Raw genomic sequence first — 115343 nt, forward strand, 5'->3', positions numbered from 1 at the left:
AGCGCGCCACTCGCCTGCCGCAGCCCCTCGACATCGACCGGGTACGACTCGAAGACCAGCATCGTGTCGAACAGCTCGCCCTGACCCGCGACGCGCTGAATGGCGCCGAGCCCGAAGTGGTGGTGGTCCAACAGCGAGACCTGCTCGGCCTGTACGCCTTCGACCAGTGCCCGGACCGTCGTGCCGTGATCGAACCGGATGCGCACCGGGATCGCGTCGACGAACAGGCCGATCATCTCGCCGATGCCGTCGAGTTGCGGCGGTCGCCCGGAGATGGTGGCGCCGAAGACGACGTCGTCGCGTCCGGTGCCCGCCGCGATCACCAGACCCCACGCGGCTTGGAGCACCGTGTTGGCGGTGACCTCGGCAGCCGACGCGAACGCGGTCAGCGCGGCGGTCTCCTCGGTCGACAGCTCGAATTCGCGCAGGCCGAACCCGCCACCCGTCGGCGCTGGCCACGTGAGCTCGGGCGCGAGCATGGTCGGGGCGACGCCCGCCAGCACCTCCGACCAGGCCCGCTCCGCGACGCAGCGGTCCTGCTGCGAAAGCCACCGCAGGTAATCGCGATAGGGCCGGACCGGCGGCAGCGGCGACGCGTCGCCACCGGTCGCGTACAGGACGAGCAGTTCCTTCATCAGCAGCGGCATCGACCAGCCGTCGAGCAGGATGTGATGACCGGTCAGCACGAGGTGATTGCGGCCGGAATCGGTGCTGTACAGCGTGAATCGCAGCAGCGGAGCCACGGCCGGATCGAATTCGGTGCGCTGCTCGGCGGCCAGCAGGCCGGGCAGGTCGGCGTCGGCGACGCCGTCGATGATGCGCCAAGGCATGTCGAGGTCGTCCACCACCAGCTGCACCGGCGTCCCGTCGGCCGCGGTGACGAAGGCGGAGCGCAGGTTCGCGTGCCGGTCCAGAATGGTCTGCGCGGCCCTGCGCAAGCGGTTCGTGTCCAGTTCGCCCGTCAGCTCGGCCGCCAACTGGATGATGTAGGCGTCGACCGACCCGGCCAGCAGTTCGATGAGCACCAGGAGCGAGGACTGTAGCGGCGAGAGCGGCAACACGTCCGACAGGCCCGGGTAGTCCCGGCGCCAGCGGTCGAGATCGATCTGTGAGACGCGCACCAGTGGCACATCCGAGGGCGTCAATCCGCCTGCGGCCGGGTGCTTCACGTGGTCGGCGACGGCGGTCAGCGCGGCCGTCCAGTCGTCGGCCAGCTCCCGCACCGCCGCCTCGTCGAGGATGCCGCTCGCGTAGCGGAAGCTCGCCTGCATGCGCGGGCCGGTCGCAGTGTCGGCCACGATCGCGTTGATGTCGATCACCACGCTGACCGGCAGGGCCGGATCGTGTTCGACGTCGATCTCGCCGAGATCGGCTGTCGGCAACCAGCTTCCGTCGGTCTGGTCGACCTGGCCGCCCGCCGAAGCGCGGCCGAGGTAGTTGAAGCCGATCTGGCCCATCGCAGCGGCGAGCAGCTCGGCGGTATCCGGGTTGAGATGGCGCAGCATGCCGAAGCCGATGCCCTTGTCCGGCACCGCGAGCAGTTGCTCCTTGACCGATTTCAGGACATCGGCCAGTACCGCGCCGTCGGTGAGCGCGTGCGCGGTGTCGATGTCCGACAGGTCGATCGCGACCGGGTGAACGCTGGTGAACCAGCCGAGGGTGCGCGTGAGATCCGCGCCAGGAACCACGGTTTCCGCACGTCCGTGGCCCTCGAGGCGAATGCGGGTCGTCGGGGAGTCGACACCGCGCCGCGCACGCCACGCGCGCACAGCCAGCGCCAGCGCGGCGAGCAGGCCGTCGTTGACGCCGCCGCGATACAGGGCGGGCAGCGTCGTCAGCAGCGCCTCGGTGACCTCGACGGGGACCCGCACCGTGATCGACCGCATCGTCGGCTCGGTGTCGAGCGCGCAATCGACGGCGCGCGCGCCGAGCAACGGATCCGGCGTGGCCAGTACCCGTTGCCAGTGGCCTACCTCGGCGGCCCGCTCCGGGCGGGTGGCGGCGTCGGAAAGTCCGTGCGCCCAGCGCCGGAACGAGGTGCCGACCGCGGGCAGTGCGATCTCCTGCCCCGCCGCGCGCTGCGCCCAGGCCAGCACCAGATCGGGAATCAAGATGCGCCACGACACCCCGTCGATGACGTAGTGGTGCGCCGCGACCGCGAGCACGTCGCGCGCGCCGGACCGGCGCAACCAGGTGAAGGCGATCATTCTCGCGGCCGCCGGATCCAGCGCGGCCATCGCCGAAGCCATTGCCGCGCTGCCGATTCGGGTCAACTCGGCATCGTCGACGACGGGTACGTCGACCTCGGTCACCAATGCGTCGGCATCGACCGCATCACTCGGCAGCGCCTCGAACCGCCACCGGCCACCGTCCTGCCAGACGCGGGAACGCAGCACATCGTGCCGGTCCAGCACCGCCGCGATGGTCGCGACGATCCCGGCGCGATCGATGCCCTCGGGCAGCGCCAGCACCGCGGTCTGGGCGAACCGGTCGCAGGAGCCGTTGGCGAGGAATTCCGCGAGCACCGGCGTCAGCGGAATCTCACCGACACCGCCGCCGGGCAACTCCGCCAACACCAGTGGCGAAGCATCGCCGCCGACGGTCGCGACGCGCGCCAGCCCCGCGACGGTCCGGTGTTCGAAGACGTCGCGCGCGGTGAAGACGATCCCGGCCGCCTTGGCCCGCGACACCAACTGGATCGACATGATGCTGTCGCCGCCGATCGCGAAGAAGGAATCGTTCACCCCGACCGTCGCGACACCGAGCACCTGGGCGAACAGTTCGGCCAGCCGCGCTTCGACAGGGCTCGACGGCGCGCGGGTGGGCGTCGTCTCGAAAATCGGTTCCGGCAGCGCCTTTCGATCCAGCTTGCCGTTGGTGGTCAACGGCACTTCGTCCAAGACGACGATCGCGGACGGCACCATGTGCGCAGGGAGAATCGTTTCCGCGTGCTCGGTGAGCCGCGCCGTGTCCACCGAGCGGCCCGGCGCCGCGAGCACATACGACACGAGCGCCGTCGATCCCGACGCCATCTTCCGTCCGACGGTGACCGCGAACTCGACGTCGTCGTGTCCGCCGAGGACCGCGTCGACCTCGCCGAGTTCGATCCGCAGACCGCGCACCTTGACCTGGGTGTCGACGCGCCCCACGTACTCGAGCTCCCAGTGCGCCGAGGGCGATGCGGCGTGCCAGCGCACGACGTCACCGGTGCGGTACATCCGCGCGCCGGGAGCGCCCCACGGGTTGGCGACGAAACGCTCGGCGGTCAGCCCCGCGCGGTTCCGATAGCCGCGGGCCAGTCCGCCGCCCGCCAGATACAGCTCCCCCGCGACACCCGGCGGCACCGGGTTCAGCCGCGCGTCCAACACCAGCGCGGACATGCCGTGCAACGGCGAACCGATCGTCACGCGCTGTCCTGCGGTGAGTTCCGCGTACGACGCGGCGATGGTCGCCTCGGTCGGACCGTAGGCGTTGAGGTAGCGGCGACCGGGCTGCCACTTCGCCACCAGTTCCGTGGTCGTGATGTCGCCGCCGACGCACAACAGCTCCAGCGCGTCCAACCCCTCCGGATCGACGGTGCCGAGGACCGCCGGGGTGAAGATCGCGTGCGTGACCGCCTCGGTGTGCAGCAGATCGCGGAGCTCCGAGCCGCCGACCACGGTCTGCGGCACGATGACCAGCGTCGCGCCGACGGAGAACGTGCACAGCCACTCGAGCACCGAGGGGTCGAAGCACGGCGAGCAGAGGTGCAGGAACCGGTGGTGTGGCTCCAGCCCGTAGCGGCGAACGGACTCGTCGCGCAGGGCCTCGAGGCCGCCGTGGGTCACGGTGACGCCCTTCGGCACGCCCGTCGAACCCGACGTGTAGATGACATACGCGGGATGCCGCATACGCAGTGGCGCAAGGCGATCCGCGTCGGTCACCCGGTCCGCCGACTGCGCGCGGCAGAGCTCTTCGGTCGCAGGATCGTCGAGTACCAGCCAGTCCACGCCGCCGGGGAGCCGATCGGCGTATTCCGCGACGGTGATGCCGAGCATCGCCCCCGAGTCGGACACCATGTGCCGCACCCGCTCCACGGGATAGCCGGGATCGATCGGCACGTGCGCGCCGCCCGCCTTGGCGATGGCGAGGGCCGCGAGCACCATGTCGGCCGAGCGCGGGAGGGCGACGGCGACGAGACGCTCCGGGCCCACGCCGCGCCGGATCAGCGCCCGCGCCAAACGCGATGTGCGCTCGTCGAATTCGCCGTAGCCGATGGACCGGCCACGGTAGCGCACCGCGACGCGGTCGCGGCCCAGGTCGACGCCGCGGGTCAGCAGGTCGGGCAGCAGGCCGGTGGCGATGGCGTCGTCGGCGGCGACGCGGGTCAGCAGCGCGTGTTCGTCGGCGTCGAGCAGCGGGAGGTCACCGACGGAAGTCTCCGTTCGGAGCGTCGCGGCCGTCAGTAGCCGGAGGAAGCGCTCGGCGAAGACGCTGATGGTGTGGGCGTCGAAGAGTGCGCTGGAGAAGGTGAAGTTCGCGGCGATGCCCGCGGCGCGTTCGCTGATATGCAGGGACAGATCGGGCTTCGCTGCCGATGCGTCGACAGTCGATTCGAGATGCGGTCTTGCCGTGTTGTTTTCGGACTCGAGTGGACGGTCGCCCGCCGAGAACATCGTTTGAACCAGCGGGTGACGCGCAGCCGACCGATCCGGGTTCAGCAATGCCACCAGGCCGTCGAACGGTAGGTCCGCGTGTCGGAATGCCTGTAGGTCTATGTCTTTCGTCTGCGATAGTAGATCCGCGAAGGACATGCCGCCCGGGACTCGGGTGCGCAACACCAGCGTGTTGGCCGATCCGTCGACGCCGGGTGTACCGATCGGGATGTCGTCGGTGCCCGATAGTCGGGCCAGCAATACCGCGAAAGCCGCGTGCACGACGGTGAACACCGTCGTGTCCGCCGCACGCGCGACGTGTCGCAGCCGGTCGTGCAGCTCGGCATCGATCTCGAAGTCGACCCGGCCGTCCGCGGCCGTCGGCGCCGCGAGCCGCGGCCGATCCGTGGGGAGGTTCAGTTCCTCCGGCAGCCCGGCGAGCGCGCTGCGCCAGTACCGCGTCTGCGCGATCAGATCGTCGCGCTCATCCAGCGACTCCATCGTCTCCGCCAGCGTGCGCTCGGGCGCCGCGACGAATTCGCCGAGCAGCGAACGCAACCGGTCCGCGAGCGCCCGCGCGGTGGCGGGAGTGACGGCGTCGTTGCGATGCTGCACCTGGAGCCGCAGCTCGGCGCCCAGTTCGACCTGGATCGCCACCGGGTAGTGGGTGAAGTTGACCCCTTGCAGGTCGACGATTTCCAGCCCGTCGATCGTCCCGTACGCCTCACGCAAGCCGTCGGCATCGACGGGATACGACTCGTAAGCCAGGATCGAGTCGAACAACTCCCCCGCTCCGGCGGCGCGCTGAATATCGGCGAGTCCGACGTGGTGTCCTTCGAGCAGCGAAGCCTGTTCGGACTGAAGCTGTTTCAGCAGCTGCCACACCGAGATGTCGGAGTCGAACCGCACCCGAACCGGAATGGTGTTCGCGAAAAGACCCACCATCTCGTCGACGCCGTCGAGCTGCGGCGGACGGCCGGACACCACCGCGCCGAAGACCACGTCCGTGCGCTCGACGCAGGCCGCGAGCACCAGACCCCACGCCGCCTGCACCACCGTGTTCACGGTGACCTCCGCCGCCGAGGCGAACGCCGTCAGCGCGGCCGTCTCGTCCTGCGACAAGTCCGCGGCGCAGTCACCGTAGCCGTCGGCGGGGTGCACCGGCGGCGCGAGGGACGCGGCGAGCATGGTCGGCGTCGTACCGGCCAGCGCGTCGTGCCACGTGCCCAGCGTGGCGTCCCGGTCGTAGCGCGCCAGCCAGGCGAGATAGTCGCGGTACGGCCGAATGCGCGGCAGCGGCGTCGAATCACCGTCTGTCGCGTAGAAGATCAGCAGATCCTTCATCAGCAACGGCATCGACCAGCCGTCCAGCAGGATGTGGTGCGCGGTGAGCACCAGGTGGGTGCGCCCGGAATCGGTGCGGTACACCGTGAATCGCAGCAGCGGCGGCGTCGCCGGGTCGAATCCGAGGCGCTGTTCGGCCGCGAACAGCGTCGCCACGTCGGCGTCGGGTGTGTCGACGACCTGCCACGGCACGTCGAGTCCCTCGCTCACGAACTGAACCGGTGCGCCCTCGGCCGAGGAGCCGAACGCCGAGCGCAAGATCGCGTGCCGATCCAGCATCGCCTGCGCCGCCCTGCGGAGCCGATCGAGGTCGATGTCGCCGGACAGCTCCACCGCCAGTTGCAACAGGTAGGGGTCCGCGCCGGGCGAAAGCTGGGTCAGGAAGAGCAATCCGAGTTGCAGGGGCGAGAGCGGCAGCACGTCGACCAGACCCGGCCGCTCCCGCCGCCAGGTGTCGAGCTCCGTTTGGGTGACCCGCACCAGCGGGACGTCCGCCGGTGTCAGCCCACCCGCGGACGGGTCATGCACGTGCCGGGCGAGCACGCTGAGCGCGGCGACCCAGTATTCGGCCAGCTCCCGGACGGCGGCCTCGTCGAGGATCTCGGACGCGTACGCGAAGGACGCGGACAGCTGCGCGCCGGAGTCGGTGTCGGTGACGAGCGCGTTGATGTCCACCACGGCGGCCGCGGGCATGTCCGGATCGTGCGTGGCGTCGGGGTCGCCCCAGTCGGCGGTCGGCAGCCAGCTCCGGTCGGTCAGCCCCTCCGGCAGATCGCCCGCGGAGATCCGGCCGAGGTAGTTGAAGCCGATCTGGCCGAGAGCACCGCCGAGTTCCCCAGCGGTGTCCGGGTTCAGGTACCGGAGCATGCCGAAGCCGATGCCCTTGTCCGGCACGGCGAGCAGTTGCTCCTTCACCGCCTTGAGCAACGCCGCGGTCGCGTCGCCACCGCGCCAAGCCGCCTCGGCGTCGACGCCGGACAGATCGAGCGCCACCGGATACATGGTGGTGAACCATCCGACGGTACGGGTCAGATCGGCACCGTCGACGGTGCTTTCCTCGCGGCCGTGTCCCTCGAGCCGCACCCTGGTCGCCGCGGCATCGACACCCCGGTTCGCCCGCCAGGCGCGAGTCGCCAGCGCCAACGCCGCGAGCAGCCCGTCGTTGGCTCCGGCCCGGTACAACTTCGGCAGCTCGGTCAACACCGCATGGGTGACCTCGGCGGGCGCCGCGACGGTGAAGCGCCGCACCGTGTCGGCCGTGTCGACGGCCGCGTCGAGCGCTCGCGCGCCCAACGGCGGATCGGCGATGGCGAGAGTTCGCCGCCAGTAAGGCAATTCGCCGGTGCGTCCCCCGGCGGCCTCGACCAGACCGTGTGCCCACCGCCGGAACGAGGTGCCGACACCCGGCAGGGCGATCCGCTGCCCCGCGGCGTGCTGCGCCCAGGCGGTCACCAAGTCCGGAACCAGGATTCGCCAGGACACGCCATCGATGACGTAGTGATGCGCGGCGACGATCAGTGCGTCCCTGCCGTCCGGGCGGGTGAGCCAGGCGAAGGCGATCATCCGTCCCGCCGTGGGGTCCAGCGTGTCCACCGCCGAATCCATTGCGGCGCCGGCCGCTTCACGCAGTGCGTCGATGTCCAGGTTCGCGGCGACGTCGACGCGGGTCAGCAGTGCGTCCACATCCAGCGAGCCGGACGGCAGGGCGTGCAGTCGCCACTGCCCTTCGACGGATCGGATTCGGGCGCGCAGCATGTCGTGGTGATCCAGCACCGCGGCGAGCGTGGCCACCAGGGCCGCCCGATCGATGTGTTCGGGCAGTTCGAGCACCATGTGCTGGGTGAATCGGCCGAACGGCTTGCCGCCGGACAGGTAGGCGGCGAGCACCGGCGTCAGCGGCATCTCACCGACGCCGCCGCCCGGTAGCTCCGTGAGCACGGGCGCGGATTCCCCGCCGAGCACCGCGACCCGCGCCAAACCCGCGACGGTGCGGTGCTCGAACACGTCCTGGGGCGTGAACGAGATTCCCGCCGCCCTGGCCCGAGAAACCAGCTGGATCGACAGGATGCTGTCCCCGCCCGCGGCGAAGAACGAATCCTCCGCGCCGACCCGCCGCACGCCGAGCACCTGCGCGAACAACTCGGCGATCCGGGATTCCACCGGCCCCTCGGGCGCTCGCGAGACGGCCACCTCGAACACTGGCTCGGGCAATGCCTGCCGGTCGAGTTTTCCGTTGGCGGTCAACGGAATCGCGTCGAGCGCGACGAACGCGGACGGCACCATGTGGCCGGGCAGCGAGGTTCCCGCGAAGCGGGACAGCTTGCCGAAGTCGAGCGAAACACCCTCGCGTGGAAGGACATAGGAGACCAGGACGGTCGCACCGGAGGGTGCGACCTTGCCGAGCGTCGCGGCGTACTCGATATCGGGGTGCGTGGTGAGCGCGGCGTCGATTTCGCCGAGTTCGATGCGGAAGCCGCGGATCTTCACCTGGAAATCGGTGCGGCCCAAGTACTCGATGTCGCCGTCGGCGGTGCGGCGCACCAGGTCGCCGGTGCGATACATCCGCGAACCCGGCGTGGCGCCAGAGGGATTGGCCACGAACCGTTCCGCCGTGAGCGCGGGCCGCCCGAGGTAGCCCTGCGCCAGCGCGGGACCGGACAGGTAGAGCTCGCCGGTCACTTCGGCGGGCACCGGACGCAGCCGCGCGTCCAGCACGACCGCGCCGATACCGGGCAGCGCGGCGCCGATGGTGATCGGCTCTCCCTGCGCCAGCGCGGCGCTGCCGGTCGCGAGAATGGTGGCCTCGGTGGGGCCGTAGCCGTTGTAGAAGGACCGTCCCGCGTCCGCCCACCGCGCGACCAACGCGGGACCGAACGCGTCACCCGCGACGACGACGACCCGCAGGTCGTCCAGCCCGGCCGGATCCACCGACTCCAGTGCGGCCGGTGTGATCAGCAGGTGCGTGACGCGCTCGCGGCGCAGCAGGTCGGCCAGCTCCGGACCGCCGAACACCGTCGACGGCGACACCACCAGCGTCGCGCCGGACCCGAAGGCGAGCAGCAGCTCGAGCACCGAGACGTCGAAGTTCGGGGAACACACGTGCAGCACCCGGGCGCCGCCGTCCACCCCGTAGCGCTCCCGGACGGCGGTGACCAAGCTCGCCAGACCCGCGTGGGTCACGGCGACGCCCTTCGGCCGACCGGTCGAGCCGGAGGTGTAGATGACGTAGGCGGGATGCTGTTCGGTCAGCGCGCGGACCCGGTCGACGTACGAGATCGGGTGCGCGGGCCGGGCCGCGATCCGCTCCCGATGCGCGGGATCGTCGAGCACGAGCCATTCGATGCCGTCACCGAGGCGCTGGCGGTGCGTCGAGGCGGTGAGGCCGAGCACCGCTCCGGAGTCCGCGACGAGGTAGGCGATGCGGTCCGCGGGCAGTGTCGGATCGACCGGCACATAGGCCGCGCCGGTCTTGGCGATGGACCAGACGGCCAGCACGGACTCGATCGACCGGGTGAAGCCGATGGCGACGACGTCGCCGGGGCCGACGCCGCGCTCGATCAGTTCGCGCGCCAGGCGCGAGGAGGATTCGTCCAGTTCGGTGTAGGTGAGTTCGCGCCGATCGCCGGGCTCGCCGGTCGGGTCATAGCTGATGGCGATCGAGTCGGCCGCGGACTCGACCGCGGCGGTCAGCAGCTGGACGAAAAGCGGGTTACTCGACCTGCGACGAATTCGACCCCGAACAGCACGACGAACTCCATCCATCCGAGTACTACATCCCTCTCGCGTCCAGCCCGCAGGTTTCGTCGAGACCCACGAACCCGGTCGGACGACCCGCCTGGGAGCGGGACAGTGTCTAACAAAGCGAGAAGGAATCGATTCACAGGGGCAACTTCGGCCCCTATCAGACCACAGGTCGCGGCGTGATGAGATGTCAGCCACATTCGCCCAGGCAGGGGCCTGCCCGGGCGATTGCCAGATCTTAGCCACACCAGCACGTGACCCAGACACCCGGCGGTAGGCAGCTCTTCGCCGAGAGACCTGCCCGTACCTCATCGCGCCGCGACGCGATGACAGCCGGGCTCGTTCGAGACACCTTGTTAAGGTTGTATCAAGATCGCCTGGTGATTGCTTCGGCGAGTTCCGAGGCGGTCTCGCGGCGGGATCACCAGCCGGGAGAGAGGCGGATCACCGCCGGACGAAGTCCCGCCTACTCGACGCGGTATCGGGTGACGAATCGGCGCAGGATCTCCGGCGGGACCGTGATCGATTCGCGATGGCCGAGCTCGGTGAGATAGTCCGCCTCCTCGGGCGCGAAGTACCCCGCATGGCGATAGGCATCGATGCGGATCGCGAGGCCGTTGCCGTCCAGCTCGGGGTGGAACTGGGTCGCGTACACGTGCTGGCCGGTTCGGATCATCTGCACCGGGCAGCCGGACGACCCCGCGAGCAGGGTCGCGCCCGGCGGCACCTCTTGGCAGGCCTCCTTGTGGCCGACGAAGGCGCGGAACGACTGCGGCAGGTCGTGCAGGAGCGGGTCTTCGTCCGCGTGATCGGCCAATTCGATGGTCTGCGCACCCGCGGTCTCGCCGTACCGGTCGCCGCTGACCTTCCCGCCGAGGACGTCCGCGAGAACGCCAAGGCCGTAGCAGGCGCCCAGGTACGGGAAGTCGCGGCCGACGATCTCGGTCATCAACTTCTTCAGGCGGGGCTCGAAGCGCCGCTGGTAGGGATACTTGTCGTCCTCCGGACTGCTGACGTTGCTCGGGCCGCCACCGACGATCACCGCCGAATAGTCGTCGAGCTCGATATGCGGGAACTCCTCGTCCATCTTCACCCGCACCACGTCGTCGGCTTGGAGCTCGCCGGCGCGCAGGATCGCGCGATACTCGTCGTCCGCCGCGGCGCGCTCGGGCCGCAACTGCAAGAGCAGGCAGGGCTTGGCCATATACCGATTGTGCAAGATCGGTGACCACCGCAGGGGGAGGTCCGCACGGCCCCGAGTTTCGGTGGCCCACCTTTCCACGTCTGTCCGCGCCCTCGGAGCCGTCGATACCGTCTCCGGCGGCGGCCACCCCGTGCCGCCCGAAAGGAACTTTCTCGATGCGTAAGCACCTTCGCGCCGGAATGCTCGTCGGCGCACTTCTGCTGGCTCCGTTGGCCAGCGCTGTCCCGGCCTCGGCCATCCCGCTGGAACCAGCCGCACCCGCGCCGCAGTCGGAGCAGGTCGCGAACCCGGGTTGCCCGGGCGGCGCTCCGCACTGGGACTGCCTGCTGTCGTCGCTCTCGGCGGGCGGTTCGTCCAAGTAAGAATTCGGGCCGCGCCGCTGGCCTTGTCGCGAACCCCTTCCGACCGGTCGGGAGGGGTTCGTCCGTCGACCGGCGTGGCGGGGTCGGCGCGGCCGAATTGGTTGCGACCTAGGTCACAGACCGCTACCCTCCATTCATTCTGAGACGAATTGGTCTCAGATGTGGGCTTCGGCCCGCGAATGCTGAGGAAGAATATGGACTCTCCGCTCGTATCCGTCGGTCTGCCAGTGGCTTTGGCCGTGATCATGTTCGGCCTCGGGCTGTCGCTGACGGTCGCGGACTTCACCCGCATCGCCCGAAACCCGAAGACCGTGGCGATCGCGCTCGCCTGCCAGCTCGTGGTGTTACCGATCGTCGCCTTCGGCCTGGTGCTGTTGTTCGACCTGCCGCCGATCCTCGCGGTCGGCATGATGCTGCTCGCGTCCTCGCCGGGCGGGACCACCGCGAACCTCTTCAGCCATCTGTTCCGCGGCGACGTCGCGCTGAATGTGTCTCTCACCGCGGTCAATTCGATCATCGCGGTGGCCACGGTGCCGCTGGTGACCAACTTCGCCATCGACTACTTCGATCCCGGCGAGGGCGCTGGCACGGTCGGCCTGCAATTCGGCAAAGTCGTGCAAGTGTTCGCGATCGTGCTGGTTCCGGTCGCGATCGGGATGGTGGTGCGGCGGCTGTCGAGCGGGTTCGCCGACCGGATGGATCGGCCGGTGCGCATCGGCTCGGCGCTGACATTGATGCTGGTCGTCGTCGGCACCATGGTCGCCGAGCGCGACAACCTGGTCGACTACGCCGTCGACGTCGGCGCGGTCACCACCCTGTTCTGCCTCGTCAGCCTGACCGCGGGCTACTTCCTCCCCCGTTGGCTCGGCGTCTCCGACCGCCAAGCCATCGCCTGCTCGATGGAAGTGGGCATCCACAACAGCACCATCGCCATCACCATCGCCATCAGCGTCCTGGACAGCACCGAAATGGCCGTCCCCGCAGCGGTTTACGGCGTCCTCATGTTCCCCCTCGCCACCGCCGTCGGCTGGCTCCTCATCCGCCGCCAGCCCCGCCCCGCCCTCGCCGAAACCACCTGAGAGTCCCACGCCCCTCGACCACACCGACCTTGCGCCGGCCGCCGGTCTCCCATCCGGGTGAGGGTCGCGCTGCGTCCACCGAACGGAGAGTCGTCGGCAGAATGACGGCGCAGCGGTCGGCAGAATGACGGCAGATCCGTCGGCGGATCAACGGCTACAGCGTCGGCAGATCGACGGCGCAATAGTCGGCAGAATGACGGCAGACCCATCGGCAGATCGACGGCACGGCCAGTGCGCCGAGGCAGACAACTGCCCTCAACTGAGCTCAGCTCGAGGGACGTGAGGCGCGGGGCTGCCAGAGTGCGTCCACCGCGAGCCAGCCGACGAGCACAGCTCGGCGGCGGACCAGCGGATGTCAGTCGGTGGTCTCGTCTTCGTTCGTCCGCGCGGCGGGCAGCCGGATCACGCCCGCGTCCAGATCCACGGCGACGCGCGGCTCGTGCAGCTGCCCGTCGCTGTCCTCACTGCCCTCGTCGTTCAGCTTGTTGCCGAACAGCTCGCCGATGATGCCCACGCCTCCACGATAGCCGCGGACGACCTCGGCGATCGGTCGGGCGCCGCGGGAAACCGTTGTCGGGGGTGTGGGGGGCGGGCATAGAGTTTGCGCATGACGAGCAACCCGTTCTTCGAGCGCAGTGCGCTGCCCTACGAGCTGCCGCCGTTCGCGGAGATTCGCGACGAGCACTATCTGCCCGCGTTCGAGCGGGGGATGGCGGAGCAGTTGGCCGAGATCGGGGTGATCACGAGCGGGGAGGGGGCACCGACGTTCGACGATACCGTTGTGGCGCTGGAGCGTTCGGGGGCGCTGCTGACGCGGGTGGCGAATGTGTTCTTCAATATCGTCGGTTCGGATTCGAACGAGCGGATCGAGGCGATCGAGGCGGAGATCTCGCCGCGGCTGGCCGCGCACCGGGATGCGGTGTACCTCGACCCGAAGCTGTTCGCCAGGATCGACTCGCTGTACCGGGAACGCGAACAGCTCGGATTGGATGCCGAGGAAGCGCGGCTGTTGGAGCAGTATCACATTCGGTTCGTCCGGGCGGGCGCGCGACTGGATGCCGAGGGGCAGCGGCGTTTACGTGAGCTGAATGCCGAATTGGCGACGGCGGCAACGGAGTTCGGGCAGAACCTGCTGGCCGCGACCAATGCCGCGGCGCTGGTCGTGGAGAGCGAGAAGGAGCTGGCGGGCCTGGGTTCCGCCGCGGTGACGGCCGCGGCCGAGAACGCCCGCTCGATGGGCCGGGATGGGGCGTGGGCGCTGCGCCTCCAGAACGTCTCGAACCAGCCCGTTCTCGCCGAGCTGTCCGACCGCGAGACACGGCGCAGGATGCTGGCGGCCTCGCTCGGGCGCGGGTTCGGCGCGGAGGGCCGCAACGCCGAACTCGCCGTCCGAATCGCCGCGCTGCGTGCCGAGCGGGCGGCGCTGCTCGGCTACCAGGACCACGCGGCCTATGCCGTCGAAGACCAGACCGCGAAAACCGCTGGGGCGGTGGAGGAGATGCTGGGTCGACTGGTCCCGCCCGCCGTCGCCAACGCCGAACGGGAGGCCGCTGAGCTCGCGGCGGCCATGCGCGCCGACGACGGGGACGCCGACCTGCGCGCGTGGGATTGGCAGTTCTGGTCGGAAAAGCGCAAGGCGGAACGCTTTTCGCTGGACACCGAGGCGCTGCGCCCCTATTTCGAACTCGAGCGGGTGTTGCGGGACGGGGTGTTCTTCGCCGCCGGGCAGGTCTACGGGATCAGCTTCGTCGAGCGCGCGGATCTGGTGGGCTACCACCCGGAGGTCCGTGTCTTCGAGGTGTTCGACGCGGACGGCAGCGCGCTGGGACTGTTCCTCGGCGACTTCTTCGCCAGGCCGTCCAAGCGCGGTGGCGCGTGGATGAACGAATTGGTCGGTCAGTCGCGGCTGCTGGGGACGCGGCCGGTGGTGGTGAACAACCTCAACATCGCCAAGCCGCCGGCGGGCGAGCCCGCCCTGCTCACCTGGGACAACGTCCGCACGCTCTTCCACGAGTTCGGGCACGCGTTACACGGTCTGTTCTCGGACGTGCGGTTCCCGTTCTTCGCGGGGACGGAAGTGCCGCGCGACTTCGTCGAATTCCCGTCGCAGGTCAACGAGATGTGGATGGACCGGCCGGAGGTGCTGGCCAACTACGCCAAGCACGTCGAGACCGGCGAGCCGATGCCCGCCGAGCTGGTCGAGCGGATGGCCGAGGCCGCCCGGTTCGGCGAGGGCTTCCGCACCGTCGAGTACCTGGCCGCGGCGCTGCTGGACTGGGCGTGGCACCGCGTGCCCGGCCCGGACGCGCTGGCCGATGTCGACGCCGAGGCGTTCGAGCGGCGGGCGCTCGAGCAGGCGGGAGTCGCCATGGACACGATCCCGCCCCGCTACCGGACCGGCTACTTCGCACACATCTTCTCCGGCGGCTACGCGGCGGGCTATTACTCCTACATCTGGAGCGAGGTATTGGACGCCGACACCGTGCAGTGGTTCGAGGACGGCGCCGCACCCATCCGTGAGAAGGGCGAGACCTTCCGGCGCGAACTGCTGTCCCGCGGCGGTTCGGTGGATCCGCTCGCGGCCTTCGCGTCCTTCCGCGGCCGCGCCCCGGAGATCGAACCGCTGCTGACCCGCCGAGGACTGGTGAGCTGACCCGCATGCGCGGGAGTGGGTGCACAACCGTACACTGAGTGGCGCCAGGTCGGCGCCACGACCCGAAGCGGTCTACACCGTGACCGAGCGCGCACCGTGCGACGCGCCCGGCGAAGATCAGGTCCTCGCGGCGCCGACGGCCGGTCCCACGGAGCTATAAGGGGTTGTGCACATGGGTTCACCAGCGCGAGTGACGATCTCGTACGCGTCGGCGGCCGAGATCGAGGCCAACTACCCGCGGTGGTGCGCACTGGCGGGGATCGGCGACACTCCGCTCGGCGGCTACGGCCGGGAGCTGGCGCAGGCACAGCGGCGCGGTCTGCTCGCCTCCGCCATGGCGCCCTCGGGCGTTCGCGCGATCTCGGCGGCCGCGGGCAAGGGCGAGCTGGCCGGTGCGGTCGCCGCGCGCAGCCTGGTCCTGGTGGCCCAGTGCGATCGCGTCGTCATCGGCGGACTCTTCGCCGGGCCCGACGCCTTGGTGGTGCACCGCTTCCAGCCGTGGGGCACCGCCGCGCAGGCGCGCGCGCTCGTCGGCCTGATGAAGGTGGGCGTGCTCGCGGTGGAGCCGGAGTTCCGTGGCGCGGGCGTCGGCGCGAGCCTGCTGCGGTACGCCGCCGATCGAGCGGCCGCCGGTCGAGTCCGGCTGATGTACGGATCGTTCACCGCCGCTACCGATTTCGACCGTTTCTGCAATGACCGCGGCTTCCGAGTCCTGGGGCCGGGGCAGAGCATCGACCTGTCCCCTGTTCTCGGCGTGCCCGCGGAACTCGATCCACCCAATGGCGAACGGCTCGTCGCGACCGCCATCGGTGACGGCCCGCCGGTCGGCGCTTCCCCGAACGGCGGCGATAGCGCGCGCCCGCACTCGCCCGCCGATGGCGCGCGTCACCCGGCGTCGTAGCCGGACCTCAGACGTCTCGCACGCCGACGTGCACACCTTCGGCGATACGGAACAGGTCCACCACCGCGAGAATCTCTTCCATCGTGGCCTCGGGAAGCCCTTCGACGGTCTGGGCGAAGCGGCGCAGGGCACGGTCGGTGAATCTCGCGACTACTCCGGCGTCACCGCCGTGGCCGAGCGGCCCGTTGTCCGGACAGGGGTGTGCGAGCGACATGTCCACTCCGTTCCGCCAGCAACGTTGCCGTGCAGTAGCCATCAACCGATGATGCGAGTATCGGGCGGCGGAGCGGGCGCTGTCACTGGGCAATCGCGAGAAAGAACGACCGAAAGTTGGTTACTGGATACAAACGCCTCGTTGCGGTCGGCCGCGCGGGACCTGACCAGCAGAATACGTTGTTTCCCGTTGTGGCACAGCCCTTTTCATCCGTGACAAGGCCAACAGCCCGAGCCTGCCAGAGACGACCGTCTTCCAGCGCATCCCGAATCGGTCCGGCGGCGCGGCGAAGCAGGCGTGGTGCGACCAGCCGCGGGACCAGGCCGACGCCCATCGCGACCCCTCGCGCCTGTTCGAGGAACCCTGGGGCGACCTGACTGAGACAGATGACGCAGGGCCGCGGGTAATCGTGCCGGGGCACCCGCCTGAACCGGCCGTCCAGAATCGAACGTGAAAAACCTCGACTCGAACCGACCAGCCGGTGTTAATGTGGTGGCCGTCACAAGGCCGCTCGGCGGCACGTGGCCCGCGTGAAGGTGAACGGTTCTCTCCGGAAAACCTGGGCGGCGGTTACGAGAAGCCCAGGCGCGCAACCGTTCACGCCGCCACCGGTCGAACACCGGTGGCAGGCGCCCGTTCGGGGGACGGGCGATGCGACGCTGCCAACGCGGCAGCTGCACAGGTGGTCAGCAAGTCGGCGCGTCCGGAGACACCAGCAGGTCGGCCCCTTGGGCCCTGCCGCCGGTGCGCGCCGTGGAGTGAGGTGTCCGAATGCTCGATACCCGACCCATCACGACGAATTTCCCCGGTTCAGTCACTCTTTTCCCGAACAAGACCTCGGCGATACCCGCGCAGGCCGCCGCGAACATAGCGCGCCTGCTGCCCGATCACCCCTTGGTCGGCATCTCGGCCTGGGGACTCGACGGCTTCGAGGTCGTCGGTTGCTCGGATCGACAGGCCGCGACAGTGGAGCAGGCCCTCGTCGATTTTCCGGATTCGCCGGGCATGGACGTCATCCGGCGGCACAAAAGGATCTCGATCGCCGACCTCGCCGCGGAATCGCGTTGGCGCGCTTACTGCGCCCACCTGCGCGAACTCGACATACGGTCGCTGTACTGTCACCCGCTCGTCTCCGAGGGGCAGGTGCTCGGCCTGTTGAACCTGTACTCCCACCGCACCAACGCTTTCCGCGCGAAGGAGTGACGCGGACGCGGGGAGGGGCGCACCCCTCCCCGCGCTCCGGGAACTCGTTCACGCCGAGCCGGTGGCAATGGCGATGAGATCCGCGACGGCTCCGACCACCGTGTCGACCAGGTCGAAGATGGCGGAACCGAGATCGAGGATTTCCATCGTGTCTCCTCTTCCGTTGGGGAACAACGCAAGCCTCGCACGCGGCCGGTGATACACATCACACCGCGGCAATGACACGCCAGTGGCAGTCGGTCCAGGAGGCACGGTGACCATCTCGCACGGGCCCGATCTACGTTCACACTCCGCCGACGGCGACGGAATTCCCGCGGAAATGCCGTCGTTCTCATCCGCGCAGATCGCCAGGACGACGTTGATCGAGCGACTCGACGCCATCGTCGACAGCGACGAGCACCGAGTGCTGTTGATTTGCTCGCCCGCCGGAAGCGGCAAGACCGTCCTGCTCGCCGACTGGGCGAGCCGACTGTGGGCGCGGACGTCGCGACGACCCGCGCTCGGCTGGATCTCGGTGTCCGAGCATCCCGCGCCCGGCCTCTCGCTGTGGCAGACGCTGCGCGATCAGCTCGGTCTGCCGAACCCGCCGCAGCGCCGAACCGTCGACGCTCCCGATTTCGACGCGGCCCATCTCGTCGAGGCTCTGACCGCGCGCGGAACGCCGACGGTGATCGTCATCGATGACGCCCACCTAGTCGCCGAGCCGCTCGCACTGGCTGGGCTGGAACACTTCCTGCTGCACGCGCCGCCGACGGTCACCACCGTGGTCTCCGGTCGCTTCGATCCGCCGCTGCACTGGCATCTACTCGGGCTGACCGAACGATCGACCCGGTGGGGCGCCGCCGACCTAGCGATGACGAGCACGGAGGTCGCCGCGCTGTGCCGCGAACACCACTGCGAACTGGACGACGCCGAGCTCGCCACGGTCCTCGACCTGACCCACGGGTGGGCGGCGCTGGTCCGCATCACCGCGATGTGCCTGGTCGCGAACCCCGACCGCGCCGCGGCGCTCGGCGTCCTGGCCCGGCCGCCGCGCGCGGTGTCCGACTTCCTGGTCGGCGAGCTGATCGGCGCCCTGCCGACGTCCGTGCGGCTGTTCGTCACCTACACCAGCGTGCCCGCCTCGTTCACCGAGAAGATGGCCGACGAGCTGATCGGCGGCGGCGCCACGCACACGCTCTACGAGCTGGACCGGATGAACTTCCCGGTCAGCTCGATCGCGCGCGGCGGCGAGGTCTGGTTCAGCTACCACCCGATGCTGCGGGCGTACTTCCTCGCCGAGGTGAACCGGCTCGGCGCGCAGGCCCGCGCCGAACTGCACCTGCGGACCGCGAACGCGCTGCGCCGCGCCGGGCTGCCACGCCAGGCGCTGACCCATCTGCTCGCCGTCGGCGACCCAAGACACCTGCGCAATCTGCTCGTCGAACACGGGACGACGATGGTCCTGGACGGGGACGGCGCCGCGCTGTTCGGCGAGCTTCAGCGCGCGCGGCCGAGCATGCTGGACGACCCTTTCGTCTGGTTGCTCCGCGTCCTCGACGCGCTTTTCCACGGCAGCGCCGCCGACGCGCAGGCCTACCTCGACGTCGCCGGCTCGCGCGGCAGCCGCCCGTCGTTCGTGCCCGCGCACTGGATCGACGCGCTCACCGTGGCCGCGACGGTGGACGCGGCGGCCGCGACCGGGATGGTGGCGGGTGACCTCGCCGTGGCCGCCGTGCCGCCGACCGGCAATCCCGATATCGACTGCTATCTGGCGATTCAATCGGCCACCGCGCTGATGGTCGGCGAACAGCTCGGCCGAGCCGAGGAGGTGCTGTCCCGCGGACTGGCCCTGGCACTGCACGCGGGCCACCCGCGGCTCGCGCTGCGCGCACTGACCCGCCTGACTTTCATCGCCTGCGGACGTGAGGCCACTGCCGCGATGCGCGACCGGGCCGGTCGGGCGCTGGCTCTGGCCGCCGAGCACGGCCTGCTCGGCACACCGGACGCGGCGCAGGCCATGACCGCCGCCGGACTGGCCGCCTACCTGCGCGGCGAGGAACCGGATCCGAGCCATATCGCGGCGGCCCTGTCCCAGCACGCGGTGCAGGACGGATCCGAGAGCCCGCTCGCCGGCTGGCACGGCTACGTGGTCGGGCTGCTGCTCGCCGTCGAACAGGGCGCCGACCGGCGCACGGCCGTCGACGACCTGCGCCGCGCCACACAGCTGCTGCTCGACAAGGACACCGTCCCCGCCGCGACCGCCACCGTCGTCCCGCACGTGGTGTGGGCGCTGCTGAGCGTGTCCGAGCCATTGGCCGCGCAGCTGCTCGCCGAGCGGGGGCAGCGGCTGCTCGGCGACCTGCCCGATGTCACCGTGGCGCGCGCGGCGGTCGCCGAGGCGGCCGGGCACAGTCAGGCCGTGCTGGCGCTCGTCGAACCGTTGCTCGACGGTGCGAACGACGCGCGTCCCTCCACCCTGGTCACCGGCTGGTTGCTGTACTCGTCCGCGCAGCACGCGAGCGGCAATCGCGCGAAGGCGCGGACCGGCCTGGAGAACGCGTTGCGGCACGCCGCCGCCGATCACCTGGTCCGTCCTTTTCTCGACGTTCCGAACGCGATCGAACTGCTCGATGTCTACGCGGGCCGATGGGGTCGGCTCGACGAATTCGGTGATCTCGTCCGGCGAAATCGCAATACCGCCCGGCGCTCGACTCACCCGGCGCTGACGGATGCCGAATTGACCGTCCTCAAACACCTTCCGTCCGGCCGGACCGCGCAGCAGATCGCCGGGGATCTCGGGGTCTCCATCAATACCGTCAAAACGCATCTGCGTTCGATCTACGCGAAATTCGGTGCGAATTCCCGCGTCGCCGCGCTGGATTTCGCACGGCGCAGCGGCGTGCTCTGAGGACCCCTGCGGTCTCCGGAAATCTCATCCGCGGCGTGTGAGGCCAGCCGCGCGCTCGGCGCGCCAGACTCGACCATCGCGCAGTGGAAGGAGAGCCATGGCGGTCCTGACCAGGTACCAGTTCATCATCGACGGCGAACTGTCCGACCGCGCACTGGCCGCCTTTCCCGACCTCGACGTCGCACCGTCGCGCAGCGGCACCACCTCGCTGTTCGGACCCGTGCCCGATCCGACCGCGATGCGCGCGGTTCTCGCGATGATCGACAACCTCGGCCTGACCCTGCTGGAGATGCGCCAACTGCCGGACTGAGGTGTCAGCCCTCGGCGCTCTCCTCGCCGGACCGGAACTGCGCGCGCTTCCAGTCGCCGTAGGGTTCGTCGCGCTCACGCACCGCCTCGCGGAAGCCGACGGTGGCCGAGCGCAACTGGAAGGCGTAGCCCTCGCGGGTGTGCCGGGAGATGCCGTCGAACACGGTGCTGACCATTCCCGAGTTGGCCACGCCCTGCGCGAGCAGCGCGCTGTTGAGCGCGAGCTTGGCCATGATGAGCTGGTTGATCGGCATCCTGGCGATGCGGTCGACCAGCGCTTCGGTGCGTTCGTCGAGCTCGTCGGCGGGGCAGGATTCGACGGCCAGGCCCCATTCGGCGGCCTGCTTGCCGCTGATGCAGTCGCCGGTGAACAGCAGCCGCTTGGCGAGCTGATCGCCGAGCCGGTGCGCCCACATGCCCGCCGCCGGAATGCCCCAGACGCGGGTGGGCGGGTAGCCGATCTTGGTGTCGTCGGCGCAGATGATCTGATCGGCGAACAGCGCGATGTCGGTGCCGCCCGCCACCGCGAAGCCGTGCAGTTTGGCTACGGTCGGCTTGTTGGCGTGCAGCAGGCTGGAGAAGCCGCGGTTGAAGCGGCTCATCATCTGATAGTCGACCATCGGATCCCAGGTGCCCCAGGGATTGTGGTTGCGCGCCTGCACGGCGGGATCGAGGACCGTGCCGTCCACCGGCGCCGCGCCGGCGTCCGGTGCGAAGCCGTTCTCCGCGAAGATCGACAGGTCGTAACCGCCGCAGAAGCCCTTGCCGCGCCCGGACACCAGGATCACGTGCACGCGCGGGTCCAGATCTGCCCGCTCGACCGCCGCGGCGAGTTCGATCGGGGTGTCCGCGGTGATCGCGTTGCCGTGGTCGGGACGGTCGAAGGTGATGCGGGCGACCCGGTCGGTGACCTCGTAGGTCAGCGTCCGATACCGGATGTCGGCGGGCGCCTGTTCCCGGTCGGCGAACAGCGAGTCCTTGCCTTCGGTCAGGCCTTCGTACCAGGCGGCGGGGCGAGTACCGGCGTGGTCGGTGTAGTCGGGCAACGGGAAAGTCCCTTTCGATTGGGGGAATCAGAGCTTGGGCGTCACGCGTTCGATGATGGACCCGGTGTCGACGCCGTGCGGCAGAGTTCCGAAGACGTCGCCGTGATCGCGGCCGAGCCTGCTGGCGGCGAAGCCGTCGGCGACGGCGGGATGTCCGTAGCGCACCAGCAGCGAGCCTTGCAGCACCTGCGCCATCTCGCCGACCACACGGCGGGCGCGGTACTGGATCGTGTCGAAGTCGGCGAACTGGTCGCGCAGCGCGCCGATCGCGGCGTCGAGCCGGGCGTCCGCGCCGCGAGCCTGCTCGACCTCGTCGAAGAAGACGCCGAGTGTCTCCGGCTGTTTGGCCAGCGCGCGCAGCGTGTCGAGCGCGGCGACGTTGCCCGAGCCCTCCCACACCGACATCAGCGGCGCCTCCCGGTACAGCCTCGGCATCCGCGATTCCTCGACGTACCCGTTGCCGCCGAGGCATTCCAGGGCTTCGGCCGCGTGGATCGGACCGCGCTTGCAGACGTAGTACTTGCTGACCGCCAGCGCGATCCGGCGCAGTCGGTCGGCGGTCTCGTCACCGGCCACGGCCCGATCGGTCACCTCGGCGAGCCACAGCGCGACCGTGGTCGCCCCTTCGGCCTCCAGCGCCAGGTCGGCGAGCACATTGCGCATCAGCGGCTGGTCGATCAGGTGCGCGCCGAAGGCGCGGCGATGGGTGGCGTGGTGCACGGCCATGGCGACGCCCGCCCGCATTCCGGAGGCCGACCCCAGCGTGCAGTCGAGCCTGGTCAGGTTCACCATCTCGATGATCGTCGGGACGCCGCGGCCTTCCGCGCCGACCAGCCAGCCGACGGTGTCGTCGTACTCGACCTCGCTGCTCGCGTTGGAGTGGTTGCCGAGTTTGTCCTTCAGGCGCTGCAAGTTGAAGGTGTTGTGGGTGCCGTCGGGCAGCACGCGCGGGACGAAGAAGCACGACAGTCCGCCCGGCGCCTGCGCGAGGACGAGGAAGAAGTCCGACATCGGCGCCGAGGTGAACCACTTGTGCCCGGTGATGCGGTAGGTGCCGTCCGCGTTCGGCACCGCGGCCGTGGTGTTCGCGCGGACGTCGGAGCCACCCTGCTTCTCGGTCATCGACATGCCCGCGATCAGTCCGCGTTTGGTCGACGGCACGCGCAGACCGGGGTCGTATTCCTTGGCGACGAGCAGCGGCTCGTACTGCGCCGCGAGTTCGGGGTTGGCGCGCAACGCGGGGACTACGGCGTAGGTCATCGAGATCGGGCAACCGTGGCCCGCGTCGACCTGGCTCCACACGCTCATCTTCGCCGCGCGGACCAGGTGCGGGCTCGGGCCGCGGTCCGCCCACGGCGCGGCGTGCAGGCCGAAGCCGACCGCGTACTCCATCAACCGGTGATAGCTCGGGTCGTACTCGACCTCATCGATCCGGTGCCCGTAGCGGTCGTGGGTCCGCAACACCGGCGGGTGCGCCTCGGCCAGGTCGCCGAGCGCCTGCGCCTCGGCGCTGCCCGCGACCTTGCCGACCGCGCGCACGTCGTCGATGGCCGATTCGGCCCCCGCTCTGCGCAACGCCTCCAGGATCACCGGCTGCTCGGCCGCGTCGAAATCCACCAGCGGCGGAGCCTGATTCGTCACCTCGTGTGTGGGCATAACCGTCCGTCCTCCAAGCTATATTACAAGCCTGCGTCACGCGCCAGAGAATTGCAATACCCCGCCTCGTCCCCCGCGGTGGCCGTGCGGCGAGTGGCTAGCATCGGGGCATGGATTCGCGTGGTGCGCCGGTAAGGAAGCTGACCGCGCGGTCGGCGATCCTGAGCGCACTGCTCGGCGCGCATCCGGCCGAGGCGCCGGTCAGTTGGATCGTGCGGGTGTCGACCGGGCTCGGACTCCAGGAGTCGGCGGTGCGCGCGGCGCTGACCAGGATGGTCGCGGTCGGCGACCTGGAGCGCCGCGACAGCGCCTACCGGCTCTCGCCGCGGCTGATCGAGCGGCAGCATCGCCAGGACGAGGCCATGCATCCACCGACGGGCGAATGGGACCGCACGTGGCGGCTCGCCATCGTGACGGTCGGTGCGGACGACTCCACCGACCGGGCTGCGTTCCGGGAAGTGTTGCGCGCCAAGAAGTTCGGCGAACTCCGCGAGGGCGTGTGGACCCGGCCGGACAATCTCGGCACCGAGTTCCCCGCCGCCGCGGCGCGCCGACTGACGATCTTCACCGGCCACCCCGGCGAACCGGACAGCGAGCTCGCCGAACGGCTCTTCCAGCCGGACGACTGGGCCGACGACGCGCGACTGCTCTTGTCCGCCATGTCGGCCGCGGACTCCATCGGCGACCGGTTCGAAGTCGCCGCCGCGACCGTGCGGCACATCCTCAACGACCCGATGTTGCCCGCCGAACTGCTACCCGACCGCTGGCCGGGCCGTGAGTTGCGCGCGGCGTACCTGGATTTCCGCACGGAGTTCGCGGCGTTCGCCGAGGCGTTGATGGGGACTTCCGCGCAGCGAAGCTGAGAATCACGCGTCCGACACCGCCTCGGCGAGTTCCGCCTTGCCCTTCTCGGTCGGCTTCTCCCAGAAGCGCTCGAGCGGCGCGTATTTCGGTCCGTACTGGTCTTCGTAGACGTCGTCGTTTCGCACGATCAGCCCTCGCACCCGCTTCGGCGCGTGCATGGCGCGAACTGGGAACCGTAGTCGCGCAAGTAGATCGCGTACTCCGAGAGGTCGAGCACCTCGGTGAAGCGCCGCAGGAACTCCGAGTAGCCGTCGAACGTGTAGGAGAAGTGGGCGAGCGCGGCGCTGTAGCCGAAGCCGGGCAGGTCGGGGGCGACGGTGCGCGATCGGCCTGCGGTTCACACGAAGCGGCGATGCGTCGCGCACGCCGCGAGAATTGGCTGGTCAGCGAATGTGAGTCCTGGCATGCTTGCCGGGTGGGCACCGGGGAGATCACGGTCGAATTCGCGACCGAGCTGGAATTGTTCGTGGCCGCCGGGCTGCGCGGGGGTCCGTCGAGCGTGCGCGTCGACGGGGTGTCGACCGTGGGGCACGTGGTGGAGTCGCTCGGGGTGCCCCTCACCGAGGCGGGCGCGCTGGTGGTGAACGAACAGACGGTGGGACCTGCCTATGTGCCCAAAGACGGCGATTCGCTCGCGGTACGCGCGGTGACCCGTCCGCAACGAATGCCGGACCCGGTGCGCTTCCTGCTCGACATCCACCTCGGCACCCTGGTGCGGCGGCTGCGCCTGCTCGGTATCGACGCCGCCTACGAGAACCCCGACATCGGCGACGCCGCGTTGGCGACGCGGTCGGCGGCCGAGCGCCGCATCCTGCTGTCCCGGGATCGCGGACTGCTGCGGCGGCGCGAAATCTACGCGGGCGCATACATTTACAGCCACAAGCCGGCCGAGCAACTCGACGACGTGCTGTCCCGCTTCGCCCCTCCCCTCGCCCCGTGGACCAGGTGCACCACCTGCAACGGCCTGCTGCGCGAGACCGACAAGGCGACCGTGCTCGAGCGGCTGCCGAACCAGACCGAACAGACCTACGACACCTTCGCCCAGTGCGTCGATTGCGGCCAGACCTACTGGAAGGGCGCGCACCACGCGCGACTCGACGCGATCGTCGCGCACGCGCAGCGAAAGTTCGGTTCCTAGACCGGCACCGGCTCAGCTCGCCTCGCCGCGGTAGGCCTCGCCCGCGACGAGCAGATCCCGCAGTCGCGCCGCGGGATCGAGTTCGATGCCGAGGGCGCGCAAGCGATGATCGATCAACAGCCACGCCTCGGCGGTCAGCTGGTCGACCAGCGTCTCCCTGGTGCTCTCGCGGTGCGTCAGCCACCAGCGCACGGAGGCATCGATCAGCCCGAGCAGCGCGATGATGAGCCGTTCCGCCGCGGCTCGGTCCGAACCGAAGCGCGGGATGTATCGCGTTGCGGCGATGAAGATCTCGGAGGCGAAGGCGCTGCCGCCGATGCGTGGTTCGTCGTTGCCGCTGCGATAGTTGCGCTCCACGAGGAAGCGGTACAGATTCGGATGCTCCCCCGCCCAGGCGACGTGTTCGGCGATGGGCGCGCGGATGACGTCGATCGGCGTCCCGTCGACGTCGAAGGTGGCGCGGATGCGCGCGGTGAGCTCGGCGTGCGCGTGCCGCGCGACGGCGCGATCGAGTTCTTCCTTGCCCGCGATGTGCCGGTAGACGTGCGTGCGCACCAGCCCGGCGCGGTCGGCGATCTGCCCGATCGAGGCATCGGGCCCGTGCTCCTCGATCGCCGCGACGGCGGCCGCGACGAGCGCGCGGCGCCGTTCGTCGCCGCCGGGCCCGCGCGCGCCCGAGCGGCGGGTTTCGGCGGTGTCGGTCCAGCCCTGTCGTCCCACGCGGCTCACCGTATCCGACCTCCACGGGCGCTGTATCCGATCCGTGCGGCCGCTCGAGATTCCGTCTTGTCCCAGCGCAACCGATGGTACACACTGTACCCGTAAACACTGGTCACAAGTATTGCTAGTAATACGCCGAGCCTAAGGAGTCTCGATGGCCGCCTACCGGTCGTGTTGGATGAACGACGACCTGGACGCGCTGCGCGACCTCGCGCGCGCCTTCTTCGAGAAGGAAGTCGCGCCCAACGTCGACAAGTACATCGCCCAGCACCACGTCGACCGCGACCTGTGGAACAAGGCGGGCGAACTCGGGTTGCTCTGCCTGTCCATCCCGGAGGAGTACGGCGGTGGCGGCGGCACCTTCGCGCACGAGGCCGTGCTGATCGAGGAACAGGCCAGGGTTGTCGACACCGCGTGGGGCCAGAGCCTGCACAACGGCATCGTCGCGCACTATCTGCTCGCCTACGGCACCGAGGAGCAGAAGCGGCACTGGCTGCCGAAGATGGCCAGCGGCGAGGTGGTCGGGGCGATCGCGATGACCGAGCCCGGCACCGGCTCGGACCTGCAGAGCGTCAAGACCAAAGCGGTCCGCGACGGCGACGAGTACGTCGTCAACGGCTCCAAGACCTTCATCACCAACGGCGCACAGGCCGACCTGATCATCGTCGTGGTCAAGACCGACACCTCCCAGGGCGCGGCGGGCATCAGCCTGGTGCTCGTCGAGGCGGACCGCCCCGGCTTCCGCCGCGGCCGGGTGCTGGACAAGATCGGCCAGAAGGGCCAGGACACTTCCGAGCTGTTCTTCGAGGACGTGCGCATCCCGGTGAGCAACCTGCTCGGCACGCAGGAGGGCCAGGGCTTCGTCCAGCTCATGCAGCAGCTGCCGCAGGAGCGCCTGATCATCGCGGTCGGCTCGGTGGCGGGCATGGAGACCGCGCTGGAGCACACGCTGCGCTACACCAAGGAGCGCGAGGCGTTCGGCCGCCCGGTCTTCGGCTTCCAGAACACGAAGTTCAAGCTGGCCGAGGTCGCCACGGAGGCGAAGATCGCGCGCGTCTTCACCGACGACTGCATCGCCAAGCACATCGCGGGCGAACTCGACATCCCGACCGTGGCGATGGCGAAGTGGTGGACCACCGACAAGGCCATGTCGGTCGCCAGCGAGTGCCTCCAGTTGCACGGCGGCTACGGGTACATGACCGAATACCCGATCTCGCGCATGTGGGTGGACAACCGGGTGCAGATGATCTACGCGGGCACCAACGAGATCATGAAGGAGATCATCGCCCGGTCACTGTGAGCCGCAGCCTTTGCTTCGCAGTTCGATTGCGATGCAAAGGTTTCCACAGCGGCGCATGCCTGCGGGCGGGCGGGCGGTCACCGGCGGAGCCGCCGGGTGTCGCCGCCCGCCCCGCGGATCCACCGGGTGCGCGGCCGTCGGCTACCGGGCGTCTCCGACCGGCTCCGCGCAGGCCGTCCCCGTCCGGTGCTCGGCCGCGAGTTCCGGCGCGCGCTGCGCGTTCGATCGGTGCGCCGCGATTCGCCAGGCGCTGCGCTGGGATCCCGCGCCGAGGCGTTTGGCCCACGAGGAACCAGTGGCGGCGATCTCGGCGGCGGTAGCGGGCGCTACCTCCGTGATCGTCAAACCGTGCGCCGTGTAGGGTCCGGCGAGACCGCGCAGGTCGTTCTCATCGATCGGCGGCAGACCGGAACCGCGATCGTGCTCGATGACCGATACGAGGATCGACAGTGCAGCGCCGGGCTTCAGCAACCGGGCGAGACCCGTCACGACGACCGGATCCGCGGTTACCACGCCGCGCAGCAGCGAACCCCACGGGAAGTACACGGTCACCGCGTCGGCGACGCCGTCCAGTTCCGTGGGCAGGCGCTCGGCGGCGGCCACCACGAACAGCGCGTTCGCGAGCTTGCCGCGCGCGGCCTTGCGGGAGGCTTCGAACATGCCCGCCGCGTTGGCGTCCACGCCGATCACCAATCGGCGGGGGTCGGCGGCGGCCGCGGCGAGGACCGCGCGTCCGTCGCCGGTACCGAGGTCGATCCGGACCGCCGAATGGCGTCCGATCAGCTCTCGGGCTTAACCGATGTCCACATCGCGGATCTTCTTGCCGCTGACCATTCGCATGGGCGCGACAGTAACCGGACGCGTCCGGCGGCGCATCCGAATTTCCGGCGGGCGGTTCAGCCGCGCGCCGCGATCCTGGCCTGCACCTCGGGGCGGCGCAGCGGCGGCACCGACTTCGGCGGCACCTTGCGGTCCGGCAGCTCGGCGAGCAGGCGGGTCGTCACCGCGGCGATGTCGGCCACCGCGGCCTCCACAACCGGACGCGTCGCGGCGGAGACGCTGGAGATGCCCGCGACCTTGCGCACGTACTGCAGCGCCGCCGCCTGGATCTCCTCCGGTGTCGCCGCGGGCTCCAACCCGCGCAGGGCTGTGATGTTTCGGCACATGCTTCGAGGCTACCGAGGTGGGGTGACATCGTTCCCCGCTCCACCGCACGCTCCCGCGTAAGGTCGGAACGGTCGGTTCGGGAGAGGGCGTGTCCCGCTCCGCCACGGCCATGCGCGGCTGTCGGCGGGCTCCGTTCGGTTGGTCGAGAGGGCTTCGCGGTGATCGTTGTGGTGGTACTGATCGGCGTCGCGGTGCTCGCGGTCTTCGCCGGGCTGCACTGGTATCTGTGGCGGCGCCTGGTACGAGACACGACCGCACCGGGGTCGGCCGGGCGGCGGCTCGGGACCGCGGTGCTGGTGACGGCCCCGCTGTTGCTGCTCGGCGCGTTCTTCGCCGAATCGGCCGGACTGCCGTTCCCGCTGGTGCGGGCCATCGCGTGGCCGGGCTATTTCTGGGGCGCGCTGTTCGTCTACCTCTTGCTGGCGCTGCTGGCGGGCGAGGTACTGCGGCCGGTGCTGCTGCGCCTGTTCGCGCGCGAAACCGGAATGAACACAGCCACTTCGACCGAGCAGAGAGAAGAGGCCCCGGAAGCTCCTGGCACGGCGACGGAGAAGATGCCGGAATGCGTGGCCGCACCGAACACTCCGGTGCGGCAGGGACAAGAATCCGGCGACACACCAAGCACTCCGCTCGGAGCCGGTGAACTCCTCGCTGCGGCTTCGAGTGGCGAAAAGCGCTCGGCACCAAGTCCTTCGACAGCGCGAGGCCGAGACTCCGCACCGATCTCGCGGCGAATCTTCGTCTCCCGCGCAATCGCTGGAACCGCCGCGCTCACCGCGGCGACAACCGTCGGCGTCGGCGCCCACGGGGTGCTGAACGGACCGCAGGTCCAGCGGCTGACCATCCCGCTGGCCAAACTCCCCCGCTCGGCCGATGGATTCCGGATCGCCGTGGTCAGCGACGTGCACCTCGGCCCGATCCTCGGCAGGGGTTTCGCCGAGCGCGTCGTCCGCACGATCAACGACACTCAGCCCGATCTCATCGCGGTGGTCGGCGATCTGGTGGACGGCAGCGTAGAGCACCTGCGCCACGCCGTCGAACCGCTCGCCGGTCTACGCGCCAGGCACGGCGCGTACTTCGTCACCGGCAACCACGAGTACTTCTCCGGCGCGGAGGAATGGATCGAGCACGTGCAGGATCTGGGACTGCGCCTGTTGGCCAACGATCGGACCGAGCTGCCCGGCTTCGACCTCGCGGGCGTCAACGACGTGCAGGGCGAACAGGTCGGGCAGGGACCGGATTTCGGCAAGGCGCTCGGCGACCGCGATCCGGCCCGCACGGCAGTGCTGCTGGCGCACCAGCCGATCCAGATCCACGACGCCGTCGCGCACGGCGTCGACCTCCAACTCTCCGGGCACACCCACGGCGGCCAGCTCTGGCCGGGGAATCTCCTTGCGGAACTGGCGAATCCGACCGTCGCGGGGCTCGAGCGCTACGGCGACACCCAGCTGTATGTGACGCGCGGCGCGGGCGCCTGGGGTCCGCCCGTTCGAGTCGGCGCGCCCTCCGACATCACCGTCGTGGAGCTGGCCGCCACGCGAGCCTGACGTCCTGCGGGAATCGGCGGAGGACTACCCCGTCACTGGATCTCGAGACCGCCCGCGCCGTCGGCGCTGATACCGGCGAGTGTGCGGAGGACCGCGAGGGCGCCGTCGTGGCCATCGGGAGCCACGACGGAGAACAGGAGTCGTTGCACTTCGTCGGCTTTCGGCAGGAGCTGGGCGTACTCGCGGCGGCCGGTGCGGGTGAGGGCGATCCGGCGTTCGCGTTTGTCGGCCGGGTTGACCGACCGTTTGATCAGATTCTTCCGTTCGAGCACACCGGCGGATTGCGCCATCGTCGAAGTGTCCGTGCTGATTCGTACGGAGACCTCGTGCTGGGTCAGCGGCCCCTGCGCATAGACGACGTTGAGAATGGCGAACTGAGTTGGCGTGATCGAATCCCCGACGGTGGCGTGCCAGAGTGCGTTGTGGCGTTGATAGAGCAATCGGATCAGATGTCCAGGTGTATCCGCGAACACGTGGGGCACCAGCCGCGAGGTCAGTGATTCCATCCGCCGATTAGACCACGATCCGAGCCGCTGACACGGCCGATCTAGTCGTTCGTCCAATATCTTTGCGGCCGATTTCCGCCACACCCATACGTGTACGTACTATCCACCACCGAGGCGGTAAAAAGCGAAATACGTTGTACGCCAGTACATTTCGACGGCGAACCGAGTCACTCCACGGCGCGTGCCCCTGTTTTCAGGGTTGTCGCCGTACAGCGCGCTGGTGTAGCGTTCGAAATCGGTGCGGGAAGCGGCGTCGGATCGACGGGGGTCGCAACGAATTCGCTGCCTTGGGGATCTACGTACGTGTATCGATTGCCGGACTACGGGGGTATTCGACAACTCGTGATCGAAATTCATACCGCTGGATAACTGCTTTATCTGGGTGCTCACCGACAACTCCGACCGGCGCCGTCACAAGCGGCAGGTCGAGCGTAAAAACGCGCGATCAATCGCGTCCGAAGAATCGGCCGGACCGCGAAACAGGGTTGACGAATAATCAAAGGAACCAGAGCATGACCGCCTCGAAAACAATCGACATCGAGAGACTCGACCACGAGCTACGGCCCGAACCCCGGTCGGCACCGTCCGCGCTTCCGCGACTGCTCGGCGTAGCCACCGCCAATCCGCCCGACCGCTACAGCCAACGCGAACTCGTCGACCTGTTGAACATCACCGACGCCAAGATCCGCGGCGTCTTCCTCAACGGCGGAATAGAGACGCGGTACCTGACCTTGCCGCCTCGCGATCGAGATGGCGCGTTCCGCGTCGAGACCCAGGGTGAACTGCTGGCCAAGCACCGGACCCAGGGCGTACGGACCGGTGCGGCCGCGGTCCGCGCGTGCCTTCGTCGCATCGGCAGCGATATCCGCGACGTGCGTTATCTGGTCGCCGTCACCACCACCGGTTTCCTGACACCCGGATTCAGCGCGCTGCTGATCGACGAGCTGGGGCTGGACCCGGATACGGCCCGGCTCGACGTAGTCGGAATGGGATGCAACGCGGGCCTGAACGGCCTTGCCGCCGTGGCGAATTGGGCGGCAACACATCCGGACGAGCTGGCGCTGCTGGTCTGCGCGGAGGCGTGCTCGGCGGCGTACGTGTTCGACGGAACGATGCGTACGGCGGTTGTCAACAGCCTCTTCGGCGACGGGGCCGCGGCGTTGGCGGTCCGATCGGGCGGCGACACCGGCGCGCCTGGTGGCCCAGGCTCGGCTCCCGCCCCCGCGCTGTTGACGACCAGCAGCTACATGATTCGGCACGCGGTCGGCGCGATGCGCTACGACTGGGACGAGGACGCCGGGAAGTTCAGTTTCTACCTGGACAAAGAAGTGCCCTACGAGGTCGGCGCGCACGCGGAGATCGTGATCGACAAGCTCTTGCGCGGTACCGGATTGCGGCGCAGGGACATCGCGCACTGGACGGTGCACTCCGGCGGCAAGAAGGTCATCGACGCGGTGAAGATCAACCTCGGTCTGACTTCCAACGACCTGCGGCACACCTCCAGCGTGATGCGTGATTTCGGCAACCTCTCGAGTGGTTCGTTCCTGTTCTCCTATCAACGGCTGCTCGAGGAGGGCAAGGTTCGGCGCGGCGACCACGGTGTGCTCATGACCATGGGCCCCGGTTCGCAGATCGAGTCCGCGCTTCTCCAGTTCTGAAGCAGTCCAAGTCGATTCGACTCCAGGGGGTTTTCGATGACCAGTTACGAATCCACTACTCACGTACTGCCCGCGGTGATCTCCGCCGACCAGCCGCTGACCGAGGAACTACTCGCAGCGGTATCCGCGATCGCGGTGCGCGCGGAGGACGCGCCGCCGGACAAGCCGCACACCGTGGTCCTCTATGTCACGGGAACCCGCTCGGGGCAGCAGTTCTCGTGGCCCGGCCCGGTGGATATCGGCGTCGTCGGCAAGTGGGAAGCCGCGCTGCGCCGACTCGAACAGGCGCCCGCGCCGATCATCGCCGTCGTCGACGGGGACGCCTACGGACCCGCCGCGGAACTGCTGCTCGTCGCCGACTACCGCATCCTCCGGTCCGGCAGTGTTTTCGGTTTCGCCGCCACCGCTCTGGGCGTCTGGCCGTCCATGGCGCTGCATCGCCTGGTCGCCCAATACGGCGCCGGTCCGGCGCGGGCACTCGCCGTGCAGGGCCGCACACTCTCGGCCGCCGAGGCGCACGCGCAGGGTCTCGTCGACGCGGTGATCGATCACGACGCTCGATCCGAGACCACGACAGTGCAAGCGGGACTCAGGTTGTTCGAGTCGACCGCCGGTACGGAAATCGCGATCCGCCGCCGGCTGCTGCTCGACGCGACCACCACGCGTTTCGAGGACGCGCTCGGCGCGCACCTGGCGGCCGCCGACCGGTCGCTGCGGCGTCTCCGGGCGGCGTCGTGACCACCCCGCGCTCACCGTTCACCGGAGAACTCGCCCACGACAGCGCCGTGTTGCGGAACGCCGCCGCCGAATGCGACCGGACGCTGCACGAGCTCGGTCCGGTCGCGGAGCGAGACGCCGACCGGGCCGCGCGGGCGGAACGAGCCCATCGGGCGGTGCGCACGCTGCGCCGGGCATTCCTGCGCAGGCACGTGTCCGCGGTGTACCGGCGGGCGACCGACGATCTGCGCGACTCGCCGCGGCTGACCGATCTCGCGGCCGCGGCGACCGCCCGGTTCCCCGGCCTGTTGCCCGAGCCCGCGCGGCTAGCCGCCGACGCCGCGGTCGTCCAGGCACACAAGGAAGGGTGGGAGATCGATCAAGGAATCTTCTTCCACGCGGTCTTCGCCGATCCGGTCGCGGGCGAGCACCTGCTCGACGCCATGCGCCGACCGACGCTCGCCGCCGCTGTACTCCTGCCTGAATACGAGGCGACCGGCCGGGTGACGCTGCCCGCGGTGACGTTGACCCGCTCCGGGCACACCGCGACACTCACGATGACCAACGTCCACTGCCTCAACGCCGAGGACAACCAGCACGTCGCCGACATGGAAACCGCGGTCGACCTGGTGCTGCTCGACCCGAGATCCAAGGTCGGCGTCGTGCGCGGCGGCGAGATGACCCATCCCCGCTATCGCGGCAAGCGCGTGTTCAGCGCGGGCATCAATCTCGCGGAGCTGCACGGAGGCAAGATCTCCTACCTCGAGTTCCTCCTCGGGCGCGAAACCGGCTATATCGCGAAGATTCTGCGCGGACTCTCCGACGACGGCGACGACTGGCCGCCCGCACCGCGCACGAAACCGTGGGTCGCCGCGGTGGACACGTTCGCGATCGGCGGCGGCGCACAACTGCTGCTCGTCTTCGACCGCGTGATCGCCGCCGCCGACAGCTACTTCAGCCTCCCCGCCGCACAGGAAGGGATCGTGCCGGGCGCGGGCAACCTGCGGCTCGGGCGCGCGGCGACATCGCGGGTTTCGCGCGAGGTGATCCTGTGGGGCAGGAAGATTCGCGCCACCGAACCCGACGCGCGCTACATCTTCGACAGCGTCGTCGAACCCGGCGAACTCGACACCGAAATCGCCAGGGCCGCAGAACAACTCGATGCCGATGCGGTGATCGCGAACAAGCACATGATCGTAACCGCCGAGGAATCGCAGGACGCGTTCCGCCGCTACATGTCCGAGTTCGCGCTGCACCAAGCGCTGCGGCTCTACGGCCAGGATGTGCTGGCGAAAGTGTCCCGGTTCGGTGCCGCGGCGAAACCCGAGGTCGGAGCGCGGCGGTGACGCTCGGGGACCTGTCCACCGTGGTCTATCGCAAGCAGGGCCGTGTCGCCACCGTGGAACTCGACCGGCCCGAAGTCCTCAACGCGATGAACCTGCGAATGCACGCGGAGCTGGCGCGGGTATGGGATGACATCGAACGCGACGACGACATCTGGGTGGCCGTCCTCGGCGGCCGCGGCGGGCGCGCGTTCTCGGTCGGGCAGGACCTGAAGGAACTGGCCGAGCGCGATACCCGTGGCGAAGGGCACTCGACGTTCGGCAGCGCGGGCAAACCCGGGTATCCCCGCATCACCGAGCGGTTCGGATTCGCCAAGCCGCTCGTGGCCAAGGTCGCCGGATACGCGCTCGGCGGCGGCTTCGAACTGGCACTCGCCTGCGACATCGTGATCGCCGCCGACACTGCCGAATTCGGGCTCACCGAGGCCAGACTCGGCCTGATCCCCGGCGCGGGAGGGGTGTTCCGGCTGCCGCGCCAAGCGCCCTATCGGATCGCGCTGGGCCACTTGCTGACCGGGCGGCGAATGAGCGCCGCACGCGCCGCCGAGCTCGGGCTGGTCAACGAGGTCGTTCCCGTCGCCGACCTGGACGCGAGAACCGAAACCTGGGTGGCCGACATCCTCGCTTGCGCGCCGCTGTCGGTGCGTGCCATCAAGCAGGCTGCCGTCGCGTCGCTGACGACGCCGCTGCCGGACGCCTTCACCGCCACCTACCACTGGGAAACGTTGCGCGCCAACTCCGGCGACGCACAGGAGGGCCCGCGCGCGTTCATCGAGAAACGACCGCCCAACTGGACCGGTCACTGAACTACCGACCAGCCCCGGAACCGATCTGCCAGAAACAAAGGACCTATGAGTTCACCGACATCGCCCCGGCTCGGCCGCGACATCATCTTCGACTACCTGCGCGAGGTGGGCATCGAGTACGCGTTCGGCGTGCCGGGCACCCACGAAATCCCGCTGCTCGACGGAACGACCATTCCCGAGAACGGTGTCGAGTACGTACCGTGTCTGCACGAGAACATCGCCCTCGGCGCCGCCATGGGCTACGCGCGCATGTCGGGACGCCCCGGCGCCGCGATCGTGCACATCACCCCCGGCACGGCCAACATCATCGGCAACCTGTACAACGCCTACCGATCCAACATCCCGCTCATCGTGTTCTGCGGACAGCAACACAGCGATCTGCTAGTCCAGGAACCGATCCTGGCCTCGGATCTCGTCCACACGGCCGAGCAATACACCAAGTGGGCCTACGAGATCCGCAGCGTCGACGAGCTGCCGCTGGTCCTGCATCGCGCGTTCAAGGAACTCCTGGTCCCGCCGTTCCGGCCAGTATTCGTTTCGCTGCCGTGGAACTTCCTGATCGAGGCGCCCGCCATGCAGCAGCGTGGCCGGGTGACTCGCGTCGCGCACAAGGTGGCGGGCGATCCGAACGGCATCGCGGCCGCCGCCGAGCAGCTCGCGCGGGCGAAGAACCCGGTGGTTCTGGTCGGTGACGGCGTCGGCGAGGCCGATGCCTGGCCGGAGATCGAGCGACTGTCGCGAATATTGGGCGCCGCGGTCTACTCGGAGAACCAAGCCAGCCGGATGAACTACCCGAACGACCTGCCGCATTGGCAGGGGGAACTAGTGCCCACCCAAGACGGTGTGCACATGCAGCTGGCCGACTTCGACACCATCTTCCAAATCGGGGTGAACTCCCAGGCGCAGATCCTGGTGTTCCGCTGGGAGAAGGGCCCGATCATCCCGGCCGAGCTCACACAGGTGACCTTGCACAACGACCCGTGGGAGATCGGCAAGAACGCCTACGCCGAGGTCGGCGTGCTCGGTGACGTCAAACGCACCCTGCCGCTGATCATCGATGCTGTCACCGGCCACGCGCAGTACGACGAAGCCGCTGTCGCACAACGTAATCGGCGGGTCGTCGAACTGGACTCCCGCCGCGACGAGGAATTCACCGCCGCCGCGGCCACCGCACTGAGCAAGGAGCCGATCCCCGACCACGTTGTGCCGATGGTGCTGGCCGAAGTGCAGAAGACCCTCGGCAAACCCCTCACGGTGATCAACGAGGACTTCGCGATCTCCGCCGCGATTCAGAAGGCGATCGCCTACGACATCCCCGACGCGTACTTCTGCACCTCCGGCGGCTCGCTCGGGTTCTCGCTGCCCGCGTCCATCGGCATCTCGCTCGCCCTCGGCGACCGGCGCTACGTCGTGACGATCGTCGGCGACGGTTCCGCGCTGTTCCACACCAATTCGTGGTGGACCATCAGCAAGTTCCAGCTTCCGGTGCTGTACCTGGTGATGAACAACCACGAATACAAGACCCTGATGACGGGGCTGTCCGCGATCGGGCAGATCTACGGTTGGCAGCCGACCAACGACGCCTGGTACCTGCGGTTGGGTCGCCCGGCCCAGGACTTCGCCGAGATCGCCGCCTCCTTCGACATTCCGGGCGAGGTGGTGACCAAGACCGGCAAACTCCGCGACGCGCTGGAACGCGGATTCGAGTCGCTCGACAACGGCGAACCGTACGTCGTCGACATCCGCATCGCGTCCTCGCCCGCGCCGCCCATCGACATGCTGCTGGCCGACAGGCCCGACATCGATCCGGTGCTGATCGACCGGCTCCAGGCGATGGGTCCGCCGTGATCCGCGCCGAACACCCGAATCCGCCACACCAGCGAACGAAGAAGGACGACCGATGACCGACGCGCAGCCGAGTTCCATACCGCTGAACCGCCGCACCCTGCTCGGCGGCGCGGCCGTCGCCGCGCTCGGAGCGGCGGGCATCGGCGGGTTCCTGTTCGCCGAGAACCGCATCGGTCCGTGGCGACTGACCGCGCGCAGCGTGGTGGACCGACTACAGGAAACCGCGGGCGGCTCCTTCCCCGGCTGCCGCCGCAACCATGCCAAAGGGGTGGCCGTCGCCGGATACTTCGAGAGCAACGGCAGCGGTGTCGAGCTGTCGAAGGCTTCGGTGTTCCATGCCGGTCGCTATCGCCTGACCGGACGGTTCTCCCTCGCGGGCGGCAACCCGCATATGCCCGACGCGCCGACCGCTCCGCGCGGACTCGGGCTGCGGCTGTTCCTGCCCAGGGGCGAGGAGTGGCGGATGGCGATGATCAACGTGCCGGTTTTCCTGGACGCCACCGCGCAAGACTTCTACGACCGAACCCTGGCGTTCGCCCCGGACCCGGCCACCGGCAAGCCCGACCCGGCCACGATGAAGCAGTACCTCGAGAGGCACCCGAAAACCGCTGCCGCGCTGGGCATCGTCGAGCAAGGCGCGCCGGCGCCGACTTTCGCCGCCTCGGCCTTCTTCGGACTCAACGCGTTCCGGTTCACCGACGGCGACGGCAGCACCGTCTCCGTACGCTGGCGGCTCGAACCGGACGGTCCGCCTCCGGCGACCGGACCTGGCGGCGGTGACAGCGCCCTTTTCGACGGCCTCGTCGCCGACCTGAAGGCAGGGCCGCTGCGCTGGCAGCTCGTCGTGATCGTCGGGGAGCCAGGCGATCCCACCGACGACGCGACCCGGATGTGGCCGAACGACCGCCGTGCCGTGCACGTCGGCACGGTCGTGCTGGACCGCGTCGACACCGAATCGGCCGACAACGTCCAGGACGTCAACTTCGATCCGCTGGTGCTGCCCAACGGAATCGAGCCCTCCGACGATCCGCTGCTGCAAGCACGCTCCGCGGCCTACAGCGAGTCCTTCCGTCGCCGCGCCGGCGAAGCCAAACCCACCGGCGCGGTGGTGGTGCGAAAGGTCTGACGACGATGACGCTCGACCAACTCAAGCGCGATACCACCCGATTCGGCCACACCGCCCGGGTACTGCACTGGCTCATGGCCGTCCTGATCCTGGCGATGCTCGGCATCGGCGCGGCGATGGTCGGCTATCTCGGCGACTACAGCCGGTTGCTGAGCTGGCACAAGACCATCGGCTTGGCGATCCTGGCGCTGGCCGTGATTCGCATCGCCTACCGCGTCCGTCGCAGGCCGCCACCCCAGATCGACACCATGTCCCGCCCGGAACGACTCGTCGCGACCGGCTCCGAAATCCTCATGTACGCGCTGTTTCTGCTCCAGCCGATCGTCGGGTGGGCGCTGGTGTCGGCGTCCGGCGTCCCGAACCGTGTGCTCGGCAACCTGCGTGTTCCCGCGATCGCCCCCGCCGATCCCGAGCTGTACGCGTTGTTGCGCACCGCGCACAGTGCGCTGGCCTACCTGCTTCTGTTCGCGTTGACCGCGCACATCTGCGCGGTCCTGTTCCACGCGTTGGTCTTACGCGACGGACTGCTTCGTCGCATGACCTTCCCGTACCGCCGGTAGATGAGCGGTGCGGTCCGGCCGGTCACCGGGATCGTGCTGGCCGGTGCGACCCTGCGGGCGCCGTTGACCTGCGTCGGACCGCTGGTACCGGCCATCGCCCACGACACCGGGCTGTCGGCCGCGACGGCGGGACTGCTCACGGCGCTGCCGCTGCTGATTTTCGCGGCGGTGCCCGCGGTGGTGTTACACACCGTGCATCGCGGGGCCGAACAGCTCGTGCGGCTCGCCTTGGCCGCGCTGCTGCTGGGGATCGTGCTGCGCTCGATGCCCGGCTCGTCGGGTCTGTTCGCCGGGACCGTGGTCATCGCGGCGGCGATCGGGTACGCCAACGTGCTGCTGCCCGCGATCGTCCGCGGCACCGTCCCCGCGGCGCGGATCATGACGGTCACCGCGGGCTACATCGCGGCGATGACCGCGGCGGCCGCCGTGTCGTCCGGGGTCGCGGTGCCCCTGGCCGAAAATCTGCCTGGCGGATGGCGTTCCGCGCTCGCCGCGGGAACGCTGCTGGTGATTGCCGCTCTACGGGCGTGGCCGATCACGGGATCCGCGCCGATGCCGCGGCCCGCCGCCCGCGTGCCGATGCCATGGAGCTCGGCGCTGGCCTGGCAGGTCAGCATATTCATGGGGCTGCAGGCGCTGGGGTTCTACACCACGCTCGCGTGGCTGCCGAGCGTGCTGCACGACAACGGGATATCGCCGCGCGCGGCCGGATTCGCGCTGTTCGCCGTCCAGATCCTCGGTCTGGCGGCCATCAACGCGATGCCGTGGCTGGCCCGCACGGTCTCGGCCAAACGGCGCCTCGCGGTGGCGGCCAGCGCGGTCGAAGCCACGGGGTTCCTGCTGCTGGCGCTCGCGCCCGGCGCGACGCCATTGGCGATCGGTCTGCTCGGCATCGGGTCCGGGGCCTGCCTCGCTTCGGCGATGGCATTCCAGAGCGAACGAGCCACCGACGCGGGCGACGCCACCGCCCTCGCGGCCATGGCCCAAACCGTCGGCTTCGCCCTCGCCGCCCTCGGACCGGTCCTCCTCGGCGTCCTCCGCGACCACACCCGAAGCTGGGGTCCCGCCCTGCTCGCCCTCGCCGCCGCCACGGCCCTGCAGGCGTTCACAGCCGCGGGCGCGGGACGCCAGAAAACCGTGCGGCACTAGGCGTACCCGGGCACTCCCCTGCTACCGGCCCGGGCGGCGAATCACGCTGCGACGCTGTGTAATCCGACCGTCGCGGGGCTCGAGCGGTACGGCGACACCCAGCTGTACGTGACGCGCGGCGCGGCGGCTGGGGTCCGCCCGTGCGGGTCGGCGCGCCCTCCGACATCACCGTCGTAGAGCTGGCCGCCGCACGTGCCTGACACACCGCCGTCGGGGATGGCGCGTCGCCGAGGAAACCCCGCGCACCGCACGGACGAGGTATACGATTCGGCAGGCGCCGCGAAAGGCACGCGGCGCGAGGATCGATGGAGGACCACGTGTCCGATGTGTTCGACCCTGTCGCGACCGATCTCGGCGCGAACGGTGGCGGGGCTGGACTGCTCTCGGAGCTGGTGGAGCACCTCAGACAGAACAGGACGGCGCTGCGCGAGGAGTGGGCGCGGCTGATCACCGAGGCTCAGCTGCTGACCGCGATGACCGCCGAGGAGATGTTCTCCGAGGTCACCTCGGTCTACGACAACTACGTGGCGGTGCTGGCGACCGGCTCGGTCGAGGCGCTCCAGGACTACGCGCGCGACCTGTCCGAGCGCATCATCCCGCGCGGGGTCGAGACCGACGAAGTGCTCGGTATCGTGCTGCTGCTGCGAGATGTGCTGGCTCGCTCGCTGTTCGAGAAGTACCAGTCCGATTTCGACCTGTTGAACCGGGTGCTGGACGCCTACGAGCCCGCGGCAAACCGCATCGCGAGCACCGTGGCGATCTCGTTCGTCGAGGAACGCGAGCGCATCATCCGCCAGCAGCAGGAAGCCATTCGCGAGCTGTCCACCCCGGTGCTCCAGGTTCGCGAGCAGCTGCTGATCCTGCCGATCATCGGCGTGCTGGACGGTCAGCGCGCGCGCCAGCTCACCGAACAACTGCTGCGCGCGATCAGGAACAACCGTGCAAAGGTGGTCGTCATCGACATCACCGGTGTGCCGACGATCGACTCCACCGTCGCCAACCACCTGGTGCAGACCGTCGACGCCTCCGGCCTGATGGGCGCCAACGTGATCATCACCGGCCTGTCCTCGGAGATCGCGCTGACCCTGGTCACCATCGGCCTGGACCTGTCGAAGATGAACGCGGTCGGCGACCTGCAAGGCGGTATCGAGGAAGCCGAACGCCTGCTCGGCTACGAGGTGAGCCGCAGCGGCGAGCAGGCGGCGCCCGCGAACTGACCGGTCGCGGTCAGCCATCCCCGTCGCGGCCGTAACCGAGCCGCACGTCGTGCACGGCCTCGCCGCCCGACACCGTCACCCGGCTGGTCACCGGCGGATATCCGCGCGCGACAACGGTGTACTGCCCCTCCGCCAGGTCGGGGACGACGTACCTGCCGTCGGCGTCGGTGCGCGCGGTGGCCGTCAGATCGCCCGCCATGTCCAGCAGCATGATCTGCACATCGGGCACCACCCGGCCGTCGGCCAGCGCCGATCCCGCGAGCACGGCGTTGGGTTCCATGTCGATGTCGTGGCGGAGCAGGCCGCTGTCCGGCACGGTGAGCGTGGTCGCGTGCGGGCGCATGTGCTCGGCGAGCGCGACCATCGTGTAGGTGCCGGAGACCACCCCGTGGCAGACGAAGGCGCCGTCGTCCGCGGTGACCGTCGCCCCGACGACCTCGCCGTGCCGATCGGTCAGCGTCACGGTGGCGCCGCCGAGCGGTTTGCCGCTGACCGCCGATCTGACCGTTCCGGAGACGGTGCCCGACCCCATCAGCTTCACGTCGAGTTCCTGCGGCCAGGAGCCCGCCACGACGCTGACCGCCGTCGGTTGGTGCCCGGCCGCTGCCGCGATCAGCACGTAGGTGCTCGCGTCGGGCACGTCGATGGAGTAGCCGCCATTGGCGTCGCCCACGGCCCTGGCGACCTGACGTCCGCCCTTGTCGATCAGCGTCAGCGCGGCCTCGGGCACCGGATGCCCGTCCTCGTGCTGGATGCGGCCGAACAGCGAGCGGGATTCCGCCGCGGCGGCGAGCACCGGTTCCGGTTCGGAGAAGACCTCCGCCGCGCCCGCCCAGACCTGCGACTCCTCCCAGCTCGACGAACCGTCCGGACCCGGCTCGGGCACGATCGGATCGTCTTGCAGTGGAATCTCTTTCATGAACATCAGCACAACGCCCGCCAGCACCGCGACCGCCGCGGCGACGTAGAACACGCCCGCCATCGCGTCGGTGAAGCCGATCAGGATCGGCGCGCGCAGGTCCTCGGGCATGGCGGCGAGTTCGCCGGTGTCGCTCTGCAACTCGCCGAGCCGGGCGGTGTCGAAGCCCTCCGGCAGTTGCCCGCCGAAGGCGTCGACGATCCGGCCGGGCAGCAAGTTGAACAGGATGGTCAGGAAGATCGCGACGCCGAGCGTGCCGCCCATCTGACGGAAGAAGGTGGCGGCCGCGGTCGAGACGCCCATGTCGGTGCGCGGTCCCGCGTTCTGCGCGGCGATGATCAGCGTCTGCATGCACGCGCCGAGGCCGCAGCCGATCACGCCGCCGTACAGCAGCGGCTCCCACAGCGGGCTGTCGTAGAGCACCCTGCCGTGCAACGCCGCGCCGAGCGCGATCAGGAAGCACCCGGCGACCGGCAGGATCTTGTACTTGCCGGTGAGCTTGGTGATGATTCCGGCGATCTGCGCGCCGATCATGATGCCGACCACGAGCGGCAGCATCAGCAGACCGGCCTTCGTCGGCGAATATCCGCGCGCCACTTGGTAATACAGCGGCACGAGCACGATCGCGCCGAACATCGCGATGCCGACGACGAAGCCACCGACGATGGACACGCTGAACGTGGAGTTACGGAACAACCGCAGCGGGATCAGCGCCGCGTCCTTCATCAGGAACTCGACGAGCACGAACAGCGCCAGCCCCGCCGCGCCGACGCCGTAGCAGACGAGCGCGCGGTCCGAGTTCCAGCCCCATTCCCTGCCCTGCTCGGCGACGATCAGCAGCGGCACAACGCATATGGTGAGCGTCAGCGCGCCGAACCAGTCGATGCGGTGCGGCTGGCGCTGGTGCGGCACATCGAGCACCTTGGCGACCACCACGAACGCGAGTATGCCGATGGGCACGTTCACCAGGAACACCCAACGCCAGCCCTCCAGGCCCGCGAGTTCGTCGTAACCGGAGAACAGCCCGCCGAGCACCGGCCCGAGCACGGTGGAGGCACCGAACACCACCATGAAATAGCCCTGATACCGGACCCTTTCGCGGGCGGGGACGATATCGCCGACGATGGTGAAGGCCAGCGACATCAGGCCGCCCGCGCCGAGTCCCTGGAAGGCGCGGAACGCGGCGAGCTCGTACATCGAGGTGGCGAACGTGCATGCCACCGAGCCGATCACGAACAGTCCGATCGCGATGAGATACCACGGTTTACGGCCGTAGATGTCGGCGAGTTTGCCGTAGAGCGGCGTGGTGATGGTCGCGGTGATCAGATAAGCCGTTGTCGCCCAGGCCTGTTCGTCGAATCCGTTCAGGCCGTTGGCGATCGGCACGATCGCGACGCTCACGATGTTCTGGTCCAGCGCGGCGAGGAAGATGCCGAGCAGCAGGCCGGAGATGATGGTGAGAATCTGCCGATGCGACAGTCGCGCGCCTGCCTCGGCCGCCAGGTCCGGCTTCGGCGCCGGAGCCTGGGTGGTCGTATTGGTCATGTAGATGCCCTGGTTCTGATCGTCCAACGGTTGCGATCTTGCGTTCGAAACAAAGCGCATCCGGCGACCGCACGCGTCCCGCGCGCGACCAAGCCCTGCGCCACAAGCGATCTGCTCTGTCGTACTGATAGATCAAGGGGATGCTGCGACCCGGCGAGCTTACCGGTGGGCCGCGCGGGCTCGCTATCGAGGCCGAGCGGTCCGCGTCGTGACGCGGGCGCGGCGATTGCTGTTCATTCGCCGCAGGCGGTATCCTTGACCTTCGATACCAACGAGTCTCATAATCTCGCTCTCGGCTAGTGGATGGCAGCACCAAACCCCGTTCGGACCGGCAGGGTGGGCGATCGCCGGTTTCGGCGGGTTCCAAGCAATGTGGACACCGACCGCGCGTCGTTCGTCGAACGGGGATTCGCATGGACGAGAACAACACCATGGTGGGCGATCCGGAGCAGGCGGCCGAGCGGTACCGTTCGCTGGTCGAACACTCCCCCGATGCCATATGCGTACACGAAGGCGGCGTCGTCGTCTATCTCAATCCGGCCGGGGTTCGCCTGCTGGCGGCCAAGTCCGCGCACGAGATCGTCGGACGCCAGGTCAGCGACTTCGTCGCACCCGATTCGGTCGCCTCGACACTGGCCAGGATCGAGGGTTCGCGCAGTACCGGCGACGCGTCCAAGCGGGCGGTCCTCACCTTGCTGCGCGCCGACGGGGCCCGCATCCCGGTGCAGACCGTCTCGGTGCTCACCATCTGGCAGGGCAAACGCGCCTACCAGGTGGTGCTGCACGATCTGAGCGCCCAGCACGCGGCCGAGCAGGCCCAGCGCCGGGCCGAACAGCACTTCACCGCGATCGTCTCGCAACTGGAGGAGGGCGTCGTCGTGATAAGCAGGCAGGGCATGATCGAGTCGATCAACCCCGCCGCGCTGCGCATATTCGGTTGTCGCGGTGTGCAACTCGTCGGCGCCCGGTTCGACGCGCTGCCGTTGCGCATGGTCGACACCGACGGTGTTCCGCTGCCCGCCACTCGTCATCCGGTCGCGCGCACCATGGCGACCGGCGAGCCGATCAGCCGCTTCGTCTTCGGCGTGGACGGCACCGACCATCACCGCCGCTGGCTGGCCGGCAACTGCCGTCTGCTCAATCCGACCGACCGGAAATCACCGGTGGTCAGCTCGTTCACCGACATCACCGCCACCAGGGCCAGCCAACGCGAGTTGCAGTACCAGGCAACGCACGACGGGCTGACCGGGCTGCTGAACCGGCCGACCATCCTGCACGATCTCGACACGGCCCTCGCCCATCCGGCGGGCGGCCCGCTGTCGGCCGTGCTGTTCGTCGACCTCGACGGGTTCAAGGCCATCAACGACTCGCACGGGCACGTGGTCGGCGATGTCGTCCTGCAAATCGTCGCCCAGCGACTGCTCCGCGCGGTGCGCCGCGGCGATCTGGTCGGCAGGCTCGGCGGCGACGAGTTCCTCGTCCTGCTCGGCGAACGCGACGTCGGCCCGGAGGCGGTCATTCAGCGGCTCGCCGCCTCGGTGGCCGAACCGATTGTCGCCCATGGACATCGGCTCACGGTCCGGGCCTCGATCGGTGTCACGATGATCGTGCCCGGCGATCCGCGCACCGCCACCGAGATCCTGCACGACGCCGACACCGCGATGTACCACCAGAAGGGCAATTCCACGCAGCTGGACGCAGTCCACCGGTAGCCCGCGCACGGCCGGAGCGAAGACGGAGGCACGCCGATTCCACACAGGCGGACGCAGTCCGTCTACAGCCCGCGCGCGGCCGGAGCGAAGGCGGAGGGTACGCCCGTAGCGAGCGGGTGACCGGTCAGGCGGTGTCGTTGGCCGGGTAGAGCCGGTGGATGGTGAGCGCCGCGGCGAGCATCCGCGAGTTGGTGGGGTCGGCGGGATCGATGCCGGTGAGCTCGGCGATGCGGCGCAGCCGATAACTGAACGTGTTCGGGTGCACGTGCAGGCGCGCGGCGGCGGCCTTGCGGTCCGAGCCGTACTCCAGGTGGGCCTCCAGCGCCTCGAGCAGGTGCGGGTTGTTCAGCAGCGGGGCGATGCGCTGGGCGAGCCGGTCGCGCGCCGCGCCCGGCCTGGTGAGCTGGTACTCGAGCAGCAGGTCGTCCAGGTGGTAACGGCCGGTCGGGCGGTTGAGCAGCCGGGCAAGGGTCGCCACCTCGGCCGCCTGCTCCGCGGAGCCGGGCAGATCCGCGCGGAGGACGCCGCGGGACTCGGCGAGATACACCGGGGTGCCGAACTGCTCGGCGAGCTCGGTGGCGAGTCCGCGATGGCGCGCGGCATCGGCAGCGGCGGACTCGGAGTGGTTGGGCAGCAAGGCGATTCCGGTCCCGCCGTCGAAGGTGACCAGTGCGGTGCCGTTGCTGAGCGAGTCCAGCGTGCGGTGCAGGATGCGAATGCGGCGGCGGGCGAGCAGGTCGGCGACCGAGTTGTGCTGCTCGTCCGGGCGCAGGTGGATGGCGAGAACGGTGTAGCGGTCGGTCAGCGGGGTGTCCGCGCGGGCGGCGAGTTCGTCGGCGGGTTGGCCGCGCAGCAGGGCGGCGCAGAGTTCGCGGCGCGCCTCGCGCTCGGCGTTGTAGATGGACTGCTCGACCTCGGTGTAGGTCTCCACGACGGTGATGTTGATGTGCATCAGCAGGTCGAGCAGCCGCGAGCCGACGACGACCAGTTCGTCTTTCTCGTCGAGGCTGGCGAGCGCGGCGGCCTCGGCGAGCACCGACTGCGCGGAGCCGTGGATGGCCTCGATCAGGATCGCCAGCGGGAAGCGGTCCTCGGCGTGCCGTTCGGCGACCGGCACCACGAACGCCGCGACCTCGGCCCTGCTGAACGCGCGCTCCTCGCCGATGGCCTGAAGCACGGCGCGTCCGCAGGCGTAGATGGTGGGTAGTACTTCGGCGGTGAAATGACCAGCGGGCAGCTCGGCGGCGGGGGGTGTGGCACCGAGGCCCGCGGCGAGCATCCGCTCGGCGATCTGGGGCCACCTGGTCAGCAATCGGGCCACCAGGGGGAGGTCCCCGGTCACCGGGGGTGAAGCGACAGCCATGGGCCGATTGTTGCCGACGACAGGGTTCGCGACAACGTATCGGTCGCGACCGCCAAGAACTTTGTCGCTGACGACAAGGGCCTCTCGATTTTCTTTTTCCGGCCGTGCAGTGACGACTTGGACCATCCGGTCTTTAATTTTCATTATCGCCTCCGCGAGATGGCGCGCGTCACACCGTGGGTTCAATTGTGTTCTGCGCCACATCGATTCACCGGGGGCGGATCCGAGCGGATGGGAAGTACGGAAATGTTTGCAACGAAGCAACGAGGCATGCGCGCGCTCGCCTGCGCCGCGATGATCGCGGGTCTGGCGCTGGCCCAGGGATCCGGCGCGGGGGTGACGATGGCGGACCCGGCCGTGGAGGGGAGTGCCGAGTCCGCCGCCCAGGCGCTGGCCGACACCATCACCGCGGGGCTCCTGCCCGCGGCCGACGGCAGGCAGCCGAAGGCGATCGTCGACACCGGCAGCAGTGGCTCGGGCTGGGCCAAGAGCACCTCTTCGGCGGCCGTCGGGGAGGGCCCGCAGATGTCCGCGGCGCTCGCCGCGTTCGCCTACGGGCTCACCCATCCCGACGCCGCGCCGTCCGGAGCCAACCGGTGGGACTGCAAGCCGAGCGCCGCGCATCCCCGCCCGGTGGTGCTGCTGCACGGCACCTGGCTCAACGCCTACGACACCTTCGCCTACATGTCGCCACGACTGGCGCAGGCCGGATACTGCGTCTTCGCTTTCAATTTCGGCCGCTCCGGGCTGATGGAGGGCGGCGGCCTCGGTACCGTGCTGCCCGGTCGCTTCGGCGTGGGCCCGATGGAGGAATCCTCGCGCCAGGTCGCCCAATTCGTCGAGCAGGTGCGCGCCGCGACCGGCGCGGAGAAGGTCGACATCATCGGGCACTCGCAAGGTGGCACGGTAGCCAACCGGTACCTGAAGTTCGACGGCGGCGAGGGCAAGGTCGACAAGCTGATCACCTTCGGCGCCACCCACCACGGCACCTCGCTGATGGGCATAGCCTCGCTCGGGCGCGCGATCAACAACCTCGGCGTCAACATCCTGGGCTTCTACGAGCCCATCGTCGGGCTCTCCAACATCCAGCAGGCCGTCGGTTCCGCGTTCTACGCGGCACTGAACGCCAACGGCGACACCGTCCCCGGGGTGGCCTACACCGCGGTCGGCTCGCGCTACGACGAGGTCACCAACCCCTACGACTGGACCTTCCTGCGCCCCGGCCCCGACGCCACGGTCGACAACATCACCTTGCAGGCGGGTTGCGAGCAGGACGTCTCCGACCACCTGACGATGATGTACTCCCCCCGCTCCACCTCGATCGCGCTGCGCGCACTCGACCCGACCGCCCCGGCGGACCTGGCGTGCACCTTCAACCCGTGGCTTATCGGCGGTGGCGGCAGCCTCTGAGTTGGCCGGTAGCTTACGACGCCAAATCCCTGGCGATGACCAAGCGCTGAATCTGGTTGGTGCCCTCGAAGATCTGGGTGATCTTGGCTTCGCGCATGTAGCGCTCGACCGGGAAGTCCTGGGTGTAGCCGTAGCCACCGAAGACCTGCACCGCGTCGGTGGTGACCTTCATGGCGGCGTCGGTGGCGACCAGCTTGGCGACGCTGGCCTGCCGCGAATAGGGCAGGCCCGCGTCGCGGCGGCGGGCGGCGTCGAGGTAGGTGGCGCGGGCGGAGTCCACCGCGGCGGCCATGTCGGCGAGGACGAAGCCGAGGCCCTGATGGTCGATGATGCGGCGGCCGAACGCCTCACGCTCCTTGGCGTAGGCCACCGCGTCGTCCAGGGCGCGTTGCGCGAGGCCGGTCGCCACGGCGGCGATGCCGAGACGTCCGGAGTCCAAGGCGCTGAACGCGATCGAGAGACCCTGGCCGTCGGCGCCGATCAATCGTTCGGCGGGCAGGAACGCCCCGTCGTAGGCCGCTGTCGTGGTCGGCACCGCGCGCAGGCCCATCTTCTCCTCGGGTTTGCCGAAGCTCAGACCCTCGGTGTCCGCGGGGACCAGGAAACAGGAGACGCCGCGAGACCCTTCGCCGGTGCGCGCGAACAGGGTGTAGTAATCCGCCCGCCCGCCGTTGGTGATCCAGGATTTGGTGCCCTCGATCCGGTACCCGCCCTCGACCGCGGTGGCCTTGCAGCGTAGCGCCGCCGCGTCCGAACCGGCGTGCGCCTCGGAGAGGCTGTACGCGCCGATCATGGTGCCGGACAACATCTCCGGCAGCCACCGCCGCTGCTGCTCGGGCGTGCCGAAGACGAAAAGCGGGTGGCAGGAGAGGCTGTGCACGCTGACCGCCACCGCGACCGCCGCCCACCGCGCGGCCAGCTCCTCGAGCACCTGCAGGTACACCTCGTAGGGCTGACCGCCGCCGCCGAAAGCCTCCGGGTAGGGCAGGCTGAGCAGCCCGGCCGCGCCCAGCGCGCGGAACGCTTCCTCAGGGTACTTCTGCTGTTTCTCGAACTCCGCCGCGTTCGGCTCGAGCACCTTGTCGGCGATCTCCCTGGTGAGCTCGATCAGATCGCGCGCTTCCTCGGTGGGCAGCAGTCGGTCGACAGGCATCTCATCATCTCCGCGGCGGGGGTGGTCGGCTTGCCAACACATTATGACCAACATCCAATTGCATGCAATACAGCATGTACTTTCCAGCCGTTATACTGCACGAATGGTTTCCGATCTGCCGCCGAACAAGCACCAGGAGAAGAGTCTGCGGACTCGGGCGCTGCTGCTGGACGCGGCGATCGACAGCCTCGCCGAGGTGGGCTACGGCGGCGCCTCCATCGCCGACATCACCGCGCGCGCGGGCGTCACCCGGGGCGCCCAGCTGCACCACTTCCACACCCGCCATGAGCTGTTCGCCCAGACCATCGGGCACCTCACCGAGCGCCAGCGCCAAGCGCTGCACCGCCGCCTGCGCACGCTGGCCGAAGATCTCACCGCAGGGACAATCCTCGTCGAGCTGGTGACCGCCACTTTCGCGGGCAAACTCGGCCGCGCCTGCGTCGAGCTCTACGTCGGCATCGCCAACGACCGCGAGCTGCGCCGCGAAATGCTGCGCGTGCAACACGATCTCACCGTCGAACTGCTCGACCGCTGCGCCGAACTCATCGGGCCGGACATCCCCCGCGCCCGCCTCGACTCCGCCTTCTGGCTCACCATCAACCTCGTGCGCGGCGCGACCCTCGACGAGATGGTCGGCCGCGACCGCGCCCGTCGCAAGCAGGTGCTCGCCGACTGGACCGTGCTCGCCGAGCTGGCCCTGCGGCGGGAGTGAGCCACGAACCGGCACGGCTGGCCGGAAATGTGGATTTCTTGGCCGCAGGTCTGTCCTGTCAGCGCGCCGTCCGCTCCTAGCGTTGTTCCACGACATCGGCGGGAGCGGAAGGCGTAGGTCCATGACATTCGACTACGACGTGGTGGTCGTCGGTTCGGGGTTCGGCGGCAGCGTGACCGCGCTGCGGCTGACCGAGAAGGGATACCGCGTCGCGGTGCTGGAAGCGGGTCGCCGCTTCACCGACGACGAGTTCGCCGAAACCTCTTGGCGACTGCGGAAATATCTCTGGGCGCCGCGACTGGGTTGCTACGGCATCCAGCGCCTCGCGCTGCTGAAGGACACGTTCGTGATGGCGGGCGCGGGTGTCGGCGGCGGGTCGCTGGTCTACGCGAACACCCTGTATGAACCCCCGGAACGATTCTTCACCGACCGGCAGTGGGGTCACATCACCGACTGGCGCGCGGAACTCGCACCGCACTACGACCAGGCCGCGCGGATGTTGGGCGTGACGACCAATCCCGCGACGACCCAGTCCGACCGGGTGCTGCGCGAGGTCGCCGAAGACCTCGGCGTCGCCGACTCCTACCGCAGCACGCCGGTCGGCGTCTTCTTCGGCGGCCCCGGCGTCAAGCCGGGACAGGACGTGCCCGACCCGTTCTTCGGCGGCGTCGGACCGGACCGGAGGTCCTGCACACACTGCGGCGAGTGCATGACCGGCTGCCGCCACAACGCGAAGAACACCTTGGTCAAGAACTACCTGTATCTTGCGGAAAAGGCCGGGGCCACAGTGCATCCACTGACGACGGTGACCGACGTGCGACCACGCGAAGGCGGCGGTTTCACGATCACCACGCAGCGCACCGGCCGCACCGTACGCAAGCAGCGCCGCGAGTTCACCGCCGAGCAGGTGGTCTTCTCCGCCGCGGCCCTCGGCACCCAGCGCCTGCTGCACCGCCTGCGCGACACCGGCTCGCTGCCCGCCGTCTCGGGCATGCTCGGACAGCTCTCGCGCACCAACTCCGAGGAACTGCTCGGCGCCCGCAGCCGCCGCGCCGACGCCGACTTCACCAAGGGCGTCGCCATCACCTCCTCGATCCATCCCGACGCGGACACCCACGTCGAACCGGTGCGATACGGCAAGGGCAGCAACGCCTTCGCGCTGATGGCGACCGTGATGGTCAGCGGCGACACCCCGCGCCTCGGGCTGTGGCTGCGCGCGCTGTGGCGCGCCCGCCGCGATTTGCTGCGCGCGCACAACCCGCGGCGTTGGTCCGAACAGACGATCGGGCTGCTGGTGATGCAATCGGTGGACAACTCCATCACCACCTACACCAAGCGCGGCTGGTTCGGACGCCGCACGATGACCACGAAACAGGGTGCGGGCCAGCCGAATCCGACCTGGGTGCCCGCCGGGCACGAAGTCGCGGGGCGGGTGGCAGGCAAGATCGACGGCTTTCCCCTCGGCACCGCGTCCGGCGTCTTGAACATCCCGATGACCGGGCACTTCATCGGCGGCTGCGTGATCGGCGACTCGGCCGAGACCGGCGTCGTCGATCCGTACCACCGGCTCTACGGCCACCCCGGCCTGCACGTCATCGACGGCTCGACGATCTCGGCGAACCTCGGGGTCAACCCGTCGCTGACCATCACCGCGCAGGCCGAACGCGCGGTCTCGTTGTGGCCCAACAAAGGTGAGGCCGATCCGCGCCCCGCCCTCGGCGCACCGTACCGGCGACTCGGCCCGATCGCGCCGCGTCACCCGGTCGTCCCGCCGACCGCCCCTGCGGCGCTGCGCCTTTCGGCCGCCGCGCGGCAGCTGCCGATCGAGCCGGTGCGCTGACCCGCACCGGCGACCGGGTTCGCGGCGAACGTCAGGCGAGCTTCTTCGCCAGCGCGCGGCCCGCGGCGCGACCGGAGAAGATGCAGCCGCCGAGGAAGGTGCCTTCCAGCGCGTTGTAGCCGTGCACGCCGCCGCCGCCGAAGCCCGCGACCTCGCCCGCGGCGTACAGGCCGGGCAGCGGGGCGCCGTCGGGACGGATCACCTGGGAGTCGAGATTGGTCTGGAGTCCGCCGAGGGTCTTGCGGGTGAGGATGTTCAGCCGCACCGCGATCAGCGGACCAGCCTTGGGATCGAGGATGCGGTGCGGCTTGGCGACCCGGCCCGCCTTGTCACCGAAGTACTGGCGCGCGTTGGTGATCGCCATCAACTGGGCGTCCTTGCCGTACTTGTTGTCGATCTCGCGGTCGCGCGCGACGATCTGCCGCTCCAGGTCGTCGAAGTCGAGCTGGGGTCCGCGCGCGATCTTGTTCATGCCCTCGACCAGCTCGCGCAGCGTGTCGGCGACGACGAAATCGACACCGTGCTGTTTGAACGCCTCCACCGGGCCGGGTGCGCCCTTGGCCACCCGGCTCTTGAGGGTGAGTTTGAGGTCCTTGCCGGTGATGTCGGGGTTCTGCTCGGAACCCGACAGCGCGAACTCCTTCTCGATGATCGACTGAGTCAGCACGAACCAGGAGTAGTCGTAGCCGGTCGCCAGGATCGCCTTCATCGTGGTGTTGGTGTCGAATCCGGGGAAACACGGTGCGGGCAACCGCTTTCCGTTGGCGTCGAACCACAGCGAGGACGGCCCTGGGATGATGCGGATGGCGTGGTCGGGCCAGATCGGGTCCCAGTTGTGGATGCCTTCGGTGTAGTGCCACATGCGGTCCCGGTTCACGATCGCGCCGCCCGCGCTCTCCGAGATGGCGAGCATCCGGCCATCGACGTGCGCCGGAACGCCCGAGATGAGCGTCTCCGGGCAGGGACCGAGTCGCTCGGTGGGCCAGTTGCGCCGGATCATCTCGTGGTTGTGACCGATGCCGCCGGAGGTCACCACGACTGCCTTGGCACGGAACTCGAACTCCCCCACCGCTGTGCGCGACGACGCTTTGCCGCGTTCGAGGTCGGTGTCCTCCAGGACGGCGCCGCGCACACCGACCACCGCGCCGTCCTCGACGATCAGCTCGTCCACCCGGTGGCGGAAACTGAAGCCGACCAGCCCGCGCCGCTCGCCCTCCAGCACCGGCTCCTGGAAGACCCGCACGACCTCGGGACCGGTGCCCCAGGTGAGATGGAAACGCGGCACCGAATTGCCGTGGCCGTCGGCGGCCGCGCCGCCGCGCTCGGCCCAGCCGACCAGCGGCGTCACCCGCAAGCCCAAGGCGTGCAAATAATCCCGCTTCTCGGTGGCCGCGAAGCGCACGTACGCCTCGGCCCACTGGCGCGCCCAGAGATCCTCGTCGTCGCGGTCGAAGCCAGCCGAGCCGAGCCAATCCTGCAGCGCCAGTTCGTAGGAGTCCTTGATGCCGAGGCGCCGCTGCTCCGGGCTGTCCACGAAGAACAATCCACCGAGCGACCAGAACGCCTGCCCGCCGAGATTGTTGCGGTTTTCCTGGTCGAGCAGGTGCACCTTGCGGCCCGCCTTGACCAGCTCGTGGGCGGCGACCAGGCCGGCGAGGCCCGCGCCGACCACGATGACATCGGCCTCGCGCGCGAATTCGGGACTGCAGTTGGTCATGTTCATCCTTCGATTGGCGTGCTGTAGGCCAGCACGACGTGACAGAAGAGGTCGGTGCGCCGCCGCAGGGCGATGCGGCTGCGCGGTTCCATCAGCACCTGCACCGCGGTGCCGTCGTGCACGGCCACCATGGCCTGGCCGAGCGCCTCCGGGTCGGGCACGCCGCGCCCGACCCGGCCGAGCGCGGCGACCACGGTCGGCATCAGCGCCGCGACGATCGCCTCCTCGCGGGCCGCCATCACCCGGCGCAGCGTCGGTGTGCGCAGCGCGTGGCTGGTGAACTCGGCCGTGATCCGGTACCACGCCTCGTCCAGCGGGACGGCGCGCAGCAGCCGGTCCACCGCATCGCGGAGGTCGGCGACGCCCTCGACGGAGATGTCGTCCAGGGCGGTGCGGACATCGGCGAGCATGGCAGCCGAGCGTTCCTCCCACATAGCGAGGAACAGCTCGTCGAGCGAGGTGAAGTTCGAGTAGAACGCGCCGCGGGTGAAACCGGCGCGCTCGCAGACCCGCTCGACCGTGGCCCGGCCGAACCCGTCCTCGGCGAAGACCTCGTACGCGGCGGTGAGCAGGCGTTTGCGGGTCGCGACCCGTCTGCGAGTCGCCGGGCGCGCCGGCGTTCCCGCGGTGGACGACGCCATCGTGGACTCCTCTCGCCGGACGGCCGGTTCGATACACCGATGTATTCGATACGAAAATGTATCAAACCTAGCGCGTGCCGAAACCGGAAACGGCGCGGAACGCCGAGAGGGGTTACCGGTCCGGCGGGGCGATCTTGCTGATCAGGACATCCCCGTCGCGCGGGGTCACGGTGACGAACTGCCGATAGGTGCGCACCGCCGCGTCGGGGCGGGTCTCGGTGATCACCACGTCGAAGCGGCCGTCCGGCAGCGGAAGCACGAGCACGCAGTGGCTGGTGCCCATGGGGACGGAGGCGATGCCCGCGTCGATGACGTCGATGCGCGACACCGCCGCGTCGGGCGTGGTCACCGCTCGCGCCGCGACACCGGACTTGGTCACGTAGTAGGCGTGCTGGAAGGCGAGGATCGCGTCGGGTCCGCTGGCGACCGAGCCGGTGCCGTTGCCGCGCACCAGCTGATCGGATCGGGTCGGCTCACAGCCCGGTCCTCCCCCGAGCACCGGGTCGGCGACCGTGGCCGATTGACGCGGTTCGGTCACCTCCGCGGCGTACACCAGCACCACCGCCACCGCGGCGAGCGACGCGCCGACGGCCGCGCCGCCGACGAGCCAGGGACGCCGCCGGTTTCGCGGTCGCCTGCGCCGCGGCGGTCGTCTGCGCTGCTGCGCCCGGAGCGGCTGTCCGACCTGTTGCGGCGGGATCATGCCCGGCCACAACGGCACCGTCGCCGCATCCCGGCCACGGCGCAGGGCGCCGCGGCGCGCGACAGTGCGGCTGCCGAGATCGAACGCGTTCGACGCCATGACTCCGCCGCACCCTCCGTATCAATGCCATTGCGCAATAACAAGATTGCACAGATGCGCCGAAGATGACGGATGAATGACGGAGAGAGGCCGAAGACCACACGGCATAATGTCGCCCTGGGTGGGACCCGAGGCGACACGATCGGCGGGGCCGTGTCCGATCTCGATCGTTCCTACAGAGAGGCATACATGCGCCGAGAGCAGGCGACCCTACGTCCGACGGTGTTACCGAGAAGCGGTTTCGCCGAGCGGCACCGCGCGACCCGGGAAGCGGTCTTGGCCTCGCAGCGGGGCAGGATCATCTCCGCGATGGTGGAAAGCGTTCAGGCCAAGGGTTATTCCGCGACGACGCTCTCCGACGTCGTCGGCCGGGCCAGGGTGTCGCGCAGCACGTTCTACGAACACTTCGCCAACAAAGAGGAGTGCTTCGTCGAGGCCGTGCACACCGGCATCGACATCGTCGCCACTCGCATCGCCGAGGAACTCGCCCAGCTCCCGCCGGATGCCGACGCGCGCGCCAAGATTCGCTCCATCGTGCACACCTACTGCGAAATGATCGTCACCGAACCGGATTTCGCGTGCGTCGTGCTCGTGGAGTCGTTCAAGGTGGACCAGGCGGCCGTGGCCTACCGCGACCTCGCCGTCGACCGTTTCGCCGAGCTGTACCGCGTCTTCTACCGGCACGAGCGGGCGGCCGACCCCAGCTTGCCCGAACTGGCGGACGATCTGATCGCGCTGATACCGGAGGCGATCGGCGAGCGGACCCGTCGCACCATTGTCTCCGACGGGCCGGAGCGAGTGCCCGAATTGGCCCCGCTGTTCGTGGATTTCGCGTCGACGGTGCTGGGCCTGAACGGCTGAACGCACGGTCTCGGCTGCTGAAAACTGGGTCTCGGCTGACCGCGCTCGCTCGGCTGCTGATGGCAATCGCTCGGCCGACCGCGGCGGCGGTGCCGAATCAGAACAGCGTCATCGGCTCGTCCGCCACCGGTTCGGGCAGCGGATCGAGTTCCGGGAGCCGCTCGCGGACCTCGTCGTGGAAGCGCCGCGCCAAGTCCAGCGCGCCCGCGTTGTCGGGGGTGTGCAGGAATACCGTCGGCGAGCGGCCTTCGCGCAGCCAGGCGGTCACTGTGTCGAGCCAAGGACGCCACCCGGCGACGGTGCGCTCGACGTCGTCGCGACCGTGGTACCGCACGATCGGGTATTCGGTGAGTGCTTCGGTGCGCCGCGGCACGCGCGGCTTCTTCGACCGCGCCTCCTGCTCCGCCGGGCCCGCCGCGACGCCGTCGAAAAGCACTGTGGTGTCGAAGGTTGTCCATTCCGCGCCGACCCGGGCCAGCACGCGCTCCAGCGCCTGACCCGCGCGCCGGTCCTCGAAGAAGGCCGGGTGCCTGACCTCGACCCCGCACCGGTATCCCGAGGGCAGCTCGCGCAGGAAGGCCGCCAGCGCGCCGAGATCGGTCGGACCGAACGAGCCGGGCAGCTGCACCCACAGCGTGTGCAGGCGCGGCCCGAGCGGCTCCATCGCGCCGAGGAACGCCCGCAATTCCTGGTCCGCGCCGGTGAGCCTGCGCTCATGGGTGATCGGCTTGGGCAGCTTCAGCACGAAACGGAAATCGGGCCCGGTCTGCTCGGCCCAGGATTCGACGGTGTGGCGCGCGGGGGTCGCGTAGAACGTGGTGTTGCCCTCGACCGCGGTGCAGCGCTCGGCGTACCAGCGCAACCGTTCCGCGGGTCCAAGCTGCCGCTCCTGCCATGCCGCGTGCGTCCACATCGCACATCCCACGTGAAGCCGCATGCCCGCGACGTTAGCGCGCGGCGGGGCGGGAGTCGTCGGCGGACTCGGTCTCGGATTCCTCTGGCCGCAGCATGCGCAGCAGCAACACGACGAACGTGCAACCGCCGGTGATCAAGATCGCCGTCAGGCCGGGCATCATGGAGAGCAATCGGTCGGGATCGGCGTAGCCGCGCGGGATGTCCAGCTCGCCACCGAAGATGCGTCCACGCAGGGCGACGACCACGCCGGGCACGAACAATAGCGACAAACCGAGCACCTTGCTCGGGCTGTGGTTCGGCTGGGCAGTGCCGAAGCAGTAGCCGGTGACCAGCGCAAGCGCCATACTGCCGGTGACGGTCGCCGCGGGCGTGGGACCTTCGGGCCGCGCGGTCGCCGCGGCGAACGCACCGAGCACCGCGATCGCCGCCAATGCGGCAACCGGCATCGGGCGGGCCACTCCGAGCACCATGCCACCCACCGTGACGCCCAGCAGCAGCGGCACCGTCCACCCGGACAGCCCGGTCACCACGACCGCGCCGCCCACCGCCGCGATGGCCGTGCTGAGGGCGACGAGTACGCCGTCGCGGCCGGGCAGCAACAGCGCGACAGCCAGCACCGTGACCACCGTGACTGTGACAGCGAACAGCACCTGGAACAGCGTGGAGCCGCGGGTGGCCAGCCACTCCGCACTGCCGAGGGTGATGAGCATCGCGAGCAGCACGGCGACGATCGGTCGCAGCGGCAGCTCGACCGCGATCGCCGATTCGTGCCGCCGATGCCTGTTCAGCAAGGTCGACGCCAGCACCAGCGCGACGGTCGGCCAGAGCAGCCACAGCGGCGGCGAGCCCGTGATGATATCGGCGGGCAATTCCGGTGCCGTCGGATGACCGATGCCGGGCACGCTCAGATCGCCGACCACGATGCTGGTGAGGGCGCCGAGGGTCGCCGCGCCCGCGTACGGCGTGTGCAGCCGGGCCGCCGTCATCAGCCCGCCGAGCAGCATTCCGCCCGCCATCGAATCGATGTCATTGAGCGTGGTCAGCGGGGCGAGCGCGGCGAAGCTGCGGCCAAGCAGGTGGTTGATCAGCAGCGCGACGGTGCCGAACAACGCGACCAGCCACGCCACTACGTCCGAGTCCGCGCTGCTCGAGAAGGCAGCGGCGATGACGGCGACGATGAAGCCGATCGCGGTGGCCCTCGGCATGTTGTGGGCGAGCAGCTGCATTTCCATTGTCGCCGTCCCGCTGACCCACGCCAGCGAGATCGGTGTGGTGAGCGCCAGGCCACCGACCACGGCGGCGACGAACGCCGTGATCAGCTCGACCGCACCTGTGCAGTGTCGCACCAGGTCAAAGGTAGTGGACTAGGCCTCCCGCTGGTCGATTTAGCGGATGTGAGTGTCGCTAGCGGCGAATTCGACCGCGCCGACGACCACGGCGTCGTACGCTGAAGCCGCCATGGAACTGGACAATCGACCAAACTCGTCGCTCCTGCACGCTCGTCTTCCCGAGGTGGCGGACAACCTGCCCTTCCAACGGCTCGGCGTCGCGCCGACACCGGTGCGGCCGCTGGCCGGGCTCGCGACCGGCGTCGCTCCGGTCTGGCTCAAGGACGAGAGCGCCTACGGCGACGGCGGCTGGGGCGGCAACAAGGTGCGCAAGCTGGAATGGTTGCTGCCGGAGGCGCTGCGGACCGGTCGCCGCACCTTGCTCACGGTCGGTGGCGTCGGTACCAACTGGGGTTTGGCGGCCGCGCTGTACGGGCGCGATCTCGGGCTGCACACGGTGCTCGCACTGATCGACCAACCGATCGACGAGCACGTGCGAGCGCAACTGGTCCGGCTCGCGGCCTCCGGCGCCGAAATCCACCGGACGCACACCAAAGCGCGCACCGTCCTCACCGCTCCGCTGCTGTACATCAAGCACTGGCGACCGGGCGCGACCCCCTACTACCTGCCCGCGGGCGGCTCCGCACCGCTCGGCGTACTCGGTTACGTCGAGGCAGGGTTGGAGATCGCCGCCCAGGTCCGCGCGGGCGACCTGCCCGAACCCTCGCACGTCGTCACCGCGATCGGCTCCGGCGGGACAGCGGCCGGGCTGGTACTCGGCCTGCGTCTCGCGGGATTGCGCACCAAGGTCTTCGGCGTCGTCGTCAACGACACCCTCCGCCTCGACGCCCCGACGCTGCTGCGGTTGGCGGACCGCACCATCGCCCTGCTGCGCAAGCGCGGCGCGATCTTCGACCCACCGGTGCTCACGGCCGACGATCTCGAGATCAGCAGGGACTGGCTCGGCCCCGGTTACGGTCACCCGATCCCCGCCGCGACCGAAGCGGCCGCGATCGCGCACGAACGCGAGGGCCTCGTCTTGGAGCCGGTCTACACCGCCAAGGCCCTGGCCGCCCTGCATTCCCGCAACGCCGAGGGCGGTTTCGGTGTGGGTCCCGTGCTGTTCCTGAACACCAACGGGCCGCGCTGATCATTGATCGACCGATTGTCAGAAGCGGTCGAAAATCTCGAGTAGCCGACTACTCGTTTTCGCAAGACGTGAGCGCCGTCCGGGGCCGGACCGCCAGCGCGCGCCGTCGGTTGGGATCCACGGCAGCGCTTTGAGCGCGGTGTCGAGCCTGAGCTCACCGGACGCGTAATGCGGTCAGGCGCCAGCCCGCGGCGCGCGTGTGCACGATGCGGCCCGCCAGGGCGAAGCGTCGGGGACCCCGGTCGTAGCCCGCGAAGACTTCCGCGGTGCGCGCGTCGACCGGTGTCACCGCGACACGCGCCAGGACGGCGACGCCCAGAGTTCGGCCCGGCGCCAGGTCTCCCACGATCAGGGTGCGCACCGCCGATACCACCGCGGGCTCCGCGATGGACGCCAGTTGTCCGATCGGTCTGCGCTGGTCGAGCACCTCCAGCGTGAGGCGCAGCGATCGCTCGGCGAACTTGCGCGCCGAGCGGATCAGCTCGTCGGTTTCCACTGGGGCGTGCGACTCCCGGACGACGCGCTGAACGCCTGTTCCGGCACCCGACGCACCACGCGGGCGCACCCGGAAGGGCTCGGATCGCCGTGGTTTGTGAAAACCGCGCAGCGGCGGCTCGCTGTGCGGAGCGGGCGACAACGCCTTGCGCTCGTCGGACATCTGGCACCCCCGTGAACTCGGCATGTTTGCTGGCCGATCCTGCCGACCGCGGGACCGAATTGCTCGAGTAGTCGACTACCCGAAATCGGACCGACCGGGATGGTCCGCGGTCAGCAGCGCCACCAGCGCGCGCCGGACGGCGGCGGAGGCGGCCGCGCGGGAGAGTCCGCGCCGTTCCACCAGGTGGTGCCGGAAAGGCCAGCCGACGGTGGCATCGATCGTGTCGAGCAGCTGCTCGTCGCGTTCGCCGTCACGGGTCAGTTCGGCGTCGAATGCCTGCGCGAGCGCGGCGCGAATCCGGCTGTCGGTCAGGCGCATTCGAGCATCGAGGGCGGGCAGGTTATGCGATTCCAGCAGACCGAGCACGCGAGGGTTGCGCTGGAGCGCGAAGATATCGGCGCTCTGCTCGACGACAAGGTCGATGCGCCGGTCCAGCGGAAGCGCGGAGTCGATGGTCCTGATCAGCGCCTCGACCTGTTCGGACTGCCGGTCGACGGCGGCGATCCGCAGATCGTCGATACCGGGAAAGTGCACGAAGATGCTGCGCTCGGAGGCTCCCGCACGCTGCGCGATGTCCTTGGCCGTCGGCGCGAAGATGCCCTCCTTCACGGCGGCCAGCAGGGCGTCGATGATCGCACCCCGGGTCTGTTCCGGATTGCGGCGCCGTCGCGCGCCGGTCGTGCCGTCAGCCATGGTCGCATCCGATCACAGGTCGCGCGGACGGGCGTGGACCGGCCCGTGTCAGGCCGACATCCCGAGGCTGAATCACTATTGCAGTATCGCTGCAATAGTGCGTAAGGTCGACCGAACCCGCCGAGGGTCGGCAACTACGGGGCGAACGCCCGCGAAAGGCTAGGAGCGCGCATGGTCGAGCGAGAGAACGGCGATACCACGGGCCCGCGGGTGTCCCGGCGCGGCGTCTTCGGCGTCGGCGCGGCGGCGCTGGCGGCCGCGGGCGTCGGCGTGGGGCTCGGCGGCTGCGCGGACGACGACCAGGTGCGTCCCTCCGCGACGCCGACCGACCCGAGCGATCACATCCGTGCTGCCAACCAGCGGGCCGCCGCGACCCTGCCCTTCTCCGACACGGCCGACTTCGCCGACGCCGACCGCGGCTTCCTCGCCGCGCTCGAACCGGGCGTGGTCACCGGCGAGCAGGGAAAACTGGTGTGGGACAACGATTCCTACGCCTTCCTGCGCGAGCCCTGCCCGCAGTCGGCGCATCCGAGTCTGTGGCGGCATTCCCAGCTCACCGTGAAGCAGGGGCTGTACGAGATCGCGCCCGGCTTCTATCAGATTCGCGGTCTGGACCTGTCGAACATGACGCTGGTCGAGGGCGACACGGGCGTGATCGTGATCGATCCGCTGATCTCGGCCGAGACCGCGGCCGCCGGACTGGCGCTCTACCGCGCGCACCGCGGGGACCGTCCGGTCACCGGTCTGATCTACAGCCATTCCCACGTCGACCACTTCGGCGGTGCGCTCGGCGTGACCACCCATCGCGACGTCGCCGAGGGTCGCTGCCCCGTGCTCGCGCCCGTCGGCTTCCTGGAACACGCTGTCGCCGAGAACATCTACGCCGGAACAGCGATGGCGCGCCGCGCGGCGTACATGTACGGCGCCGCCCTGCCGCGCGGTCCGAAGGGGCAGATCGGAGCGGGCCTCGGCCAGACCACCTCGCTCGGCACCGTCACCCTGATCCTGCCCACCCTCGACATCGTCCGCACGGATCAAGAGGAGACGATCGACGGCGTCCGCATGGTGTTCCAGCTGACGCCGGGCACCGAGGCGCCGTCGGAGATGAACTTCTACTTCCCCGACCGCCGGGTGCTGTGCATGGCCGAAAACGCCACCCACACCATGCACAACATCCTGACCCTGCGCGGCGCGCTGGTCCGGGACCCGCACGTGTGGTCGAAGTACCTCACCGAATCGATCAACCGCTACGGCCGCGCCAGCGACGTGGTGTTCTCCTCCCACCACTGGCCGGTCTGGGGCACCGACCGGATCGTGGAATTCCTTTCGGCACAACGTGATCTGTACGGCTACCTCAACGACCAGACGCTGCGACTGCTCAACAAGGGTTATGTCGGCGCCGAGATCGCCGAAATGATCCAGCTGCCGCCGAATCTGACGAAAACCTGGTCCACCCAGGGCTATTACGGTTCGGTCAGCCACAACGTCAAGGCCATCTACCAGCGCTACATGGGCTGGTTCGACGGTAATCCCGCGCACCTGTGGGAACATCCGCCGGTCGAGTCCGCCAAACGCCACGTCGAGGCGATGGGCGGCGCGAAGGAGGTGCTGAAGAAGGCGCAGCGGGCCTACGACGCGGGCGACTACCGGTGGGTGGTGCAGATGGTGAACTACGTCGTCTTCGCCGACCCTGCCGATACGACGGCAAAACACTTGCAGGCCAGCGCCTTCGAACAATTGGCCTACGGCGCGGAGAACGCCACCTGGCGCAACTTCTATCTCAGCGGCGCGCACGAACTGCGCAACGGCTCGTTCGGCACACCCACCCAGGCGAATTCGACGGGCCTGCTGACCGCGCTCAGCGTGGAGCAGGCGTTCGACGCGATGTCACTGCGCGTCGACGGACCGAAGGCGTGGGACACCCGATTGGTCACCGACTGGCGGTTTCGCGACGAGAGCGATCGCACGCACCGCGTCGAACTGCGCAACGGCGTGCTGGTGCACTACGACCGCCGCCCCGACGACGGACTCCCCGCGCCGGACGCCACGATCGTCCTCACCCGCGCCACGCTGTTGCGGGCATTCCTCGCGGGCGGCGATCTGCGCGAGGCGGTGCGCAACGGCGAGATCGCGATCGAGGGCAACGCCGCGGCGCTGGCGCAGCTGCCCGGTCTGTTCGACAAACCGGATCCCGGCTTCGCCATCGTCACGCCGTGATACGGATCAGTCCGCGTCGACCACGCCGAGCACCTCTTTGCCGATCACACCGGCGAGCACCTCGGTCGAATACGCCATGAGCTGACCGGCTTCGGCATCGCGCAGGTGCCGCTGAATGGGCGAGCGCTTCAAATATCCGGAGGCGCCGCCGACCCGCACGCCGAGCTGCGCGACGTCGACGGCGACCTTGTTGGCGAGGTACTTGGCCCGCCCGAGCGTGGGCAGGAACGCCGGAATCCCGTTGTCCGCCTGCCACAGTGCACGCTCGTACAGCGCGTGCGCGGCGGCCAGCCTGGTCTGCGCGTCGGCGACCTCGTGCTGCACCCACTGCTGGTGCGACAGCGGCGCGCCGAGGATCACCCGCGACGCGGCGTGCTCGACCAGGGCGTCCAGCGCCGCGTCGGCGATGCCCAGCGACAGGGCGGGCAGCCCGGCGGGGATCACCGCGAAATCGCTCGCGTCGGGCCGTCTTCCGCGGTACTCGGCGCGCAGCACGGTCCGCTCGAAGGAGAGCAGCTGGCTACGGGTGGCGCGCAGTCCCAGTGTGTCCCAGATCGGAATGATCGACACGGTCGCGTCCGGCGCCACGCCGAAGAAGGTCGGCACGCCGTCGACCAGGGCATTGACGAACAGGTAGTCGGCGATCTCGGCGCCGGAGACGAACCGCTTGGCGCCGGTCAGCTCCCACCCGCCTGGCGCGGGGAGGGCCTCCTGCTGCGGCTGGAGGAAGCGATTGCCGCTGGCGGGTTCGGACAGCGCGTTCGCGAATCGCTTGCCCGCCAGGAACTCCTCGGCGAAGAAGGGGCCGAGCGTTTCCGCGGTGATCTCCGCCAGCGCGACGCCCGCGCCCGCGTGCATGGTCCAGATGGTCGCGGTGGAGGGGTCCGCCTTCGCCAGCGTGCGCACCAGCTGTCCGAACACCTGGTAGCTCAGGCCCGTGCCACCGACCCGCTCCGGCAGGACCGCGCGATCGACCTCGGCGTCGCGCAACGCGGTCAGGTGATCGACCGCGATCTCGGCGCGTTCGTCGTAATCGGCTGCGGCAGAGCGGAATTCCACGGCGAGTTCGCCGACGTGGTCGAGCGCGCGGCGCTCGCTCGCACGCACCGGAAAAGGACTTGGTTCGGTCACGGGGCGCTCCGGTCGCGGATCGGCGGACGGGTCGCGACCAGCCTACGCAGCGGAGGCCGTATTCGGTGCGTTCACCGCGCACGCGTGACGGGGGGCGGCTTCCAGCGGCCGTCGATCGCTTCCGGCCGCGGCGCGTACAGCCGCATCTCGAGCTCGAACTCCCCTTCGGCGGGAATCGGAAGCCAATTGCCCTGCGGCACCGCGGGTCCCGGGTCCGCGTGCTGAATCGCCAGCTCGACCGAACCGTCCGGCCCTGGCACGACCGGCACCTGATGGCCCACAGCGTAGATGCCCGCCGGGTTGGCCACCAGGAAGCCGTCCGGCCCATACGTGGTGAGCGACCAGAACGCGTCGACGGGCGGGGTCTGTCCGGCGGGGAAGCGCAGCCGAAATCGGTTGGGCGTACCGTACGTGTCCGCGTTCCCGTAATAGGTGGGATAGATCGTGTCTTCGGCGAGGTTGGCGCCCAGCCCTTGGTACGCCGATGCCGCCCGGTGCAGATACTCGGTGCCGTACGCGCCGAATTCCGGATCGTAGGTCCAGCCGTTGTCCATCCTGGTGTCGGGGTCTATGTAGACGGCGATCGACCGTTTCGCCTCGGTCGCCGCGGCTGTGAGTGTCGCATCCGAGACTCCGCGGACCCGGCCGCCGGGCTCGATCCCGATCTCGGCGAACCGCGCCATCGCCGGTTCGTCCGCGGGTGCGGGCGGATCGGTTTCCATCAGCTCGCAGAGCCGCTCGTAGTAGTGCCCGGCGCCCATGTCCGCGACCCGCTCGGCGGGCGGCTGCGACGACTTGGGCCGCCGGGTCGGCTCGGCGGGCGCGGCGCGGCCCGCGACCCAGTCGTCGAGGGACACCAGCCGCAACCCCCGCTGGATCGCTTGCGCGGCCGAAATGTCGGCGGCGCCGTCGACCTCGATGCGGCTGAGCAGCCACACGGTGGGTGTCGGCATCGGCAGCGGGGTCAGCCCCTCGGGCAAGGCGCCGGACCAGGACGGCCCGGTGATCACGTAGTCGAACGGCGGCGCGGTCACCCCCGGCCGCACCCCGGGGCGCACGCTGCTCGGATTGTGGACGGTGTTGCTCCAGGTGTCCGTGACCGTCATCAGCCAGTAGCGGTCCGGATTCATCGCCGGAACCCGCAGCGCGACAGGGCCCTTCGAGAGATCCAGCCACGCGCTGGAATACAGGGTGTCGAGGTTGAGCCGCACGACGTCGCGCCGATCCGGCGTCGGTAGCGAGTCGTCGTGCTGGAAATGGTCGACCGGTGTGCTCGCCAGCGCCGCCGTCCGCATCTCGTGCATCAGCATCAGCGGATAACCGAAGACGAATGCCTCGTTCGCGATGTCGGCGGTTTCATCGGTGGCGGCAGCACCCTCGTCGTCCGAGCGGCCGCATGCGGCGAGGCCGATGGCGGCCGTCGTCGCCCAGCCGAGCATCGTGCGGCGCGTGATCACGCGTCGAGCGCCCGACGACGACACAACATCATCTCGCTCGCTCATACCTAGTCCTCGCCCCACCGTAACGCCTGGACGGGACAGCTGTCGACGGCGAGCGCCGCCACCTCGGCGTCCGACGGCGACACCGACTCGACGAGTGGCACGACGACCCCGTCCGCGCCGACGCGGAAGAGCGCGGGCGCCAGCGCCTCGCACATGCCGTGCCCCTCGCACCTGCCGCGGTCGGCCGCGAGTCTCACGGCCGAATCCGTTCGAGCCGGATGGGCAGCCCGTCGGCGGGTGTCGGACCGGTCCCCGCCACCAGCGGCACCTGGTAGTCCGCGGGCACGGTCCAGCGGTACCGGAGGAGCATCTGGTGCAGCACGGCCTTGACCGTCATCCCGCCGAAGTAGAGCCCGATGCACTTGTGCGCTCCGCCACCGAACGGCGACCAGGCGAAGCGGTGCGCTTTGTCCTCGCGACGCTCCGGTGCGAACCGCTCGGGGTCGAAAGCCGCTGGGTCGCGCCAGAATTCGTCGGTGCGCATCATCGTGTACGGGCCGCACATGATCAGCGTTCCCTTCGGCACGTAGTGGCCGAGAATATCGGTGTCGCGCAGTGTTTCCCGGGCCTGCTGGGCGACCGGCGCGTACATCCGCAGCGCCTCCTTGAACGCCATGTCCAGCGCGGGCAGCCGGTCCAGATCGTCGTAGTCGAGCGAATCCTTTCCGAGCGCAAGGGATTCCGCGCGCAGCCGCTCCTGCCAGTCCGGATGCCTGCCCAGCTCGTGCACCAGCATGGCGGAGGCGATCGTGCTGGTGTCGTGCGCGGCCATCATCACGAAGATCATGTGCTGGACGACCTCGTCGTCGGTGAAGGTGTGCCCCTCCACGGTGCTGGCCCGGCACAGCACGCTGAACAGGTCGTTGCCTCGGCCCGCGCGTTTGACGGGGAGCTCGCGGCGGAAGTGCTCCTCGAGTACCCGGCGTCCGCGCAGCCCGCGCGCCCACACCCCGCCGGGCAGATCGGCGCGAACCAACGCCGTGCCGCCGTGCACCGCGTCCTCGAAGGCATGCTCCAGCTTGGTCCCCTCCGGCCCGAGCGCCGCGCCCGCGAACACCTCGGTGGCCTGTCGCAGCAGCAGCTTCTTGATGGCGCTGTAGACGGGAAAGTCCGTGGCCGGACGCCACTTCTGGATGCCGTCGCGCAGCAGCGGCGTGGTCAGCTCGAGATAGCCGACCAGGCGGGGGCGGGTGAACGCCTGCTGCATGATCCGGCGATGGAACAGGTGCTCGTCGAAGTCGCGCAGCAGCAGGCCGCCGCGGAAGAACGGGCCGATGAGCCATTCCCAGCCGCGCTGCGCGGAGAAGACCTTGTCCCGGTCCAGCATGACGACCTCGAACGCTGCGGGACTCCCGACCGTGACGACCGGCCTGCCGAGCACGCCCATCCACTGCACCGGGCCGAACCGCTCGAAGCGGGAGCGCGCGAACTCGATCGGATCGGCCAGGGTGTGCAAGGTGTATCCGATGCCCGGCGGTCCGAAATCGCCCAGGGTCGGGCGCAATCCGCTGTCCGCCGGCGGCTCGGCCAGTGGACGCACCCTGGTCGGATAGCGGCGCACCAAGCGGACGCCGACGCGCTGCACCCGCCAGGACAGCCGAGTACGTAGCCGCCTTGCCCCGTCGGATACCGCGCTGACTCTTGGTGGAACGAGAAGACTCATGGCCCATCCCTTCGCGACGCTGCGATGGATCGACATTATCGGAAACGCACGTTTCCGTAAACGTTTGTTTCCCAACTTGTGCTGTGCCAAGCTGGCCGGGTGACTCGCGCATTCACCGGCACTTACCGCGGGGTGTCGAGCGCCGAGCGTCGCGAGGATCGGCGCAGGCGGCTGCTCGACGCCGCGCTCGCCATCGTCGGCACGCAGGGCCTCGCGGCGCTCACCGTGCGCGGGGTCTGCGAACAGGCCAAAGTCGGTCCGAGGTTCTTCTACGAGGCGTTCCCCGATCTCGACGCACTGGCCTCCGAACTCCTGCTCGAGGTGCAGCGTTCCGCGCTCGACCGCGCCCGGACGGCCATCGCCGAGACCGAAGGCCCGCCCGCACGGCGCATCCGAGCCGGGGTGGCCGCGCTCATCACCGAACTCACCGACGACCCGCGCCGAGCGAAGATCGTCTTCGCTCAGGCATACGGCAACGAGGCGCTGATGCGCACCCGCTTCGCGGGCATGCGCACGGTCGCCGCCACCATCATCGAGCAGACCCGCATCGTCCTGGATCTCCCCGAGGGGCAGGAAACGGCGGTCGCCGCGACTTCCCAGCTCATCACCGGCGGCGCCGCCGAACTGGTGCTCGTCTGGCTGGACGGCGGGCTCGACATCGACCGGGACGGCCTGATCGATCTGCTCGCCGATTTCACCATCGCGATGATCGATCGACTGCCCGGGGTGGCCGGTCGACTCAACGGCACCGCCTGATCGCGCACGATCGCGCGGTCAACCGAGCACATTCGATCACCCGCGGTGGTTGCCGGCGATTCGCGCGTGGGCGTACTCGCCGCCGAGACATAACGTCCTACGGCCCTGCGGCCGTTGAATCATGATGCTGGCGAATGTGTTTCACCACGTCGACCGGACGGTTAGGCCACACGGGCCGAGCCTTGGCTATACACTCTTTTACAGGTCAGTTCTCCTCGTAATTGCCGAATTGACCCCGGACACAAGATGTCCCGACCTATGACCGGCTGTTCTCTTCTGATTACGTTGGGAGGCAAGATGATCGATCACAGCTCACCGGTCCGGCCGACCCGCGTCCCCACCGGAGGTGCAGGATGATCGAGAGCGCGTACGCGGCCGAGGCGGCAGACACCACCGAACCGCGTCATCGCACCATTACCGACCCCGACGGCCCTGGCGAGCGTTTGCGGGGCAATCGCATGTGGACGGTCTCGGCCGTCGTCGTCGAGGCCGACGGCCCGAGTCCGCGCCACGGCGTGGTCGCGGGCGCCGACCTCGGCGACGCGGCCGAGCAGCTGTGTGAGTACCTGCCCGAGACGGGCTCCGACGAGGATTACTACCTGGTGGCCAGGCAGGTTCCGTTGGTCACGCACGGTCCGCGCAGCGGCGGCCAGATTCCGCGCCGCACCTGGGTCAGCCCGATCCAGCGCGACGACGATACGGGCCAGGCGACCTACGGGCGCTGGACACGCGCCGAGGAGCATCCACACTTCCGGCTGCACGGACCGCACGTCACCAACTGAGCGCGGCCCGGCGGGTTCACGCCGAGCGCCGCATCCGGTGGTCGGCGACGTGCACCCGGTTGGAGCAGCGCGGCGAACAGAAGCGACGCCGGCCGTTGCGGGAGGTGTCCACGAAGACCACCGCGCAGCCCTGGCGTGCGCAGCGGCCGATGCGTTGGGGGTCTTCGCAGAACAGCGCCGCGAGACCGGCCGCCGTATAGGCCTTCACCCGCTCGTCGGTCGGCGCGTCCTCGTGCGCGTAGTGCAGGTGCGGCGGACGACCGTCGTGCGTGGAAATGTAAGGGCGACTGGTTGTTTCGGCCAGTAGCGCGTTGAGCTGCGGCACCGAGGGCGCGTCGAACACCTCGGCGAGCCGCGCGATCCAGCGACGCAAATCCGCGGTCTGCTCCGCGTCGAGCGAACCCAGCGGCTTGTATCCCGCCGCGTCGAGCACCTCGAGCAGGTCCGTTTCCGGATCGGCGTTCACCAGCCGGGCGGCCAGTTCCGCCGCCGTGCCGCCGTAAGGGTTGAAATGCACAAAGTCATTACATCAGGCTGAGATCATGTCCGCCACCTGCCCTTCCTGCGCTTGGCCCTCCCCCACTGTCGTGTCCGCGCACGGCGCCGTCCGCTATCTGCGCTGTGTGTGCGGGCGCTGGTTGATCAGCCAGGACGGCGCGGTGATCGCCGCGGCGGGCGACAGTTCGCTGGCCGAACCGGCCAGGTGATCCGTCAGGCCGAGTGCGGCCCGCGCGGCGAGCGACCCGCCTTGTCCCGGTACATGGCGGTATCCACCGCGTGCATGAGCGCGTCGACCGCTCTCGGCCGGTCGACCACGTACACCGTGCCGACGCTGGCGCCGACGTGCACGGGATGCCCGGCCACCCGCAACGGTGTCGCCAGTGCGGCGCGCAGTTCGTTCGCGACCGCCGCCAGCTGCGGCTCTCCCGCACAGCGCTCGATCAGCACGATGAATTCGTCGCCGCCGATACGGGCCGCGAGGCCCGCGCGCGGCTCGGCGGCGGCCCGCAGGCGCTGGGCCACTTCGTGCAGCACCCGATCTCCGACGGTGTGTCCCCACTCGTCGTTGACGGCCTTGAAACCGTCCAAGTCCAGGTAGCACAGGCCGATCGGCGGCACGGCGCCGGCGAGCCGGTCGAAGAACAGCAACCGATTGGGCAGGCCGGTCAGGTCGTCGTGGTGGGCGTCGTGCCAGAGCCGGTCGGCCAGCTGCTTGCGTTCGGTGACGTCGACGGCTACGCCGATCAGGAATTGGATCCGCCCTTCGGCGTCGCGCACGGCCGACATCGACAGGTCGATGTGGGCCAATCCGCCGTCGGGGCGCACGTGCGGGGTCTCCAAGCGGAACCGATCGGTTTCCCCCGCCAGCATGCGCCGGAACTGACCGTAGGCGTGGCCGATGTTGGCCGGACCGAGCAGGTCGGCCACCGGACGGCCCGGCATGTGTTGCTGTGGCAGGCCGAGCATCTCGGCGAAGGCGGCGTTCACCGCGAGGACATGCCCGGTGACGTCGACAGTGCCGATACCGACCGAGGCGCCCGCGAACACCGCCTCGAATCGGGCCTCCGACAGTTGCCGCCGCACCTCGGCGTCCCGTGCCGCGGCCAGCGCCGCACCGAGGGTCGCCTCCTGTTCGACGAGCGCGGCGGCGCGCAGCGCGCCGGTACAGCCCGCGGCGAACTCCGCGGCCACGGCGACGGCGCGATCGCGCACCTGGTCGTAATCGAGGCCGTCCGGGGTGCAGACCTCCTCGACCATGTCGTGGCAGATCACCGCGATCGAACGACTGACGACGAGCGAGTCGCGATAGTTCGCGGCGACCAGCACAACGGCCGCGTCGTGCGCGTTGCGCAGGTCGGCGTCGCCGCGGATGGCGGCGACGAGGAGTTCGGCGAGATCGGCGAGCATCGCTTCCGTCTCGGTCCGCGTGAGCGTGGGGGCGACGACGCCGTCGAGCGCGTCCGCCCATCGCAACGCCAGCTCACGCAGTCCCACTACTCTTCCCGCCTCAGCCCTTGCGACCCACGCCCGCGAGACCGAGCGATCGGCCGGGCGCCTCGTGGTGATCGCGCTCGGATTCCGGGCGCCAGGCGGGTAGCTCGACCACGCCCGGTTCCACCAGGTCCCATCCGTCGAACATAGCCGCGATCGCGGCGGCTGGGCGGAAATGAATCCCGACCTTGTTCTGCTGGGCCGCGTTGGCGCCGAGCTGTGCGGCGTCCTCGGGCCGCAGCTCGGAGGTCAGGTGCGAGATCGCCAGGTAGGAACCGCTCGGCACGGCGTCGCGCACCGCGGCGACCCGCTCGGCGGGCGCGTCGTCGTCGGAGAGCAGATGCAGCACCGCCACCATCAGCACGCCGACGGGCTGCTCGAAGTCGATCAATCCGGTGTCGCGGGCTTTGCCGAGCAGTTCCTCGGGCTTGCGCAGATCGGCCTCGATCGCCGCGGCGCGATCGTGGCCGCGCAGGATCGCCTTCGAGTGCGCGACGGCGACGGGGTCGATGTCGGCGTAGAGCACGCGGATCTCGGGGTCGATCTTCTGCGCCACCTCGTGCACGTTGCCCGCCGTGGGAATGCCGGAGCCGATGTCGAGGAACTGGCGAACGCCCGCCTCTACCAGGAAGCGCACCGCCCTGCGTAGGAAGGCCCGGTTGCTCAGGGCGACTCGCGGAAGGTCGGGAACCAGCTGCTTGCCCAGTTCGGCGGCCTTGCGGTCGACATCGAAATTGTGCGAGCCCCCGAGTAGCGCGTCGTACATCCGTGCCGGGCTCGCCTGCTGCATATCCACGCCCTCGGGCGCCCACGCCGGCCTGTCCATCGAATACCCCTTTGTGTCGGGCCTTCCGAGTGACCGGAAGGCGCGCACCGCGCGGATGATTCGGTCGATCACCCGAGAGATGCGTCCGCATCGTAACCGCAGGTCCGAACGACAGTGCACCGCAGAAGATCACAGTTGCGCACCGCGGTGGCGCGCCCGATGCGGATACCCGCGAGGCAGCCCTTTTACACCTATGGATGCAGACATGCGCATGTCTGCAAGGTAGGTTAGGCTATGCGACGGCAGCCGTCCGAAACGGAAGGAACGTTCGACCATGGGAGATCAGTGCGGGTCGCCGCGACCGACGAACACCGCGGCGGAAGAGCATGCGTGCGCGGAGGATCGTCGGCATTCCCATGATCACAGCCACGACCACGGCAGCGGGCACCACCACGACCACGGCGTGTCCGCGGACTCCGACCCGCGCTGGCTGAGCATCGCGCTGGCACTGATCGTCGCGTTCATGGCGGCGGAGGTGGTGGTCGGTCTGCTCGCGCACTCGCTGGCACTGATCACCGACGCCGCGCACATGCTCACCGACGCCGCCTCGATCGTCCTCGCGCTGATCGCCATCCGGCTCTCCAAACGACCGGCGCGCGGACGGTACACCTACGGGTACAAGCGCGCGGAGATCCTCTCGGCGCAGGCCAACGGCATCACCCTGCTGCTGCTCGCGGCGTGGTTCGTCTACGAGGGCGTCAACCGGCTGATCCACCCGCCGGACGTGGAAGGTCCGCTGGTTTTCGTCACCGCGCTGATCGGCATCGTCGTCAACATCATCGCCGCGTGGTGCATCAGCCGCGCCAACCGCACCAGCCTCAATGTCGAAGGCGCCTTCCAGCACATCCTCAACGACCTGTACGCGTTCATCGGCACGGCCATCGCGGGCGCGGTGGTGTGGCTGGCGGGCTACCCCCGCGCCGACGCCATCGCCGCGCTCGTGGTCGCCGCGCTGATGGTGAAGGCGGGATGGGCGCTGGTTCGCGAATCGGGGCGGATCTTCCTGGAGGCCGCGCCCGCCCACCTCGATCCCGACGCCATCGGCGCACGCATCGTCACCCTTCCGCAAGTCACCGAGGTGCACGATTTGCACGTGTGGGTGATCACCTCGGGCGAGCCGTCGCTGTCGGCGCACATCCTTGTCGACGATCGAGCCGACTGCCATGCCGTGCGGTTGGGCATCGAGCGGGTGCTGCTCGCGGAGTTCGGGTTGGAACACACGACGTTGCAGGTCGACCATGTTTCGGAGTTGGATTCGGTGGCGGCGGATTTGCACTGCGCGGAGCCGCACGGGCGGGTGCATCGCTCTTGAGGTGGGTCGACGGGGCAAGCTGCCCCGGTAGCGCGTGGTCATCACAGTGCGATCGGTATGAGGCGATCCCAACCGAACCACCGGTTCACCGGGGAGCGGATGCTCGCGGTTCGGTGCGACGATCCCGGATCGCCTGCGCCACTTCCTCCACCGCGGTGCGCACCATCGTGCCGTACTGGTCCTCGCCGAGCGTGTGCAGATATTCGCGGGCGGCGTCGATCTGCTGCCGGGCGGCTTCGAAGGAGCCGAGGCGGCGGTAGTTGTCGGCGAGGTTCAGGTGCAGGGAGGGGTAGAAGCCGCGCACCGCGAGGCCCGCGTGGTGGCGGCGGACGCGTTCGTCGGTGAGGCTGTCCGCGGCGTCGAGCGCGCGGAGGTCCCAGGTGAGGGCCTGCGCGGCGTCGTCGTGCAGGTCGGCGAGGTAGTGCGCGAGAGTGCAGCGGTGCAGGGGATCGCCCTGGGGGCCGAGTTCGGTCCAGAGTGCGGTCAGCGTGGCGCGAGCGGTATCGCGGTCGCCCGCTCGGCCGAGCTCGACAGCATGGGTGATGGCGTCCATGGTGGCGTCGGTCTGATCGGTCATCGGATGGGGTCCTCCGTGCTCGGGACGAATGTAGGCATGACGAGGGTGGTGAGATCACCGTCGGTCGCCGAACGGACGACGACGGGCTGGTCGGGTGCGGCGAGATCGAGCATCAGGTCCGGCCCGAGCGCGCTCACCACGGCGGAGCGCAGCACCGTGGACCGGAAGGCGAGTTTCATCGGTGCGCCGGTGACGACAGCGGACAGCCGGGTGGTGGCCGCACTCGCGACAACGAGACCGGATGCGTCGATGGTGCACACCACGATGTCGCCCGCCGCTTCCAGCAGCTCGACGAGGGCGGCGCGAGCCACCAGCATTCGGGTGCGGACCGGGGGCAGTCCGTCGAGCACCGCGCGGTAGTCGGGGAAGGGTTGCTCGATTCCGGTGCAGTGGTGCTCGATTTCTCCGCAAGTGAGGGCGATTCCGGATTCGCTCGGTGCGAGAACCACTTCCTCGATCGTGTCCAGCCATGGGCACAGCGGCGCAAGCTTCGCGGCTTCGACCACCACCGACCACTCCTCGCCGCCGTCTCGCAGCGGTGCGAGGGTGCGCGTCGAGAGGCGGTAGCGGTCGGTCGCGGTGAGGGTGAGTGCGGTCGAATCCGCTTCCAGCAGTACCCCGGCGAGCACCGGCACGGTGTCATCGACCGCCGCGGCCGTGCCGACTTGTCCTATGGCGCGCGCCAATTCGGCCGCGGGCACCGCGATGCCGCGCCCCGCGCCGAGGGCCCGCTTGACCTGCGCTGCCACCCGAGCAGCGGTGTCGGCCCGGCGCGCCAGTTCGGCGACGTGCGCGTCGAGTAAGCGTTCGGCGCGGCCCGGATCGCCGGACAACACCTCGGTGATCGTCTCCAACGACAGGTCGATGCCTCGCAGCCGCCGGATCAGCACCGCCCGCTCGCACTGCGACCGCGTGTAATACCGGTACCCGGTCACCGCGTCGACCTCGGCGGGTACCAGCAGTCCGCAGTCACCGTAGAACCGCAGAGCGCTCGCCGTCAGCCCGCTGGCCCGCGCCAACGCCCCGATGGTGATCAACTGCTCGATCCTGGAACTCCGCACCGGGCCATAATGGAGTCTCAACCAACATGAAGGTCAACCGCGCCAGCTACCGAGCGGCGGGTCGTCGAGCTGCCGACAACTGATTCCACTCGAACCGCAGCCGCTCATCCCCGGTCAACCCAACCGCACCCCTCTCCACCTCCTCCCGACGCCCGCGCTCCAGCTTCTCGAACGCACTCACCACCATCCGATGCTCCCCACGCCGATACCGCCAAACCCCCACCACCTCCCCATCGACCAGCACCGCCCCCGGCGCCGACAACGCCCGCCACACCTCCCGGCGCCGAGCACTATCCGGAACGAGCAAGGCCCGATCGGCTTGCCGCAGATACGGATCCCCGGGCGGAACCAGCACCACCCCCTCCGGCGCAACCGCCCCCAACACCGCGTCGACCAGCGATTCCGGCATCTCGTACCGCCGGTCGTCCACCTGCACGCGCACCAGCGTGCCCGCCACCTCCCTCCACGCCTCGTCGACGCCGACGCCGAGCCAATCGCGGAAGAGTGGGCGGGTGGTGGGGCCGTTCACCCGGAAGAACGCGCGCAGCAGGGCGAGGCGCGGCTGTTGGACGCCGACGGCGGGGTGATCCGGGGTCGGGTACAGCATGGTCGCGCGGTTCACCTCCGGGCCGAGCACGATCTGCGCGTGGCAGCCCGCCGCGCGAAACAGTCCGTCCGGTACGTGCGTCGCGCGGCAGCGGTCGCACCACCGTGTCAGCGCGGGTGACACGCGCGCGGTCACCGCGGTGCTGGCGGCGGATTTCGGGGTCGGTCCGGTGACGACGGCGCGCAGCGCCGCGGCGATCTCGGCGACGGCCTCGGCGTGCGCCGCGCCGCCCTCGTCGGAGACGCGCGGCGCGAGTGCGTCGCGCAGCACGTCCAGCTGGGCGACCCGGTGCGCGTGCGGGGCGCCGCGCAACGTCCACCAGCTCACCAGTGGTCCGGACGGGTCGATGGCTCGCGCCAAAGACGTGGACCCGATGCGGTCCGTGCGCTGGCGCAGCGAGTAGGCGGCGCCGCCGAAGCGGCCGTCCTGGAAGCCGAGTAGTAGCAGGTCGTCCAGAAACCCGCCGTTGGTTCGCCCGTTCAGTCCGTGGCCGCGCCAGCGGTAGCCGAGCCACTGCGCGCGGCCGACGGCGATCGCCTTGGCCATCGCCCCACCATAGAGCCGCGACCGTCAGTATTCGTCGGTTCGCCAGGTCGACACCGCCCAGATCACCACGATGCTGAGGGCGATGATCAGGATGGACCAGTACGGGTAGTACGGCAGCGACGCGAAGTTCGCGATGATCGCGATCGCCGCGATGACGATCGCCGCGATCCTGCCCCAGGTGCTTCCGGTCATCAGGCCGATCGCGCAGACCACCAGGATGGCGCCGATCACGATATGGATCCAGCCCCAGGTCGAGATGTCGAACTGGTACACGTACTCGGGACCGACGACGAACAGTTCGTCGTCGACGACGGCCGAGATGCCCTCCAAGATCTGCAGTACGCCCACGGTCAGCAGCAGGATCGCGGCGCCGATGGAGGTGCCCGCGGCGATGCCCTGGCGAACCGGGTGTCGGGTTTCCGGTGTGGTCATCTGCATTCCCTTCCGCGAAGGAGAAACCTGGATGTCCATCCCAGCGGGTGCACCCGCGGAATACCTCACCCGTTTCGGGTGAGGATTCGCGATCAGCGCGCCGCGGCGGACACCGGCACGCGGTGCGCGCGCGGCGTCGGCTTCAGCGTCTTGTTCAGATTCGTGCGCAGGGTCGTGGCCGAATCCAGCAGATAGTTCTGGCGGACCTTCCACGGGTGCCGCTCGCCCTGGCGCGGGAACTCGTCGATGGAGCGCTGGACGTAGCCGGAGGCCAGATCGAGCAGCGGCTGCTCGGTGAGAACGTGATCCGGCTCGGGGACGACGGCCGCGTAGTCGTTGGCGTCCATGTGCCGCAGCACCTTGCAGACCAGCCGGGAGGTCAGGTCGGCGCGCAGTGTCCACGAGGCGTTGGTGTACCCGATGCAGACCGCGAAGTTGGGCACGCCGGTGAGCATCGCGCCCTGCCAGACGAACTGCTCGGACAGCCGCACCGGCACGCCGTCGACGTGCGGCGTGATGCCGCCGAAGGCGAGTAGCCGCAACCCGGTCGCCGTGACGACGATGTCGGCCTCGAGCACCCGGCCGGACTTCAGCCGGATGCCTTCGGGCACGAAACTGTCGATGTGGTCGGTGACGACCTCCGCCTTGCCCTTCTTCATCGCCTTGAAGAAGTCGGCGTCCGGTACAGCGCACAGCCGCTGGTCCCACGGGTCGTAGCTGGGTGTGAAGTGCTCGGCGACGGCCCGCTCGTCTTTGAGGATGCGCGTGGTGAGACCGATGAGCAGCTTGCGCGCGGATTCGGGACGACGGCGGCAGTACTGATAGAAGCCCGTGCTGAACAGGATGTTCTTGGTGCGGATCACCCGGTGCGCCAGGCGCGGCGGCAGCAGTTCGCGGATCTTGTCGGCCAGCTTGTCACGCCCGGGGACGGCGCTGATCCAGGTCGGGCTGCGCTGCAACATCGTCACCAGCTCGGCCTGCTCGGCCATCGACGGCACCAACGTGACCGCGGTGGCGCCGCTGCCGATCACCACGACCCGCTTGCCCGCGTAGTCGAGGCCCTCCGGCCAGAACTGGGGGTGCACGATCCGCCCGGCGAAGCTGTCGGCGCCGGGGAACTCCGGCGCATGGCCGCGCTCGTAGTCGTAGTAGCCCGCGCAGGCGTAGAGGAAGCCGCAGGTGAGGGTGCGCTCGACGGTGTTTCCCGCTGCGTCGCGCTCGGCGAGGGTGAGGGTCCACCGGGACTCGGCGCTGGACCAGTCGGCCGAGAGCACCTTGGTGCGGAAGCGGATGTGACGGTCGATGCCGTTCTCGGCCGCCGTCTCACTGATGTAGCGCAGGATCGAGGGCCCGTCGGCGATCGACTTCGCGTCGCGCCAGGGCTTGAACGGGTAGCCGAGGGTGAACATGTCCGAATCCGAGCGGATTCCCGGGTAGCGGAACAGATCCCAGGTGCCGCCGAGACCGTCGCGCGCCTCGAGCACGGCGTAACTCTTGCCGGGGCATTCGGTCTGGAGCCGGTAGGCGGCGCCGATGCCGGACAGGCCCGCGCCGACGATCACGACGTCAAGGTGGTCCGGTACGACTGCGGTGTCGGTCATGGCCTCCAGTGTGCGGATCCGATCGGCCACCTTCTTGACTTCACGCGACAACTATTTGATTCTGGACGACATGTCCGTCATCCGGTCCGCAGGCTTGCGCGGCTTCCGCGCCACCGTGGCGGAACTGGGCGGCAATGCCGAGGAGTACGCCGCGGCGGTAGGCCTGCCCGCCGCCGCGCTGGACGCCGACGATCTGCTCGTCCCCGACCAGGCCGTGGCGGCGGTCCTGGAGTTGGCCGCCCATCGACTCGCCTGCCCCGATCTCGGACTGCGCATCGCCCACCGCCAGGACTTCGACATGCTCGGCCCGCTGGCACTGGCGATCCGCAACTCCCCCACCCTGGCCGACGCGCTCGAATGCTCCTCGCGCTACCTGTTCGTGCACGCGCGCTCACTGAGCCTGGCCTTGGCGGAGGACCCGTACGGCGACCGCGGCGTGATCGCCTTGCGCTACGGCGGCCCGCCGGACCTGCCCGCCCCGGTCCAGGGCACCGATCTGGGCCTCGGCTTCGTGCACCGCGCGATCCAGCGACTGGCCGAGGAGCGCTACGGGCTGCGTTCGGTCGAGCTGCCGTACCACCCGCCCGCACCGCTGAGCGCCTACGAGGAGTTCTTCGGCGCTCCGGTGCGGGTCGGCCGGTCCGCGGCGATCCTGCGGATGCCGTGCGCCCTCGCCGACCGGCCGCTCTCGGGCGGTGACCAGAACCTGCACCGGCTGGCCATGGCCTTCCTCGCCGAGCAGACCGCCGAGGGCGGCACGTCGATCGTGCCGAGGGTGCGTGCCGCGCTGCGCCAGCTGCTCGGCACGACGCCGCCCGAAATCGGCGCGGTGGCAGGGCTTTTCACCACGCATCCGCGCACCTTGCAGCGCAGGCTGGCGGCGGAGGGCACCACCTTCGCCGCCTTGCTCGACGACGTGCGCCGCGACGAAGCCCGCCGCTACCTCACCACCACCGACATGCCGATGAGCCAGATCGCCTCGCTCCTCGGTTTCGCCGAGCAGGCGACCTTCACCCGATCCTGCCGCCGCTGGTGGGGGTGCACGCCGACCGCCCTGCGCCGGGCGGGCTGACTACGACGCCTTGCGCACCTTCTCCACGGCGTCGAGGAAGAACTTCTCGAAAGCGGCCTCGTCCAGCGAGTCCTTCAGCGCGGCGACGCGCACCACGACGGTGGTGCCGCGCAGCACGGCCATGCCCTGGTAGGCGGTGGACGTGAGCGGCTTGCCCGCGCCGACGGTCGAGGTGCTCACCGACTTGTAGACGATGGCCTCGGCGCCGTTCAGCTCGGCGGGCGCGTCCAGGTTCTCCACCTTGACCACCGAGGTGATCTGCTTGCCCTCCACCGTGGAGGTCGCACTCACCTCACCGCACTTCTTGTTGCCGTCGGTGATCTTCGCCAGGTCGGCGGTGCGACCCGCGACGAACTCGACGAACATCAGCCCGGCCTTCTCGTCGGTCGCGCCCGCGACGGCGGCGTCGGCGAGCAGGTCCTTGGTCGCCGTGCCGAGGTCCTGCTGGGTGTCCGCGCATTCCGCCGGGGTGATGGTCGAACTCTGTTGCGTGCCTGCGAGATCGGCGGCCGCAGTCTCCAGCCGGTCCTTGGGCAGATCGACTTTCTTTGTACCGGCCGGGAATTCGGATTCCGACAGCAGTAGCTGGTCGCGGGGGGTGGTCGGCGCGGCCGAATTCGACGCCGCGTCGTCGTTCCCGCCACAACCGGCGAGCAGCAAGACGCCCGCCGAAATCCCCGCCAGCAGGCGTGCCCCTGGGTACCGCAGTGTGATCATGCCGGTCAGCATGCCAGTACCCGTACCGCGCGGCAGCACCGGTCCGTGCTACGCGCGCGACGAGCAAGCGGCCTGTTCCGCCGGCGGCGCGGCGCGGACAAGGTCAGGCGGCGGGGATCACCTCTAGGAGACCGGGATCGGTCGGCATAGACTTCGGCGCGAATATCGACTCGGAAGGGGTCGCATGGACACGGTTCGAGAAGTAGCCGAAGAAGGTAAGCGGCTCATCGACCTGGCCTGGCTCGGCGAGCTCACTCGCGACGACGCGGTGCATCGGTTCGTTCAGGTGGGCGACGGAATGGTCTGTCCGGTCACGGCGGGCGAGATCATCGACGACGGCGTGCGGTGGCTGGACGCCAATGCCACCCGACTACGGTTCCTCGGCTGGTGTGCCCTACTCGAACTACCGCTGCTCGGAGGTTTCGCCGTGCTCTCGCTCGCCCTCGGCGACTATGTCGCCGCGATGCTCGCGCTCGCGCTCCTCGGCGGCATGCAGTTCGCGCACCGCAAGTTGATACCGCACCCGATGCCGATCCGCCGCCCGCGCCGCGTGCGGCACTGACACGCCACCGGACTTCGTCGGCCCCAACGCTTTTCGGCGTGTGATCGGCGCGCTCCTCGTACAGTGAACCGGACGTGCGGGATCGTCCGACGGCCCGCCGGTCGGGGTTGCTGGCTTGCGGGAGGACGGCCGTGCGGATCGAGGACTTGCGAACGGTCGGGGACGAGGAACTGTCCGCCGACGTCTGCGTGGTGGGATCGGGTCCCGCCGGACTGACCATCGCCGCCGAGCTGGCGAATTCAGCGCTGCGCGTGCTGGTCCTGGAGAGCGGCGGGCGTGAATCGTCGGACGCCGCCAACGCACTCGACGACTACGACAACGTGGGCGCGCGCCGGGCACAGCCCGATCGCCTCGCGGGCGACCGGATCCTCGGCGGCAACTCGCACACCTGGAGCGGACGCTGCGCGCTGCTCGACGAGCTCGACTTCCGCGCTCGCCCTTGGGTTCCCGGCTCCGGATGGCCCATCGGCCCCGGCGACCTGGAGCCCTACCTGACCCGCGCGGCCTGCCACATCGGCATCGGTCACGGCAGCGGTTTCACCGACGACGGCTTCTGGGACCTGGCCGGTCGGACCCGCCCCGCCGACGCGCTGGACCCCGAGCGCTTCCGCCCCTACTTCTGGCAGATCAGCCGGGATCCGTCCGATCCGTTCGACTGCAAACGCTTCGGCGCGCACGTGGAAAGCCTTGTCGCGCGGAATGTTCTGATTCTGATCAACACCACTGTCACCCATCTCGACACCGATCCCGATGGCGCGCACGTGCGGACCCTCCAAGTGGCGGGCGCCGACCCGCGACCGCGAACGGTGCGCGCCCGCGCGGTGGTGCTCGCGACTGGCGGCATCGGCAATGCCCGCCTGCTGCTCGCCTCCCGGCGGACGGTGCCCGAGGGCCTCGGCAACCGGCACGACTTGGTCGGCCGCTACCTGATGGACCACCGCTGCGGAGCCGTCGGCGTGCTGGAACCTGGTGCGGCGGAGTCGATCGCGCAGCGCTTCGGCAAGTACGTGGTGAAAACGCCGCACGGCCGCCATACCTTCCTGCACGGTGTCGCTCTCTCTCCCGAGATCCAGGCAAAGGAGGGTCTGCTCAACTGCGCGTTGTGGTTACAGGAAGTGCCCGCGGCGGACGATCCGTGGGACTCGGTGAAACAGCTGCTGCGCGGGCGCGGCGACCGCCACGACGCGAAGGTCGCGCTCACCAACGCCGGACTGCTGTTCGCCGGTGCGCGACGCCGCCTCGTCCAGCACACGGGGCTACCGCACAAGCTGGATCGAATCGAGTTGCGCTGCATGGTCGAACAGGCGCCGAACGCGGAGAGCCGGGTCACCCTGACCGACCGCGCCGATCGGCTCGGCGTGCCGACCGTGCGGGTGGACTGGCGGGTGCACGCGCAGGAGGACGCCACGGTACGCCGGGCCGCCGCGCTGGCGGTCGCGGAGTTCGCCAGGCTCGGCTTGCCGACGCCGACGCTGTTCGAGTGGGCTGCGCCGGACAGCGCGCTGCCGCTGGAACTCACCGACTGGGCGCATCCGACCGGCACCACCCGGATGTCGGCCGATCCGCGCGCGGGCGTCGTCGACACCGACTGCCTGGTGCACGGCACGGACAACCTGTTCGTCGCGGGCAGTTCGGTGTTTCCCACGACGGGCCACGCCAATCCGACGCTGACGATCGTCGCGCTGGCTGTCCGGCTGGCCGATCACCTGCGCGGAAAGGTCGCGCCGAGCGGCTGAGGGGTCAGTCCGCCGCCTTCGAGCCATGAGCGAAGGCGGGCAAGCATTAGGGTGCGGAACATGGAGGACTCGACGACCAGCGGTTCCCATCCGTACGAGCCGCACGCGGGCGGGTTCGCGACCAGGCTGAACTGGTTGCGCGCCGGAGTACTCGGCGCGAACGACGGCATCGTGTCGACGGCGGGCCTGGTGGTGGGCGTCGCCGCGGCGACGACAACGACAAGCGCGATCTTCACCGCGGGCATCGCGGGTCTCTCGGCCGGTGCGCTGTCGATGGCGGTCGGCGAGTACGTGTCCGTCAGCACCCAGCGGGATTCGGAGCGCGCGCTGCTCGCCAAGGAACGCAAGGAGCTCACCGACGAACCCGAGTACGAGCTCGCGGAACTCACCGACATCTATCGGGCCAAGGGACTCACGCCGGAGACCGCGCGCAAGGTCGCCGAGGAACTCACCGCGTACGACGCCTTCACCGCGCACGCCGAGGCCGAACTCGGCTTGAACCCGCGCGAACTCACCAATCCCTGGCAGGCCGCGCTGTCCTCCGCGGTCGCGTTCACCCTCGGTGCGCTGCTGCCGCTGCTGGCGATCCTGCTGCCGCCCGTCACCGCGCGCATCCCGGTCACGGTCGCCGCGGTGCTGGTGGCGCTGGCGCTCACCGGTTCGGTCAGCGCACGGCTCGGCGGGAGCGATCCCCGGCGCGCGGTGCTGCGGGTGGTGCTCGGCGGCGCGCTGGCCATGCTGGTCACCTACGGTATCGGGCAGCTGGCCGACGTCTCCGGAATCTGAGGCGGTCACCGAGCTCCCACCCGCCGTGGGGGATTCGGCCGGGCGTAGACTTCGATGCTTTCCGAAGTCCGAGTCCGGAGGCCGAACATGCCCTTCCGTGATCGCCGGGCGGCGGGTCGGCGACTCGCCGTGCGGTTGACCGACTTTCGCGACGCCGACGCCGTGGTGCTCGGGGTGCCGCGCGGTGGCGTTCCGGTCGCCTACGAGGTGGCCCGCGCGCTGGACGCGCCACTCACGGTGGCGATGGTGCGCAGGCTACGGGTGCCCTATCGGCCCGAATTGGCGTTCGGCGCGATCGGCGAGGGCGGCGTCGGGGTGATCGACGACAAGATCCTGGCGCGCGCGTTCGTCTCCGAATCGGGGCGGGCCGAGGTGGAGGCCGAACAGCGAGCGGACTTGGCGCGCAGCGCCATTCGCTATCGCGGTGGCACGTCCGGCCTCGCGCTGCACGGGCGGACCGCGGTGATCGTCGACGACGGCATCGCCAGCGGCGTCACCGCCCGCGCGGCCGTCGCGGTGGTGCGGGCGGCGGGGGCCGAACGCATCGCGCTCGCGGCGCCCGTCGGCGCGGCCTCGGCGATCCGGGCGTTGAGCGGGCGGGTCGACCAGGTGGTCTGCCTGGAGGGCGCGGAAGTGGTCACCTCGATCGCGCGATGGTACGGGGATTTCGCCCCGGTCGACGACGCCCAGGTGTGCGATCTACTGGACGGTGCGGCGGCCGAATTGCGCCAGCGTTCCGGCGAATCCGGCTAGGCAGCAACGCACGCCGATGTCGGCCGAGAGGCTGCTCTCGGCCGACATCGGCGATCGGTCAGCGCCGGAACGCGTCCCGCACTTTGTTGGCGGCTTGTTTCATGTTGCCGCGGAACTGGTCCCGCCGACCTTCCGCTGTCAGCCTCGGGTTATCGGTCGCGCGTCCGAAGAATTTCTTCACGCGACCCCGCGCGGCTTGAATGCGGTGATCGAAACGACTGTTCCGTCTGTAATTGTCGGCAGTCATCGATGACCTCAGTAATAGTGCCTGCGGCCGCCGATCGGACGGCCCACCGAGCCTGCGATCCAGAGCACCGCGCCGATGATCAGCACGATGATGCCCGCGGTCGTCAGCAATCCGATTCCGAGCAACCAGCCCACAATCAGAAGAATCAATCCGAGGATAATCACGGTCACATCCCTTTCTTTCCGGTAAACCGTTGACGTGTCAGGTGGTAGTAGGCGCCTGGGTCTTGCCGCGAGCGCCCGCGATCGGCGGGGCTCCGGATGGTCGGCGCAGGAAGCGGTTCGGGCTCCAGGCGGGCTTCCCTGCGGGCGGCGGCGCGACGGGCGGCGCCTGTGGCGGAGCCGTGCCGCGACGAGCCGCCGCGGCTTCCCTGCGCGACCTGCGCAGTTCCCTGCGTGCCTCGCTGCCGCGGCGGGAGGTACGCCAGAGCCCGGTCAGCAACAGCACCAATCCGAGCGCGCCCGCCGCGCCGATCACCGTGCCGTAGAGGAATACCTCTCCGGCCGAGGCCGTGAACTGATAGTCGAATACGGCGAAGTCGCCCGTCGACGTGCGTAGCTCGCCGGTATTCGCCGCCACCGCGGCGACGCCGACGACCACCGCGCCGATCAGGACGATCAGCCCTAGGAGAATGATCATGACAATCCTGGTGCGCTGAAATGTTCTATTACGAGTCCGCTATTCCCGGTTCCGACGGGCTCAAACAACACGATCGGAAACGTTTGCGCCGCGCGGTTTCGGTGTATGCGCAGAACTGACCATCACCGGTCGATCAGCACCAAGGAGAGTCGAGCATCATGACCTACACCTTCGATCTCACCGACTACTCGGACGAGTCCGCCGTCGTCGCCGAGAACGCGCTGCGCGGACTCGGCGGCGTCGATTCCGTCGACGTGGACCGGGTCGCGGAGACCATCACGGTGAACTCCACCACCCTCAGCTACGGCGAGGTCCTCGACGCGATCAGGCAGTCGGGCGTCCCCGCGAAGTAGCTCAGCGAGTCGGGCCGAGATCGAGGCGTTCGGTCAACCGGTCGACCAGCCCCGGCGCTATGCCGGGGTCGCGTCGCGCCGCGAGCGCCTCCCTGCGGCCCGCCTCGACCACCTCCGTGCGGATGACGGTCGTCTCCACATCACCTTCAGGTCCTCGCGCGGCTCATGCGCTGGCGTCTTGGTCGGCGGTCGAGGGATCGTCGCGGGTCAGTCGCTGAACTGGACGCGCGGCCGCTCGTAGATCTCGCCGTACAGGCCCCTCCGTCTCCGCGAGCTGCTCCCTTCAGGTTGGCTCGGCCTTGCACCACGCGGTCCCAGAGCCGCTGTTCCAGCTCGCGTTTCCTTCCTCGTGTCGGCGTGCACGCCGGTCGACCGCATGACCAGCGGCAGTGTCGGATCATGTGGCAGCGGGGAACAACACGGCGGCGAACACCGCGCCCCGCGCCGCTTGGTACCAACCCGACAGCGCACAGCGACGACCGCGCGGCGACCACGTCACCGCCCCGTACGCGGAGGAAGGCCGGTGACCACGGCTTGCACGGCCGCTCTGTAGCTGACGAGGGCGGCAAGTCGTCGAACAGCCTTTATCCGCCCAGCACAACGGCACGCGACAGGACGGCACACGGCACAACAGCACGACCACGCGGCGGGGCGACGGCGCGACCACGCGGCGGCGCGGCGGGGCGTCGGCACGGCACGGCGACGGCACCACCACGCGGCGGCACGGCACGGCGACGGCACGACCACGCGGCGGCACGGCAGGGCGACAACCACGCGGCGGCACGGCAGGCGACGGCGCGGGCCGTGCGTTGCCGCCGCAATGGCGATCAACCCGGCGGCGCGCAGCGCGATTCCGCCCCAGCTCTGCGCGCACCGCCGCCAGAAGGCGCGACGCGCGACCGCGTACAGCCGTGGCGGCAGTACAAGCGGCCGAATGCGTCACCGTGCCGCGTTTGCCGTCCTGTCGCGCGCCGGGCAACCCGTGGCGAACGCCGCCACCAGCCCGCGCGGCGCATTCGGCGCGCGCGGAGTACTTTGGTGCGCACCGAACGCGCCGAGAAGTGTTGGCGGACAAGCGGATGGGGGCTGGGATGCGAGAGATCTTCGATGCCGGTTTCGCGGCGGATCCGTGGCCGGTGCTGGACGCACTGCGCCGCGAGGGCGGCGTGCACCGTGTCCGCACACCCGACGGTCCGCCCGCCTGGCTGGTGACCAGGTACGCCGATGTGCGCGCCGCGCTGTCGGACAAGCGCTTGACCACCGACGTGAACAGGGCCGGACCGGTGGACTACGCCGGATTCGCCGTCCCGCCCCCGCTGAACGCACTGCTCGTGGCCGACGCGGAGGCTCATGCCCGCCTGCGCCGCCTGATCACCACCGAGCTGACACCGCGCCGCCTGACCGGGTGGGACGAGCGCGCGGCCGATCTGGTCGATTCGCTGCTGCGCGGCGCCGAGGCGGACCCGAAGGTGGATCTGATCGAGCGTCTCGCGGTTCCGTTGCCCACCGAAGTGCTCGGCGACCTGCTCGGACTGGCCGATTCCGAACGAGAAACCCTGCTGGACTGGGCGAATTCGACCCTGTTGCCCGGCGGGTCGGCGCCGCGGGCCAGGGACACTCTCGCCGCCATGCGCGCGTTCGTCGACGCCACGATCGAAACGGCAAGCCCCGACAGCCCGGTCGGGCGGCTGGTCGCCGCGAGCGGCGAGACCGGCTCACCGACCGCGGACGAACTCGCCGGTGTGCTGTTCTATCTGCTGTTCGTCTGGTACGAGGTGCTCGTAGACCTGATCGCGGGCGCGCTGCTCACGCTGATCGCCGAACCCGCGCACCGCAGGGCTTTTCGGGCGGCCACGGACCGGCGGCGCGCCGTGGACGAGCTGCTGCGCTACCTTTCGCCGCAGGTGCTCGCCGGAGCCCGTTTCGCGACAACGGATCTGGACATCGGCGGCTATACCGTGCAAGCCGGGCAGACCGTATTGCTGTGTCTCGCGGGCGCCAATCGCGATCCGGCGGTGTTCGATCGGCCCGACCGGTTCGACCCGACCCGCGTCCGCAACGCCCAGCTGGGCCTCGGCCACGGCGCCCACTCCTGTCTCGGCGCCGCGCTCGTGCACAGTGTCGCCGACGCCGTCCTCGAGCACTTCTTCGCCAAATGGCCCGAGACGACGCTGACGACGCCCGCCCGAGAAGTTCCGTGGCGCTGCGGTTTCCGGCACCGCGGGCCGCTCCTGCTTCCCGTCGCGCTCGCCTGAGCACCTCGACTCACCTGCGGGGCAAGCCGATCGATGCGACGCCTTCCGGCTCCGGCTCACGGATCGGGACGATGCGCCACCACGTGACGCACCGCCACACCCACTCCAGCGGTCCGTATCGAAGCCAGTGCATCCACAGGTAGCTGACGAACGCCTGGAGCACGAGGATCGCCGCGGCCAAGCCGAGCAGCGCGGGATAGCGGGTGGTGCCGCCGAGATGCAGACGCTCTTCCGCGAGCAGGATCAGCACCGTTGCGGAAACGTAGTTCGTCAGCGCCATGCGCCCCATCGGCTCGAGTACTTCGGTGAGCACCTCGCCGAACCCGGTGCGCAGCACGAGCAGTAGCCCGGTCGCATAGGCGACCGCGCCGAGCAGGCCCGCGATCGGTTCGATCGAGCTGGTCCACAACTCCAGATACGGTGTGCGCCACTGCCATACCGCGGTCGCGATCGCGGCGGGCACTGCGAAGACGAAGACGGCCGCGATCGGCCAGGTGCGCCCGCGCAGAACGTCGACGAGACCGAAACGTTCGGCCGCCGAGCCGAGCAGGAAGAGACCGGGTACCAAGGCCAAGCCGCCGCCGAGGGTGAGCGCCACACCCACCGTGCCCACCAGGCCCGCGACCAGAACGAGCCACGACGGCAACGCGGAAGCGGGCAGCAGGATCACCAATCCCACGACCGCGTACGGCAGCAGCGCCTCGCCCGGCTGGAACAGCTGGTGCACGAGTCCGAGCGCGCCGAGCGCGACCAGCTTGCGGGCCAAGACAACTCGCGGACGTGCGGTCCGCTCGGCGGCGCCGTCCAGGAACAGCGCGAAGCTCAGGCCGAACAGGAACGAGAAGATCGGGAAGAAGCGCTCCTCGACCACCACCGAGAGCACGTGCCGGACCGGGTCCATGGCCCCGCCGGAGGGCACGGTGGCCGTCATGTCGGTGATCTGCCAAATGTCGACCACCAGGATTCCGCACAGCGCGAACCCGCGGACGGCGTCTAATTCGTGAATGCGCTCGCGCGCGGCGACGTCGTACATGCCCCGACAGTAACGGCGCAGGCGGACGAAATCCGTCAACAACTTGCGCGCGGCCGGAGCGAAGGCCGAGTTACGCCTGATGGCGCAGGGGGACGAAGTCCGTCGACAACTCGCGCACGGCCGAAGCGAAGGCGGAGGTACGCGTAATGGCGCAGGCGAGCCGCGGCGCTGAACAGCTCTCAGATGACGTCGCGCACATTTGCTTCATGCACTAACTATTTGTGCGTTAACCTAGCCGGGACCCGAGGAGGAACCGTGGACACCCAGATCGAGGACCCGCTGCGCCTGGACCGGCAGGTGTGCTTCGCACTGGCCGTGGCCAATCGCGCGGTGCTCGCCGTCTACCGCCCGCTGCTCGAACCGCTCGGCCTCACCCATCCGCAGTACCTGGTGATGCTGGCGCTGTGGGGCGAGGCGCCGATGTCGGTGAAGGAGATCGCCGAGGCCATCCAGCTCGATTCACCGACCCTCTCCCCGCTGCTCAAGCGCCTCGAGTCGGCCGGACTGATCAGCAGGGGCCGCGACCCGCGCGACGAACGCAACCTGGTGATCGACCTGACCGAGGCGGGCGCGGCGCTGCGAGCGCAGGCCGAGCGCATCCCGCCCGCGGTGGTGCAGCGCCTCGGTGTCACTCTCGCCGACCTCGAGGAACTGCGCGACGTGCTGACCAGGGTCAACGAAGCCGCCCGCCGCTCGACGCTCGCCGAACCGCACCCAACGTCAGGAGCCGACGCATGACCCGCGCCCGTCGCCGCCCCAACCCCGTCGAGTGGATCGGCTACGCCTTCGGGCGCAGGCTGCCCGATTCGTTGCAGGACTGGGTGCGCGAGGACCTGACCGGAAAGTACGCCGTCGCAAGGCATCTGGTGCGCGGGCTGGTGCCGTTCACGCCGCTGTTCGCGGTATTCATGTTCTTCCCTGGCGCGCTGTGGCTGCGCGGATCGATGGTGCTGCTCGCCGTGCTGCTCGCGCTGTTCTACACCGCGGCCTTCATGCCGATGAATCGCGCGCACCGACTGACCAAGCACGGGCTGCCCGCCGATCTGGAGAACCCGGAACGTGCGCGCAAGCGCGAGCTGGAGCGGGCCCGCTACGCCGCCCAGCACCCACACTGAGCAGGAGCACCAGCTCCGGACAACACACGTTCGACGCCGTCAACGACACCGGCTCGACCCGGGGGCAGTCCGCCGCGTGCCAGCGCGCCGAGCGGCTCAGTAGTGGCCGACGGGCTGACCTGCGTCTGCGGCCCGCTCGTCTGCGGCAGGGCAGGCGCGGGCGGAGGTCTGGCGGCCACGGTTTCGACAGGAATTCCACCGCGCCCCTCCGCGCAGGTCCGACGGACGGTGCGGGCACGACGGCTGCGCAGGCACAGCTGGCGCGGGGCGCGGCAGGCGATACCGGCAGCACCGGCGGGACGAGCGGTGACGCCCACCGGCTCACCGACCGGCGGGCAGTCCGGGCACGATCGGCGGGAGCGGGAACAGCTGCGGCACGATCGGCGGCGCGGGCACGATCGGCGGGGCAGGGGCGGGCGGAGGTGCGGGGCCGACGGGCGGTGCGGGTGCGGCGGGCTGCGCAGGCGGGGCAGGTGCGGCGGGCGGGGCAGGCACAGGTGCAGGTGGGGCGGGCAGGGCAGGTGCGGCAGGTTGCACCGGCACGCCGGCACCCTGTTCCTGCGGCACGCAGATCCACCGGCCATCCGGTGAGAGACCCCACTGGGCCGTGATGCCTTCGTACGAACAATCGTCACCGACCTGGTGGTCTTCGCGAGCCTGCTCCGGTGGCACGCAGATCCACTGGCCGTCGGGATCTCGGCCCCACTGGGCCGTGATGCCATCGTGCGAACAATCGTCACCGATCCGGTGCGGCTCGAGACCCTGCCCCTGCGGCACACACATCCACTGGCCCTCGCGCAGATCCCACTGCGCGGTGATGCCGCCCGCGGAGCAGTCGTCGCCGATCCTGCGTGCGGCCAGCGGCGCCGATGCGGAGACCGGCGGACGGACGGTGGTGCTTATCGGCATCGTGCGCGGAGTCGGGCTGGCGGCTGTGGTGAACGAGGGCGTCGGCGCTGTCGCGTTCTCCGACTCATGGCTCGAACGCGACACGAGCCCGATCGCCACCACCACCGCTAGCGTCGCGGCGATGGCCGCCGCGATGGTGAGGACGCGAGTGTTGTTGTTCTGGCCATCGTCATCGCCGTAGGGCGCCGGTCCACCACCGGATTCCACTATCGCACCGCCTTCACTGCCGAACAGAGAACACCGTCACGAGTAGCCGATCTTCTCCGGAGGTTACCCGAAGGTCGCTGATTCGAAGATCGACTCTCCGCAACAGGGTTCGCACTGCGCAACAGGCATACCCGCGGATTACTACGAATCTGCCCGCACGCCAACGCAAAAGCGAACTCCGCGGTGCCGCCGTACCCCTCGCGGGGCCTGCGATCGTGAGACGGGTCTATTTGATGGCGACGCGGATCTGGACGGCGTCGTCGTCGGTGCTGTGCAGCGCTTGGCCGATCAAGGTGCTCAGGTCCAGCTGGGGCGCGGCCGAGACCGCCGCGTCCGCGAGGGGCTGGAGGCCGGGGATGAGCGCCTTCAGTTCCGGGCCCGCTTCGCGGAGCCAGGCCGTCAGCTTCTCCAGAAACGGCACGACGCCGTTGCCGTCGAGGTACATCTCCGGGCTGCCTTGCGCGGTGACCAGACGTCCGACCGCCTCGACGAGTTCGTCCAGTGCCTGACCGAATTTCACCAGGCCGGGCGCGCCCGCCGCGGTGGCCGGGCCAGCCCATTCGATGTCGGCGGCGGCCAGCTGGAAGCTGTTGAGCAGCTCGGCGATCTTCGGGGCCCTGGCCATGATGGTCGAGGCGAGCAGGTCGCCGGACCTGGCGAGCTCGGGCATCACCGACTCGGTGCCGGTGACGGATTTGCTCATGGTCTCCACCAGCGAGCCGACCACCGCGGGGTCCAGCTGGTTCATGGTCTTGGTGACCATGCGCGCCACCTCGGCGATCGACAGCGGCGTCCGGACGTCCTCGGTGTCCAGGCGCTGCCCGTCGCGCAGGTAGGGTCCGCCGTCGACCTTGGGCACGAACTGCACGTACGGCTCACCGAGCGCGGACAGATGCTCGATGGTGACGACGCTCGCGGTGGGCACCTTGTGGTCGGCGTCGACACGGAAGGCGACCTCGACACCGGCCGCGGTGCTGTCCACCGAGGTGACGTCGCCGATCTCGATGCCGGTCAACAGAATCGGCGAACCGACGCCGAGTCCGCCGGAGTTCTTCAACAGCATGGTGGCGTGGGTGTAATCGGCGAACGGATCGACCCGCACCACGCCGAAGGTCAGGTAGGCCGCGCCGAGGATCATGATGGCGGCGATGCCGCCGAGCGAGGCAAGCGAACCGATCTTCATCGGACGGCTCCGATCATGCGCAGGGTCTGAACGATCCGGTCGACCTGTTCCTGCTCCGCCACCGGGCTCGCGTCCACCCGCACACCGGTGACGTTCACTTTCGGCCCCCGCTCGACGAACGGAATGATCTTGTCCCGCAACAGCGCGACGAGCATCGCCAGGTTCGACGGATCGCGCAGATCCAGCGGTCCGCCGGTGGCCAGCGGCACGAACGCCTTGGCCGCCGCGTCACCGGACTGCACCAGCGGTGCGAGCCACCCCAGCGACTGGCCGACCGGGCCGAGCCCGCTGAAGATCTCGGTCACGCCATCGATGGACTGCGTCGCCGCGCCGAGCCGGTCCACCGATGCGGCGCTGAGGATGTTGTCCAGCTCGGGCTGAACCTTGTGCAGCACTTCGGCATTGTTGGCGAGGCCGTAGAGCAGCTTGTCGACCTGGTCGAGGTTGGCGGCGAGGTCGGCGGCGTCGGCGCCCATGACGCCCGCGATGCGGGCGGTCTCCTTCGGATCCTGGGGCAGCACCGCATTGAACCGGTTGACGATGTCCTGCAACTGGCCGACCGCGCCGCCCTGCACGAAGAACGCCATCGCGGCCATCGTGTCCTCCAGTTGCACAGGAGGTTTGGTGTGATCGACGTCGATCGTGCCGCCCGGCCCCAGCAGCTTGTCGAAGCCGTCGGGCGGGGTGGTCAGGGCGATGTGGATGTCACCGAGCACGGTGTTCTGGCGCAGTTCGGCGATCGTGTTCGCGGGCAGCTGCACCGATTTCGAGATCTCGGTGTCCACGACGACGTACCCGCCGCGCCCCTGCGGCGCCTCGGCGGCGGGCACCACGGTCACCTTCTCGACCGTGCCGACCTGCGCGCCGTTGGCGATGACCTTCGCGCGGGCGGGCAGATTCAACACATTGGCGAACTGGATCTGCACGCGGTAACTCGGCCCCGAGATCGACGTGCCGGGCACCGGCACCGAGGACGGATCGAAGGCACAGCCGCCGAGCGCGATCGAGGCCGCCAGTGCGATAGCGATCCCACTGCGCCGCAAGGATTTCGACCGAATTCGCTCGCTCATCGGGCACCCGCCAATCCCAATACCAGCTGGACCAATTCCACGTTCACCATGCCGTTCTCGGCGCCCGCGCACCGGCCGGGCGCCACCACGTTCACGGCCACGCACACCTCTTCGGCGTTGCGCTGCGGGATGGCCACCTTCGGCGGCGCGTAGGTCAGGCTCGCCGCGCCGGTCTCCGGATCGGCGACGCTGCGCAGCGCCGAGGCGAACACCGGTGTGGTGAGCACGATCTCGCGCAACGAACCGACATTTGCGCGCAGCAGCTTCAGCATCGGCACCGCGCGGTCGAGCAGGGTGAGGATCTCGTCGCCGAAGGAGGTGGTGATGTCGTTGAGCATCGGCAGCACCTCGGCGAGGCCGTCGAACAGCTGCGCACCGGGGAGCAGCAGGTCCTCGCTGGCCTGGTTCAGCACCGGTCCGACGCGCACCAGCATGGTCTGCAGGTCGCCCCAGTACTGGTTGACCTTCTGCGAGACCGAGGCGAACGCGTCGAAAATGCCCGCGAGATGGCCGATGTCGGCATCGGGCGATTTCAGCGCCGAACCCAGCTTGCGGATCAGCTCGTTGATCTGCGGCCCGGTGCCCGCAGTGGCCCGGTCCAGCGCGGTGAGTCCGTTCGCCAGCGAATTCGGCTGGGACGGATCGGGTCCGACGATCTGATCGGAGAGCTGGGCGAGCGCGGTGAGCGTCTCGGTGAGGCTCTTCGGGGTCAGCGTCTTGGTGATGCACTGGGAACTGTTCCAGCGCTCCAGGTTCGTGCCGCTGGCCAGCACCGCTAGCTCCCGGTCGGCGACGACGGTGTCGGACACCGTGGTGGCCGAGGCGTCGGCGTACACCGGATGGTCGGCGTCGACCTCGAAGTCGACCCGCACGTTCGGACCCTGGTTGCGCACCGAGATCACGCTGCCGACCGTGATGCCGCGCATGGTCACCTGGTTGCCCTCGTACAGGCCGACGCTGTCGGGCATGATCGCGCAATAGGATTCGGTGCTCTTCAGCGGATCGAAGCCGACGATGTAGCCGACTAACCCGAGCGCCGCGATGACCACGGCCCCCGCGATCGACATGAACGCCTGGGTGCCGAGCAGCTTCTTCAACATCAGCACTCCTTCCCCGGCAACGGCACGCACACCGACGACAGATCCAGCCCCGAGGGCGCGGGCACGGTCTGCCCCGAGCGGTCCAGAACCAAACCTTCCTCGGGGATCACCAGCGACCGCAGTTTCTCGCTCAGCTGCTGGGTGCTCGCGATCATCGGTTCGAGCTTGCCGCCCATATCCTCGAGCCGCGGCAGGGCGTCGGCCAGCTGCTGCGCCCTCGGCTTCAGCGTGGACTCCCAGGCGGGTGTGAGGGCGGTCAGCCGCTGCACCACGCTGTTCAGCAGGGCGACGGCCTCGCGCAGCTCCGCGCGCTTGTCGATGAGCACGGTCTCCAGCAGGTTGACGTTGTCCATCAGCCTGCCCAGATCGCTCTTGGCGCCGTCGTACATGGTCACGTATTCGTCGGCCACCGCAATGGCATTGGAGACCTGGGCACGCTGGCGGTCGATGGCGTCGATGTAGCCGCCGACGGTGTCCAGGGTGGTGCGCAGCGTCTCCGGCGCGGAGGTGAGCGACTCGTCCAGGGCTGCGAGGTTGCGCCGCAGGGTGTCGCCGTCCAGCTCGTTCAGCGGTGTCGTGGCGTCCTGGAAGGTCTGGATCAGGCTGTAGGGCAGGCGAACTCGATCCGCCGGGATCGGCTTGTCGCCGAGCGGCGCGTTTCCCGCGGGGAACAGCGCCACGTAGTGCCCGCCGACCACGGTGAGCATGCGGATGTCGAGCGAGGTCTGATCACCGAGGAACACATCGGATTTCACGGTGAACTCCATGACCACCCGATCCGGCTTCAGCTCCAGCGATTCCACCGAACCCACCGAGACACCGGCGAGGCGCACGTCGTCGCCTTCCTTCACCGACTGCGCCTCGGACAGTTCGGCGGTGTAGGTGGTCTTGCCGAACGGCACCGCGTACAGGACGGCCGCGGCCAGCATCCCCAGCGCGACGAGCACCGCGCCGAAGATGCCGAAACGAATCTCCTTGCGCCGCTTGGCCGCGTCATCCAGGATCGGCCGGTCACCGAACCAGCGGGAAATCACGCCTGGCATATCGCCACCTTCTGTCCGGCGACGAGGACGCGCACCGGCGCGGGCAGCTCGGCGGCGCCCTTGCTGCACTCCGGCTGCCAGCCCGCGACAGTGCGCGGCAGCGCGTTGTCCACCGACTGGAGCAGGCCGGGCAGCCTGCCGAAGACCTCGACCGCCTGCTGCGGATCGGGGAACAGGCCGCGGATCATCGCGTCGATGTCCTGGCCGCTCCGCGGGTCGAGCCCGAGTGTCGCGAGCAGCCGGTCCAGCGGACCGAGCACCGCGGGTGCGGACATCGCGAAATCGGCCAGCCCGCCGATATTGGCCTGTAGGGACTGGAAGACGTCGCTGAGCCGGGCCAGCAGCGGCACCAGGTAGTGCACGCGTCCGCCGACCCGGTCGGCGATGTCGGACATGTTCTTCACCAGCTGACCGATCACCTGCTGGCGATCGCCGACGTACTGGCTGAGCTTGCCGATGGCCTCCATGGCGGGGCCGATGCCGGTGCCGTCGCCCTCGATCACCGCGAGCATGCTCTCGGTGAACTGGTTGACCGCCTCCGGCGACAGCGTCGCGAGCACCGGCTTCAGACCGTTGAACAGGCTGGTCACATCGAACGAGGGCACCGTCATGTCGGCGCCGATCACCGCGTTGGCAGGAAGCCGCACACCGGGATTCGGCTGCTGCTGCAGATCGATGTACCGCTGACCGGTCAGGTTCTGGTACCGGATGGCCAGCGTGCTGTTGTCGTAGATCGGCGTCGCGGTCTTGACGGTGAGATGGACCTTCGCCTTCACCCCGTCCAGCGAGATCTTCTCGACCTTGCCCACCTGCACGCCGTACATGCGCACGTCGTCGCCGACCTTCAGGCCGTTGGCGTCGGTGAACAGCGCGTCGTGCGCCTGGGTGTCACCGGACACCGGCCGCTCGATCGCGGTGAGCACCAGTGCGAGCACCACCGCCATCACCGCGGCGAACAGACCGAGGCGCCATGCCGCGCCGCGCACCGTCATCGGATACCTCCCTGGCCGAGCAGCGGCACCGCGATACCCGGCACTCCTTGCAAGTCGACCTCCAGATTCAGCACCGGCCCGTCCGGCGAATCCGGCATCGCCGCGCGCAAACGCTCCAGCAGCAGGCGCGATTCGGCCGCCGACTGCTGCGGCCGCGGCACCATCTGGGCGAGCACGCTGAGCAGCGGCGCCAGCATGTCGGTGGCCTCCGCGAGCTGGCCGCCCGCGGTGCTGACCGTGGTGGCGAGGCCCGGCAGGATCTGGCCGGTGAGGGCGGCGACGCCCACGTCGTAGCGATCCTTGTCGGTCTGCACGATCCGGATGTCGTGGATCTGGTCCAGGATCTGGATGGTCGCGCCCGCGAAATCACCACCGCCGTCGAAGGCCGGGCCCAGCCTGCCGAGCAGTTCCGAGGCGGGCATCGTCTGGTTGTCGGCGATGGTGCGCGCCACCGTGATCAGCGCCTGCACCAGCGGCGTGAACGCCTTGAAGTCGGCGGAGACCTGCGCGATGACGGTCGCCAGCTGCGGACTGAAGACCGACGCGCCCACCTGCGACAGGCTGCGCAGGATGCTGCCCATCGTGGCGTCGTAGACGCCGACGGCGCGCGGGCCGGTCAGGTCGATCTCGGTGTCCTGGCGCAGCGGCGAACCGCCTGGCCCGCGGCGCAGTTCGAGTTCGCTGATGCCGAACAGGTTGGCGGGCGCGTAGTCGATCAGCAGCGAGTCGTCGATGCCGTGCAGCCGGGAGTCGTCCAGCCGCAAGGTGATTCGCTGAGTACCGCGCGGGGCGGACGCGATCCGGTCGACCTCGCCGACCAGCACACCGTCGAGGCGCACCTGTGTCCCCTCGGTGACGCCGTCACCGATCTGCTCGGTGTGCAGCGCGATGCGCAGACCGTCCTCCGAGCGCAGATCGCGGTAGAGCGCGGTGGTCAGCGCGATCACCGCGAGCAGCGCGACGATCACCGAACCGACCGTGCGCGAGCGTTTCTTGTCCGCGGCGACGCCGGGCAAACCGTATTCAGGCAATGTTCACCCCGTGAAGCTGATCGCCGTGTTGAAACCCCACAGCACGATGGACAGCACCATGTCGATGGCGATGATCGCCACGAAGCTGGTGCGCACCGCGCGGCCCGACGCGATGCCGACGCCCTCGGGGCCGCCCTTCGCGAAGAAGCCGTAATAGCTGTGCACGAGAATCACCACGGTGCCGAAGATCGCGACCTTGATCACCGCGGCGATCACGTCGAATCCGGACACGAACTGGAAGAAGTAGTGGTCGTAGACGCCCGCCGACTGGCCGTGCACCATCGTGATGAGGCCGCGGCAGGCGAGGTAGGACAGGATCAGCGCGATCAGGAAGGTCGGGACGATGGCCAGCGCGCCCGCGATGACCCGGGTGGTCACCACGAACGGCACCGAGCGCAGGCCGAGCGATTCGATCGCGTCGATCTCCTCGGAGATGCGCATGGAGCCGATCTCGGCGGTGATGCGGCAGCCCGCCTGCGCGGCGAAGCCGACGGCGGCCGCGATCGGGGCCAGCTCGCGAGTGGTCGCGTAGGCCGAGACGATGCCGGTGACCGGACCCATGCCGAGCATGTCGAGGGTGGCGAAGGATTCGACACCGACCGAGGCGCCCATCACCAGGCCGAGCACGATCATCATCGGCACCGTGCCGCCGCCGACCACGATGGAGCCGCGGCCCCAGGTCATGTTGGTGATGGCGCGCATGGTCTCGGCGCGGTACCGGCGCAGCGTCAGCGGAATCGCCGAGAGCACCTGCCAGACGAACACGGCGACGAAGCCGAACGAGTCGATCGCGCGCAGGACGCGGCTGCCGCGCCGGAAGTAGCGCGCGACGGGAGCGAATCCCTTGGGGACGTAGGAAGAGACAGCCATCTACGCCAGCCTCGTGGGCAGGAACATCGCGGTCACCTGCGTCAACAACAGATTCACACACACGATCGACACCACCGACAACACCACCGCCGCGTTCACCGCATCAGCCACACCCCGCGGACCCCCCTTGGCCTCCAACCCCCGCTGACACGCGATCACCACCACCAAAAACCCGAAAATCAACGCCTTCACCAACGACATCCACACATCCCCCGCCGTCGTGAACGACCCGAACGTCGCCCAATACGACCCCGGGGTGACGCCTTGCCCACCGATCGCCACCGCATACCCGGCCAGCACCCCCACGAAAATGATCAACACGTTCAACAACGGCGCCACGACCAACATCGCCACCATCCGCGGAATCACCAACCGATGAACCGGCGAGATCCCCATCGTGTGCAACGCATCGATCTCCTCCCGAATCGTGCGCGCCCCCAGATCCGCCGCGATCGCCGCCGCCCCCGCACCACCCAACAGAAACCCCGTCGCCATCGGCGCACCCTGCTTGATCACCCCCAAACCACCGGTCGCACCCAACAACGAATCCGCACCCAACGTGTGGATCAGATTGCCCACCTGGATCGACACGATCACCCCGAACGGAATCGCCATCAAAATCGCGGGCACCGTCGTCACCGTGATCAACCGCCACGCCTGCAAGATCGCCTCACGCCACTGAAACTCCCGACGCACCACATCCCCCACCGCGCCGACCACCGACTCCTGCGCGATACCCACCGCACGACCGAAGGTCCGCAACGACGACGTGACGGTGTCCGAGAAATTCTTGCGGACGATCGCGGTAGCGGATTCCCGGGTGGCCGTGTGCAATTCCGGCGTCATAGACGAGACCCGTGTGCCGTGCTTTCCGCACGGGAGATGTCGAAATTCATGGCGCTCTCCGAATCCGGCGTCGATGCCAACATCCGTCAAGCTAATCGGTACTCCGCGTCACAACAAAATTGGCGTGCTGTGACCCTCGCCACTGGACAAGTGTTCATGACACAGGTTTCAGTTATTCGTGAGACGCATCACGATGACTACGGACTGGCGGCCAGGAACACAAAAGCCGAGAACAGAGCCAGATGCACGCCGCCTTGCAGCAGCGTCGCCCGACCGGGAACCACGGTCAGCACGCCGACGACGACCGTCAACGCGAGCAGCACCATCTGCGTCGCACCCAGTCCGAGCACCAGGGGACCCTGTAGCCAGATAGTTGCCACAGCAATGGCCGGGATGGTCAACCCGATGCTCGCCATCGCCGAACCCAACGCCAGGTTCAGACTGATCTGCACCTGATCGCGGCGGGCGGCCCGCACCGCTGCCAGTGTCTCGGGAAGCAGGACGAGCAGCGCGATCGCCACGCCCACCGCGGCGGGCGGCATGCCCGCGTTGGCCACCGCCGATTCGATGGCGGGCGAGACCACCTTGGCCAGACCGACCACGCCGACCAACGCGACGAGCAGCAGACCCAGGCTGGTGAACGTCGCGCGGACGGAGGGCCGCTCGGCGGTCGTGCCGCCGTCGGTGATCACACCGCCTTCTTCCACCGGAAGGAAGTCGTCGCGGTGGCGCACCGTTTGAACCATCACGAACAAGCCGTACAGCGCGAGCGAGGCGACGGCGGCGAACGCGAGCTGCGCGGGCGAGAACTCGGGGCCCGGCACGCTCGAGGTGAAGGTCGGCAGCACCAAGCTCAGCGTGGCCAGCGTCGCCACCGTGGCCAGCGCCGCGCCCGTGCCCTCCGCGTTGAAGACCGCGAGGCGTCTGCGCAGCGCGCCGACCAGCAGCGCCAGACCGAAGATGCCGTTGCAGGTGATCATCACCGCGGCGAAGACGGTGTCGCGGGCCAGGGTCGCGGACTTCTCACCGCCGGAGATCATCAACGTCACGATGAGCGCCACCTCGATCACGGTCACCGCGACCGCGAGGACAAGCGATCCGAACGGCTCCCCCACCCGATGCGCGACGATCTCCGCGTGCTGCACCGCGGCCAGCACCGCGCCCGCGAGAAACACCGCGACCACGATCACTCCCACTGTCGGCAGACTTCGTCCCCAAGTGGCGACCAGGGCGAGCGCGGCGAGGAGAGGGGCGAACACGGTCCAGCGGGTTGTCAACGCACCGATCATGCCCTCCATCGTCCCAGCTATCTCAGGGCACCTAGATCGGTATCATCGGCGGGATGCAGCAACGACTCCGCGCGGCCGTCGCCACGGGCATCCTGCTCGTCCCGCTGCTTGGCGCCTGCACCACCGTGCCGGAGTGCCCGACACTCCTCTCCACGTCCACTACCAGCGAATCCGTGGAAATCCCCGGAACCTTCGTAATCGAGGTCGCACCACGGACCATGCGGTGCATCGGGGTCGCCCCGAGGGATTGCCTACAGATCCGCCGCGACCAGAACGGGCCGTGGGAGTTGTTCTACGGCTCGATCGACGGGTTCGAGTTTCAGTCCGGCAACCACTACCGGCTGCGTATCGAGCAGACGCCCGTGGATCCACCGGCCGATGCGCCGTCGGTCACGTGGCGTCTCGTCGAGGTGCTGGAGAAGCGCCCCGCGTAGCGCACCTTGCAGCGCTTCGATTTCCACCCGCACGCCGGTCTCCTCGGCGACCTCGCGCACGACGGCGGCCGCGGCGGACTCGCCCAGTTCGATGGCGCCGCCGGGCAATCCCCACTGGCCGTCGTCGCTGCGGCGCTGCATGAGCACGCGTCCGTCGGCCACCACACACGCCGCGGCATACGCCAGCTGGATGTGGTCGCGACCGACCCGCTCGCGCAGCCAGCGGATGTAGTCGGGCACGACTCAGTCCAGGTCCACCCGGACGGTCAGCAGGTCGGTGCCGACGAGCCGGACCGCGGCGCTGTTGGCGCGCGGCAGCTCGCGCAGGCGGGCGCGGGCGTCGTCCTCGGGGAGCAGGTGGGCCGTGCCGGTGTGCCAGTGGCCGTGCAAGCGGACGCGAACCCGGTTGTTCGCCTTGATGTTCCGAATGTATTGGGAGCGTTCGCCGAACTCCGAGACCAGCCAGAAGCTGTCGCCGACTCGGCGGCCGCCGATCGGGGTGATGCGAGGTTCGCCGCTCACCCGGCCGGTCGTCTCGAGCAGTTGCTGGCTGGGCAGTCTGCGCAGGAGGGGATTTCCGACCAGTCGCTGGAAGGTGGTCACCAGACGGTGTTGCACATCGTCCTTCTTCGGCATACGCCGACCGTAACACCGTGCGGCGGCGGGCGGCGGTGCGAGAAAATCGCTGGCGGGTCGCCCGGCGCGGTCGCTACCGTGGCCACACGCGAGGAAGCCGCGCGCGGTGGGTGTAGCTCAGTCGGTCAGAGCGCCTGGTTGTGGTCCAGGAGGTCGCGGGTTCGAATCCCGTCACTCACCCTCTCGCACCCGGCCCGACGCGTACGCACAGTCTTGCCTCCGAGGCCACCGGCGCACTTTGTCCGGCAGCATCGGTGGGTACGTCGGACGCGCGGACGGTGATGCGCATCCGCTATTCGACCTGTACGCGGCGAGCTTTCCGGACCGTCACGCCCCTCGCGCTCGATATCCCATTGGCGGGCAGCGCGAATCGTTTCCCCGCGCGCCCCACCATAGGCGAGAATTTGCCGGTGCGGACCCAGTTCACCCACGAGCTCAACGCGTTGACCAATGATCTGACGCTGATGTGCCGACTCGCCCATGACGCAGTCGAGCGAGTCAACGACGCGCTCGCCAGCGCCGACCTCACGGCCACCTACGAGGTCTTCGCCCTCGACGAGCAGCTACAGAAGATGTACGGCGCGTGCGAGGCGCGGACGGTGGTGCTGCTCGCGTTGCAGGCGCCGGTGGCAAGGGATCTGCGGCACGTCGTGACGGCGATCCAGATCGCCAACGAGCTGTCCCGCATCGGCTGGCTGACCAGCCGCGTCGCCGACCAGGTATACCGGGCACATCCGAATCACGTTGCACCGCAACCCATCCTGGACGTACTCGCCGAGCTCGGCAAGTACGCCGCGCACCGCACCGCCCTCGCCGGTGAAGCCGTCGCCACCGCCCACCAGTCCGCCGACGCCGAACCGGTCAGCGCGACACTCGCCGAGCTGCGTGGACGGCTGCACGCGGCGTTGACCGATCCGGAGCGCGCGCAATCCGCCGGCGCGGCCATCGATCTCGCCCTGCTCGGTAATCATCTGGAGCGCTGCATCGACCACACCACCCGCATCGAGCGGCTGATCCGGTTCCTGGACACCGGCGTTCCGCCGATGGCGCAGCCCGCGGACGCCGAGCCGGACGAGGACTGAGCCGAAACCCGCACCGAGCCTTCGCGATCGACGGCGGTGACGCTTGCCACAGCACCCGACACTCGGTCGCCCGGGGCCCGTGTTCGAAGACGCCGACCACAAGCTGTTTTCCGTAGCAACGCAGTAGATGTACGGACACCTCTCCAAAACATGCTAGCGCTTGTGAGGTTCCGATGAAGCTTGTGAAGCGGCGGTCGAGTATCTACTATCTTGCTACGTAGACAACGAGGTCGGGACGGAGGACCCATCGTGGATCGGCCATCGCCGCGGATCGACACGCGACGCAACCGCCGGAAACCAGCGCGCGATCGCGTCCCGGCCAGCGGCTCGCGCTGAGCGAGCCCCTCGAACGTCACGAACGCGATCTCCTCGTGCGGAGCTTCACCTCGGGACCTACCCCTCATCAGCCCCGTGGTGTCGCGCGGTGCGACCGCGGCCTGGACAACCGCACGCCCGCACGCACGCGGACGAAATCGTTCGTGATCCGCCACCCCTGAGTCGGCGCCGGCACGGCGACTCGGGGGTGGTCCGGCGCTTCCGCTCTGCCCCTTCGCACGACCCGATCGCGAAGAGTGTGCCGAACCTCATACGCGGCGTTGGCATTCCGGCGTAGCCGAGACAGGTACGTTGGCGCCCGCGATAATTGGACGAGGTAGGCGTTAGGAACAACTCGATGAAGCTCACGGCCCGGCAGTCGTTGCCCTGGCATCCGGTGGCCGGGAGAATTCTCGGTGCCACGCCGGTCCCGTGCGATGGGGGATCGCTGTGAAGTGGCCCGCATCCCGCAAGATGGTGACCGTTGTCGCGCCGATCGTCTTCACTCTCTTGCTGACCGCCGCATGCACCGTTTCTCGCGGCACCGACAGCAAACCACCGGCCTCGCCCGGACAGCAGACTTCGGCGTCCGCTGAGGAAGTCCGCGACCTGCTCGCGAAACTCGCTGTCGCGCCAGAGGCCCCGATGACCGGGTACAGCCGCGAGAAGTTCCCGCACTGGGATCCGAACAAGGCCGAGCACGGTTTCGGCGCCGACTTCACGCAGTACAGTCGTTGCACCACACGGGAAGTGATGCTGCTGCGCGACGCCGTCGGCACGGTTCGGCTCGATCCGAAGACCTGTGAACTCACGGTCGGCTCCGACGGCGGCTGGCGCGATCAGTACGGAGTCCTCGACCGCAAGAGCGGACAGCTCAAAGAGTACAAGTGGATCACCGACCCCTCGGGCGTGGATGCCGAGCACATCGTCGCGCTGGCCGAGGCCTGGCGGTCCGGCGCCGCCGCGCTGGACGAGGACACCCGCCGCCGCATCGCCAACGACGCCGTCAACCTCGAAGCCTCGGACCCGACGGCGAACAGGTCGAAGGGCGATCAGGACGCCGCGAACTACCTGCCGCCGGGAAGTTTCCGGTGTGGCTATATCGAGCGCTACCTCACGGTCAAAGTAAAATACGGTCTGACCATTGATCCTGCCGAACAGTCCGCGTTGCGCACCGCGATCGACGACTGTGGCCGCCAAGGAGGGTTCCGCTGATCGACGTCATCGAGATCTCCGCCAAGGCCGCCGTCATGACCGAGGAGGAAGGGACGGTGTCCGGCGATCTCGATGTCACCGTCGACGAGTCGGGCAAGGGGCTGGTCCGCTACCGCGGCACCGACACCTGGCTGACCATCGGCAACCTCGACGGCGATCCCCCACGCACCTGGAAAACCACCGCCGAACTCGCCACCGCCATCGAAGCCGACCTCGGCAAGCGTGACGCGGCAGGCAACCTGTTGTTCTTCGAGGCCTGACAGCCGTCCCGCCGACCGCTGCGCCCTCGGCGAATCCATCAGCGGTGGTCATGATGGCCTGGCCGCGGCCGCGCTCGGCTTCCGGTGGTGCCGGTGGTGATCAGGCGAAGACGTAGCGCGAGCGCAAGTGTTTGGACACGAAGCTACCCGGTTGTAGTTCGAGTCTGCCCCAATCGACCCGCGCGGCAACGGCTTCCGGTAGCGCGGAACGCAGCTCGGAGGCAGCGTCGGCGGGGCGGCTCAGTACGTGCCCCTCTGGCTCCGTCGCGGGGTCTCAGCGGCGGCTGGCTCGGCGGTAGCCGATGACGGCGGGTACGGCGAAGACGATGATCGCGCCGATCGACCAGAGGAAGGTCAGGGTGAGGGGGCGGGCGAGGGGGCCGCCGAGGGACAGGGCCTTCATGCTGTCCACGGCGGCCGACATGGGCTGGTTGCGTACCACGGGCTGGATCCACTGGGGGAAGGCGATCAGCGGGACGAAGCCGGTGCTGAAGAACATCAGCAGCGAGGTGAGGATCGTAATGCTCTCCACCAGCGTCGCTTTTGCGGTGAACACCGCGATGGCGGTGACCATGGTGGCGAACGCCAGCCCGAAGAGCACCGGAATGAACACGAACAGCAGCGCGGGCACGAACCCCTGTTGGAAGCGGAAACCCAGCAGATGACCGACGACGATCACCACGAGCGTGCCGAGCAGGATCCGGCAGCCCTCGGCGAGGATGCGGGAGATCAGCCCCGAGGAGCGGTGCACCGGTAGCACCCAGAAACGAGCCAGCAGGCCCGCGTCCCGCTCCCTGCCAAGCATCACCCCGCTCGCCACCGCGCCGCTCAGCGCGCCGACGACGGCCACCATCGGCACCGACCCGTAGAGCGCGTCGGTGCCGGAGAACTTCTGGATCTGCCCGCCGATGACGATGTCGAGCATCAGCAGCAGCAGGCACGGGATGATCAGGGTCTCCAGCAACGCCACCGGATTGCGCGACCAACGCAGCAGCAGGCGTTGGGTCTGAATCGCGGTGTGCCGCAGCAGCGAGAACGGCGAGGTCTCGCCGTGCGTGAGCGTCCCGCGTTCCGTTGTCAGTACCATCACGCCCTCCTCTTGCTCAGCCGGAGCGCGAGCGGCAGGCAGATGACGAATATCGCCCCCGCCCAGAACAGCGGCGGACCCATCAGCGCCCAGCTCACCTCGCCCGCGTTGCCTGTCGTGTCCCCCGCGAGCGCGCGCAGCCCGACGACGAACTGCGAGACGGGCTGGTTGCGCACGAAAGGCTGGATCCACTCGGGAAATTGAGACGCCGGAGCCAACCCGGTGGACAGCATGCCGAGAATCAACGGCGGCAGCACCAGCGCCTGCGTCGTCGCCTCCGGACTCTTGGCCGCCGTTCCGATGACATCGGCGCCCAGCGTGAACGCGACGCCGATGAGCAGCGAGAAGGCCAGGAACCCGAGCGTGTGCCAGGTATCGAGCCGGAAGCGGAAGCCGATCACGTGCCCGCACACCAGCCCCGCCGATATCGCGATGAACAGCCGGAACATGTTGCCGGACATCCGCGCCGCGACCGGGACCAACGGACCGATGGGCATCGAGCCGAAGCGGCGGTCGAGCCCGGAGACGGCGTCGCTTGCCGAACGGAAGGCCGCGCCGATGGCGGTGAACGCGCAGGCTTGCAGGATGACGAGAGGCATCATGTACTGCGCGTAGCTGCTGAAGCCGGTGCCGATGACGGTCATCACCGTCTTGAGCGGAATGTAGAAGCTGGCCGTGAAGGCGGCGGGCGCGACGATGGAGCTGAGCACCTCGCCGGTCTTGACCGCGGGCGTCACCAGTCGCGTGGTGAGCACCCACCACTGCTGCGCGCGGACCGGGGTGGCGCGCGTGTCGGTCAGCCAGGCCCCGGCGGTCATGCGACTTCTCCGGTTTCCGCGACGGCGAGATGCCCGGTGAGCTGGAGGAACACGTCGTCGAGAGAGGGACGGCGCAGGGCGATGTCGACCAGTTCGAGACCGGACGAGTCCAGCCGCCGCAGCGCCTCGGCGAGCGTCTTGGCTCCTTCGGGGGCGGGGATCGCGATGCGGTCGGACTCGGGGGTGAGCGCGGCCCGGTTCTCCTCGGGCAGCAGCGAGCCGAGCGCGGTGGCGATGGCGGGCAGATCCTCCAACCGCAGCGGGACCACCTCGCAGTAGCTGCCGCCGGTACGCGACTTCAGTTCGTCGGCGGTGCCGTCGGCGATGACCACGCCGTGATCGATGACGATGATCCGGTCGCACAGCGCGTCGGCCTCTTCCAGGTACTGCGTGGTGAGCAGCGTGGTGATGCCGTGCTTGCGGAAGCTCGACACCAGATCCCACACGCCCTGTCGGCTGCGCGGATCGAGCCCGGTGGTGGGCTCGTCGAGGAACACCACGTCGGGCCGGACGACGAGCCCGCACGCGATATCGATGCGCCTGCGCATACCGCCGGAGTAGGTGCCCACCCGCCTGCCCGCGGCCTCGACCAGGTCGAACTCGGCGAGCAGTTCGTCGGCGCGTGCACGCGCGGCCCCCTTGCGCAGGCCCATGAGCCTGCCGAACATGACCAGGTTCTCGTAGCCGCTGAGCATGTCGTCCAGCGCCGCGAACTGGCCGGTCAGCATGATCGAGCGGCGCACCGCCGCGGGGTCGGCGACCACGTCGTACCCGGCGACTTGGGCGCGGCCGCGATCCGGCGCGATGAGCGTGGACAGGATATTGACCGTGGTGGTCTTGCCCGCGCCGTTCGGGCCGAGGATGCCGAGCACCTCGCCCTGCGCGGCCGTGAAGTCGACGCCGCGCAGGGCGTGTACCTCACCGAAGGACTTCTCCACGCCCTCCACCACAACTCCGCTGTCGTTCACTGCATGCCTCCAAGATGCTCGTCGAGCACACGCGCGATGACGGGAAGCACGTGTGGTGCGGTCAGTTCGTCGTGGGTGACCTCGACGTCGTGGTTGGTGATCACGCCGGTGATGTACGGACGCCAGCCCTCCGGGCCGAAGATGTCCGAGGTGTCCACGGTGGCACTGAAATACAGGGCGTCGCCGTGGTAGACGGGACGCTGATAGCCGGTCCTGGTCCGCGCCGAGGCGTTGTAGGACCCGGCCATCCGCTCCAGAGTGTCGGCGTCCACCAGCGCCACGCCGCCGGTCCGCTCGGCGATCAGCGCGGCCGCCTCCTGTGCCGTGGCGTCGGCGGGCACGTCGTCGATGCCGAACACCGCACCGAAAGTGCTGATGAACGAGCCCGCGGTGAGCGGTTCGATGCTGTCGCCGTCGATGTCGGCGGTGTCGGCGTCGAGCAGGGCGAGCACGCCGACCCTTGCGCCTTCCTGCTCGAGCCGCGTGGCGACGGCGTGCGCGATGAGCCCGCCGAACGACCAGCCGAGCAGGTGATACGGGCCTTCCGGCTGCACGGCGCGAATCTCGCGGACGTAGCGTTCGGCGAATTCCTCGATGCTGCGCATGGACGGTTCGCGACCGCTCAGGTCCGGCGCTTGCAGGCCGTAGATCGGGCGGCCCGGCGCGAGCGCCTCCGCGAAACCCAGGTAGGTCCATGCCATTCCGGACGACGGGTGGATGCAGAACAGCGCGGGTTCGTCGCCGCCGAGCCGGATCGGCAGCAGCACGTCGAGCCCGAGCGCGGCGCCCGGCGCGGGCGGCGCGGCAGCGACCGCGAGTTCGGCCATCGCCCGCTCCTCCTCCGCGCCAGCGGCGCGCGCTTCCGGGGTGGCGGCGAATTCAGCCGCGACACTGAGCATTTCGATCCAGAGGCGCGAAAGCTCGGCCACCTCGGCGCGGTTCAGCAGCGTGGCGGGGAAGCCGAAGGTGGCGCGCAGCCGGTCGCCGAGAACCACGGCGTTCACGTCGATCTCGGCTTGCAGCGGCACGTTCGGGTATTCGGTCGCGGGCAGGTCGCCGAGTTCGTCGGTGGGCAGCCAGCCGAGTCCCTCCAGGCCAGGCGGGATCTCGCCGGTCGCGTAGCGGCCAAGGTAGTTGAACGCGACCCGCCCCGGGAGACGACGCGGAAGCTGTTCGGCCGTGTCGTGATTCAGGTAGCGCAGCAGACCGAACCCGATGCCCTTGTCCGGCACGGCGAGCAGTTGGTGCTTGATCGCGCGGATCGCCTGACCCAGCGCGGGGCCGCCCGCCATGGCCTCGTCGACGTCGACCGTGCCGAGGTCGAGGCGCACCGGATAGACGCTGGTGAACCAGCCGACGGTCCGGGAAAGGTCCGCGCCGGGGATCACTTCCTGCTGACGACCGTGCCCTTCCAGCCGGACCAGGACGCTGCGATCCGCGGTGGCGCGCCACTTGTGCACGGCCAGCGCCAGTGTGGTGAGCAGGGCGTCCTCGACGCCGCCGTGGAACAGCGCCGGCAGCGTGGTCAGCAGCGCCGTGGTGATGTCCTCGGAGACCTCCGCCTCCACCATGCGCAACGTCCCCGCCTGATCGACGGCCGGATCGAGTTCCCGTCCGCCGATCAGTGGATCGGGCCCGCCGATCAGGTCGCGCCAGTAGCCGAGTTCGGCGACTCGCTCGGCCCGGTGCGCCTCCTCGGTGAGCGCGTGCGACCAGCGGCGCATCGACGTCCCGGTCTCGGCGAGCACCGGCGTCGCACCCGTGGAGACCTGCGCCCAGGCGGCCATCAGATCGGGCACCAGAATCCGCCAGGACACGCCGTCCACGACGAGGTGGTGCGCGATCACGATGAGACGACCGGCGCGGCTGCGGTCTCCGGCCTCGCCGACCGGGTCGAGCCAGACGAACTGCAACACCACACCGCGCGCCGGGTCCAGCCGGTTCATCGCGGATTCCAGTTCGGTGAGCGCGTATTCGCGCAGGTCGACCGTGTCCGCGTCGGCGGCGAACTCGATGCGTCTGATCAGCCCCGCCACGTCGACGCTGCCCGGCTCGGCCACCTCCAGCCGCCAGTCCGGCGCGCGGAACAGCCTGGCGCGCAACATGTCGTGCCGGTCCACCACGGCCGCCACGGTCGCGGTCAGCTGCTCGGGACGGATGCCGACGGGTAGTTCGAGCACCGCGGTCTGCGCGAAACGGTCGAAGTCGCCGCCGCGTTCGATCATGTACCGCACGATCGGCGGCAGCGGCATATCGCCGACGCCACCGCCGGGCAGTTCCTCCAGCACCACCAGTTCGCCCGCGGCGTCGGCCGCGGCGGCCAGTCCGGCCACGGTGCGGTGTTCGAACACTTGCAACGGCGTGATGGTCACCCCGCCCTGCCTGGCCCGGGAGACCAGCTGGATGGCCAGGATGCTGTCGCCGCCGAGCGCGAAGAAGGAGTCCTCGACGCCGACCCGCTCGCGACCGAGCAGTTCGGCGAAGACCGCCGCCAGGGTCTCCTCGGTGGGCGTGCGCGGCGCGACGTATTCGGTGCGGTCGTCGGCGAACACCGGTTCCGGCAACGCTTTCCGGTCGAGCTTGCCGACCGCGTTGAGCGGAATCGCGTCCAGCACGACGAAAGCCGAGGGCACCATATACCCGGGCAGTGACTCGGCGGCGTGCGCGCGCAGCGCGTCCACGTCCAGCTCGACGCCGGATTCGTGGACTACGTAGGCGGCCAGCGCGGTACCGCCGGACGGTCCGCGAACACCGAGCGTCACGGCGAAGTCCACGCCGTCGGCGCGACCGAGCACGGCGTCGATCTCGCCGAGTTCGATGCGCTGACCCCGCACCTTGACCTGGAAATCGGTGCGGCCGACATATTCCAGTTCGCCGTCGGCGATCCAGCGCACCAGGTCGCCGGTCCGGTACATCCGCTCGCCCTGCGCGCCATACGGATTCGCGACGAAGCGGGTCGCGTTCAGGTCCGGTCGGGCGTGGTAGCCGCGCGCCAGCGCGGGCCCGGCGAGGTACAGCTCGCCCGCGACGCCCACCGGCGCCGGCCGCAGTCGCCCGTCGAGCACCAGCACCGACGCGCCGCGGATGGGACCGCCGATGGTGACCGGTGCGCCCACCGCCAACGGACCCGAACCCGTTGCCCAGATGGTGGATTCGGTAGGCCCGTACAGGTTGACCATGGTCCGGCCCTGCGCCCACCGCTCCACCAGTTCCGCGCCGACCGCCTCACCGGCGACGGCCAGCACCCGCAGACTCGACACCCGCGCCGGGTCCACCGTGGCCAGCGCCGACGGGGTGATCACCGCGTGGGTGACGCCCTCGGCCTCGATCAGCTCGGCCAGCGCGTCCCCGCCGAACACCTCCGGCGGCGCGACCACCGAGGCCGCGCCCGCGCCGAAGGCCATGATCGCCTCGAACACCGACGCGTCGAAACTCGGTGAGGCGACCTGCAATACCCGCGCGTGCTCGTCCAGCGCCAGCGACTCGCGCTGTGCCGCGACGAGATCGGCGATGCCGCGGTGCGAGACCGTGACGCCCTTGGGCGTTCCGGTGGAGCCGGAGGTGTAGATCATCCACGCCGGATGGTCCGGCCGGATCGGTGCGCTCAGCTCGTCGGCGCGCAGCGGGGTGTCGTCTGCGCCGCGCCAGCGGGCTGCGAAGGTGGGGTCGTCGAGGACCAGCCACTTGGTTTCCGCCGGCAGCTGCGGCCGGTGCGCGGCGACGGTGAGGCCGAGCACCGCGCCGGAGTCGGTGAGCATGTGCTCGATGCGGTCCACCGGATGCTTCGGGTCGACCGGCAGGAACGCCGCGCCCGCCGCGGCGGCCGCCCACATACCGATCAGCAGCTCCGCGCCCCTGGTCAGTCCGAGCGCCACCACCGTCTCCGGCCCGGCACCCGCCTCGATCAGCAGACGGGCGAGCTGCGCTGCACGGGAGGTCAATTCGCGGTAGGTCGTCGTCACACCCGCGGCGACCACCGCGTGCCGCTCCGGATACGCGGCCGCCGCCGCGGCGAACACCTCGGGCAACGTGCGCACCCCGGCCGACTCCGGGCCGCTGGCGGGCACCAGTTCGGCGCGTTCCAGCGGCACGAGCAGATCGATGTCGCCGAGGCGCTGTTCCGGGTCGGCCACCACCGCGGCCAGCACCGCGAGCCACCGGCGAGCGAGAGTGTCGACCGTCGGCGCGTCGAACAGATCGGTGGCGTAGGTCAGCGTGGCGTCGATACCGGCCCGCTCGGCGTCGTCGTAGCGCTCGCGCAGGTCGAGGGTCAGGTCGAACTGTGACGCGTCGCGATCCAGATCCTCCACCGCGATGCGCAGTCCGGGCAGCTCGAGCGCGGGCTCGACGAAGTTCTGCAAGGAGAGCGACACCTGGAAGATCGGGTGGTGCGCCGTGGACCTGGCCGGGTTCAGCACCTGCACCAGGCGTTCGAACGGCACGTCGGCGTTGGCGAACGCGTCGAGGTCCGAAGAACGCACGGCGGCGAGGAAGTCGCGGAAGGATCGGTCGGGGTCGACCGGCGTGCGCAGCGCGAGGGTGTTCACGAACATGCCGACCATCTCGTCCAGCGCGGCCTCCCCGCGCCCGGCGACCGCGGTGCCGATCACCACGTCGTCGGCGCTGCCGAGGCGAGCGAGCAGCACCGCGAGCGCCGCGTGCACGAGCATGAACATGCTCACCTCGGTGTCCGCGGCCAACTCCGCCATAGCCCGGTGCAGCGGCCGCTCGACCGCGAAGTTCAGGTCCGCGCTGCGCATGGACTGCACCGCGGGCCGCGGCCGGTCGGCGGGCAGCTCGAGCAGATCCGGTGCGCCGGAAAGGGATTCGGTCCAGAAGCGAATCTGCTTGGCGGCCAGCGACTCCGGGTCGAATTCGTCGCCGAGCAGTTCCCGGTGCCACAGCGCGAAATCGGTGTACTGCACCGGCAGCGCGGCCAGGGCCGCTTCCTGGCCCATCATGGCCGCGGCGTAGGCGGTCATCAGGTCGGTGGCCAGCGGCGCCATCGACGCGCCATCGGCGCTGATGTGGTGCACCACCAGGACGACGACGTGCACCGGCGTCGCCCGGCCGTTGCCTTCGGCCGTGCGCAAACGGAACAGACCGACCCGCAGCGGTCGCTCGGTCACCAGGTCGAAGCCGACACCGGCCAGTTCGATGATCCGATCCCGCAGCGGCGCACCGGGTTCGGTGTCGACCGCGCGCAGTTCCGGCGCGGCGACCTCGGCGTCGAGGACGACTTGGCGCGGGCCCTCCGCGTCGGCCGGATACATGGTGCGCAGGCTTTCGTGCCGGTCTACGACCGCGCGCAGCGCGCGTCGCATGGCCGCCACGTCCAGGTCGCCGGTGAGACGCAGCGCGACCGCGATGTTGTAGGCGGGCGAGGTGGGATCCAGCCGGTTGAGCACCCACATCCGCTGCTGGGCGGGCGAGAGCGGAATCCGGTCCGGCCGGATGCGCGGCGCGAGCGCGAAGCGGGCGCGCTCCCCCGCCGCAGCCGGGACCACCCGCGCCGACAGCTGCGCGACCGTGGGCGCGTCGAACAGGTCGCGCAGCGCGATCGTCGCGCCGAGCGCCGCGTTGACCCTGGCCACCACCTTGGTCGCGCTGAGCGAGTTGCCGCCCAGCTCGAAGAACGAATGGTCGATGCTGACGCGCTCGGTGTCGAGCACCTCAGCGAACACCTCGGCAACGGCCTGCTCGACCGGTGTGCGCGGCGCCAGGTACCTGCGCAGGAACGCCGCGAAATCGGGCACGGGCAGCGCCTTGCGATCCAGCTTGCCGACCGGCGTCAACGGGACCTCGTCCAGCACGACGAGATAGCCGGGCACCATGTAGCCGGGCAACGCGCCCGCGATACGCGAGCGCAACCGTTCGGTGTCGTATTCCTCGGCGGCACCGACAGATTCGCGTCCCGCGTCGCTGAGCACCACGTAGGAGACGAGCACGGTCTCACCAGCCGGGCCCGGCATGCCGACGGTCGCGGCGTATTCCACGTGGTCGTCGGCGGCGAGCACCGCGTCGATCTCGCCGAGTTCGATGCGCAGACCGCGGATCTTGACCTGGAAATCGCTGCGGCCCAGGTACTCCAGCTCCAGCACCGGTCCGCCCGGGCGGTCGGATTCGACCCAGCGCACCATGTCGCCGGTGCGGTACATCCGCTCGCCGCGCGCGCCGTACGGGTTCGCCACGAAACGAGCCGCCGTCATCCCGAAGCGGTTGAAGTAGCCGCGCGCGATCCCGGGACCGGCCAAGTACAGCTCGCCCTCGACCCCGACCGGAACCGGGCGCAACCAGGTGTCGAGCACCATGACCGCGGCGCCGCGGATCGGGCCGCCCATGGTGACCGGCTCGCCGGGCTCCAACTCGCCGGGACCCGTCGCCCAGATGCTGAATTCCGTTGGGCCGTAGAGGTTCAGCATGCGCCTGCCGACCGCCCACTGCGCGGTCAGCTCCGGCCCGGCGGCTTCGCCCGCGACCGAGAGGACGCGCAGGTCGGTGAGACCGGCCGGGTCCATCGTGGCCAGCACCGATGGCGTGATCACCGCGTGGGTGACCCGCTCGGCGCGCAACAGGCGCTCGAGCTCCTCGCCGCCGTACACCTCCGGCGGCGAGAGCACCAGTTGTCCGCCGACCGTGTGCGCGGCGAGCAGCTCGAAGACCGACGCGTCGAAGCTCGGCGAGGCGACCTGCAAGGCCTTTACCGTGTGGTCCAGGTCCATCGATTCGCGTTGCGCCGTCGTCAGATTCGCGACACCGCGATGGCTGAGCAGTACCGCCTTCGGCTTGCCGGTGGAGCCGGAGGTGTAGATCAGGTAGGCGGTCTGGTCCATCCGGATCGCGCCGCCGCGCTCCTCGTCGGTGATCGGTCCGTCCGGTACCGTCAGCGCCCTGCGCATGGTGTTCAGGTCGTCGAGCAGCAGCCAGTCGATCGTGCTCGGCAGGGTCTCGCCGGTGGCGCGCACCGTCACGCCGATGGGCGCCTTGGAATCGGTGAGGATGTGCTCGATCCGCTCCACCGGGTAGTTCGGATCCAGCGGCAGGAACGCCGCGCCCGTCTTGACCAGCGCCCACACCGCGACCACGGACTCCACCGAGCGGGTCAGCGCGAGCACGACGAAGACCTCGGCACCGATGCCGCGGCGCAGCAGCACCCTGGCGAACCGGTTCGACCACGCGTCGAGTTCGCGGTAGGTCATGGTGTCGCCGTTCGCGCTGACCGCGAGGGCATCGGGGTTCACCGCTGCGCCCGCGGCGAGGATCTCGGGCAGGGTGCGCTGCGGCACCGAATCGGGACCGTGCACCGGCAGCAGTGCGGCGCGCTCGACGGCGTCGCAGTGCTGCAACCGCGCGACACCGATCTCCGGGTGCTCGGCGATCTGCTCGAGCAGCATGACGAACCGGTCGAGCAACCTGCGCGCGGCGGACTCAGCCAGCTGGTCGGCCATGTACTTGACCGTGACCCGCAGCTTGTCGCCCGGCTCGCCGGGCATCCCGTGCAGCGGAATCACCATGAGGTTCAACGGGTACGGCGTCGCGTCGGTCCCCGCGATGTCGAGGATCCGCATGCCCGCGATGTCCAGCGACTGCGACAGCGCCTCGCGATCGATCGGATACGACTCGAAAACGGTGAGGGTGTCGAACAATTCGGCGAGGCCGACGGCCTGGTGGATGGCGGCGAGTCCGACGTGCTGGTGGTCCAGCAGCCGGGCCTGCTCGGTCTGCACGCGGGCCAGCAGATCCGCCACCCGCTCCGCCGGATCGAGCCGCACCCGCACCGGCAGGGTGTTGATGAACAGGCCGACCATGTCCTCGACCCCGGCCAGCTGCGGCGGCCTGCCGGACACCGTGCCACCGAACACCACGTCGGTGCGTCCGGTCAGCATGGCGAGCAGCAGCGCCCACGCCGCCTGGACGGCCGTGTTGACGGTCGCGCCCGCGGCGCGGGTCGTCGCCTCCAGCCGCGAGACGGTCTCGGCGGGCAGGTCGAAGGACACCATGCCGGATTCGGTGGACTGAATGCCCGCCAGCGTCGGGACCGCGCGAGTCGGCGCGTCGATTCCGGCCAGCGCCTCACGCCACGCGGCCAGGGACGCGGAACTCGCGGGACCGGTGAGCATTTCGGCGGCACGTTCGAGATTGGTCACCTGCGACTCGGCCGTCACAGGGGGTTCCGCCGCGGCAGCGGGCGGTTCACCAGCCCCGCTGGGTTCCGCTGCGACAGGGCCGCGTTCGTCGGCGGCGGGGCGGAGTTCAGCTGTGGCCGGGATGCGCTCGGCCGCTTCCTGTTCGGCGAGCCAGGCGAGGAACGAGCGATAGGACGGGGCTGGGGGCAGCACGTCCGCGGCGCTCGCGCCCGCGCCCGAGGCGATGTAGACGGTCAGCAGCTCGCGGACCAGCAGCGGCGTCGACCAACCGTCCAGCACCAGGTGGTGATTGGTCATCAGCAGGGTGTAGGTGTCGTCGGCGGTGCGGATGAGCTGGAAGCGCAGTAGTGGCGGGCGGGTGAGATCGAAACGGGTGTTCGCGTCGAGGGCCAGGATCCGGTCGAGTTCCCTTGTGCGCTGGCCGTCTTCGGCGAGGTGCGTGAGATCCGCTTCGTGCCAGCGCACTTCGGCGTCGGCGAGCACCAGCTGGCGTGGACCGTCCGGCGTCTCGACGAACGCGACCCGCAGGTTCTCGTGCCGGTCGACGAGCACCTGTGCCGCGGCGCGCAACCGGGCGGCGTCGACCCGGCCCGCCAGGGTGAGCCTGGTCTGCACGGTATAGCCGTCGGCGGTGTCGGTGTCGTACCAGGCGTGGAAGAGCAGGCCGTATTGCAGCGGCGACAGCGGCCACACGTCGGCCAGGTTCGGGTAGGTGCGCTCCCAGCCCTCGATCTGCTGCTGAGTCACCGTGGCGAGCGGGAAGTCCGACGGGGTGTGGCCGCCCGCGCCGGTCGTCCGCGCGTGGTCGGCGAGCGCGGTGAGCGCGGTGGTCCAGTGCTCGGCGAACGCGCGGACGTCGTCCTCGGCGAGCAGTTCGGTGGCGTAGGCCCAGGTGACCTCCAGGCCCGCGGCGCCCATGATGGCGTTGACGTCCACGACGGCGGGCAGCGGCGCGCGGTCGTCCTGCGTCGCGGCGAATCGCCTCGGCAACCACGGCCCTTCGGGTCCGCCCGCGGCGCGACCGAGGTAGTTGAAGCTGATCTGTGGGGTGGGCGCGGCGGCCAGTTCGCCCGCGGTCCGCGGATTCAGGTACCGCAGCATGCCGTATCCGACGCCGCGGTCGGGAATCGCGCGCAACTGCTCCTTGGCCGCCTTGATCGCGAGACCGGCCGCGGGTCCGCCCGCGAACGCGTCGTCCATGTCGATGCCCGCGAGATCGATCGCGACCGGATACACGCTGGTGAACC

Annotated in this window: 99 protein-coding genes, 1 tRNA gene and 2 pseudogenes (2 of these 102 cut by a window edge); 46 read left to right on the forward strand and 56 right to left on the reverse strand. The window is 69.3% G+C overall.

What is annotated here, in order from left to right; genetic code table 11:
• Window positions 1-9965, reverse strand: the 5' portion of a protein-coding gene (locus tag AB0H49_RS17105; protein WP_357252342.1) for an amino acid adenylation domain-containing protein. It extends 6601 nt beyond the left edge of the window; 9965 of the gene's 16566 nt are visible here — the first part of the coding sequence; its start codon is at window positions 9963-9965; the stop codon falls past the left edge of the window.
• Window positions 9966-10185: 220 nt separating this feature from the next.
• A complete protein-coding gene (locus AB0H49_RS17110; protein ID WP_357252345.1) occupies window positions 10186-10923 on the reverse strand; it encodes a glutamine amidotransferase in 738 nt (245 codons plus the stop codon).
• 155 nt (window positions 10924-11078) lie between these two features.
• Here AB0H49_RS17110 and AB0H49_RS17115 point away from each other — a divergent pair, with 155 nt between their 5' ends.
• A complete protein-coding gene (locus tag AB0H49_RS17115; protein WP_355000988.1) occupies window positions 11079-11285 on the forward strand; it encodes a hypothetical protein in 207 nt (68 codons plus the stop codon).
• 194 nt (window positions 11286-11479) lie between these two features.
• A complete protein-coding gene (locus AB0H49_RS17120) occupies window positions 11480-12364 on the forward strand; it encodes a bile acid:sodium symporter family protein (protein WP_357252349.1) in 885 nt (294 codons plus the stop codon).
• A gap of 355 nt (window positions 12365-12719) precedes the next feature.
• Here AB0H49_RS17120 and AB0H49_RS17125 read toward each other — a convergent pair whose 3' ends face one another.
• Window positions 12720-12878 carry a hypothetical protein gene (locus AB0H49_RS17125; protein WP_357252352.1) on the reverse strand — a complete coding sequence of 53 codons (159 nt, stop codon included), beginning with the start codon at window positions 12876-12878 and terminating at the stop codon, window positions 12720-12722.
• A 93-nt stretch (window positions 12879-12971) separates the two neighbouring features.
• Here AB0H49_RS17125 and AB0H49_RS17130 point away from each other — a divergent pair, with 93 nt between their 5' ends.
• Together AB0H49_RS17130 and AB0H49_RS17135 are read left to right on the forward strand one after the other, a co-directional pair.
• A complete protein-coding gene (locus tag AB0H49_RS17130) occupies window positions 12972-15017 on the forward strand; it encodes a M3 family metallopeptidase (RefSeq protein ID WP_357252355.1) in 2046 nt (681 codons plus the stop codon).
• Window positions 15018-15189: 172 nt separating this feature from the next.
• Window positions 15190-15918 (forward strand): GNAT family N-acetyltransferase, encoded by a 729-nt coding sequence (locus AB0H49_RS17135; protein WP_357252358.1) that lies wholly within the window; start codon window positions 15190-15192, stop codon window positions 15916-15918.
• A gap of 7 nt (window positions 15919-15925) precedes the next feature.
• Here AB0H49_RS17135 and AB0H49_RS17140 read toward each other — a convergent pair whose 3' ends face one another.
• Entirely contained in the window at window positions 15926-16132 is a 207-nt protein-coding gene (locus AB0H49_RS17140) for a hypothetical protein (RefSeq protein ID WP_355000995.1), read from the reverse strand.
• Between the two features lie 771 nt (window positions 16133-16903).
• On the opposite strand from AB0H49_RS17140, the gene AB0H49_RS17145 reads away from it, so the two are divergent.
• The 3 genes from AB0H49_RS17145 to AB0H49_RS17155 all read left to right on the forward strand — a co-directional run bounded on the left by AB0H49_RS17145 (window position 16904) and on the right by AB0H49_RS17155 (window position 20535).
• Complete coding sequence (locus AB0H49_RS17145; RefSeq protein ID WP_357252361.1) at window positions 16904-17335, forward strand: GAF domain-containing protein; 432 nt, start codon at window positions 16904-16906, stop codon at window positions 17333-17335.
• 253 nt (window positions 17336-17588) lie between these two features.
• Complete coding sequence (locus AB0H49_RS17150) at window positions 17589-20225, forward strand: LuxR C-terminal-related transcriptional regulator (protein WP_357252364.1); 2637 nt, start codon at window positions 17589-17591, stop codon at window positions 20223-20225.
• 97 nt (window positions 20226-20322) lie between these two features.
• Window positions 20323-20535, forward strand: coding sequence for a hypothetical protein (locus tag AB0H49_RS17155; protein WP_355000998.1), 213 nt, complete (start codon window positions 20323-20325; stop codon window positions 20533-20535).
• A 4-nt stretch (window positions 20536-20539) separates the two neighbouring features.
• Here AB0H49_RS17155 and AB0H49_RS17160 read toward each other — a convergent pair whose 3' ends face one another.
• Window positions 20540-21580 carry a crotonase/enoyl-CoA hydratase family protein gene (locus tag AB0H49_RS17160; RefSeq protein ID WP_357252367.1) on the reverse strand — a complete coding sequence of 347 codons (1041 nt, stop codon included), beginning with the start codon at window positions 21578-21580 and terminating at the stop codon, window positions 20540-20542.
• Window positions 21581-21607: 27 nt separating this feature from the next.
• The gene (locus AB0H49_RS17165; protein WP_357252370.1) at window positions 21608-23236 is read right to left on the reverse strand and encodes an acyl-CoA dehydrogenase family protein; all 1629 of its coding nucleotides are present in this window, start codon (window positions 23234-23236) and stop codon (window positions 21608-21610) included.
• A gap of 110 nt (window positions 23237-23346) precedes the next feature.
• On the opposite strand from AB0H49_RS17165, the gene AB0H49_RS17170 reads away from it, so the two are divergent.
• Window positions 23347-24099 carry a PaaX family transcriptional regulator C-terminal domain-containing protein gene (locus tag AB0H49_RS17170; protein WP_357252373.1) on the forward strand — a complete coding sequence of 251 codons (753 nt, stop codon included), beginning with the start codon at window positions 23347-23349 and terminating at the stop codon, window positions 24097-24099.
• Between the two features lie 3 nt (window positions 24100-24102).
• On the opposite strand, the gene AB0H49_RS17175 is transcribed toward AB0H49_RS17170, so the two are convergent.
• Complete coding sequence (locus AB0H49_RS17175) at window positions 24103-24258, reverse strand: hypothetical protein (protein ID WP_357252376.1); 156 nt, start codon at window positions 24256-24258, stop codon at window positions 24103-24105.
• A 257-nt stretch (window positions 24259-24515) separates the two neighbouring features.
• Between AB0H49_RS17175 and AB0H49_RS17180 the strand changes: the two genes are divergently transcribed.
• Entirely contained in the window at window positions 24516-25238 is a 723-nt protein-coding gene (locus AB0H49_RS17180) for a Mut7-C RNAse domain-containing protein (RefSeq protein WP_357252379.1), read from the forward strand.
• A gap of 12 nt (window positions 25239-25250) precedes the next feature.
• Here AB0H49_RS17180 and AB0H49_RS17185 read toward each other — a convergent pair whose 3' ends face one another.
• On the reverse strand, window positions 25251-25958 hold the full coding sequence (locus AB0H49_RS17185) for a TetR/AcrR family transcriptional regulator (RefSeq protein WP_355001003.1): 708 nt from the start codon (window positions 25956-25958) through the stop codon (window positions 25251-25253).
• Between the two features lie 154 nt (window positions 25959-26112).
• On the opposite strand from AB0H49_RS17185, the gene AB0H49_RS17190 reads away from it, so the two are divergent.
• Window positions 26113-27258: an acyl-CoA dehydrogenase family protein gene (locus AB0H49_RS17190; protein ID WP_355001004.1), complete on the forward strand. Its 1146-nt coding sequence runs from the start codon at window positions 26113-26115 to the stop codon at window positions 27256-27258.
• Window positions 27259-27399: 141 nt separating this feature from the next.
• Here AB0H49_RS17190 and AB0H49_RS17195 read toward each other — a convergent pair whose 3' ends face one another.
• Window positions 27400-28041: a class I SAM-dependent methyltransferase gene (locus tag AB0H49_RS17195; protein WP_357252657.1), complete on the reverse strand. Its 642-nt coding sequence runs from the start codon at window positions 28039-28041 to the stop codon at window positions 27400-27402.
• A gap of 113 nt (window positions 28042-28154) precedes the next feature.
• Window positions 28155-28424, reverse strand: a complete 270-nt coding sequence (locus tag AB0H49_RS17200; protein WP_067788783.1) for a DUF2277 domain-containing protein — start codon at window positions 28422-28424, stop codon at window positions 28155-28157.
• Window positions 28425-28583: 159 nt separating this feature from the next.
• Here AB0H49_RS17200 and AB0H49_RS17205 point away from each other — a divergent pair, with 159 nt between their 5' ends.
• The gene (locus tag AB0H49_RS17205) at window positions 28584-29972 is read left to right on the forward strand and encodes a metallophosphoesterase (protein ID WP_357252384.1); all 1389 of its coding nucleotides are present in this window, start codon (window positions 28584-28586) and stop codon (window positions 29970-29972) included.
• A gap of 32 nt (window positions 29973-30004) precedes the next feature.
• On the opposite strand, the gene AB0H49_RS17210 is transcribed toward AB0H49_RS17205, so the two are convergent.
• Window positions 30005-30478, reverse strand: coding sequence for a MarR family transcriptional regulator (locus AB0H49_RS17210; RefSeq protein ID WP_357252387.1), 474 nt, complete (start codon window positions 30476-30478; stop codon window positions 30005-30007).
• Window positions 30479-30990: 512 nt separating this feature from the next.
• On the opposite strand from AB0H49_RS17210, the gene dpgA reads away from it, so the two are divergent.
• The 10 genes and pseudogenes from dpgA to AB0H49_RS17260 all read left to right on the forward strand — a co-directional run bounded on the left by dpgA (window position 30991) and on the right by AB0H49_RS17260 (window position 40902).
• Window positions 30991-32136 (forward strand): 3,5-dihydroxyphenylacetyl-CoA synthase DpgA, encoded by a 1146-nt coding sequence (gene dpgA / locus AB0H49_RS17215; protein WP_357252390.1) that lies wholly within the window; start codon window positions 30991-30993, stop codon window positions 32134-32136.
• A 36-nt stretch (window positions 32137-32172) separates the two neighbouring features.
• Window positions 32173-32874 (forward strand): enoyl-CoA-hydratase DpgB, encoded by a 702-nt coding sequence (gene dpgB / locus AB0H49_RS17220; RefSeq protein ID WP_357252393.1) that lies wholly within the window; start codon window positions 32173-32175, stop codon window positions 32872-32874.
• Entirely contained in the window at window positions 32871-34199 is a 1329-nt protein-coding gene (gene dpgC, locus AB0H49_RS17225) for a (3,5-dihydroxyphenyl)acetyl-CoA 1,2-dioxygenase DpgC (RefSeq protein ID WP_357252396.1), read from the forward strand. The genes dpgB and dpgC overlap by 4 nt, the downstream gene beginning before the upstream one ends.
• A complete protein-coding gene (gene dpgD / locus AB0H49_RS17230; RefSeq protein ID WP_357252399.1) occupies window positions 34196-35002 on the forward strand; it encodes an enoyl-CoA-hydratase DpgD in 807 nt (268 codons plus the stop codon). The genes dpgC and dpgD overlap by 4 nt, the downstream gene beginning before the upstream one ends.
• Window positions 35003-35047: 45 nt before the next feature.
• Entirely contained in the window at window positions 35048-36850 is a 1803-nt protein-coding gene (locus AB0H49_RS17235) for a thiamine pyrophosphate-binding protein (protein ID WP_357252402.1), read from the forward strand.
• Between the two features lie 52 nt (window positions 36851-36902).
• Window positions 36903-37976: a catalase family peroxidase gene (locus tag AB0H49_RS17240; RefSeq protein WP_357252405.1), complete on the forward strand. Its 1074-nt coding sequence runs from the start codon at window positions 36903-36905 to the stop codon at window positions 37974-37976.
• 5 nt (window positions 37977-37981) lie between these two features.
• Window positions 37982-38536, forward strand: coding sequence for a cytochrome b (locus AB0H49_RS17245; RefSeq protein ID WP_357252408.1), 555 nt, complete (start codon window positions 37982-37984; stop codon window positions 38534-38536).
• Complete coding sequence (locus AB0H49_RS17250; RefSeq protein WP_357252411.1) at window positions 38537-39685, forward strand: MFS transporter; 1149 nt, start codon at window positions 38537-38539, stop codon at window positions 39683-39685.
• 48 nt (window positions 39686-39733) lie between these two features.
• Window positions 39734-39885: pseudogene (locus AB0H49_RS17255) on the forward strand (metallophosphoesterase); the annotation flags it as partial.
• 117 nt (window positions 39886-40002) lie between these two features.
• Window positions 40003-40902 carry an STAS domain-containing protein gene (locus AB0H49_RS17260; protein WP_355001015.1) on the forward strand — a complete coding sequence of 300 codons (900 nt, stop codon included), beginning with the start codon at window positions 40003-40005 and terminating at the stop codon, window positions 40900-40902.
• 10 nt (window positions 40903-40912) lie between these two features.
• Here AB0H49_RS17260 and AB0H49_RS17265 read toward each other — a convergent pair whose 3' ends face one another.
• Window positions 40913-43393 (reverse strand): MFS transporter, encoded by a 2481-nt coding sequence (locus AB0H49_RS17265; protein ID WP_357252414.1) that lies wholly within the window; start codon window positions 43391-43393, stop codon window positions 40913-40915.
• A gap of 386 nt (window positions 43394-43779) precedes the next feature.
• Between AB0H49_RS17265 and AB0H49_RS17270 the strand changes: the two genes are divergently transcribed.
• Window positions 43780-45078 carry a diguanylate cyclase gene (locus AB0H49_RS17270; RefSeq protein ID WP_355001017.1) on the forward strand — a complete coding sequence of 433 codons (1299 nt, stop codon included), beginning with the start codon at window positions 43780-43782 and terminating at the stop codon, window positions 45076-45078.
• 124 nt (window positions 45079-45202) lie between these two features.
• On the opposite strand, the gene AB0H49_RS17275 is transcribed toward AB0H49_RS17270, so the two are convergent.
• Window positions 45203-46441, reverse strand: coding sequence for a helix-turn-helix domain-containing protein (locus AB0H49_RS17275; protein WP_355001018.1), 1239 nt, complete (start codon window positions 46439-46441; stop codon window positions 45203-45205).
• 270 nt (window positions 46442-46711) lie between these two features.
• Here AB0H49_RS17275 and AB0H49_RS17280 point away from each other — a divergent pair, with 270 nt between their 5' ends.
• A complete protein-coding gene (locus AB0H49_RS17280; RefSeq protein WP_355001019.1) occupies window positions 46712-47851 on the forward strand; it encodes an alpha/beta fold hydrolase in 1140 nt (379 codons plus the stop codon).
• A gap of 13 nt (window positions 47852-47864) precedes the next feature.
• On the opposite strand, the gene AB0H49_RS17285 is transcribed toward AB0H49_RS17280, so the two are convergent.
• Window positions 47865-49004, reverse strand: a complete 1140-nt coding sequence (locus AB0H49_RS17285; protein WP_355001020.1) for an acyl-CoA dehydrogenase family protein — start codon at window positions 49002-49004, stop codon at window positions 47865-47867.
• 103 nt (window positions 49005-49107) lie between these two features.
• Here AB0H49_RS17285 and AB0H49_RS17290 point away from each other — a divergent pair, with 103 nt between their 5' ends.
• Together AB0H49_RS17290 and AB0H49_RS17295 are read left to right on the forward strand one after the other, a co-directional pair.
• Window positions 49108-49716, forward strand: coding sequence for a TetR family transcriptional regulator (locus tag AB0H49_RS17290; RefSeq protein WP_357252420.1), 609 nt, complete (start codon window positions 49108-49110; stop codon window positions 49714-49716).
• Between the two features lie 121 nt (window positions 49717-49837).
• A complete protein-coding gene (locus AB0H49_RS17295) occupies window positions 49838-51556 on the forward strand; it encodes a GMC family oxidoreductase (protein ID WP_357252423.1) in 1719 nt (572 codons plus the stop codon).
• Window positions 51557-51587: 31 nt separating this feature from the next.
• On the opposite strand, the gene AB0H49_RS17300 is transcribed toward AB0H49_RS17295, so the two are convergent.
• From AB0H49_RS17300 to AB0H49_RS17310, 3 genes are all read right to left on the reverse strand, one after another.
• Window positions 51588-53279: an FAD-binding dehydrogenase gene (locus AB0H49_RS17300; protein ID WP_355001023.1), complete on the reverse strand. Its 1692-nt coding sequence runs from the start codon at window positions 53277-53279 to the stop codon at window positions 51588-51590.
• Entirely contained in the window at window positions 53276-53914 is a 639-nt protein-coding gene (locus AB0H49_RS17305; RefSeq protein WP_355001024.1) for a TetR/AcrR family transcriptional regulator, read from the reverse strand. Before AB0H49_RS17305 ends, AB0H49_RS17300 begins: the two co-directional genes overlap by 4 nt.
• A 112-nt stretch (window positions 53915-54026) precedes the next feature.
• Complete coding sequence (locus AB0H49_RS17310) at window positions 54027-54716, reverse strand: hypothetical protein (protein WP_355001025.1); 690 nt, start codon at window positions 54714-54716, stop codon at window positions 54027-54029.
• A 309-nt stretch (window positions 54717-55025) separates the two neighbouring features.
• Here AB0H49_RS17310 and AB0H49_RS17315 point away from each other — a divergent pair, with 309 nt between their 5' ends.
• Entirely contained in the window at window positions 55026-55577 is a 552-nt protein-coding gene (locus AB0H49_RS17315; protein WP_355001026.1) for a TetR/AcrR family transcriptional regulator, read from the forward strand.
• A 97-nt stretch (window positions 55578-55674) separates the two neighbouring features.
• Here the strand turns inward: AB0H49_RS17315 and AB0H49_RS17320 are convergent, their stop codons facing one another.
• Both AB0H49_RS17320 and AB0H49_RS17325 read right to left on the reverse strand, forming a co-directional pair.
• A complete protein-coding gene (locus AB0H49_RS17320) occupies window positions 55675-56514 on the reverse strand; it encodes a DUF72 domain-containing protein (RefSeq protein WP_357252427.1) in 840 nt (279 codons plus the stop codon).
• Between the two features lie 10 nt (window positions 56515-56524).
• Window positions 56525-57838, reverse strand: a complete 1314-nt coding sequence (locus tag AB0H49_RS17325; protein ID WP_355001028.1) for a hypothetical protein — start codon at window positions 57836-57838, stop codon at window positions 56525-56527.
• Between the two features lie 166 nt (window positions 57839-58004).
• Here AB0H49_RS17325 and AB0H49_RS17330 point away from each other — a divergent pair, with 166 nt between their 5' ends.
• Window positions 58005-58970 carry a pyridoxal-phosphate dependent enzyme gene (locus AB0H49_RS17330; RefSeq protein WP_357252430.1) on the forward strand — a complete coding sequence of 322 codons (966 nt, stop codon included), beginning with the start codon at window positions 58005-58007 and terminating at the stop codon, window positions 58968-58970.
• Between the two features lie 154 nt (window positions 58971-59124).
• Here AB0H49_RS17330 and AB0H49_RS17335 read toward each other — a convergent pair whose 3' ends face one another.
• On the reverse strand, window positions 59125-59628 hold the full coding sequence (locus tag AB0H49_RS17335) for an Rv3235 family protein (protein ID WP_357252433.1): 504 nt from the start codon (window positions 59626-59628) through the stop codon (window positions 59125-59127).
• Between the two features lie 75 nt (window positions 59629-59703).
• Entirely contained in the window at window positions 59704-60321 is a 618-nt protein-coding gene (locus AB0H49_RS17340; protein ID WP_357252436.1) for a TetR/AcrR family transcriptional regulator, read from the reverse strand.
• Between the two features lie 171 nt (window positions 60322-60492).
• On the opposite strand from AB0H49_RS17340, the gene AB0H49_RS17345 reads away from it, so the two are divergent.
• Entirely contained in the window at window positions 60493-62538 is a 2046-nt protein-coding gene (locus AB0H49_RS17345) for an alkyl sulfatase dimerization domain-containing protein (RefSeq protein ID WP_357252439.1), read from the forward strand.
• Between the two features lie 6 nt (window positions 62539-62544).
• Here AB0H49_RS17345 and AB0H49_RS17350 read toward each other — a convergent pair whose 3' ends face one another.
• From AB0H49_RS17350 to AB0H49_RS17365, 4 genes are all read right to left on the reverse strand, one after another.
• Window positions 62545-63669 (reverse strand): acyl-CoA dehydrogenase family protein, encoded by a 1125-nt coding sequence (locus AB0H49_RS17350; protein ID WP_355001033.1) that lies wholly within the window; start codon window positions 63667-63669, stop codon window positions 62545-62547.
• 71 nt (window positions 63670-63740) lie between these two features.
• Window positions 63741-65171: a DUF1254 domain-containing protein gene (locus AB0H49_RS17355; protein WP_357252442.1), complete on the reverse strand. Its 1431-nt coding sequence runs from the start codon at window positions 65169-65171 to the stop codon at window positions 63741-63743.
• A gap of 2 nt (window positions 65172-65173) precedes the next feature.
• Window positions 65174-65368: a ferredoxin gene (locus AB0H49_RS17360; RefSeq protein ID WP_355001035.1), complete on the reverse strand. Its 195-nt coding sequence runs from the start codon at window positions 65366-65368 to the stop codon at window positions 65174-65176.
• Window positions 65365-66834: a cytochrome P450 gene (locus AB0H49_RS17365; RefSeq protein WP_357252445.1), complete on the reverse strand. Its 1470-nt coding sequence runs from the start codon at window positions 66832-66834 to the stop codon at window positions 65365-65367. Before AB0H49_RS17365 ends, AB0H49_RS17360 begins: the two co-directional genes overlap by 4 nt.
• A 99-nt stretch (window positions 66835-66933) precedes the next feature.
• Between AB0H49_RS17365 and AB0H49_RS17370 the strand changes: the two genes are divergently transcribed.
• The gene (locus AB0H49_RS17370; protein WP_355001037.1) at window positions 66934-67590 is read left to right on the forward strand and encodes a TetR/AcrR family transcriptional regulator; all 657 of its coding nucleotides are present in this window, start codon (window positions 66934-66936) and stop codon (window positions 67588-67590) included.
• 353 nt (window positions 67591-67943) lie between these two features.
• Entirely contained in the window at window positions 67944-68372 is a 429-nt protein-coding gene (locus AB0H49_RS17375; RefSeq protein ID WP_355001038.1) for a hypothetical protein, read from the forward strand.
• 16 nt (window positions 68373-68388) lie between these two features.
• Here the strand turns inward: AB0H49_RS17375 and AB0H49_RS17380 are convergent, their stop codons facing one another.
• The gene (locus AB0H49_RS17380; RefSeq protein WP_357252450.1) at window positions 68389-68889 is read right to left on the reverse strand and encodes a CGNR zinc finger domain-containing protein; all 501 of its coding nucleotides are present in this window, start codon (window positions 68887-68889) and stop codon (window positions 68389-68391) included.
• A 25-nt stretch (window positions 68890-68914) separates the two neighbouring features.
• Here AB0H49_RS17380 and AB0H49_RS17385 point away from each other — a divergent pair, with 25 nt between their 5' ends.
• Window positions 68915-69079 carry a hypothetical protein gene (locus AB0H49_RS17385; protein ID WP_355001040.1) on the forward strand — a complete coding sequence of 55 codons (165 nt, stop codon included), beginning with the start codon at window positions 68915-68917 and terminating at the stop codon, window positions 69077-69079.
• 4 nt (window positions 69080-69083) lie between these two features.
• Here AB0H49_RS17385 and AB0H49_RS17390 read toward each other — a convergent pair whose 3' ends face one another.
• Together AB0H49_RS17390 and AB0H49_RS17395 are read right to left on the reverse strand one after the other, a co-directional pair.
• Window positions 69084-70367: a sensor domain-containing diguanylate cyclase gene (locus AB0H49_RS17390; RefSeq protein ID WP_357252453.1), complete on the reverse strand. Its 1284-nt coding sequence runs from the start codon at window positions 70365-70367 to the stop codon at window positions 69084-69086.
• A 13-nt stretch (window positions 70368-70380) separates the two neighbouring features.
• Window positions 70381-71190, reverse strand: a complete 810-nt coding sequence (locus tag AB0H49_RS17395) for an SAM-dependent methyltransferase (RefSeq protein WP_355001042.1) — start codon at window positions 71188-71190, stop codon at window positions 70381-70383.
• A gap of 403 nt (window positions 71191-71593) precedes the next feature.
• Here AB0H49_RS17395 and AB0H49_RS17400 point away from each other — a divergent pair, with 403 nt between their 5' ends.
• A complete protein-coding gene (locus AB0H49_RS17400; RefSeq protein WP_355001165.1) occupies window positions 71594-72502 on the forward strand; it encodes a cation diffusion facilitator family transporter in 909 nt (302 codons plus the stop codon).
• An 85-nt stretch (window positions 72503-72587) separates the two neighbouring features.
• On the opposite strand, the gene AB0H49_RS17405 is transcribed toward AB0H49_RS17400, so the two are convergent.
• The 5 genes from AB0H49_RS17405 to AB0H49_RS17425 all read right to left on the reverse strand — a co-directional run bounded on the left by AB0H49_RS17405 (window position 72588) and on the right by AB0H49_RS17425 (window position 77326).
• Window positions 72588-73079, reverse strand: a complete 492-nt coding sequence (locus AB0H49_RS17405; RefSeq protein WP_357252456.1) for a hypothetical protein — start codon at window positions 73077-73079, stop codon at window positions 72588-72590.
• Window positions 73076-74140, reverse strand: a complete 1065-nt coding sequence (locus AB0H49_RS17410) for a MerR family transcriptional regulator (protein WP_357252459.1) — start codon at window positions 74138-74140, stop codon at window positions 73076-73078. Before AB0H49_RS17410 ends, AB0H49_RS17405 begins: the two co-directional genes overlap by 4 nt.
• Window positions 74141-74186: 46 nt before the next feature.
• Complete coding sequence (locus AB0H49_RS17415) at window positions 74187-75293, reverse strand: crosslink repair DNA glycosylase YcaQ family protein (protein WP_357252462.1); 1107 nt, start codon at window positions 75291-75293, stop codon at window positions 74187-74189.
• A 24-nt stretch (window positions 75294-75317) separates the two neighbouring features.
• Complete coding sequence (locus AB0H49_RS17420) at window positions 75318-75731, reverse strand: hypothetical protein (protein WP_357252465.1); 414 nt, start codon at window positions 75729-75731, stop codon at window positions 75318-75320.
• An 86-nt stretch (window positions 75732-75817) separates the two neighbouring features.
• Window positions 75818-77326, reverse strand: coding sequence for an NAD(P)/FAD-dependent oxidoreductase (locus AB0H49_RS17425; protein WP_357252466.1), 1509 nt, complete (start codon window positions 77324-77326; stop codon window positions 75818-75820).
• A gap of 70 nt (window positions 77327-77396) precedes the next feature.
• Between AB0H49_RS17425 and AB0H49_RS17430 the strand changes: the two genes are divergently transcribed.
• Window positions 77397-78398 carry an AraC family transcriptional regulator ligand-binding domain-containing protein gene (locus AB0H49_RS17430; protein ID WP_357252469.1) on the forward strand — a complete coding sequence of 334 codons (1002 nt, stop codon included), beginning with the start codon at window positions 77397-77399 and terminating at the stop codon, window positions 78396-78398.
• Here AB0H49_RS17430 and AB0H49_RS17435 read toward each other — a convergent pair whose 3' ends face one another.
• Window positions 78399-79115, reverse strand: coding sequence for a DUF5642 family protein (locus tag AB0H49_RS17435; RefSeq protein WP_357252472.1), 717 nt, complete (start codon window positions 79113-79115; stop codon window positions 78399-78401).
• Between the two features lie 184 nt (window positions 79116-79299).
• Between AB0H49_RS17435 and AB0H49_RS17440 the strand changes: the two genes are divergently transcribed.
• The 4 genes from AB0H49_RS17440 to AB0H49_RS17455 all read left to right on the forward strand — a co-directional run bounded on the left by AB0H49_RS17440 (window position 79300) and on the right by AB0H49_RS17455 (window position 82952).
• Complete coding sequence (locus AB0H49_RS17440) at window positions 79300-79677, forward strand: hypothetical protein (RefSeq protein WP_355001053.1); 378 nt, start codon at window positions 79300-79302, stop codon at window positions 79675-79677.
• A gap of 131 nt (window positions 79678-79808) precedes the next feature.
• Window positions 79809-81413 (forward strand): GMC family oxidoreductase, encoded by a 1605-nt coding sequence (locus AB0H49_RS17445; protein WP_357252476.1) that lies wholly within the window; start codon window positions 79809-79811, stop codon window positions 81411-81413.
• Between the two features lie 60 nt (window positions 81414-81473).
• On the forward strand, window positions 81474-82199 hold the full coding sequence (locus AB0H49_RS17450) for a VIT family protein (protein ID WP_355001055.1): 726 nt from the start codon (window positions 81474-81476) through the stop codon (window positions 82197-82199).
• Window positions 82200-82286: 87 nt separating this feature from the next.
• On the forward strand, window positions 82287-82952 hold the full coding sequence (locus AB0H49_RS17455) for a phosphoribosyltransferase family protein (protein ID WP_355001056.1): 666 nt from the start codon (window positions 82287-82289) through the stop codon (window positions 82950-82952).
• A gap of 58 nt (window positions 82953-83010) precedes the next feature.
• On the opposite strand, the gene AB0H49_RS17460 is transcribed toward AB0H49_RS17455, so the two are convergent.
• From AB0H49_RS17460 to AB0H49_RS17470, 3 genes are read right to left on the reverse strand one after another with little or no spacing between them, the layout of a single operon-like run.
• Complete coding sequence (locus tag AB0H49_RS17460) at window positions 83011-83199, reverse strand: CsbD family protein (protein ID WP_355001057.1); 189 nt, start codon at window positions 83197-83199, stop codon at window positions 83011-83013.
• An 8-nt stretch (window positions 83200-83207) separates the two neighbouring features.
• On the reverse strand, window positions 83208-83363 hold the full coding sequence (locus AB0H49_RS17465) for a DUF6131 family protein (protein ID WP_221639457.1): 156 nt from the start codon (window positions 83361-83363) through the stop codon (window positions 83208-83210).
• 37 nt (window positions 83364-83400) lie between these two features.
• Entirely contained in the window at window positions 83401-83838 is a 438-nt protein-coding gene (locus tag AB0H49_RS17470; RefSeq protein WP_355001058.1) for a hypothetical protein, read from the reverse strand.
• A 158-nt stretch (window positions 83839-83996) separates the two neighbouring features.
• Here AB0H49_RS17470 and AB0H49_RS17475 point away from each other — a divergent pair, with 158 nt between their 5' ends.
• Window positions 83997-84191, forward strand: a complete 195-nt coding sequence (locus AB0H49_RS17475; RefSeq protein WP_355001059.1) for a hypothetical protein — start codon at window positions 83997-83999, stop codon at window positions 84189-84191.
• A 1-nt stretch (window position 84192) separates the two neighbouring features.
• On the opposite strand, the gene AB0H49_RS17480 is transcribed toward AB0H49_RS17475, so the two are convergent.
• A complete protein-coding gene (locus AB0H49_RS17480) occupies window positions 84193-84330 on the reverse strand; it encodes a hypothetical protein (protein WP_357252482.1) in 138 nt (45 codons plus the stop codon).
• 952 nt (window positions 84331-85282) lie between these two features.
• On the opposite strand from AB0H49_RS17480, the gene AB0H49_RS17485 reads away from it, so the two are divergent.
• Complete coding sequence (locus AB0H49_RS17485; protein WP_357252485.1) at window positions 85283-86446, forward strand: cytochrome P450; 1164 nt, start codon at window positions 85283-85285, stop codon at window positions 86444-86446.
• 10 nt (window positions 86447-86456) lie between these two features.
• Here AB0H49_RS17485 and AB0H49_RS17490 read toward each other — a convergent pair whose 3' ends face one another.
• A complete protein-coding gene (locus AB0H49_RS17490; RefSeq protein WP_357252488.1) occupies window positions 86457-87479 on the reverse strand; it encodes a DUF418 domain-containing protein in 1023 nt (340 codons plus the stop codon).
• A 255-nt stretch (window positions 87480-87734) separates the two neighbouring features.
• On the opposite strand from AB0H49_RS17490, the gene AB0H49_RS17495 reads away from it, so the two are divergent.
• The gene (locus AB0H49_RS17495; RefSeq protein WP_357252491.1) at window positions 87735-88217 is read left to right on the forward strand and encodes a MarR family transcriptional regulator; all 483 of its coding nucleotides are present in this window, start codon (window positions 87735-87737) and stop codon (window positions 88215-88217) included.
• Window positions 88214-88594 carry a DUF5313 family protein gene (locus tag AB0H49_RS17500; protein WP_355001064.1) on the forward strand — a complete coding sequence of 127 codons (381 nt, stop codon included), beginning with the start codon at window positions 88214-88216 and terminating at the stop codon, window positions 88592-88594. Before AB0H49_RS17495 ends, AB0H49_RS17500 begins: the two co-directional genes overlap by 4 nt.
• 321 nt (window positions 88595-88915) lie before the next feature.
• On the opposite strand, the gene AB0H49_RS17505 is transcribed toward AB0H49_RS17500, so the two are convergent.
• From AB0H49_RS17505 to AB0H49_RS17550, 10 genes are all read right to left on the reverse strand, one after another.
• Window positions 88916-89710: a hypothetical protein gene (locus AB0H49_RS17505; RefSeq protein ID WP_357252494.1), complete on the reverse strand. Its 795-nt coding sequence runs from the start codon at window positions 89708-89710 to the stop codon at window positions 88916-88918.
• A 226-nt stretch (window positions 89711-89936) separates the two neighbouring features.
• Window positions 89937-90893 carry an MlaD family protein gene (locus tag AB0H49_RS17510; RefSeq protein WP_357252497.1) on the reverse strand — a complete coding sequence of 319 codons (957 nt, stop codon included), beginning with the start codon at window positions 90891-90893 and terminating at the stop codon, window positions 89937-89939.
• Entirely contained in the window at window positions 90890-91963 is a 1074-nt protein-coding gene (locus tag AB0H49_RS17515) for an MlaD family protein (protein WP_357252500.1), read from the reverse strand. The genes AB0H49_RS17510 and AB0H49_RS17515 overlap by 4 nt, the downstream gene beginning before the upstream one ends.
• Window positions 91960-93063, reverse strand: a complete 1104-nt coding sequence (locus AB0H49_RS17520; protein WP_355001068.1) for an MlaD family protein — start codon at window positions 93061-93063, stop codon at window positions 91960-91962. The genes AB0H49_RS17515 and AB0H49_RS17520 overlap by 4 nt, the downstream gene beginning before the upstream one ends.
• Complete coding sequence (locus AB0H49_RS17525; protein ID WP_357252504.1) at window positions 93063-94106, reverse strand: MCE family protein; 1044 nt, start codon at window positions 94104-94106, stop codon at window positions 93063-93065. The genes AB0H49_RS17520 and AB0H49_RS17525 overlap by 1 nt, the downstream gene beginning before the upstream one ends.
• Window positions 94094-95098: an MCE family protein gene (locus tag AB0H49_RS17530; RefSeq protein ID WP_355001070.1), complete on the reverse strand. Its 1005-nt coding sequence runs from the start codon at window positions 95096-95098 to the stop codon at window positions 94094-94096. Before AB0H49_RS17530 ends, AB0H49_RS17525 begins: the two co-directional genes overlap by 13 nt.
• A complete protein-coding gene (locus tag AB0H49_RS17535; protein ID WP_357252507.1) occupies window positions 95095-96129 on the reverse strand; it encodes a mammalian cell entry protein in 1035 nt (344 codons plus the stop codon). The genes AB0H49_RS17530 and AB0H49_RS17535 overlap by 4 nt, the downstream gene beginning before the upstream one ends.
• A 3-nt stretch (window positions 96130-96132) precedes the next feature.
• Window positions 96133-96999 carry an ABC transporter permease gene (locus AB0H49_RS17540; RefSeq protein WP_355001072.1) on the reverse strand — a complete coding sequence of 289 codons (867 nt, stop codon included), beginning with the start codon at window positions 96997-96999 and terminating at the stop codon, window positions 96133-96135.
• Complete coding sequence (locus AB0H49_RS17545; protein ID WP_355001073.1) at window positions 97000-97845, reverse strand: ABC transporter permease; 846 nt, start codon at window positions 97843-97845, stop codon at window positions 97000-97002.
• Between the two features lie 197 nt (window positions 97846-98042).
• Window positions 98043-99134 (reverse strand): ionic transporter y4hA, encoded by a 1092-nt coding sequence (locus AB0H49_RS17550; protein WP_357252512.1) that lies wholly within the window; start codon window positions 99132-99134, stop codon window positions 98043-98045.
• 218 nt (window positions 99135-99352) lie between these two features.
• Here AB0H49_RS17550 and AB0H49_RS17555 point away from each other — a divergent pair, with 218 nt between their 5' ends.
• Entirely contained in the window at window positions 99353-99568 is a 216-nt protein-coding gene (locus AB0H49_RS17555; protein ID WP_357252661.1) for a DUF4377 domain-containing protein, read from the forward strand.
• A 27-nt stretch (window positions 99569-99595) separates the two neighbouring features.
• Here the strand turns inward: AB0H49_RS17555 and AB0H49_RS17560 are convergent.
• Window positions 99596-99808: pseudogene (locus AB0H49_RS17560) on the reverse strand (NUDIX domain-containing protein); the annotation flags it as partial.
• Window positions 99809-99811: 3 nt separating this feature from the next.
• Window positions 99812-100204 carry a nitroreductase/quinone reductase family protein gene (locus AB0H49_RS17565; protein ID WP_355001075.1) on the reverse strand — a complete coding sequence of 131 codons (393 nt, stop codon included), beginning with the start codon at window positions 100202-100204 and terminating at the stop codon, window positions 99812-99814.
• 106 nt (window positions 100205-100310) lie between these two features.
• On the opposite strand from AB0H49_RS17565, the gene AB0H49_RS17570 reads away from it, so the two are divergent.
• From AB0H49_RS17570 to AB0H49_RS17585, 4 genes are all read left to right on the forward strand, one after another.
• Window positions 100311-100384, forward strand: a tRNA-His gene (locus tag AB0H49_RS17570).
• A 230-nt stretch (window positions 100385-100614) separates the two neighbouring features.
• Window positions 100615-101286, forward strand: coding sequence for a PhoU domain-containing protein (locus AB0H49_RS17575; RefSeq protein WP_355001076.1), 672 nt, complete (start codon window positions 100615-100617; stop codon window positions 101284-101286).
• A 765-nt stretch (window positions 101287-102051) separates the two neighbouring features.
• Window positions 102052-102816 (forward strand): HNH endonuclease family protein, encoded by a 765-nt coding sequence (locus tag AB0H49_RS17580; RefSeq protein ID WP_357252515.1) that lies wholly within the window; start codon window positions 102052-102054, stop codon window positions 102814-102816.
• A 35-nt stretch (window positions 102817-102851) separates the two neighbouring features.
• Window positions 102852-103076 carry a hypothetical protein gene (locus tag AB0H49_RS17585; RefSeq protein WP_355001078.1) on the forward strand — a complete coding sequence of 75 codons (225 nt, stop codon included), beginning with the start codon at window positions 102852-102854 and terminating at the stop codon, window positions 103074-103076.
• Between the two features lie 100 nt (window positions 103077-103176).
• Here AB0H49_RS17585 and AB0H49_RS17590 read toward each other — a convergent pair whose 3' ends face one another.
• The 5 genes in view from AB0H49_RS17590 to AB0H49_RS17610 are tightly spaced (at most 30 nt apart) and all read right to left on the reverse strand, a layout consistent with a single transcriptional unit that may run on beyond the window.
• Entirely contained in the window at window positions 103177-103320 is a 144-nt protein-coding gene (locus tag AB0H49_RS17590; RefSeq protein WP_357252664.1) for an Rpn family recombination-promoting nuclease/putative transposase, read from the reverse strand.
• Between the two features lie 30 nt (window positions 103321-103350).
• Window positions 103351-104163 (reverse strand): ABC transporter permease, encoded by an 813-nt coding sequence (locus AB0H49_RS17595; RefSeq protein WP_355001079.1) that lies wholly within the window; start codon window positions 104161-104163, stop codon window positions 103351-103353.
• Complete coding sequence (locus AB0H49_RS17600; RefSeq protein WP_357252519.1) at window positions 104163-104981, reverse strand: ABC transporter permease; 819 nt, start codon at window positions 104979-104981, stop codon at window positions 104163-104165. The genes AB0H49_RS17595 and AB0H49_RS17600 overlap by 1 nt, the downstream gene beginning before the upstream one ends.
• On the reverse strand, window positions 104978-105949 hold the full coding sequence (locus AB0H49_RS17605) for an ATP-binding cassette domain-containing protein (RefSeq protein WP_355001081.1): 972 nt from the start codon (window positions 105947-105949) through the stop codon (window positions 104978-104980). Before AB0H49_RS17605 ends, AB0H49_RS17600 begins: the two co-directional genes overlap by 4 nt.
• Window positions 105946-115343 carry the 3' portion of an amino acid adenylation domain-containing protein gene (locus AB0H49_RS17610; RefSeq protein WP_357252523.1) on the reverse strand. Its footprint extends 4603 nt past the window's final position, so only the last 9398 of its 14001 coding nucleotides appear in the window; the start codon falls outside the window, past its right edge; its stop codon occupies window positions 105946-105948. Before AB0H49_RS17610 ends, AB0H49_RS17605 begins: the two co-directional genes overlap by 4 nt.

The sequence above is a fragment of the Nocardia sp. NPDC050713 genome, from assembly GCF_040654315.1.
Lineage (GTDB): Bacteria > Actinomycetota > Actinomycetes > Mycobacteriales > Mycobacteriaceae > Nocardia.

What these genes read in the sequence shown, in the direction of transcription:
- AB0H49_RS17110 (WP_357252345.1), bottom strand. Translation starts at nt 10,923, where the DNA reads ATGGCCAAGCCCTGCCTGCTCTTGCAGTTGCGGCCCGAGCGCGCCGCG.
- AB0H49_RS17115 (WP_355000988.1), top strand. Translation starts at nt 11,079, where the DNA reads ATGCGTAAGCACCTTCGCGCCGGAATGCTCGTCGGCGCACTTCTGCTG.
- AB0H49_RS17120 (WP_357252349.1), top strand. Translation starts at nt 11,480, where the DNA reads ATGGACTCTCCGCTCGTATCCGTCGGTCTGCCAGTGGCTTTGGCCGTG.
- AB0H49_RS17130 (WP_357252355.1), top strand. Translation starts at nt 12,972, where the DNA reads ATGACGAGCAACCCGTTCTTCGAGCGCAGTGCGCTGCCCTACGAGCTG.
- AB0H49_RS17135 (WP_357252358.1), top strand. Translation starts at nt 15,190, where the DNA reads ATGGGTTCACCAGCGCGAGTGACGATCTCGTACGCGTCGGCGGCCGAG.
- AB0H49_RS17140 (WP_355000995.1), bottom strand. Translation starts at nt 16,132, where the DNA reads ATGTCGCTCGCACACCCCTGTCCGGACAACGGGCCGCTCGGCCACGGC.
- AB0H49_RS17145 (WP_357252361.1), top strand. Translation starts at nt 16,904, where the DNA reads ATGCTCGATACCCGACCCATCACGACGAATTTCCCCGGTTCAGTCACT.
- AB0H49_RS17155 (WP_355000998.1), top strand. Translation starts at nt 20,323, where the DNA reads ATGGCGGTCCTGACCAGGTACCAGTTCATCATCGACGGCGAACTGTCC.
- AB0H49_RS17165 (WP_357252370.1), bottom strand. Translation starts at nt 23,236, where the DNA reads ATGCCCACACACGAGGTGACGAATCAGGCTCCGCCGCTGGTGGATTTC.
- AB0H49_RS17170 (WP_357252373.1), top strand. Translation starts at nt 23,347, where the DNA reads ATGGATTCGCGTGGTGCGCCGGTAAGGAAGCTGACCGCGCGGTCGGCG.
- AB0H49_RS17175 (WP_357252376.1), bottom strand. Translation starts at nt 24,258, where the DNA reads ATGCACGCGCCGAAGCGGGTGCGAGGGCTGATCGTGCGAAACGACGAC.
- AB0H49_RS17190 (WP_355001004.1), top strand. Translation starts at nt 26,113, where the DNA reads ATGGCCGCCTACCGGTCGTGTTGGATGAACGACGACCTGGACGCGCTG.
- AB0H49_RS17200 (WP_067788783.1), bottom strand. Translation starts at nt 28,424, where the DNA reads ATGTGCCGAAACATCACAGCCCTGCGCGGGTTGGAGCCCGCGGCGACA.
- AB0H49_RS17210 (WP_357252387.1), bottom strand. Translation starts at nt 30,478, where the DNA reads ATGGAATCACTGACCTCGCGGCTGGTGCCCCACGTGTTCGCGGATACA.
- dpgA (WP_357252390.1), top strand. Translation starts at nt 30,991, where the DNA reads ATGACCGCCTCGAAAACAATCGACATCGAGAGACTCGACCACGAGCTA.
- dpgB (WP_357252393.1), top strand. Translation starts at nt 32,173, where the DNA reads ATGACCAGTTACGAATCCACTACTCACGTACTGCCCGCGGTGATCTCC.
- AB0H49_RS17235 (WP_357252402.1), top strand. Translation starts at nt 35,048, where the DNA reads ATGAGTTCACCGACATCGCCCCGGCTCGGCCGCGACATCATCTTCGAC.
- AB0H49_RS17240 (WP_357252405.1), top strand. Translation starts at nt 36,903, where the DNA reads ATGACCGACGCGCAGCCGAGTTCCATACCGCTGAACCGCCGCACCCTG.
- AB0H49_RS17245 (WP_357252408.1), top strand. Translation starts at nt 37,982, where the DNA reads ATGACGCTCGACCAACTCAAGCGCGATACCACCCGATTCGGCCACACC.
- AB0H49_RS17250 (WP_357252411.1), top strand. Translation starts at nt 38,537, where the DNA reads ATGAGCGGTGCGGTCCGGCCGGTCACCGGGATCGTGCTGGCCGGTGCG.
- AB0H49_RS17270 (WP_355001017.1), top strand. Translation starts at nt 43,780, where the DNA reads ATGGACGAGAACAACACCATGGTGGGCGATCCGGAGCAGGCGGCCGAG.
- AB0H49_RS17275 (WP_355001018.1), bottom strand. Translation starts at nt 46,441, where the DNA reads ATGGCTGTCGCTTCACCCCCGGTGACCGGGGACCTCCCCCTGGTGGCC.
- AB0H49_RS17280 (WP_355001019.1), top strand. Translation starts at nt 46,712, where the DNA reads ATGCGCGCGCTCGCCTGCGCCGCGATGATCGCGGGTCTGGCGCTGGCC.
- AB0H49_RS17285 (WP_355001020.1), bottom strand. Translation starts at nt 49,004, where the DNA reads ATGCCTGTCGACCGACTGCTGCCCACCGAGGAAGCGCGCGATCTGATC.
- AB0H49_RS17290 (WP_357252420.1), top strand. Translation starts at nt 49,108, where the DNA reads ATGGTTTCCGATCTGCCGCCGAACAAGCACCAGGAGAAGAGTCTGCGG.
- AB0H49_RS17295 (WP_357252423.1), top strand. Translation starts at nt 49,838, where the DNA reads ATGACATTCGACTACGACGTGGTGGTCGTCGGTTCGGGGTTCGGCGGC.
- AB0H49_RS17300 (WP_355001023.1), bottom strand. Translation starts at nt 53,279, where the DNA reads ATGAACATGACCAACTGCAGTCCCGAATTCGCGCGCGAGGCCGATGTC.
- AB0H49_RS17305 (WP_355001024.1), bottom strand. Translation starts at nt 53,914, where the DNA reads ATGGCGTCGTCCACCGCGGGAACGCCGGCGCGCCCGGCGACTCGCAGA.
- AB0H49_RS17310 (WP_355001025.1), bottom strand. Translation starts at nt 54,716, where the DNA reads ATGGCGTCGAACGCGTTCGATCTCGGCAGCCGCACTGTCGCGCGCCGC.
- AB0H49_RS17315 (WP_355001026.1), top strand. Translation starts at nt 55,026, where the DNA reads ATGGTGGAAAGCGTTCAGGCCAAGGGTTATTCCGCGACGACGCTCTCC.
- AB0H49_RS17320 (WP_357252427.1), bottom strand. Translation starts at nt 56,514, where the DNA reads ATGCGGCTTCACGTGGGATGTGCGATGTGGACGCACGCGGCATGGCAG.
- AB0H49_RS17335 (WP_357252433.1), bottom strand. Translation starts at nt 59,628, where the DNA reads ATGTCCGACGAGCGCAAGGCGTTGTCGCCCGCTCCGCACAGCGAGCCG.
- AB0H49_RS17340 (WP_357252436.1), bottom strand. Translation starts at nt 60,321, where the DNA reads ATGGCTGACGGCACGACCGGCGCGCGACGGCGCCGCAATCCGGAACAG.
- AB0H49_RS17345 (WP_357252439.1), top strand. Translation starts at nt 60,493, where the DNA reads ATGGTCGAGCGAGAGAACGGCGATACCACGGGCCCGCGGGTGTCCCGG.
- AB0H49_RS17355 (WP_357252442.1), bottom strand. Translation starts at nt 65,171, where the DNA reads ATGAGCGAGCGAGATGATGTTGTGTCGTCGTCGGGCGCTCGACGCGTG.
- AB0H49_RS17365 (WP_357252445.1), bottom strand. Translation starts at nt 66,834, where the DNA reads ATGAGTCTTCTCGTTCCACCAAGAGTCAGCGCGGTATCCGACGGGGCA.
- AB0H49_RS17375 (WP_355001038.1), top strand. Translation starts at nt 67,944, where the DNA reads ATGATCGAGAGCGCGTACGCGGCCGAGGCGGCAGACACCACCGAACCG.
- AB0H49_RS17385 (WP_355001040.1), top strand. Translation starts at nt 68,915, where the DNA reads ATGTCCGCCACCTGCCCTTCCTGCGCTTGGCCCTCCCCCACTGTCGTG.
- AB0H49_RS17395 (WP_355001042.1), bottom strand. Translation starts at nt 71,190, where the DNA reads ATGGACAGGCCGGCGTGGGCGCCCGAGGGCGTGGATATGCAGCAGGCG.
- AB0H49_RS17405 (WP_357252456.1), bottom strand. Translation starts at nt 73,079, where the DNA reads ATGACCGATCAGACCGACGCCACCATGGACGCCATCACCCATGCTGTC.
- AB0H49_RS17415 (WP_357252462.1), bottom strand. Translation starts at nt 75,293, where the DNA reads ATGGCCAAGGCGATCGCCGTCGGCCGCGCGCAGTGGCTCGGCTACCGC.
- AB0H49_RS17420 (WP_357252465.1), bottom strand. Translation starts at nt 75,731, where the DNA reads ATGCAGATGACCACACCGGAAACCCGACACCCGGTTCGCCAGGGCATC.
- AB0H49_RS17425 (WP_357252466.1), bottom strand. Translation starts at nt 77,326, where the DNA reads ATGACCGACACCGCAGTCGTACCGGACCACCTTGACGTCGTGATCGTC.
- AB0H49_RS17430 (WP_357252469.1), top strand. Translation starts at nt 77,397, where the DNA reads ATGTCCGTCATCCGGTCCGCAGGCTTGCGCGGCTTCCGCGCCACCGTG.
- AB0H49_RS17435 (WP_357252472.1), bottom strand. Translation starts at nt 79,115, where the DNA reads ATGATCACACTGCGGTACCCAGGGGCACGCCTGCTGGCGGGGATTTCG.
- AB0H49_RS17440 (WP_355001053.1), top strand. Translation starts at nt 79,300, where the DNA reads ATGGACACGGTTCGAGAAGTAGCCGAAGAAGGTAAGCGGCTCATCGAC.
- AB0H49_RS17450 (WP_355001055.1), top strand. Translation starts at nt 81,474, where the DNA reads ATGGAGGACTCGACGACCAGCGGTTCCCATCCGTACGAGCCGCACGCG.
- AB0H49_RS17455 (WP_355001056.1), top strand. Translation starts at nt 82,287, where the DNA reads ATGCCCTTCCGTGATCGCCGGGCGGCGGGTCGGCGACTCGCCGTGCGG.
- AB0H49_RS17460 (WP_355001057.1), bottom strand. Translation starts at nt 83,199, where the DNA reads ATGACTGCCGACAATTACAGACGGAACAGTCGTTTCGATCACCGCATT.
- AB0H49_RS17470 (WP_355001058.1), bottom strand. Translation starts at nt 83,838, where the DNA reads ATGATCATTCTCCTAGGGCTGATCGTCCTGATCGGCGCGGTGGTCGTC.
- AB0H49_RS17475 (WP_355001059.1), top strand. Translation starts at nt 83,997, where the DNA reads ATGACCTACACCTTCGATCTCACCGACTACTCGGACGAGTCCGCCGTC.
- AB0H49_RS17485 (WP_357252485.1), top strand. Translation starts at nt 85,283, where the DNA reads ATGCGAGAGATCTTCGATGCCGGTTTCGCGGCGGATCCGTGGCCGGTG.
- AB0H49_RS17490 (WP_357252488.1), bottom strand. Translation starts at nt 87,479, where the DNA reads ATGTACGACGTCGCCGCGCGCGAGCGCATTCACGAATTAGACGCCGTC.
- AB0H49_RS17500 (WP_355001064.1), top strand. Translation starts at nt 88,214, where the DNA reads ATGACCCGCGCCCGTCGCCGCCCCAACCCCGTCGAGTGGATCGGCTAC.
- AB0H49_RS17510 (WP_357252497.1), bottom strand. Translation starts at nt 90,893, where the DNA reads ATGAAGATCGGTTCGCTTGCCTCGCTCGGCGGCATCGCCGCCATCATG.
- AB0H49_RS17515 (WP_357252500.1), bottom strand. Translation starts at nt 91,963, where the DNA reads ATGAGCGAGCGAATTCGGTCGAAATCCTTGCGGCGCAGTGGGATCGCT.
- AB0H49_RS17520 (WP_355001068.1), bottom strand. Translation starts at nt 93,063, where the DNA reads ATGTTGAAGAAGCTGCTCGGCACCCAGGCGTTCATGTCGATCGCGGGG.
- AB0H49_RS17525 (WP_357252504.1), bottom strand. Translation starts at nt 94,106, where the DNA reads ATGCCAGGCGTGATTTCCCGCTGGTTCGGTGACCGGCCGATCCTGGAT.
- AB0H49_RS17530 (WP_355001070.1), bottom strand. Translation starts at nt 95,098, where the DNA reads ATGACGGTGCGCGGCGCGGCATGGCGCCTCGGTCTGTTCGCCGCGGTG.
- AB0H49_RS17540 (WP_355001072.1), bottom strand. Translation starts at nt 96,999, where the DNA reads ATGGCTGTCTCTTCCTACGTCCCCAAGGGATTCGCTCCCGTCGCGCGC.
- AB0H49_RS17545 (WP_355001073.1), bottom strand. Translation starts at nt 97,845, where the DNA reads ATGACGCCGGAATTGCACACGGCCACCCGGGAATCCGCTACCGCGATC.
- AB0H49_RS17550 (WP_357252512.1), bottom strand. Translation starts at nt 99,134, where the DNA reads ATGATCGGTGCGTTGACAACCCGCTGGACCGTGTTCGCCCCTCTCCTC.
- AB0H49_RS17555 (WP_357252661.1), top strand. Translation starts at nt 99,353, where the DNA reads ATGCGGTGCATCGGGGTCGCCCCGAGGGATTGCCTACAGATCCGCCGC.
- AB0H49_RS17565 (WP_355001075.1), bottom strand. Translation starts at nt 100,204, where the DNA reads ATGCCGAAGAAGGACGATGTGCAACACCGTCTGGTGACCACCTTCCAG.
- AB0H49_RS17585 (WP_355001078.1), top strand. Translation starts at nt 102,852, where the DNA reads ATGACCGAGGAGGAAGGGACGGTGTCCGGCGATCTCGATGTCACCGTC.
- AB0H49_RS17595 (WP_355001079.1), bottom strand. Translation starts at nt 104,163, where the DNA reads ATGGTACTGACAACGGAACGCGGGACGCTCACGCACGGCGAGACCTCG.
- AB0H49_RS17600 (WP_357252519.1), bottom strand. Translation starts at nt 104,981, where the DNA reads ATGACCGCCGGGGCCTGGCTGACCGACACGCGCGCCACCCCGGTCCGC.